This window comes from Nocardiopsis lambiniae (assembly GCF_031845465.1).
Lineage (GTDB): Bacteria > Actinomycetota > Actinomycetes > Streptosporangiales > Streptosporangiaceae > Nocardiopsis > Nocardiopsis lambiniae.
Genome location: NZ_JAVREP010000009.1, coordinates 1 through 115343, shown reverse-complemented (window position 1 = coordinate 115343; position 115343 = coordinate 1). Strand labels below are relative to the sequence as shown.

Annotated in this window: 92 protein-coding genes, 1 tRNA gene, 1 rRNA gene and 2 pseudogenes (1 of these 96 running past the window's edge); 54 read left to right on the top strand and 42 right to left on the bottom strand. The window is 70.6% G+C overall.

What is annotated here, in order from left to right; all coding sequences use genetic code 11:
• The 6 genes from upp to RM479_RS15130 form a co-directional block, all read left to right on the top strand.
• A protein-coding gene (gene upp, locus RM479_RS15155) for a uracil phosphoribosyltransferase (RefSeq protein ID WP_274811154.1) crosses the window boundary here: on the top strand, nucleotides 1-591 show its 3' portion. Its footprint begins 63 nt before the window's first position; only the last 591 of its 654 coding nucleotides appear in the window; its start codon lies off the left edge, out of view; its stop codon occupies nucleotides 589-591.
• Between the two features lie 414 nt (nucleotides 592-1005).
• Entirely contained in the window at nucleotides 1006-1239 is a 234-nt protein-coding gene (locus tag RM479_RS15150) for a three-helix bundle dimerization domain-containing protein (RefSeq protein WP_311512373.1), read from the top strand.
• 333 nt (nucleotides 1240-1572) lie between these two features.
• The gene (locus RM479_RS15145; protein ID WP_170293704.1) at nucleotides 1573-1737 is read left to right on the top strand and encodes a hypothetical protein; all 165 of its coding nucleotides are present in this window, start codon (nucleotides 1573-1575) and stop codon (nucleotides 1735-1737) included.
• Nucleotides 1738-1754: 17 nt separating this feature from the next.
• Entirely contained in the window at nucleotides 1755-2264 is a 510-nt protein-coding gene (locus RM479_RS15140; protein WP_311512372.1) for a PH domain-containing protein, read from the top strand.
• A 391-nt stretch (nucleotides 2265-2655) separates the two neighbouring features.
• On the top strand, nucleotides 2656-2886 hold the full coding sequence (locus RM479_RS15135; protein ID WP_311512371.1) for a hypothetical protein: 231 nt from the start codon (nucleotides 2656-2658) through the stop codon (nucleotides 2884-2886).
• Nucleotides 2887-3493: 607 nt separating this feature from the next.
• Nucleotides 3494-5146 carry a TlrC/CarA/OleB/SrmB family ABC-F type ribosomal protection protein gene (locus RM479_RS15130; protein ID WP_311512370.1) on the top strand — a complete coding sequence of 551 codons (1653 nt, stop codon included), beginning with the start codon at nucleotides 3494-3496 and terminating at the stop codon, nucleotides 5144-5146.
• Nucleotides 5147-5416: 270 nt separating this feature from the next.
• On the opposite strand, the gene dnaB is transcribed toward RM479_RS15130, so the two are convergent.
• Nucleotides 5417-6772 carry a replicative DNA helicase gene (dnaB, locus tag RM479_RS15125; protein WP_274811145.1) on the bottom strand — a complete coding sequence of 452 codons (1356 nt, stop codon included), beginning with the start codon at nucleotides 6770-6772 and terminating at the stop codon, nucleotides 5417-5419.
• A gap of 348 nt (nucleotides 6773-7120) precedes the next feature.
• On the opposite strand from dnaB, the gene RM479_RS15120 reads away from it, so the two are divergent.
• Nucleotides 7121-8470, top strand: a complete 1350-nt coding sequence (locus RM479_RS15120) for an MATE family efflux transporter (RefSeq protein WP_311512369.1) — start codon at nucleotides 7121-7123, stop codon at nucleotides 8468-8470.
• Between the two features lie 42 nt (nucleotides 8471-8512).
• Here the strand turns inward: RM479_RS15120 and RM479_RS15115 are convergent, their stop codons facing one another.
• The 6 genes from RM479_RS15115 to RM479_RS15090 form a co-directional block, all read right to left on the bottom strand.
• Nucleotides 8513-9328 (bottom strand): peptidoglycan recognition protein family protein, encoded by an 816-nt coding sequence (locus tag RM479_RS15115; RefSeq protein WP_311512368.1) that lies wholly within the window; start codon nucleotides 9326-9328, stop codon nucleotides 8513-8515.
• Between the two features lie 195 nt (nucleotides 9329-9523).
• Nucleotides 9524-9970 (bottom strand): 50S ribosomal protein L9, encoded by a 447-nt coding sequence (gene rplI, locus RM479_RS15110; RefSeq protein WP_311512367.1) that lies wholly within the window; start codon nucleotides 9968-9970, stop codon nucleotides 9524-9526.
• A gap of 28 nt (nucleotides 9971-9998) precedes the next feature.
• Nucleotides 9999-10235: a 30S ribosomal protein S18 gene (gene rpsR / locus RM479_RS15105; protein WP_073381321.1), complete on the bottom strand. Its 237-nt coding sequence runs from the start codon at nucleotides 10233-10235 to the stop codon at nucleotides 9999-10001.
• A gap of 126 nt (nucleotides 10236-10361) precedes the next feature.
• Nucleotides 10362-10967: a single-stranded DNA-binding protein gene (locus RM479_RS15100; protein ID WP_274811141.1), complete on the bottom strand. Its 606-nt coding sequence runs from the start codon at nucleotides 10965-10967 to the stop codon at nucleotides 10362-10364.
• A gap of 125 nt (nucleotides 10968-11092) precedes the next feature.
• Complete coding sequence (gene rpsF, locus RM479_RS15095; RefSeq protein ID WP_274811139.1) at nucleotides 11093-11383, bottom strand: 30S ribosomal protein S6; 291 nt, start codon at nucleotides 11381-11383, stop codon at nucleotides 11093-11095.
• Between the two features lie 232 nt (nucleotides 11384-11615).
• Nucleotides 11616-14555, bottom strand: a complete 2940-nt coding sequence (locus RM479_RS15090; RefSeq protein ID WP_311512366.1) for a transglycosylase domain-containing protein — start codon at nucleotides 14553-14555, stop codon at nucleotides 11616-11618.
• An 832-nt stretch (nucleotides 14556-15387) separates the two neighbouring features.
• Between RM479_RS15090 and RM479_RS15085 the strand changes: the two genes are divergently transcribed.
• Both RM479_RS15085 and RM479_RS15080 read left to right on the top strand, forming a co-directional pair.
• Entirely contained in the window at nucleotides 15388-16458 is a 1071-nt protein-coding gene (locus tag RM479_RS15085) for an inositol-3-phosphate synthase (protein ID WP_311512365.1), read from the top strand.
• A 53-nt stretch (nucleotides 16459-16511) separates the two neighbouring features.
• The gene (locus RM479_RS15080; protein ID WP_311512364.1) at nucleotides 16512-17804 is read left to right on the top strand and encodes an MFS transporter; all 1293 of its coding nucleotides are present in this window, start codon (nucleotides 16512-16514) and stop codon (nucleotides 17802-17804) included.
• A gap of 7 nt (nucleotides 17805-17811) precedes the next feature.
• Here RM479_RS15080 and RM479_RS15075 read toward each other — a convergent pair whose 3' ends face one another.
• Both RM479_RS15075 and RM479_RS15070 read right to left on the bottom strand, forming a co-directional pair.
• A complete protein-coding gene (locus RM479_RS15075; protein WP_311512363.1) occupies nucleotides 17812-18357 on the bottom strand; it encodes a GNAT family N-acetyltransferase in 546 nt (181 codons plus the stop codon).
• A 45-nt stretch (nucleotides 18358-18402) separates the two neighbouring features.
• Nucleotides 18403-18861 (bottom strand): Lrp/AsnC family transcriptional regulator, encoded by a 459-nt coding sequence (locus tag RM479_RS15070; RefSeq protein WP_311512362.1) that lies wholly within the window; start codon nucleotides 18859-18861, stop codon nucleotides 18403-18405.
• A gap of 94 nt (nucleotides 18862-18955) precedes the next feature.
• Here RM479_RS15070 and RM479_RS15065 point away from each other — a divergent pair, with 94 nt between their 5' ends.
• Together RM479_RS15065 and RM479_RS15060 are read left to right on the top strand one after the other, a co-directional pair.
• A complete protein-coding gene (locus tag RM479_RS15065; protein WP_311512361.1) occupies nucleotides 18956-19405 on the top strand; it encodes a rhodanese-like domain-containing protein in 450 nt (149 codons plus the stop codon).
• Nucleotides 19406-19533: 128 nt separating this feature from the next.
• Nucleotides 19534-20262: a class I SAM-dependent methyltransferase gene (locus RM479_RS15060; protein WP_311512360.1), complete on the top strand. Its 729-nt coding sequence runs from the start codon at nucleotides 19534-19536 to the stop codon at nucleotides 20260-20262.
• A gap of 70 nt (nucleotides 20263-20332) precedes the next feature.
• Here RM479_RS15060 and RM479_RS15055 read toward each other — a convergent pair whose 3' ends face one another.
• Complete coding sequence (locus RM479_RS15055; RefSeq protein ID WP_397222235.1) at nucleotides 20333-21817, bottom strand: CCA tRNA nucleotidyltransferase; 1485 nt, start codon at nucleotides 21815-21817, stop codon at nucleotides 20333-20335.
• Between RM479_RS15055 and RM479_RS15050 the strand changes: the two genes are divergently transcribed.
• From RM479_RS15050 to trxA, 8 genes are all read left to right on the top strand, one after another.
• Nucleotides 21780-24698 (top strand): DUF6049 family protein, encoded by a 2919-nt coding sequence (locus RM479_RS15050; RefSeq protein WP_397222233.1) that lies wholly within the window; start codon nucleotides 21780-21782, stop codon nucleotides 24696-24698. The genes RM479_RS15055 and RM479_RS15050 overlap by 38 nt on opposite strands.
• Before the next feature lie 181 nt (nucleotides 24699-24879).
• On the top strand, nucleotides 24880-26730 hold the full coding sequence (murJ, locus tag RM479_RS15045) for a murein biosynthesis integral membrane protein MurJ (protein ID WP_311512358.1): 1851 nt from the start codon (nucleotides 24880-24882) through the stop codon (nucleotides 26728-26730).
• A gap of 156 nt (nucleotides 26731-26886) precedes the next feature.
• The gene (gene murJ / locus RM479_RS15040) at nucleotides 26887-28677 is read left to right on the top strand and encodes a murein biosynthesis integral membrane protein MurJ (protein ID WP_311512491.1); all 1791 of its coding nucleotides are present in this window, start codon (nucleotides 26887-26889) and stop codon (nucleotides 28675-28677) included.
• A gap of 276 nt (nucleotides 28678-28953) precedes the next feature.
• Complete coding sequence (locus RM479_RS15035; RefSeq protein WP_311512357.1) at nucleotides 28954-30549, top strand: protein kinase family protein; 1596 nt, start codon at nucleotides 28954-28956, stop codon at nucleotides 30547-30549.
• Nucleotides 30550-30572: 23 nt separating this feature from the next.
• The gene (sigM, locus tag RM479_RS15030) at nucleotides 30573-31199 is read left to right on the top strand and encodes an RNA polymerase sigma factor SigM (RefSeq protein WP_311512356.1); all 627 of its coding nucleotides are present in this window, start codon (nucleotides 30573-30575) and stop codon (nucleotides 31197-31199) included.
• On the top strand, nucleotides 31196-32032 hold the full coding sequence (locus RM479_RS15025; protein WP_311512355.1) for an anti-sigma factor family protein: 837 nt from the start codon (nucleotides 31196-31198) through the stop codon (nucleotides 32030-32032). Before sigM ends, RM479_RS15025 begins: the two co-directional genes overlap by 4 nt.
• A gap of 219 nt (nucleotides 32033-32251) precedes the next feature.
• A complete protein-coding gene (gene trxB, locus RM479_RS15020) occupies nucleotides 32252-33184 on the top strand; it encodes a thioredoxin-disulfide reductase (protein ID WP_311512354.1) in 933 nt (310 codons plus the stop codon).
• 67 nt (nucleotides 33185-33251) lie between these two features.
• A complete protein-coding gene (gene trxA / locus RM479_RS15015; protein WP_274811125.1) occupies nucleotides 33252-33575 on the top strand; it encodes a thioredoxin in 324 nt (107 codons plus the stop codon).
• A gap of 162 nt (nucleotides 33576-33737) precedes the next feature.
• On the opposite strand, the gene RM479_RS15010 is transcribed toward trxA, so the two are convergent.
• The 8 genes from RM479_RS15010 to rpmH all read right to left on the bottom strand — a co-directional run bounded on the left by RM479_RS15010 (nucleotide 33738) and on the right by rpmH (nucleotide 40273).
• On the bottom strand, nucleotides 33738-34706 hold the full coding sequence (locus RM479_RS15010) for a ParB/RepB/Spo0J family partition protein (RefSeq protein ID WP_311512353.1): 969 nt from the start codon (nucleotides 34704-34706) through the stop codon (nucleotides 33738-33740).
• A gap of 70 nt (nucleotides 34707-34776) precedes the next feature.
• Nucleotides 34777-35601: a ParA family protein gene (locus tag RM479_RS15005; protein WP_311512352.1), complete on the bottom strand. Its 825-nt coding sequence runs from the start codon at nucleotides 35599-35601 to the stop codon at nucleotides 34777-34779.
• Between the two features lie 146 nt (nucleotides 35602-35747).
• Nucleotides 35748-36473, bottom strand: a complete 726-nt coding sequence (gene rsmG / locus RM479_RS15000) for a 16S rRNA (guanine(527)-N(7))-methyltransferase RsmG (RefSeq protein ID WP_311512351.1) — start codon at nucleotides 36471-36473, stop codon at nucleotides 35748-35750.
• Nucleotides 36474-37672: 1199 nt separating this feature from the next.
• Complete coding sequence (locus RM479_RS14995; RefSeq protein WP_274811121.1) at nucleotides 37673-38152, bottom strand: Jag family protein; 480 nt, start codon at nucleotides 38150-38152, stop codon at nucleotides 37673-37675.
• Nucleotides 38153-38258: 106 nt separating this feature from the next.
• A complete protein-coding gene (gene yidC / locus RM479_RS14990; RefSeq protein ID WP_311512350.1) occupies nucleotides 38259-39203 on the bottom strand; it encodes a membrane protein insertase YidC in 945 nt (314 codons plus the stop codon).
• Between the two features lie 28 nt (nucleotides 39204-39231).
• Complete coding sequence (gene yidD / locus RM479_RS14985) at nucleotides 39232-39543, bottom strand: membrane protein insertion efficiency factor YidD (RefSeq protein WP_274811119.1); 312 nt, start codon at nucleotides 39541-39543, stop codon at nucleotides 39232-39234.
• Nucleotides 39540-40046, bottom strand: a complete 507-nt coding sequence (rnpA, locus tag RM479_RS14980; RefSeq protein WP_311512349.1) for a ribonuclease P protein component — start codon at nucleotides 40044-40046, stop codon at nucleotides 39540-39542. Before rnpA ends, yidD begins: the two co-directional genes overlap by 4 nt.
• A gap of 83 nt (nucleotides 40047-40129) precedes the next feature.
• Complete coding sequence (rpmH, locus tag RM479_RS14975) at nucleotides 40130-40273, bottom strand: 50S ribosomal protein L34 (protein WP_013155858.1); 144 nt, start codon at nucleotides 40271-40273, stop codon at nucleotides 40130-40132.
• A gap of 803 nt (nucleotides 40274-41076) precedes the next feature.
• Here rpmH and dnaA point away from each other — a divergent pair.
• From dnaA to RM479_RS14930, 9 genes and pseudogenes are all read left to right on the top strand, one after another.
• Nucleotides 41077-43056: a chromosomal replication initiator protein DnaA gene (gene dnaA / locus RM479_RS14970; RefSeq protein ID WP_397222296.1), complete on the top strand. Its 1980-nt coding sequence runs from the start codon at nucleotides 41077-41079 to the stop codon at nucleotides 43054-43056.
• 1513 nt (nucleotides 43057-44569) lie between these two features.
• Complete coding sequence (gene dnaN / locus RM479_RS14965) at nucleotides 44570-45709, top strand: DNA polymerase III subunit beta (RefSeq protein ID WP_311512347.1); 1140 nt, start codon at nucleotides 44570-44572, stop codon at nucleotides 45707-45709.
• Nucleotides 45710-45811: 102 nt separating this feature from the next.
• A pseudogene (gnd, locus tag RM479_RS14960) lies at nucleotides 45812-46726 on the top strand (phosphogluconate dehydrogenase (NAD(+)-dependent, decarboxylating)); the annotation flags it as partial.
• Between the two features lie 132 nt (nucleotides 46727-46858).
• Nucleotides 46859-47992 carry a DNA replication/repair protein RecF gene (gene recF / locus RM479_RS14955; RefSeq protein WP_311512346.1) on the top strand — a complete coding sequence of 378 codons (1134 nt, stop codon included), beginning with the start codon at nucleotides 46859-46861 and terminating at the stop codon, nucleotides 47990-47992.
• Nucleotides 47993-48071: 79 nt separating this feature from the next.
• The gene (locus RM479_RS14950; RefSeq protein WP_397222225.1) at nucleotides 48072-48569 is read left to right on the top strand and encodes a DUF721 domain-containing protein; all 498 of its coding nucleotides are present in this window, start codon (nucleotides 48072-48074) and stop codon (nucleotides 48567-48569) included.
• 480 nt (nucleotides 48570-49049) lie between these two features.
• Nucleotides 49050-50987 (top strand): DNA topoisomerase (ATP-hydrolyzing) subunit B, encoded by a 1938-nt coding sequence (gene gyrB / locus RM479_RS14945; protein WP_311512345.1) that lies wholly within the window; start codon nucleotides 49050-49052, stop codon nucleotides 50985-50987.
• Nucleotides 50988-51062: 75 nt separating this feature from the next.
• Nucleotides 51063-53657: a DNA gyrase subunit A gene (gyrA, locus tag RM479_RS14940; protein WP_311512344.1), complete on the top strand. Its 2595-nt coding sequence runs from the start codon at nucleotides 51063-51065 to the stop codon at nucleotides 53655-53657.
• A gap of 103 nt (nucleotides 53658-53760) precedes the next feature.
• On the top strand, nucleotides 53761-54309 hold the full coding sequence (locus tag RM479_RS14935) for a DUF3566 domain-containing protein (RefSeq protein WP_311512343.1): 549 nt from the start codon (nucleotides 53761-53763) through the stop codon (nucleotides 54307-54309).
• 197 nt (nucleotides 54310-54506) lie between these two features.
• A tRNA-Ile gene (locus RM479_RS14930) sits at nucleotides 54507-54580 on the top strand.
• Between the two features lie 72 nt (nucleotides 54581-54652).
• On the opposite strand, the gene RM479_RS14925 is transcribed toward RM479_RS14930, so the two are convergent.
• Together RM479_RS14925 and RM479_RS14920 are read right to left on the bottom strand one after the other, a co-directional pair.
• Nucleotides 54653-54874, bottom strand: a complete 222-nt coding sequence (locus RM479_RS14925; protein WP_311512342.1) for a tyrosine-type recombinase/integrase — start codon at nucleotides 54872-54874, stop codon at nucleotides 54653-54655.
• Between the two features lie 986 nt (nucleotides 54875-55860).
• A complete protein-coding gene (locus tag RM479_RS14920; protein WP_311512341.1) occupies nucleotides 55861-56913 on the bottom strand; it encodes a hypothetical protein in 1053 nt (350 codons plus the stop codon).
• Nucleotides 56914-57395: 482 nt separating this feature from the next.
• On the opposite strand from RM479_RS14920, the gene RM479_RS14915 reads away from it, so the two are divergent.
• A complete protein-coding gene (locus RM479_RS14915) occupies nucleotides 57396-59360 on the top strand; it encodes a M3 family metallopeptidase (RefSeq protein WP_311512340.1) in 1965 nt (654 codons plus the stop codon).
• On the opposite strand, the gene RM479_RS14910 is transcribed toward RM479_RS14915, so the two are convergent.
• Together RM479_RS14910 and RM479_RS14905 are read right to left on the bottom strand one after the other, a co-directional pair.
• Nucleotides 59357-61504 (bottom strand): sensor histidine kinase, encoded by a 2148-nt coding sequence (locus tag RM479_RS14910; RefSeq protein WP_311512339.1) that lies wholly within the window; start codon nucleotides 61502-61504, stop codon nucleotides 59357-59359. The two genes, RM479_RS14915 and RM479_RS14910, sit on opposite strands and share 4 nt — an antisense overlap.
• Nucleotides 61494-62192: a response regulator transcription factor gene (locus tag RM479_RS14905; protein ID WP_311512338.1), complete on the bottom strand. Its 699-nt coding sequence runs from the start codon at nucleotides 62190-62192 to the stop codon at nucleotides 61494-61496. Before RM479_RS14905 ends, RM479_RS14910 begins: the two co-directional genes overlap by 11 nt.
• A gap of 212 nt (nucleotides 62193-62404) precedes the next feature.
• Between RM479_RS14905 and RM479_RS14900 the strand changes: the two genes are divergently transcribed.
• From RM479_RS14900 to RM479_RS14880, 5 genes are all read left to right on the top strand, one after another.
• On the top strand, nucleotides 62405-63154 hold the full coding sequence (locus RM479_RS14900; RefSeq protein ID WP_311512337.1) for a L,D-transpeptidase: 750 nt from the start codon (nucleotides 62405-62407) through the stop codon (nucleotides 63152-63154).
• Nucleotides 63155-63222: 68 nt separating this feature from the next.
• Complete coding sequence (locus RM479_RS14895; RefSeq protein ID WP_311512336.1) at nucleotides 63223-63564, top strand: hypothetical protein; 342 nt, start codon at nucleotides 63223-63225, stop codon at nucleotides 63562-63564.
• Nucleotides 63565-64044: 480 nt separating this feature from the next.
• On the top strand, nucleotides 64045-66033 hold the full coding sequence (locus RM479_RS14890) for a serine hydrolase domain-containing protein (RefSeq protein WP_311512335.1): 1989 nt from the start codon (nucleotides 64045-64047) through the stop codon (nucleotides 66031-66033).
• Nucleotides 66034-66050: 17 nt separating this feature from the next.
• The gene (locus tag RM479_RS14885) at nucleotides 66051-67424 is read left to right on the top strand and encodes a sensor histidine kinase (protein ID WP_311512334.1); all 1374 of its coding nucleotides are present in this window, start codon (nucleotides 66051-66053) and stop codon (nucleotides 67422-67424) included.
• Nucleotides 67421-68077: a response regulator gene (locus RM479_RS14880; RefSeq protein WP_274811100.1), complete on the top strand. Its 657-nt coding sequence runs from the start codon at nucleotides 67421-67423 to the stop codon at nucleotides 68075-68077. Before RM479_RS14885 ends, RM479_RS14880 begins: the two co-directional genes overlap by 4 nt.
• Before the next feature lie 371 nt (nucleotides 68078-68448).
• On the opposite strand, the gene RM479_RS14875 is transcribed toward RM479_RS14880, so the two are convergent.
• The 3 genes from RM479_RS14875 to RM479_RS14865 all read right to left on the bottom strand — a co-directional run bounded on the left by RM479_RS14875 (nucleotide 68449) and on the right by RM479_RS14865 (nucleotide 71802).
• Complete coding sequence (locus RM479_RS14875) at nucleotides 68449-69306, bottom strand: MerR family transcriptional regulator (protein WP_311512333.1); 858 nt, start codon at nucleotides 69304-69306, stop codon at nucleotides 68449-68451.
• 153 nt (nucleotides 69307-69459) lie between these two features.
• The gene (locus tag RM479_RS14870; RefSeq protein WP_311512332.1) at nucleotides 69460-70107 is read right to left on the bottom strand and encodes a DsbA family protein; all 648 of its coding nucleotides are present in this window, start codon (nucleotides 70105-70107) and stop codon (nucleotides 69460-69462) included.
• A gap of 102 nt (nucleotides 70108-70209) precedes the next feature.
• Entirely contained in the window at nucleotides 70210-71802 is a 1593-nt protein-coding gene (locus RM479_RS14865) for an MFS transporter (protein WP_311512331.1), read from the bottom strand.
• A gap of 423 nt (nucleotides 71803-72225) precedes the next feature.
• On the opposite strand from RM479_RS14865, the gene RM479_RS14860 reads away from it, so the two are divergent.
• A complete protein-coding gene (locus RM479_RS14860) occupies nucleotides 72226-73254 on the top strand; it encodes an LPXTG cell wall anchor domain-containing protein (protein WP_311512330.1) in 1029 nt (342 codons plus the stop codon).
• A 108-nt stretch (nucleotides 73255-73362) separates the two neighbouring features.
• Here RM479_RS14860 and RM479_RS14855 read toward each other — a convergent pair whose 3' ends face one another.
• From RM479_RS14855 to RM479_RS14835, 5 genes are all read right to left on the bottom strand, one after another.
• On the bottom strand, nucleotides 73363-73803 hold the full coding sequence (locus tag RM479_RS14855; protein ID WP_311512329.1) for an ATP-binding protein: 441 nt from the start codon (nucleotides 73801-73803) through the stop codon (nucleotides 73363-73365).
• Complete coding sequence (locus RM479_RS14850) at nucleotides 73800-74312, bottom strand: hypothetical protein (RefSeq protein ID WP_311512328.1); 513 nt, start codon at nucleotides 74310-74312, stop codon at nucleotides 73800-73802. Before RM479_RS14850 ends, RM479_RS14855 begins: the two co-directional genes overlap by 4 nt.
• Before the next feature lie 296 nt (nucleotides 74313-74608).
• On the bottom strand, nucleotides 74609-75097 hold the full coding sequence (locus RM479_RS14845; RefSeq protein WP_311512327.1) for an FBP domain-containing protein: 489 nt from the start codon (nucleotides 75095-75097) through the stop codon (nucleotides 74609-74611).
• Between the two features lie 431 nt (nucleotides 75098-75528).
• Nucleotides 75529-76002, bottom strand: coding sequence for a hypothetical protein (locus tag RM479_RS14840; protein WP_311512326.1), 474 nt, complete (start codon nucleotides 76000-76002; stop codon nucleotides 75529-75531).
• Nucleotides 76003-76086: 84 nt separating this feature from the next.
• Nucleotides 76087-76533 (bottom strand): MarR family winged helix-turn-helix transcriptional regulator, encoded by a 447-nt coding sequence (locus RM479_RS14835; RefSeq protein WP_311512325.1) that lies wholly within the window; start codon nucleotides 76531-76533, stop codon nucleotides 76087-76089.
• Between the two features lie 483 nt (nucleotides 76534-77016).
• Here RM479_RS14835 and RM479_RS14830 point away from each other — a divergent pair, with 483 nt between their 5' ends.
• Entirely contained in the window at nucleotides 77017-78369 is a 1353-nt protein-coding gene (locus tag RM479_RS14830) for an MFS transporter (RefSeq protein WP_311512324.1), read from the top strand.
• A gap of 155 nt (nucleotides 78370-78524) precedes the next feature.
• The gene (locus RM479_RS14825; RefSeq protein ID WP_274811089.1) at nucleotides 78525-79106 is read left to right on the top strand and encodes a DUF1349 domain-containing protein; all 582 of its coding nucleotides are present in this window, start codon (nucleotides 78525-78527) and stop codon (nucleotides 79104-79106) included.
• Nucleotides 79107-79179: 73 nt separating this feature from the next.
• Here RM479_RS14825 and RM479_RS14820 read toward each other — a convergent pair whose 3' ends face one another.
• Nucleotides 79180-79851 (bottom strand): esterase/lipase family protein, encoded by a 672-nt coding sequence (locus RM479_RS14820; RefSeq protein ID WP_311512323.1) that lies wholly within the window; start codon nucleotides 79849-79851, stop codon nucleotides 79180-79182.
• Between the two features lie 119 nt (nucleotides 79852-79970).
• Between RM479_RS14820 and RM479_RS14815 the strand changes: the two genes are divergently transcribed.
• The 3 genes from RM479_RS14815 (at nucleotide 79971) to RM479_RS14805 (ending at nucleotide 85699) form a co-directional block, all read left to right on the top strand.
• Nucleotides 79971-82853, top strand: a complete 2883-nt coding sequence (locus RM479_RS14815; protein ID WP_311512322.1) for a helix-turn-helix transcriptional regulator — start codon at nucleotides 79971-79973, stop codon at nucleotides 82851-82853.
• Nucleotides 82854-82995: 142 nt separating this feature from the next.
• The gene (locus tag RM479_RS14810; RefSeq protein WP_311512321.1) at nucleotides 82996-84702 is read left to right on the top strand and encodes a hypothetical protein; all 1707 of its coding nucleotides are present in this window, start codon (nucleotides 82996-82998) and stop codon (nucleotides 84700-84702) included.
• A 262-nt stretch (nucleotides 84703-84964) separates the two neighbouring features.
• Nucleotides 84965-85699 carry a hypothetical protein gene (locus tag RM479_RS14805; RefSeq protein WP_311512320.1) on the top strand — a complete coding sequence of 245 codons (735 nt, stop codon included), beginning with the start codon at nucleotides 84965-84967 and terminating at the stop codon, nucleotides 85697-85699.
• A 110-nt stretch (nucleotides 85700-85809) separates the two neighbouring features.
• Here RM479_RS14805 and RM479_RS14800 read toward each other — a convergent pair whose 3' ends face one another.
• Complete coding sequence (locus tag RM479_RS14800) at nucleotides 85810-86307, bottom strand: phosphoribosyltransferase (RefSeq protein ID WP_311512319.1); 498 nt, start codon at nucleotides 86305-86307, stop codon at nucleotides 85810-85812.
• Nucleotides 86308-86620: 313 nt separating this feature from the next.
• Here RM479_RS14800 and pdhA point away from each other — a divergent pair, with 313 nt between their 5' ends.
• Genes pdhA through RM479_RS14785 form a run of 3 tightly spaced genes read left to right on the top strand, consistent with a single transcriptional unit; the run spans nucleotide 86621 to nucleotide 90060 of the window.
• Nucleotides 86621-87706 carry a pyruvate dehydrogenase (acetyl-transferring) E1 component subunit alpha gene (gene pdhA, locus RM479_RS14795; RefSeq protein WP_311512318.1) on the top strand — a complete coding sequence of 362 codons (1086 nt, stop codon included), beginning with the start codon at nucleotides 86621-86623 and terminating at the stop codon, nucleotides 87704-87706.
• A 3-nt stretch (nucleotides 87707-87709) separates the two neighbouring features.
• Nucleotides 87710-88705, top strand: coding sequence for an alpha-ketoacid dehydrogenase subunit beta (locus RM479_RS14790; RefSeq protein ID WP_311512317.1), 996 nt, complete (start codon nucleotides 87710-87712; stop codon nucleotides 88703-88705).
• Nucleotides 88702-90060 (top strand): dihydrolipoamide acetyltransferase family protein, encoded by a 1359-nt coding sequence (locus RM479_RS14785; RefSeq protein WP_311512316.1) that lies wholly within the window; start codon nucleotides 88702-88704, stop codon nucleotides 90058-90060. Before RM479_RS14790 ends, RM479_RS14785 begins: the two co-directional genes overlap by 4 nt.
• 233 nt (nucleotides 90061-90293) lie before the next feature.
• Here RM479_RS14785 and paaZ read toward each other — a convergent pair whose 3' ends face one another.
• The 3 genes from paaZ to RM479_RS14770 form a co-directional block, all read right to left on the bottom strand.
• Nucleotides 90294-92333, bottom strand: a complete 2040-nt coding sequence (paaZ, locus tag RM479_RS14780) for a phenylacetic acid degradation bifunctional protein PaaZ (RefSeq protein WP_311512315.1) — start codon at nucleotides 92331-92333, stop codon at nucleotides 90294-90296.
• A 542-nt stretch (nucleotides 92334-92875) separates the two neighbouring features.
• Nucleotides 92876-93397, bottom strand: coding sequence for a YbaK/EbsC family protein (locus RM479_RS14775; RefSeq protein ID WP_311512314.1), 522 nt, complete (start codon nucleotides 93395-93397; stop codon nucleotides 92876-92878).
• Between the two features lie 38 nt (nucleotides 93398-93435).
• Nucleotides 93436-94407: an ADP-ribosylglycohydrolase family protein gene (locus tag RM479_RS14770; protein WP_311512313.1), complete on the bottom strand. Its 972-nt coding sequence runs from the start codon at nucleotides 94405-94407 to the stop codon at nucleotides 93436-93438.
• Nucleotides 94408-94547: 140 nt separating this feature from the next.
• Between RM479_RS14770 and RM479_RS14765 the strand changes: the two genes are divergently transcribed.
• The gene (locus tag RM479_RS14765; protein WP_311512312.1) at nucleotides 94548-96449 is read left to right on the top strand and encodes a PASTA domain-containing protein; all 1902 of its coding nucleotides are present in this window, start codon (nucleotides 94548-94550) and stop codon (nucleotides 96447-96449) included.
• Nucleotides 96450-96468: 19 nt separating this feature from the next.
• On the opposite strand, the gene RM479_RS14760 is transcribed toward RM479_RS14765, so the two are convergent.
• Nucleotides 96469-97305, bottom strand: coding sequence for an SDR family oxidoreductase (locus RM479_RS14760; RefSeq protein WP_311512311.1), 837 nt, complete (start codon nucleotides 97303-97305; stop codon nucleotides 96469-96471).
• A gap of 330 nt (nucleotides 97306-97635) precedes the next feature.
• On the opposite strand from RM479_RS14760, the gene RM479_RS14755 reads away from it, so the two are divergent.
• Genes RM479_RS14755 through RM479_RS14730 form a run of 6 tightly spaced genes read left to right on the top strand, consistent with a single transcriptional unit; the run spans nucleotide 97636 to nucleotide 103281 of the window.
• Complete coding sequence (locus tag RM479_RS14755; protein ID WP_311512310.1) at nucleotides 97636-98817, top strand: substrate-binding domain-containing protein; 1182 nt, start codon at nucleotides 97636-97638, stop codon at nucleotides 98815-98817.
• Complete coding sequence (locus RM479_RS14750) at nucleotides 98814-99614, top strand: ABC transporter ATP-binding protein (protein WP_311512309.1); 801 nt, start codon at nucleotides 98814-98816, stop codon at nucleotides 99612-99614. Before RM479_RS14755 ends, RM479_RS14750 begins: the two co-directional genes overlap by 4 nt.
• Entirely contained in the window at nucleotides 99611-100363 is a 753-nt protein-coding gene (locus RM479_RS14745; RefSeq protein WP_311512308.1) for an ABC transporter ATP-binding protein, read from the top strand. The genes RM479_RS14750 and RM479_RS14745 overlap by 4 nt, the downstream gene beginning before the upstream one ends.
• A complete protein-coding gene (locus RM479_RS14740; protein WP_311512307.1) occupies nucleotides 100360-101259 on the top strand; it encodes a branched-chain amino acid ABC transporter permease in 900 nt (299 codons plus the stop codon). Before RM479_RS14745 ends, RM479_RS14740 begins: the two co-directional genes overlap by 4 nt.
• Nucleotides 101256-102365, top strand: coding sequence for a branched-chain amino acid ABC transporter permease (locus RM479_RS14735; RefSeq protein ID WP_311512306.1), 1110 nt, complete (start codon nucleotides 101256-101258; stop codon nucleotides 102363-102365). The genes RM479_RS14740 and RM479_RS14735 overlap by 4 nt, the downstream gene beginning before the upstream one ends.
• A gap of 13 nt (nucleotides 102366-102378) precedes the next feature.
• Nucleotides 102379-103281 (top strand): alpha/beta fold hydrolase, encoded by a 903-nt coding sequence (locus tag RM479_RS14730; protein ID WP_311512305.1) that lies wholly within the window; start codon nucleotides 102379-102381, stop codon nucleotides 103279-103281.
• Here RM479_RS14730 and RM479_RS14725 read toward each other — a convergent pair.
• Together RM479_RS14725 and RM479_RS14720 are read right to left on the bottom strand one after the other, a co-directional pair.
• Entirely contained in the window at nucleotides 103207-105192 is a 1986-nt protein-coding gene (locus tag RM479_RS14725) for a helix-turn-helix domain-containing protein (RefSeq protein WP_311512304.1), read from the bottom strand. The genes RM479_RS14730 and RM479_RS14725 overlap by 75 nt on opposite strands.
• Complete coding sequence (locus RM479_RS14720) at nucleotides 105177-106004, bottom strand: 3-hydroxybutyrate dehydrogenase (RefSeq protein WP_311512303.1); 828 nt, start codon at nucleotides 106002-106004, stop codon at nucleotides 105177-105179. Before RM479_RS14720 ends, RM479_RS14725 begins: the two co-directional genes overlap by 16 nt.
• Before the next feature lie 232 nt (nucleotides 106005-106236).
• On the opposite strand from RM479_RS14720, the gene RM479_RS14715 reads away from it, so the two are divergent.
• Nucleotides 106237-107457, top strand: coding sequence for an extracellular catalytic domain type 1 short-chain-length polyhydroxyalkanoate depolymerase (locus RM479_RS14715; RefSeq protein ID WP_311512302.1), 1221 nt, complete (start codon nucleotides 106237-106239; stop codon nucleotides 107455-107457).
• A gap of 202 nt (nucleotides 107458-107659) precedes the next feature.
• On the opposite strand, the pseudogene RM479_RS14710 reads toward RM479_RS14715, so the two are convergent.
• From RM479_RS14710 to sigK, 4 genes and pseudogenes are all read right to left on the bottom strand, one after another.
• Nucleotides 107660-108136 (bottom strand): annotated as a pseudogene (locus RM479_RS14710) (MarR family winged helix-turn-helix transcriptional regulator); the annotation flags it as partial.
• 181 nt (nucleotides 108137-108317) lie between these two features.
• Nucleotides 108318-109937, bottom strand: coding sequence for an AMP-binding protein (locus RM479_RS14705; protein ID WP_311512301.1), 1620 nt, complete (start codon nucleotides 109935-109937; stop codon nucleotides 108318-108320).
• A gap of 207 nt (nucleotides 109938-110144) precedes the next feature.
• The gene (locus tag RM479_RS14700; protein ID WP_311512300.1) at nucleotides 110145-110867 is read right to left on the bottom strand and encodes an anti-sigma factor; all 723 of its coding nucleotides are present in this window, start codon (nucleotides 110865-110867) and stop codon (nucleotides 110145-110147) included.
• Nucleotides 110864-111499: an ECF RNA polymerase sigma factor SigK gene (sigK, locus tag RM479_RS14695; protein WP_397222205.1), complete on the bottom strand. Its 636-nt coding sequence runs from the start codon at nucleotides 111497-111499 to the stop codon at nucleotides 110864-110866. Before sigK ends, RM479_RS14700 begins: the two co-directional genes overlap by 4 nt.
• Before the next feature lie 137 nt (nucleotides 111500-111636).
• On the opposite strand from sigK, the gene RM479_RS14690 reads away from it, so the two are divergent.
• The 3 genes from RM479_RS14690 to RM479_RS14680 form a co-directional block, all read left to right on the top strand.
• Nucleotides 111637-113205 (top strand): molybdopterin-dependent oxidoreductase, encoded by a 1569-nt coding sequence (locus RM479_RS14690; protein ID WP_311512298.1) that lies wholly within the window; start codon nucleotides 111637-111639, stop codon nucleotides 113203-113205.
• A 60-nt stretch (nucleotides 113206-113265) separates the two neighbouring features.
• Nucleotides 113266-113559: a hypothetical protein gene (locus RM479_RS14685; protein ID WP_311512297.1), complete on the top strand. Its 294-nt coding sequence runs from the start codon at nucleotides 113266-113268 to the stop codon at nucleotides 113557-113559.
• A 1076-nt stretch (nucleotides 113560-114635) separates the two neighbouring features.
• A 16S ribosomal RNA gene (locus RM479_RS14680) occupies nucleotides 114636-115343 on the top strand; the annotation flags it as partial.

Genomic DNA, 115343 nt, shown 5'->3' with positions numbered 1-115343 from the left:
CGGACCGACTCTCCGACCTTCCGCCGCCTGACCGACGAGTTGGTGACCCTGCTCGCCTACGAGGCGACCCGCGACGTGCGAGTGACGGAGGTCACCATCGCCACGCCGCTGGTGGAGACCACCGGAACCCAGTTGAGCCGCCCCACCCCGCTGGTGGTGCCGATCCTGCGCGCCGGTCTGGGCATGCTCGACGGGATGACCCGACTGCTGCCCACCGCCGAGGTGGGTTTCCTGGGCATGGCCCGGGACGAGAAGACCCTTCAGCCGGCCACGTACGCCGACCGGCTGCCGCAGGACCTGTCGGGCCGCCAGTGCTACGTGCTCGACCCGATGCTGGCCACCGGCGGCACCCTGGCCGCGGCGCTCAAGCTCCTGGTGGACCGGGGCGCCGACCACATCACCGCGATCTGTCTGCTCGCCGCCCCCGAAGGGCTGACGGCGGTGAAGGAGAAATTGTCCGAAACCCTGGCCCCCGACCACGGCGCGACGCTGCGCGTGGTGACGGCGGCGGTGGACGAGCGACTCAACGAGAACGGCTTCATCCTTCCGGGTCTGGGAGACGCGGGCGACCGGCTGTACGGCTGCGCCTGATCCCCGGCCTCTCTGGCGCTCGACCGGTCTTCCGGTCGGGCGCTTTTTCGGTTGTTTTGAAGCCCGGATGAATGAATGGCCGAAAATCGGGCACAGTCCCTCCATCGGACCGCCATCGCCCCAGGTCGCAGCCGGAAGGACGAGGGGCGGGCCGGACACCAGGACGACACCTCAGACCGCATTATCCGAATTCATTTCGAGACGGGAACGTAACCGACAGGAGTGATCATGGTTCCAGGCCGCCCGTAACAAGGAACCCCAACGGCCCGAAACCACTTCCACCAGGACCCGGTCCACCGACCCCCGCCCCCTCGCCCATCCCGGACGCGGCCTTCAGGCGACCCCACGGTGACTACCGAAAGCCTCCGGTCGCGCACGCTGAGCCATCAGTCTCCCGAACTCTCAAGGAGAGAGATGCCCGAGACCACCTCCGCCCCCACCGTCACCGACACGCGCTTCGCTCCCGTGGTGGATCGCCTCGCCTCGGAGTTCTCCGGGGTTCACCACGATTCCACCGTGACCCGGTGTGTGGACGCCGCCCGGCACGGCGCCGAGGAGGTCACCGGCCGGGCCACCCCGGATCTGGTCGAGCGGATCGCCAGACAGCACCTCCAGGTGCTCGCCCTGGCCTTCGCGGAACGCGCCTGACCCCGTTCCCCCAGCACCCCGGAGAAATCTGACCCGACCCGAGTTCCCTTTTCGGACGGGCCGACACACAGGGTGATTTTCGGCCTTGATCGATGCGCCCCACTTCTCCACAAAAGCCAGCCCAAACCTCCTGACCTGCCCTGGAAGGCGCCCGAATTTCGGACCTCCGGCCACTCGGCGATCAACGGCACCGGAACCGGACACAGCCCGCAAGCGAGGAAGGTCCGACATACCGCCACGCCGAGGGTGCACCCCAGGCTTTACGGGCAGGATTCCCGGTGCGACAATCGCTGCTGGGTCGGTGGGTCAGGTGGATTCCAAGGGGAGTCAGTCGTGGCGAAGTTGAAGAAATGGGGCGGCTACGCTCTCATCGGTTTCGTGGCGTTTTATCTGCTCACGCAACCCGAAAGCGCAGCGGGCGTGATCCAGAGTGCGCTCGGGGGGCTGATGGGCGGCGCCGAGTCGATGTCCCGCTTCGTTAACGCACTGCTGCCGTAGGGGGATGGTCGGGTGCCATGCGCCTCGTAGCGTCGAGTAACAGCGCCCCGGCTTCGGTCAACCGCTACCTGCTCCCACACGAGCAGGACGTGGTCACCATCCGGCGGCATCCCGCGGTCCTGGTGGGACCGGTGGGCGCGGTCCTGGGGGCCCTGATCGTCGCCGGATTCCTCAGCAACACGCAGCTCGCCGATACACCGGCGGCACTGGCCATCATCTGGTGGTTGTGGCTGCTGGTCCTGGTGTGGTTCGTGTGGCAGGTCGCGGAGTGGTCGGTCGACTACTTCGTCATCACCTCCGCACGCCTGTTGCTGACGACGGGGTTGATCACCCGGCAGGTGAACATGATGCCGTTGGGCAAGGTCACCGACATGAGGTTCGAACGCACCCTGATGGGGCGCTTCCTCGGTTACGGGACCTTCGTGATGGAGTCCGCGGGTCAGGACCAGGCCTTGAGCAAGATCGCGTTCATCCCGTACCCGGAGCAGCTCTACCTGGAGGTCGTGGGGCTCATCTTCAAGGAGTAGCCCCACCACGCGCATCCGATAGGGCACCCGCCTCCTGGGCGGGTGCTTCTCGTTTTCCCGGGTTCGGTGCGCCGACGAAGGGCGCGCCCCACCTCTCCGCACGCCTGCGGATCACCCGCCCGGCCTCCTCGCCGCCTCCCCGGGCCGCCCGTCCTCAGGTCGCACCGAGAGGGTGGCCGATTCGCCCTCTGTTCACCTTCCGTTCATTTTGCTTCTTCGGCCACTTCGCGCCCACGCGAGAAGCCTCCCGCAACCCCCTGGAGAGCAGGGATTCTCTGCCCGCGGTCGCGGACAGAGAGATTGCCGACACGCGGAGGTTCGGAAAGGAATTGACTCAAAGGTGAACATAGGGTTAACTGGTGCTATCTGATACGGAAACGAGGAGGGCTTCATGGCACGCAGGACCGAACGTGCACCGCACCCGACTCGCTCCGTGAACGTCCGTCGACGCACTCGCTCCACCGAGGAGAACCTCCGCCTTTCCGGCCTCGCGCCGGACGCCGTGAGCGTTCCCCGACCGCGCGAGGACGCCGACACCATCGCCTCCGGGCACCCGATCATGCACTGGGTGTCGGTCACCGACGAGACCGGGCGCACCCGCCCCGAGGCCCGCTGGCTGTAGCCGCGCGTCAACGACGTACGCCCCCGCCGAACACGCCGGAGGGGGCGCTCGGTTTTCACACCGGGCACGAGAGTGAGTGAAGGGCCGTCCCGCCGAGCGGGGCGGCCCTTCGTCCTTCCCCGCACCGGAAGGCGTCTTGTCGTCGTGTCGACATATCGGTTTGAAGAAATACCCCTATTTCAGATGGCCTTATAGGGAGCCCAGGTTCGGAGCGTGAGTGATCCGCGTCTCACCGGATTCTCCCTTGACCTGATGCGAAACGAGACGTATCGTCTTGCTCATGAGGCTGTACTTCTTCCTGTGATCCCGCGTCCGACGCCCGTGTCCGAGCACATCGCGCCCCACCGCCTTCCGGCGGCCCCGCGCGGCTCCACCGGCGCGCTCCACCGCGGTCGATCCGGTACGGCCTCTTCGTCGTCTCCACGCCCCGGGGTCGGTGCCCCCGAAGCACCCTCCGCCCGGCACCCGTGTGACACGACCCGAGCCCTCCGGCGGCCCGCGGCCCGTTGACCCACCGGCCACACCGCACCCGAGGAGGCGGACCATGCGCACCGCTCGAATTCGATCCGCAGCCCGCGCCACCGAGATCACCCGGGGAGGAAAACCCGTGCCCACGCCCCCGGTCCGTTCCACAGCCCGGGTCACCCTGACCGAGGTCGTCAAACGCTACGGCGATCACACCGTCCTGGACCGGGTGAGCCTGAGCATCGCGCCGGGCGAGCGCGTCGGAGTCATCGGTGACAACGGTTCCGGCAAGAGCACCCTGCTGCGTTTGCTCTCCGGAGAGGAGGAGCCCGACAACGGGGAGATGACCGTCATCGCGCCCGGCGGCATCGGTCACCTCCCCCAGACCCTGGAACGGGTCGGGAGCGGCACCGTCGGCGACGCCATCGACGACGCCCTGTCGGACCTGAGGGAGATGGAGGCCCGTCTGCGGGACCGGGAGGCGGAACTGGGCGCCGCGGGCCCCGAGGGGCTGGCGGCCTACGGTGACCTGCTCTCCGCGTTCGAGGCACGCGGCGGCTACGAGGCCGACGCGCGGGTCGACGCCGGCCTGCACGGCCTCGGCCTGCCGAACCTGGATCGGGGTCGCCCGCTGCGCACGCTCTCCGGAGGGGAACGCTCTCGGCTGGCGCTGGCCGCGGTGCTGGCGGCCGACCCGGAACTCCTCCTGCTCGACGAACCCACCAACGACCTGGACGACCGCGCGGTCGCCTGGCTGGAGCAGAGGCTGCGGACCCACCGGGGCACGGTCGTCGCCGTCACCCACGACCGCGCCTTCCTGGCCGGGGTCACCGGGACCGTGCTGGAGGTCGATCACGAGCAGCGCCGGGTGAACCGCTACGGCAACGGCTACGACGGCTTCCTCTCCGCGAAGGCCGCGGCCCGGGCCCGGTGGATCCGCGAGTACGACGCGTGGAGGGCCGAGCTGGCCCGTCAGCGTCGATTGGCGGAGAACAACGTCGCGGCGCTCCAGGCCATCCCCCGCAAGGTGGACAAGGCGGCCTTCGGTCACGGTGGCTTCCGGATGCGCGGGCGCGCGCACGGCGCCATGAGCCGGATCCGTCAGGCCAAGGAGCGGGCGGAGCGATTGATCGAGAACCCCGTCGCGCCGCCGCCGGTCCCGTTGGAGATGACCGCGTCCTTCGGGACCGCCGTCTCCGAGGACGGGGCGGTGCCCCCGGTGGAGCTGGAGGGGGTGCGGGTCGACCATCGGCTCGCCGTTCCCGCGCTGACCCTGGCCCCGGGCGAGCGCGTGCTGGTCACCGGCCCCAACGGGGCGGGCAAGACCACGCTTCTGCGGGTCATGGTCGGGGAGCTGGCGCCGGATTCAGGTCGGGTCGCCCGGAGGGGCCGGGTCGGCCATCTCCGCCAGGAGGACGGGGTGATCGTTCCGGGCCGGACGGTGCTCCAGGCCTATGCGGCCGGTCGGCCGGGGGCGGCCGAGGAACACCGGGACGAGCTGGCCGCGCTCGGCCTGTTCCGGCCCCGGGAGATGGACCGGTCGGTGGAGTCCCTTTCGGTCGGCCAGCGCCGTCGCATCGAGGTGGCCCGATTGACCTCGGACTCCTATGACCTGCTGCTGTTGGACGAGCCGACCAACCACCTCTCCCCGGGTCTCGTGGAGGACCTGGAGGAGGCGCTGTCCCGGTACCGGGGGGCGCTGGTGATCGTGACCCACGATCGGAGAACGCGCGAACGCTTCACCGGTCGGCGGCTGGAGATGCGCGGGGGAATGATCGTCGCCGACACCGCCTGAGGTCGCCCTGACGCTTTGTCGACAAATCGGCTTGACCATAAATCGGTAAATTAACTGACCGAAACAGGGGGGTGTGTCGGACACCGCCACACCCCTCTTTCGGTGTCCGAAAAGACCGACCCGGTACAGCATAAGCCGCGCCCGGACTCGACGGGACCGCTCCGCCCGGCCGCTGCCCTCGTCTTCCCGAAGTCCCTCGGCAGGGCCGTGCCGTGACCGCCGGGCGGGCACCCGCGAGGTCGAGAGGAACGGGTGTCCGCGGGACACGCCCTAGCCGGGCGCCATGTCGACGAAGCGGCTGTAGTGGCCCTGGAAGGCCACGGTGACGTCGGCGGTGGGGCCGTTACGGTGCTTGGCCACGATGATGTCGGCCTCGCCGGCGCGCGGCGACTCCTTGTCGTGCACGTCCTCGCGGTACAGCAGGATCACCATGTCGGCGTCCTGTTCGATGGATCCGGACTCGCGAAGGTCCGACACCTGCGGGCGCTTGTCGGTGCGCTGTTCGGGACCGCGGTTGAGCTGGGAGAGCGCCACCACGGGCACCTCCAACTCCTTGGCCAGCAGCTTGAGGGATCGGGACATCTCCGAGACCTCCTGCTGGCGGCTCTCCACCCGGCCGGGAGAGCTCATCAGCTGGAGGTAGTCGACGATGACCAGCTTGAGGTCGTGCTGCTGTTTGAGCCGTCGGCACTTGGCCCGGATCTCCATCATCGACATGTTGGGCGAGTCGTCGATGAACAGCGGCGCGTTGGCGACCTCGCCCATGCGCCGGGCCAGCCGGGCCCAGTCGTCGTCGGTCATCAGACCCGAGCGCATGGTGTGCAGCGGCACCCGGGCCTCCGCCGACAGCAGGCGCATGACGATCTCGTTGCGCCCCATCTCCAGGCTGAAGAAGACCGAGGTCAGATCGTTCTTGATCGACGCCGCCCGCGCGAAGTCCAGGGCCAGCGTGGATTTTCCGACGGCGGGTCGGGCGGCGATGATGATCATCTGGCCCGGGTGGAGGCCGTTGGTGAGGGCGTCGAAGTCGGCGAAGCCGGTGGGGACGCCCGTGAGGGTGCCGTCGTGGGAGGAGATCGCCTCGATCTCGTCCAGGGCGCCCGGCATGATGTCGGCCAGGGCGACGTAGTCCTCGCCGGTGCGCTTCTCGGCGACCTTGTAGATCTCCGCCTGGGCGTGGTCGACGAGGTCGTCCACCTCGCCGTCGCCGGCGTAGCCGATCTGCGCGATGCGGGTGCCGACCTCGACGAGACGGCGTAGGATGGCGCGGTCGGAGACGATCTTGGCGTAGTAACCGGCGTTCGCGGCGGTGGGGATGGCCTCGGTGAGGGTGTGCAGGTAGAGGGCGCCACCGACCCGGGTGACCTCGCCGCGTTTGGTGAGTTCGGCGTTGACGGAGATGACGTCGACGGGCTCACCGCGGGAGAAGAGGTCGACGACGGCGTCGTAGATGATCTGATGCGCCGGACGATAGAAGTCCGCGGAGCGGATGATCTCGACGACCTGGGTGATGGCGTCCTTGGAGATGAGCATGCCCCCCAGCACGCTCTGTTCGGCCTGGATGTCGTGAGGGGGCGTGCGCTCGTATCCGCCGCCTTCTTCGGGTGGCTGCTCAGCGACGCTCACGAACAATCTCCCCTGGGCCGTGCTCCACCGACCCCGGGTCGGGACCGACCCTTCCAGGATGCCTCATGAAGGGTGCCGAAGACGCCGCGGGCGGAGTCGTCCACAGGGCTTCTAGCACCCGTTCGGCCCGGTCCGCAGGGGTTTCTCCGACCCGTTGTGCACATAACCTGTGGATAACTTCGCACACACCCCCTCTTATCGGTGTTGACCTGCGAAAACATGCTTCGCTACCCAGGTGTGCAACATGTCTCACAGGGCCGATTTCCACAGGTTATCCACAGGCATCTCGGGGCCTGTGGATAACTTCACGTCCCCATGGGAACGCCTGTCCGATACCGTGGCCTGGTCATGCGCAGACCGCTCTCCGCCGCGCCGTTCCGGCACCGCCACGACCGTGAGATCTTCGCCCTCGCGATCCCCACGTTCTTCGCCCTCGTCAGCGAGCCCCTGTTCCTGCTGACCGACTCCGCGATCGTCGGCACCCTGGGCACCGAGGCCCTGGCGGGGCTGGGCATCGCCGGCCAGGTCCTGCTGACCCTGGTGGCGGTCTGCGTCTTCCTCGCTTACGGCACCACCGCGGCGGTCTCCCGCAAGTTCGGCGCCGGCGACATCCCCGGCGGCATCCGGGACGGTATCGACGGGCTCTGGCTGGCCGTCCTCCTCGGTATCGCCGCGATCGTGATCGGCTGGCCGCTCGGACCGGCCATGGTGGACCTGCTCGGCGCCTCCCCGGAAGTAGCCCCCCACGCCCTGACCTATCTGCGCATCAGCCTGTTGAGCACGCCGTTCCTGCTCATCGTCATGGCGGGCACCGGCGTCCTGCGCGGCCTCCAGGACGCCCGCACCCCGCTCGCCGTCGCGGTCGCCTCCTACGTGGCCAACGCGGTGTTGTGCGCGATCCTCGTACTGGTCCTGGACCAGGGCATGGCCGGCTCGGCCTGGGCGACGGTGCTGGCCCAGGGGGGCGGCGCGTTCTGGTACGTGGCGGCCATGGTCCGCCGCGCCCGCGCCGCGGGGGTCTCCCTCGCGCCGACGGCCGCCGGGCTGCGCGCTTCGGCCTCGGCCGGGTTCGCCCTGTTCCTGCGCAGCGTCTCGATGCGCGTGGTGGCCCTGGTGACGGTGGCCGTCGCGGCCCGGCTCGGCGACGCGCCGGTGGCCGCCCACCAGGTCTCCCACAACATCTGGGCGCTGCTGGTGTTCGCCCTGGACGCGATCGCGATCGCCGGGCAGTCGATCGTCGGCCGGTACCTGGGCGCGGGTGACGTCCAGGGGACGAGGGACGCCACCCGCCGCATGGTCGAGTGGGGCGTGATGACGGGCCTGGCCTTCACGGTCCTGGTGCTGGTGATCCTGCCCTGGGCCTGGATCCCCTTCACCTCCGATCCGGAGGTGCGCGCGCTCATCACCGCGTCCCTGGTCGTGGTGGCCCTCCTGCAACCCCTGAGCGGGGTGACCATGGTGCTGGACGGGGTGCTCATGGGCGCCGGGGATCAGCGGTACCTGGCCTGGGCCTCCCTGTGGACGATGCTGGTCTTCCTGCCGTTCGCCCTGGTCGTCCCCTCCCTGGGGACGACCCCCGTGTGGGGTCTGATCGGGTTGTGGGGCGCCTACGGCGTATGGATCCTCGCCCGGGCGGTCGCCCTGGGGCACCGGGCCCGGGGCGGGGCCTGGTTGGTCACCGGCGCGACCAGGCCCTGACCCCGGAGTCCCGGAGACGCGGACATCCCGGGTTCGCCCGGATCAGAGGGAATCGTCGAGGTCGCCCACCGCCGGCCCGTGGTAGAAGGTCGCCACGCGCTCGGAGGTCGGGGCGGGCGGATAGGTGGGCAACTGTTCCAGGGTGAGTTCGACCCCCGTCACCCGGCTGAGGTGCGAGAGCTGTTCCCTGAGCCGGGACGTGACGTCCTTGCGCAGTTGCGGGAGCATCGCGTACAGCTCGTCCCCCGGGCAGTTGGTCGCGTTGTAGTCGCGGTGCCCGAGGATCGCCTTCTCCGGGTCCAGCCGGTACACCAGGCACAGCCAGACACAGGTGTCCACCAGGGAGCGCATGAGCGCGTCCGGCGGGGCCACCGTGGAGTAGGTGCCCTCGTTCTCGATCCCGATGGTGTGCGAGTTGTGGTTGGCGGTGTGCGCGCCGATCACGTGCCCGCCGTCGGCGATCGCCCGGAGGGTGCGGTCGCGACCCTCCATGATGTGCCCGCCGCGGCTGATGGTGAGCTGTTGACCCGTGTCGCTCCACCCGTTGTGGTCCATGTGGTACCGCTGGATGGAACGGGACAGCGCCGCCGCGTGCGAGGTCGAGGTGTCGGAGACGTTCCCGGTCGCCGTGTGGTGCACGACGATGTGGGTGGGTCCCTGCGGCCGGACCTCGATGCGGTTCCTGGGGTTGCGGGCCTTCCAGTCCGCCCGGGTGTACACCTTGGGCATGGCCGCGGCCCAGGCCCGGTCCGCGGGGGTGAGGCCCAGCAGTCCGCCGAGGAGTACGCCCCCGGCCGCCAGCGCCGTGCCTTTGAGGACCGTCCTGCGGTCCGTTGGGTACTCCGCTCGTCCGTTCATCGGTCCGTCGTCCTCTCAGTGCGGAGCGTCGCACCACGCGACATCAACACAGAGAACACGATAGGTTACAAAGAGTAGTCAAAGGGTGGCTTTCGTGGGGCCCCGGCGTGTTGGCCACCCTCGTCGGGAAAGCAGGACGGGCCCCGTTCCTCCGCGGAGGAACGGGGCCCGTCGGGCACGAGCGGAACGCCCGGATCAGACGCCGGCGACGTCCAGATTGATCGTGGCGACGACCTCGGGGTGCAGGCGGACCTGGACCTTGTAGGCGCCGACCGACTTGATCGGGTTCTTGACCTCGATACGACGCTTGTCCAGCTCCGGACCACCGGCGACCTTGACGGCGTCGGCGATGTCCGCGGGCGTGACCGAACCGAAGAGGCGGCCACCCTCACCGGCGCGCTGCTTGAGGCGCACGTTGAGCGCGGAGACCCGGCCGGCGACCTGCTTGGCCTCGTCCAGGGTCCGGATGTCGCGCGCCGAGCGGGCGCGCTGGATCAGGTCGATCTGCTTCTGGCCGCCGCGCGTCCACCGGATGGCGAACCCGCGGGGAAGCAGGTAGTTGCGGCCGTAACCGTTCTTCACCTCGACGACATCGCCGGGGGCTCCGAGACCGTTGACCTCGTGGGTCAGGATCAGCTTCATGACAAAAACCTCCCTCGGAGAATCCCCGCTAGCGAGCGGTGCTGGTGTAGGGCAGCAGGGCCACCTCGCGCGCGTTCTTGATCGCGGTCGCGACGTCGCGCTGGTGCTGGGTGCAGTTACCCGTCACGCGGCGGGCGCGGATCTTGCCGCGCTCGGAGATGAACTTGCGGAGAAGCGTGGTGTCCTTGTAGTCGATGTAGGACTGCTTCTCCTGGCAGAAGAAACAAACCTTCTTCTTGGGCTTGCGCGCTGCCGGCTTCGCCATCGTGGTGCTCCTTCGCAAGAGCCCCGGGGTCCACCCGGGGATGGTCTGAGGACGTGTGTACATGGACTCGGCGCCTTGGGACGCCGGGCCGGAGTGATGCGTTGTGCGACCGGTGGTCCGGACGGTCTAGAACGGCGGGTCTTCGGAGAAGCCGCCGCCGAAACCGCCACCGCCACCGCTGCCGCCGCCGTTGTTCGCCCACGGGTCGTCGGCGGGGGGACCGCTGCGGCCACCGCCCTGAGGCTGGCCGCCGCCGAAGCCACCGCCCTGGTTCCCGTAGCCGCCGCCCTGCGGGCTCGCGCCCTGAGGCTGACCGCCACCGAAACCGCCACCGCCGCCCCCGCCGAAACCGCCACCGCCGCCCTGGCGCTGCGTCTTGGTCACCTTGGCGGTGGCGCTGCGCAGAGCCGGGCCGACCTCGTCGACATCGATCTCGAAGACGGTGCGCTTCTCACCCTGCTGGGTGTCGTAGGAGCGCTGCTTGAGCCGCCCCTGGACGATCACGCGCATACCGCGCTGGAGGCTTTCCGCGACGTTCTCCGCGTACTGCCGCCAGACGGTGCAGGTGAGGAACATGGACTCGCCGTCCTTCCACTCCCCCGACGCGCGGTCGAAGGTGCGCGGCGTCGAGGCCACGCGGAAGTTGGCGACCGCGGCTCCACTGGGAGTGAAGCGCAGTTCAGGATCGTCGACGAGGTTGCCGACGAGCGTGATCTGGGTTTCGCCTGCCATGAAAGGGCTCCGGTTCGAGATAGATCGGATCAGGCGGTTTCGCCTGCTCCCCCGATCATCCGCTCCACCACCGACAGACGGTGGGGAGGCCGAGGATCAGAGGTAGGGGGTGCGGGCGAGAGCCGCTAGTGGACCTCGGGCCGGATGACCTTGGTGCGGAGCACGGCCTCGGCGATACCGAGCTGGCGGTCCAGCTCCTTGACCGTGGCGGGCTCGGCCGTCAGGTCGATCACGGCGTAGATGCCCTCGGGGTTCTTTTCGATGTCGTAGGCGAGCCGACGCTTGCCCCAGATGTCGACCTTCTCGACCGAGCCGCCGTCGTTGCGCACGACGGACAGGAAGTTCTCCAGCGACGGGGCGACGGTGCGCTCGTCGAGGTTCGGGTCGAGGATGACCATGATTTCGTAACGACGCATAGGCGTACGTTCCTCCTCTGGACTGTCGCGGCCATGGAATCTCCATGGCAGGAGGGCAGGAGCCCGCCGGGATGTCCCCGCGCGTGGGCGCGGGAGGTGCGGGCTCAGAGCCATACGGGAACCAAGGTTACCAGCAGCCGAAGACCGGAATCCGCGATCCGCCGCACCTGTGGAGAACGCGGAGGGGGCCGGCGCGCGATGCGCGCCGGCCCCCTCTCATGTGGCGGTCGGATCAGTCGTCACGCGAGCCGAGGATGACCACCCGGCCGTTCTGACTCTGGTCCTGTCCGGGACGGCCGGTGTTACCGCCGCCGCCACCGCCACCCTCGTCGTCACCACCGGACCAGCAGGGGTCGTCCAGGGGGAGACCGAAGCACTCCTCCGGCCCCGGGCTCTCCCCGCCGTCATCGCCGCCATCGCCCGGGCACTCGAAGTCGAACCGTTCGCAGTCGGGCTCGGTCGGGAACCCGGCGCAGTTGGGGTTGTTCGGGTCGACGTCGTTCGGGTCGCACGGGACGTCCGGGGTGGGATCGTCACTCGGCTCCTCCGGGGAGGCGCTCTCGGACGGCGTCGGATCGGGACTCGGCGAGGGAGCGAAGCTCTGGTCCGTGCCGACGTTCGCGGCCGGCGGGAAGTTCTGCGGCTCCAGTTCCATGATCTCGATGGCCTGGACCATGAACGCGTTCCACACCGTGGCCGAGGTGCGGCCACCGTACACATCGCTGTTGGCGATGCCGTCGAACTCCAGACCGACGTTGGCGTCCTCGCGGCTGAGGCCCACGGCCACGGAGAGCTGGGGCACGTAGCCGACGAACCAGGCCGAGATGGCGCCGGAGGAGGTACCGGTCTTGCCGGCGACCGGACGACCGTCGGGCAGCGCGGCGTTGGAACCACCGCCGTTCGCGACGACCTCGGTCAGCGCGTAGGTGACGTCGTTGGCGACGTCGGCGCTCATGGCGCGGGTCCCGGTCTCGATCTCCTGCGCGTCGTTGGGCTGGACCTCGGTGCCCTCCTTGCTGGTCACCTTGGTCACCATGTGGGCGGGGCGGTGCAGACCCTGCGCGGCGAAGGTGGCGTAGCCGGTGGCCTGGTCCAGAGCACTGACCTGGTGGGTGCCCAGGGCGATCAGCGGCCCCTGGGTGGAGGTCTTGATCTGCTCCGGGTCCACACCCGCGGCGACGGCCATCTCGTCGGCCTTGACCGGGGTCACCTTCTCGGCGAGCTGCACGTACGGGGTGTTGTAGGAGTGCATCGTGGACTCGACGAGGTCGACCGCCCCGTGGCTTCGCCCGTCGGCGTTCTTGACCTCGCTCTCCAGACCGGCGAAGTTCTGCGGCGAGTCGCCGTTCATCAGGGTCCTGAGGCTGATGTTCTGCTTGAGCGCCTCGGCGAGCACGTAGGGCTTGTACGACGAACCCGCCTGGGTGCGCTCCACCAGGGACTGGTTCAACTGGACGCCCACGTCCGAACCGCCGCGGAAGGCCACGATCTCGCCGGTGGCGGGGTTGATCGCGGTCAGGCCCTTGCGGGTGTCCTCCGGATGTCCGGGCAGGGTGTCGAACGCGGAGTAGGCCGCGTCCATGAGGTCGGGGTTGAGGGAGGTCTCGACCTTGTAGCCCTTGGTGGCGATCTGCTCCGAGGTGAGCCCGTAGCGCTCGACGAGTTCGGTGATGACGGCGTCGCGGACGTAGCCGGGCTTGGGGTCGAACTCGTCCTCGGTCTCCTCCTCGGACTCCTCTGACTCCTCGGACTCCTCGCCCTCGGCGCTGGGGCCCCACTGGGTCGTCGGGGGGATCTCCAGGGCCTGGGCGTCCTCCTTGGGCAGCCCCCGGCCGTTCTCCTCCTTCATGGCCGCCAGCTGTCCCTGCATGTAGGGCCAGCGCTCCTCGTGGAGGTACTTTTCGGTCCAGGGACCCAGCTGGGAGTTCTCGAAGTTGGCCGGCATCTGGATGACGAGGCCGAGGTAGGCGGCCTCCGCCTCGTCGAGTTCCGTCACGCTCTTGTCGAAGTACTGGCGGGCCGCCATCTCGATCCCCATGGCCTGACGGCCGAAGTAGATCGTGTTGACGTAGCGCTCCAGGATCTCCTCCTTCTCCATCCTCTGGCCGAGCTTGATGGAGATGAAGATCTCGCGGATCTTGCGCTCGATGGTGCCGTAGCCGTCGAGGTCGCTGTAGTAGTTGCGGGCCATCTGCTGGGTGATGGTCGAGCCGCCGCCGGCCTCGCCGCGGTAGACCAGGGCACGGCCGATGCCCATGATGCTGATCGCGGGGTCCTCGAAGAACGTGTGCTGCTCGGCGGCGATGATGCCGTCGATGACGTGCGGCGGGATGTCCTCGTACTGGACCTCGATACGGCGGACCTCGCCGGTGGTGACCGCGACGTCGCCGGTCTCCCAGAAGATCTGGGTGGCCGACAGCGTGGCGTCCTCCTTCTCGTCCAGATCATCGGGGTCGGGAGCCTGGGCGTAGAGGAGCGCGAAGGCCGCCACACCGCCGATGATCATCAGGCCGAACACCGCCAGCGCGGGCTTCCAGGCCTTGGACAGGAAGCGCTTCCACCAGGGGCGGTCGTCCGGCCCCTCCTCGCGGCGGCGTCCACCGCCGCCCCGTCCCCCACCGCGTCCGCCACCGCCCGCGGCCGCACGGCGTCGGCCGCCCTCGGAGCGGGCGCCGTGCTCGCGGTCGCGGGGGTCGCGCGGACCACCCTCGGCACGCCGACGGCCGCCGGGGCGGGCCCCGTCCTGCGGCGGCCGACGTCGGCCGCCCTCGGAACGGGCGCCGTGCTCGGCGTCCTCCGGGCGGCGCCGGGGTCGCTCGCCGTCGGCCGGAGGCCGGCGGCGCGGGCCCTCGCCGCGGCGACGCGGGTCGTCCTCGGGCGGTCGGCGGCGCTGCCCCTGGCCCTCGGGGCGGCGCGGACGCTCACCCTCGGCCCTACGGCGGGCGCCCCGGTCCTCGGGGCGCGCGTCATCGGCGGGGGGACGACGCCTCGGACGGCCCTCCTCCCCCCAGAAACCATTCTCCGCATCCGGGGATCGGCGCCCTCCGGCACGTTGTTCCCGGGGCGGCGGGCCCTCGGCCCGGCGCCTCCCGCCGTTGCCGCCGGGGCCGTTCGCCGGGCCGTCGGCCCGGCGACGGCCGTCATCGGCGCTCCGTCGTCGTTCGGTACTCACGTGGTCCTCGATTGCCTTTCGCGGCCGGTCGGCCTGACGATTCCTTGGTGGAACGGGGGGACGGTCCCCCTGGGGGATCGGTGGTCCGCGACCTGTTCCGCGGTGACGGGGACGGGGCCCTGCCCGAGCCCCGTCACCGTCGCCCGTGCTTCAAGGCTTGATAAAAGGACGCCCCGGTCGGGGCGAAGGTTTTCAACAGGTCACGAAGACGTCGGCCGCTGCATCCTCCTGGTCCTCGGCCAGCAGGGACCTCAGCCCCGTAGGCGTCGGCCGATGTCATCGTGTCGGGGGCGGTTCGGGGAGCTGTACCGGCCATCACACGCAAATCACAGGTCACGTTAAGGCGAGGAGCCGGTATAGCACAACCCACGCGCGAGAGTACCGCGTGCGGCGGAACAATCCACCACGTACCGCCTGTCTCGTACCGTTCGCGCTGTTCGCGGCCGTGGAACCGAACACCGGTCGGTATCACCCCCGAAGGTCGGGGCGCTGTCGGCGCAGATTGGAGGGGGTGTGTGACATTTCGCGCGCGACGCGACGGGGGAGGCGATGGACACGGAAGGGTACCGGCGCTTGCGGAACGATGGTGTCACCCGGCGTGACATGCGGTTCCCCGGATGACCGAAGATAGAGTCATATCCGAACAAAACAGGCGGAGACGCATGTTCCTCCCCCGCCCGACCGTCCGGGTCGGGAACAGAAACACCGTGCGAACCGCTGAGCACATACGGAGAACGAACGCGGGGCGGCCGTCCCCCACCGGCCCCAGGGCACGGGGGCGCCGTCGTGCGCCGTGGCATCCATGTTCGCGAACGAGAAGGAGCAAGGACCAATGGGTTCGGTACGTGTAGCCGTCGTGGGCGTCGGCAATTGTGCGGCGTCGCTCGTCCAAGGCGTGCACTACTACAAGGACGCCGACCCCGATTCCCGGGTCCCGGGCCTGATGCACGTTCGGTTCGGTCCGTACCACGTGCGCGACATCGAGTTCGTCGCCGCCTTCGACGTGGACGCCAAGAAGGTCGGCCACGATCTGGCCGACGCCATCGTGGCCAGTGAGAACAACACCGTCAAGATCTGCGACGTGCCGCCCACCGGCGTCACCGTCATGCGCGGCCCCACCTACGACGGTCTCGGCAAGTACTACCGGGAGATGATCCAGGAGTCCCCCGAGGACGCCGTGGACGTGGTCGCCGCCCTCAAGCACAGCGGGGCCGACGTCCTCGTCTCCTACCTCCCCGTGGGCTCGGAGGAGGCCGGCAAGTTCTACGCCCAGTGCGCGATCGACGCGGGCGTGGCCTTCGTCAACGCCCTGCCGGTGTTCATCGCCTCCGACCCCGAGTGGGCCGCCAAGTTCACCGAGGCCGGCGTGCCGATCATCGGCGACGACATCAAGTCCCAGGTGGGCGCGACCATCACCCACCGGGTGCTGTCGAAGCTGTTCGAGGACCGCGGTGTGATCGTCGACCGCACCTACCAGCTGAACTTCGGCGGCAACATGGACTTCAAGAACATGCTCGAACGCGACCGCCTGGAGTCCAAGAAGATCTCCAAGACCCAGTCGGTCACCTCGCAGATCCCCCACGAACTGAAGGCCGGCGCCGTGCACATCGGCCCCTCGGACCACGTGCCGTGGCTGGACGACCGCAAGTGGGCGTACGTGCGCCTGGAGGGTCGCGCCTTCGGCGACGTGCCGCTCAGCCTGGAGTACAAGCTGGAGGTCTGGGACTCCCCGAACTCCGCGGGCATCATCATCGACGCGGTGCGCGCCGCGAAGATCGCCAAGGACCGCGGCGTCGGCGGCCCGATCCTCGCGCCCTCCTCCTACTTCATGAAGTCGCCGCCCGAGCAGTACAGCGACGCCGAGGCGCACGACGCGGTCGAGCGCTTCATCGCGGGCGAGTAGCGCGGGGCGTGCCCGGGGCCGGGCCGGCCCCGGGCACGCCCTACCCTGGTGGCGTGTCCTTCTTCGGCGATCTGCGCACGGTTCTCCAGGGGTCCCGGTTCCGCCGGCTCTTCGGTACCCGGCTGGTCTCGCAGTTCTCCGACGGGGTCTATCAGGCGGGCCTGGCCGGCTTCGTCTTCTTCAACCCCGAGCAGCACACGAGCGCCGCCGCCGTGGCGACGGCCTTCGCGGTGCTGCTCCTGCCGTTCTCGGTGGTGGCGCCGTTCGCCGGGGTGCTCATCGACCGGTGGCCGCGCCGCCAGGTGCTCCTGCTGTCCGCGCTGGCCAAGGCCGTGCTGGCGGTGGTCAGCGCGGTGGTGGTGACCGGGGGCGAGGGCCCGGCCTTCTTCGTCGCGGCGCTCCTGGTGTTGAGCGTCAACCGGTTCTTCCTGTCCGGGCTGTCCGCGGGGCTGCCGTACGTGGTGCCGCGCGAACAGCTCATGATGGCCAACGCCGTCACGCCGACCTGCGGGACCGTGGCGAGTTCGCTGGGCACCGGGGCCGGCCTGGTGCTCGGGGTGCTCGGCGGCGCCGGAGCGCTCGGTACGGGCGTCGTCCTGGTGACCGCCGCTCTCGGCTTCGTCGGCGCCGGGCTGGTCTCCCTCTCCCTGGGATACCGGGAGCTGGGCCCCCACCTGGAGCGGGAACCCGTGGAGGTGCGGGACGCCGTGCGGGGCTCGGTGCGCGGCATGGTCGCCGGGGTGCGGCACATCTGGTCGCGCCCGCCGGCCCGGGACGCCCTGGCCACGATCGGGCTGCACCGGACGCTGTTCGGGATCTCCTCGCTGATGACGCTGCTGCTGTACGACAACACGTTCACCGGTGGCGGGGTGGCGGGCCTGGCCGGGTTCTCCGTGGCCGCGGCGGTGCTGGCGATCGGGTTCTTCCTCGGCGCGGTGGCCACCCCGTGGGCGACGAGGCGGATGACGCCGGGGACGTGGATCCGACTCCAACTGCTGGCGGCGGCGGTGGCGCTGGTGCTCTTCGCCCTGCCGTTCTCACCCGTGCTGTTCCCGGTGGCGGCGTTCGTGCTGGGGTTCGTGTCCCAGGGGGTGAAGGTCACCGTCGACACGTTGGTACAGCGACATGTCGACGACGCCTTCCGCGGCCGTGTGTTCTCGGTGTACGACGTGCTCTTCAACGCCACGTTCGTGCTCGGCGCGGCGTTGGCCGCGGCTCTGGTGCCGCCCTCGGGGGCGGGGGCGACGGTGGTGATCGGGATGGCCGCCGTCTACCTCGCGGCGAGCCTGGCCTGGTCCCTCAGGGAGCGCGTCACCGTCGCGCTGCCCGAGACCACGGAGGCGTGAGCGGGTCTCAGGCGACACGTCCCTTGGTCGACGTGTCGACCTGTTCGTGTGTCGTCCTGTAGATCTCCAGGCCCCGCGCGCGGTAGTTGGCGAGCGCGTGCTCGCCGTCGAGGGAGCAGGTGTGCAGCCGTACCCGGCGGGTGGGCTCCCGACCGGGGAGCCGGTCGGCCAGGTCCCAGGCGCGACGCAGGGCGAGGGTGAGGGTATGGCCGCCCAGCCCGCGGCCGAGGAAGCCGGGCATGAGACCGAAGTAGAGGATCTCGACCGCGCCGTCGTCTTGGGCCTCCAACTCGGCGTAGCCGGCGGGAGCGCCGTCCTGGTAGAGCACCCAGGTCTCCACGGCGGGTCGGTCGACCCAGGCCCTCCACCGATCCGGGGTCCAGGTGAGGCGGTCGACCCACTGCCAGTCACCGCCGACGCGTTCGTAGAGGAACCGGCTGAACGCGGGACTGGGGATCCCCACACGGACGAACCGCACGTCGCCCTCCGGCTCCCGCGCGGGGCGCAGGTCACCGAGGTCGGTCATCTCCAGGTACCAGGTGGTCAGGCTCATCGCGCCAGTGTCATGCCGAAGGTCCGATCCGCGCAATGACCGCCGTCACGCCCTTCGCGCCTCGGTGGGCGCGCGCCCGGTGAGCGGGCTGGAGTAGACGACGTTGGTGGTGACCGCGCCCAGGGTGGCGACGCGACCCACCACCTCCTCCAGGTGACGCATGGAACGCGCGAGGACCTTGAGCAGGAAGCAGTCCTCACCGGTGATGTGGTGGGCTTCGAGGATCTCGGGCGTGGTGGACAGCAGGTCGTGGAAGGGCCTGTGGTTGCCGTTGGGGTAGGACAGGCGGACGAAGGCGGACACGGTGAACCCCAACCGCTCGGGGTCGACGACGGCGGTGTAACCGGAGATGACGCCGGCGGCCTCCAACCGGCGCACGCGTTCGGCGACGGCGCTGGCGGACATGGCCACGGTCCGGGCCAGCTCGGCGTACCCGGCCCGGCCATCGGCCTGGAGGGCGGTCAACAGGCGCAGATCGGTCTCGTCCAGGGATACATCGGTCATGAAAGGGATATACCGCGTGTTCCACGGTCGGGACAAGGTGAGACCGTGGATCACACCTGTTCCCCGATCGGTCCCCGAATCTAGCCTTGTCGACATGATGACATCGCGTTTCGCCGCCCCTTCCGAGGCCGTCACCCACTTCTCGGCGCGTCTGGCCCTGTACACCGACGTGTCCGACGTGAGTGCCGCCATGGCGACCGGGGACCCGGGTTTCACCCTGGTGGACACCCGCGCCGACGTCGCCTGGGACCAGGCCCACGTACCCGGCGCGGTACACCTGCCCAGGACCCGGATCGCCGCGGAGGCGGGAGCGCTCGTCGACCCGTCCCGACCGGTGGTCGTGTACTGCTGGGGCCCGGGGTGCGACGGCGCCGCCAGGGGCGCCCTGGAGTTCGCCCGCCTGGGGTACCGCGTCAAGGAGATGGCGGGCGGCATCGAGTACTGGATCCGCGAGGGTTTCGCGGTGGAGACCGCCGACGGGGTCCGGCGCTCCCCCGCCGACCCGCTGACCGCCCCCGAGGGCACCCCCACCTGCGCCTGTTGAGCGGGACGGCCGGATTCCGAAGCCGGGGTGTCGACATGTCCCTACAGCGATCGATCTTTCCGTGATCAATCCATCACTTGCTGTAGTGTCCCGGCCAAGGACTCGTCGATGCGGAGAGATGGTGTGCCATGAACGATGGGCCGGGGATCGGTGATCCCTCCGGCGCCTTCGGGCGACGCGGAGTGGCCAAACGGGTCGGAGCCGTCTCGCGGCACCTGCCCGTCCGAGGGGACCGGCTGCTCGACATCGGTTGTGGCGACGGCGCCCACACCGTCGAGATCGCCGACGACTACGTCCGGGTCGACGCCATCGACCTGGAGCCGCAGCGGTTGGACCTGTTCGCCGAGCGCATCGCCGGCACCCCGTTGGAGGATCGGATCGGCCTTCACAAGATGTCGGCCGACTCGCTCGCCTTCGATCCCAACACCTTCGACCGTGTCACCGCGTTCGAGGCGATCGAGCACATCGATGACCTGGGGTCGGCGCTGGGCGAGATCCACCGCGTCCTCAAACCCGGCGGGGCGTTCTCGCTCACCACCTCCAACCGGTGGTTCCCCTTCGAGACCCACGGCGTGCTGTGGGGCGATCGGCGCATGCCGGCGTTGACCGCGCCGTTCCTGCCGTGGGTGCCCCCGCTGCACGGGCGGATGTCCGACGTCCGCGCGTTCACCACCCAGGAGATGGGCCGACTGCTGCGAGGGGTCGGCCTGCGGGTGCGGGCGATCGACTACCTGATGCCGGCCTTCGACCGGCGCCCGCGCCCCCTCCGATCCCTGTCGGACGTGCTGGAGGGGACGCCGCTGCGGGTGTTCGGGACGGCGATGGCGGTCACCGCCGTCAAGCCCGGTCGGCCCTGACCTCTCAGGTCACTACACCGGGCGCCTCCGCGGACCGCCCGGCGAGGACGGTGGCGGGCGGGCCGAGGGGTCAGGAGGACAGGTGCTCGGCAGCCCAGGCGCGCAGTTCCTCGATCGCGGCCTCCTTCTCCATCGGCCCGTTCTCCAGGCGCAGTTCCAGGAGGTAGCGGTAGGCCTTGCCGATCTCCGGCCCCGGCCCGAGGCCGAGGATCTCCTGGATCTCGTTGCCGTCCAGGTCGGGCCGGATGCGGTCCAGCTCCTCCTGCTCGGCGAGGGCCTCGATGCGCCGCTCGATGTCGTCGTAGGAACGGGCCAGGGCCGCCGCCTTGCGCCGGTTGCGGGTGGTGCAGTCGGCCCGGGTGAGGATGTGCAGCCGTTCCAGCAGCGGACCGGCGTCGCGGGCGTACCGGCGCACCGCCGAGTCGGTCCACTCCCCCTTGCCGTACCCGTGGAAGCGCAGGTGCAGCCCGACCAGGGCGGCGACGTCGGAGATGACGTCCTTGGGGAAGCGCAGCGCGGTGAGGCGCTTGCGGCTCATGGAGGCGCCCACCACCTCGTGGTGGTGGAAGGTCACCCGTCCGGGCCCCTCGAAGGCGCGCGTCTTGGGCTTGCCGACATCGTGGAGCAGCGCCGCCAGGCGCAGGACCAGGTCGGGCTCGTGCCCTCGCGAACGCTCCAGTTCGATGGCCTGGTCCAGGACGGTGAGGGAGTGCTCGTAGACGTCCTTGTGCCGGTGGTGCTCGTCGATCTCCAGGCGCAGCTTGGGGACCTCCGGCAGGACGTGGGGGGCGATGCCCAGGTCGACCATGAGCCCGATGCCCCGGCTCGGGTCCGGGCTGAGCATCAGCTTGGCCAGCTCGTCCCGGACCCGCTCGGCGGAGACGATGGTCAGCCGATCGGCCATGTCCCGGGCCGCGTCGGCGACCTCCGGGGCGAGCTCGAAACCGAGCTGGGCGGCGAACCGCACGGCCCGCATGATGCGCAGCGGGTCGTCGCTGAAGGAGTCCTCGGGCTTGCCCGGGGTGCGCAGGATCCCGGCCCGCAGGTCGGCCAGGCCGCCGAAGGGGTCGACGAACTCCCCGGCGGGCAGGCGCACCGCCATGGCGTTGACGGTGAAGTCGCGGCGCAGGAGGTCGTCCTCGATCTCCGTGCCGTACGCCACCTCGGGCTTGCGGGACTTGGGAGAGTAGGACTCGCTGCGGTAGGTGGTGATCTCCAGCTGGAGATCCCTCTTGCGCAGTCCGACGGTGCCGAAGTCGATGCCCACGGTCCACACCGAGTCGGCCCAGCCGTCGACCAGTTCCAGCACCCGCTGGGGCACGGCGTCGGTGGTGAGGTCGATGTCGTGGGACGGCCGGCCGAGAAGGGCGTCCCGGACGGGGCCGCCGACCAGGGCCAGTTCCTTCCCGTGCTCGGCGAACCGACCGCCGAGTCCATCCGAGACGGGACGGGACGACTCGACCAGTTCGGCTATCGCGGACAGTTGCGCGGGGGTCGGCGCACCCGCCGTGGTCGGCATGACGTCGTTCTCACTCGAAGACTCTGTGTTCGGCACACAACGCAGGTTAGGCGGCCTCGCGAGCAAACCGCGAATCGTTTCCGGGGCGTCGGCGCCCGGGGCGCGCGGGGCACGGCTCGGTCGTCCGAACGCCCGAACACGCCCGTTCGATGTGCGATCGTGTCCCGACGACACGTCCCACGAAGGTCCTCGCCAGACCCCGGATGTGAGGGAGACGGTATCTTCGGGTGCAGTGGTGGAGCGCGATGGTCGTGTTCTCCGCGTCCACCCGACCCGCGAACGTCGTGTGCGCCGTGCGGGCACCCCGACCGTTCCCGCCCTCGCGACGAGATCCCGGCGGGTCGGCCCTCTGGACCCGAATCAGGAAACCGGTCAAGCGTTGCGTCGAATCACCTCCGTGCCGGTGGTCATGGCCCTGGCCACCGCGCTGCTTCCGTTCCCGGCCACGTCCGCGTCGGCCGTCCCGGCCGAGCCCTCGGACGGCGCCGAGCCGCTCGTCGTCGAGCGGATCACGCCGGACGCCCTCGACGAGAAGGACACTCTGCGCATCTCGGGTGAGGTGACCAACACCACCTCGGAGAGCATGCACGAGGTCAGCGTCCGCGTGCGGTACTCCAAGCACCCCTTCGTCGACCGCGACGCCCTGGACGATTTCGCCTCCGGCGACGGCTGGCAGCCCGACGCGCCAGGCCCCGAGGACGAGATCACCGACGAACTGCCCCCCGGCGCCGGCCACTCGTATTCGTTGAGCGTGCCCGCCGATGAACTGGGCCTGGGCTCCTACGGCGTCTACCCGTTGGTGATCGAGGCCGTCGACGGCGACGGCGCCGTGATCGGCGCCCGGTACACCTTCCTCCCCTACGTCGGCGACGAGGACGACCCGCCCGCCGTCGACATCGCCTGGGTGTGGCCGCTGATGGCCCCGCCCCAGCGCGCGGACGACGACACCTTCCTCGGCGACGGCCTGTCGACGACCGTCGCGGAGGAGGGCCGGTTGGGCCGGCTGCTGTCCGTGGGCGCCCAGACCCCGGTGTCCTTCGCCCCCGGCGACGAGGACCTCGTCGAACTCCTCGGACTGAACGCCGAGCCCTCCGAGTCCCCCCTCGACGAGGAGGCCACCGCCGAGGAGACCGCCGGTCCGGTGCCCCCGGACGAGACCGAGACCGATGATCAGGACGAGGGCGAGGAGAACGGCGGGGAGGGCGAGGAGGAGAACGGGTCCGAGGAGACCGACCCGTCCCGCACCGAGGGTGTGCCCATCACCTGGGCCGTCGACCCCGGCACCCTCGACGACATCCTGCGCATGGCCGCCGACGAACACGACGTCGTCAACGACCCCTTGACCGTGCCCGCCGGGTCCGACCCGGACCGGGAGAGCGTGCAGGCCGACGTCGCCGCCCAGGTGTGGCTGCGCGAGGCGCGCCGCGTACTGTCCCTCGACACGGTCGTGGCCACCCCCTACGCCTCCCCCGACCTGGCGGCCCTGCTCCGCAACGAGATGGACGGCGACGCCGAGGCCTCGTTCCGCATCGGTCGGGAGGCCGTCGAACGGGCGCTGGGGAACCCCGCCGACGAACGTTTCGCCCTTCCCGCCGAGGGGCTGATGGACGACGCCGTGCACACCCTGTTCGCCGAGGAGGGGGCCACCCGCTTCCTGTTGGCCGAGGACGCGCTGCCCGCCCAGAGCCTGCTTTTCACCACCCCCACCGCCCAGGCCCCGCTGCCCGCTTCGGAGGGCGACTCCGACGAGGAACCGATGGCGCTCGTGGCCGACGAGGGCATCACCGAGATCCTGTCGATGCCCACGGACACCCCGGGGGACACCGCCCTGGCGCTGCGGCGGTTCGTCGCCGAGACCGCGATGATCGCCGGTGAGAACGTGGGCGGCGACCGGGTCATCGTGGCCTCCCCCGACTCCGGGTGGGACCCGAGCCGGGAGTTCGCCGAGGGCGTGCTCGCGGCCACGGACGATCTGCCCTGGCTGTCCGCGGAGCGCCTGGACGAGATCGAACCGCCCGCCGAGGAGGAGTGGGAGGACGTCCGCGGATCGCTGGACTACCCCGACCGCGCGGCCGAGAACGAACTCGGCTCCACCTACCTGGGCCTGGTCGAGGACGTCAGCCGCGACGTGCGGATGTTCAACAGCATCCTGGTGGAGGACGAGGACCCGTTCCGGCCCGCCCTGGTGCGCCTGGAGTCCGTGCACTGGCGCGACGAGGAGACCGTGGCCGGCAACATGCGCGCCCTGGTCATGGCGAAGGTCGACGACGGTCTGGGGGACGTGCGCATCATCCCCGGTGAGGACGTCACCCTCGCCAGCCGGACCGGCATCACCGGCATCCTGGTCGCCAACGACCTGGAGGACCAGTCCGTCTACGTGCACCTGTCGGTGTTCTCCGAGAACGCCGAGCGGTTGAGCATCGGCGAGTACGACACCCACTTCGAGATCGCCCCGGGGGCCAAGACCACGGTGTACGTGCCGCTGTCGGCCCGGATCAACGGGCGCACCGTGGTGCACGCCAGCCTGCACAACTCCGCCGGCGAACCGATCAACAGCCAGGCCGTCCAGCTTCCGGTGAACGCCACCGGTCTGGGCACCCAGGCACTGCTGATCAGTGGTGTCGGCGCGCTGATCCTCATCGCCGCCCTGGCCCCGCGCGCCCTGCGCAGGTGGATCGTCCGTCGGAGCCGGGCGGCGGCGGAAGCCGAGCGGGCCGCAGGGGGGACCCCCGAAGAGGACACCCCCGCCGCAGCCGCCTCCCAGGAGGGCTCGGACGAGGACACGGACACCGGCGGAGCCCACCCGGGCCCGCGAACCGAGGGGGGCGACACGCCCTCTCAGGAGGACGGGGCACCCGGCGACGACACGAGGACGCCCGACGGGAACACCGCGCCCCCGCGCGGCGAAGGGTCGTGAGCCCTCCGATCCCCCGATCGACATGACCGCTCGGCGACAGGGCGCCATGTCGACACATCATCACGTCGCCGTGTCGACGCGCCCCGCGCGCCTCGGACACGGCCCGACCCGGCCGAACGCGGAGCCGACGGCCCGGTCCCGCCGGGTCCTCCCAGTCGGACGAAAGGAAGCCTGATCCACGGTGGTCACCGACTCCCCGAACGATGGCGGAAAACACCGCCGTCGTTCCTCCCAGCCCGAAGGTCCTCTCCCCGGTGAGAACCCGATCCGCCCCTCGGGCGGACCCGTCCCCTCGTTCGAGGAGGGCGAGCTGCCCGAACCGGCCGTTCCCGGCGTCCCCTCCCCCGGGGAGGACCGGAACGGGGGCGACGACGGAGGCGGAGGCGGTGACGGCGGAACGGCGTCGGACACCGGCGGCGGCATGATGCGCTCCAGCGCCATCATGGCGGTCGGCACGATGGCCTCCCGGATCACCGGCTTCGCCCGCACCATCGTGCTGGGCGCCGCCATCGGCACCCACCTGCTCGGTGACGCCTACCACACGGCGCACACGATCCCCTTCATCCTCAACGACCTGCTCATCGGCGGCCTGATGGCCAGCGTCGTGGTGCCGTTCCTGGTCAAGCGGCGCAAGCGCGACGCCGACGGCGGCAAGGCGACCGAGGACCGGCTGTTCACCACCACGTTCGTGGCGCTGTTCCTGCTCACCGCCGTGGCGATCGCGGCAGCCGAGTTCCTCATCTGGTTGTACGGATCCCGGTTCACCGGGGACCAGTTCGACGTGTCGGTGTACCTGGCCCGCTACCTGCTGTCGCAGATCTTCTTCGTGGGCCTGAGCGGTCTGCTCAGCGCCATGCTCAACACCCGCGGGTACTTCGGCGCCGCCGTGTGGGCACCGGTGCTCAACAACCTGGTGATCATGTCCGTGGCGGGCGTGTTCCTGTGGATGGCCGGTCCCGGCCAGACCCCGAGCACCGTCACCGACGGCCAGCTGAACCTCCTGGGCGCCGGCACGGCCGCCGGCATGGTCCTCCAGGCCCTGGTGCTGTTCGTGGCACTGACGCGCACCGGTTACCGCTGGCGCCCCCGCCTGGACCTGCGCGGTTCCGGACTGGGCGAGGCCCTCAGGACCGCCGGCTGGATGATGATGTACACCCTGCTCACGCAGGCGGGGCTGTGGATCACCACCAACATCGCCAACGCCGCCAACGTCACCGCCATCGAGCAGGGGCGCGACGTCGGTGCCGGCATCACCGCCTACAACCTGGCCTACCAGCTGTTCCAGCTCCCGTACGCGATCATCGCGGTCTCCCTCATCACGGTGCTCCTGCCCCGGATGAGCGCGCACGCCGACGACCACGACTGGGACGCGGTCCGGTCGGACTTCTCCCGCACCCTGCGGATCTCCGCGTTCGTGCTGGTGCCCATGGCCTTCGCGATCGCCCTGTTCGCCCAGCCGCTGTCGATCCTGGCGTTCGCCCGCGGGTCCATCTCGGTGGCCGACGCGGCCAACATCGGCCAGATCCTGGCCGTGATGTCGCTCGGGCTGGTGCCGTTCACGATCTTCCAGCTCATGCTGCGCGTGTTCTTCGCCATGGGGGACACCCGCTCCCCGGCGATGATCGCCATCGCCAACCTGGCCGTACACGCCGCTCTGGCGCTGGTGTCCTACCTGTTCCTGCCCCCGGAGCAGGTGGTCGTGGGCGTCGCGGCTGGCTTCATGTTCTCGTTCCTGTCCGGTCTGGTCATCGCCGGGACCGTGCTGAGCCGCCGTATCGGAGGGCTTGACGGAAAGCACATCATGGGCACATTGTTGCGCCTGCACCTGGCCGTCGTCCCGAGCATCGCGGCGGGCTTCGGTGTGCTCTGGCTCTTCGACACCTACGTCGGCCCCGGCCTGCTCACCTACCTCGGCGCCCCCGCGGCCGGGTGCCTTCTCGGCGCGCTGTTCTTCCTCGTGACCGCCCGGCTGTTGCGGGTCCCGGAGTTGAGCGCCGCGGTGGAACTGATCCGCGGCCGCCTGCGTCGTTGATCCCGCATCGACGTTCCCGGCCCTGACCCCCGCCGGGATACCGCCCCCGCTCCACGAGACAAGGACGAGACCACGGTGTCCAGCGAAGACCCCCACGAGCAGGATTCCGGTACGAGGCCCGGAGAGCGGGCCTCCGGGGAACGACGCCGTCGCCAGATGGTGATGCCCGAGGACGTCCTCGACGTCTACGAGCGCGACGAACCGGCGACCGAGCCCGAGACCGGGCTGACCACGCGCCGGGACCCGAGCGACATCGGCGACCTGGGCACCGCCGACCGCGCCGGTATGGAGGACGGCGACGAGATCGGCGGCAGCACCCACACCGCCCCGGGCAACCTCGCCAAGTCCAGCGCGATCATGGCGCTGGGCACCGTGTTCTCGCGCGCCACCGGGTTCGTCCGCACCATCGTGCTGGCGGCGGCGATCGGCACGCAGATGCTGGGCGACGCCTACCAGGTGGCGGGCATGGTCCCGTACATGGTCTACGACCTGCTCATCGGCGGTCTGCTGGCCAGTGTCTTCGTCCCGTTCCTGGTGAAGCGGCGCAGGCTGGACGTCGACGGAGGGAACAAGACGGAGCAGCGGCTGGTCACCCTGATGCTGGTGTCGCTGCTCCTGATCACCGGGGTCTCGGTGCTGCTGTCGGAGTGGTTCATCCGCATCTACGCGGGCGAGTTCACCGGCGCCCAGTTCGAGGTGTCGGTGATCATGGCGCGGTACCTGGTCACCCAGATCTTCTTCATCGGTGCGAGCGGTCTGGCCAGCGCGATGCTCAACGCGCGCGGCAGGTTCGGGGCGCCGATGTGGGCCCCGGTGCTCAACAACGTGGTGATCATCGGTATCGGCGTCTGGTTCCTGCACATCGCCGGACCCGGCCGCACCCCGGACACGGTGACCTCCGGTGAGCTGATGCTGCTGGGTCTGGGTACGGCCGCCGGTCAGGTCGTCCAGGCGCTGGTGCTGCTGTGGGCGCTGGGCGCGGCGGGATTCCGCTGGCGCCCCCGTTTGGACCTGCGGGGCGCGGGGTTGGGCGAGGCGGCCCAGGCCGCCTCGTGGATGATGCTCTACATCGTCGTCGCCCAGTTGGGCGCCCTCGTCTCCACGAACGTGGCCTCCCGCGCCGGGACCCGGGCTGCCGAGCTGGGCTTCGAGTCGGGTTCGGGCATCGCGGCGTACAAGTTCGCGTCGATGCTGTTCCAGCTCCCGTACGCGATCATCGCCGTCTCGGTGATCACCGCACTGCTGCCGCGGATGAGCGAGCACGTGGCGGCCGGCCGCAAGGACCAGGTGCGCAGCGACTTCTCCCGGGGCTTCCGGCTCTCCTCGGTGCTGATCGTGCCGATCTCGGTGGCGATGATCGTCTTCGCGATCCCGTTCTGCGTGATGATCTACGCCCAGGGCAGCACGAGCGCCGCCGACGCAGCCGCGATCGGTCGCATCCTCATGGTCTTCTGCGTGATGCTGATCCCGTTCACCCTGTTCCAGCTCCAGATGCGGGTGTTCTACGCGCTCGGTGACACGCGCACCCCGGCCCTGGTGGCGATCCCGTCGGAGATCGCGCACGCGACCACCGCGATCGCCCTGCTGTTCGTCGTGGAACCACAGCACGTGGTGGTGCTACTGCCGATCCCCTACGGGCTTTACTACATCGTCGGTGCGATCATCATGTGGTACATGCTGCACAAGCGGCTGAACGGCCTGGACGGGCGGCACACGGCGGTCACCCTGTTCAAGCTGCACCTGGCCACGGTCCCCTCGGCCGTCTTCGGAATCGCGATGATCCACGTGTTCCAAGGGCTGTCCGGCGACTTCTGGCCCGGACTCGCGTCGATGGTCATCGGAGGTGTCGTGGGTGGCGTACTGTTCGTGGTCAGTGCCAAGTTCCTCAATGTGACCGAAGTCACATCATTCCTCGAATTGCTCAAGACCCGACTGCGACGTCGCTGATCACCGGGAATGGATGGCCTTGGGCACCCCAGGGCCGCTACGTCCCAGAAGGTGAACGGACACCCGTTGTCCTCCAAAGATGCTGTTCAGGCGTCCTAGCATGGACGAGCATCGCTTGACCGCCACCACATTGTTCATCCGAGCTGCCCGAAGGGAGGCTGGGGACAGCAGACAGGGCCGATACCCCCTGCACGCGCACCCCGTGACGCACCGGTCCGCACAGGATCGCGACACGGACCGCGCCGGGCACCGGCACTGGCACCCGTCACTCCCATCATGAGCACCTTCCTGATCGAGCCCGGGGCGAAGCTGGCCAACCGGTACCGCCTTGACCAGGTGGTGAGCGAGACCGGTGGGGCCACCCGCTGGAAGGCCACCGACGAGACACTCGCACGGCCCGTGGCCGTGTGGACGTTCGCCGAGGGCTTCCCACGCACGTCCGAAGTGGTCCGCGCGGCCCGAGCGACCAGCCGCATCCCCGACGCGCGCGTCACCCAGGTCTTCGACGCCGACGACACTCCTCCCATCCCCTACGTGGTCGAGGAGTGGGTGGTCGGCTCCTCCCTGGCCGACCTGCTGTCCCAAGGTCCCCTGGACCCCGAACGCGCCGCCGGCCTGGTCGCCGAGGCGGCCGAGGCCATCGCCGCCGCGCACGCGGGCGGCCTGTACCACCTGTGTCTCACGCCGAGCAAGCTCATGTGGAGCAGCGGCGGAGCGGTCAAGGTCACCGGTATCGGTGTGGACGCCGCCCTGCTGGGCGCCCCCGTCGCCGACCCGGCCGCCATCGACGCCCAGGGGCTGGGCAACCTGTTGTACGCGGCCCTGACCGGCACCTGGCCGGGCGGACCGCAGAACAGCCTGCCCCCGGCCCCCCAGGGTCCCTCCGGCCCCTACCCGGCGAACCAGATCCGCCAAGGTGTCGGCGAGCCCCTGGCCTCCATCACCACTCGCGCCGCCCTGCCCCACCTCGTGGGCCAGGTGGTCCCGGGCCCGGCGATCACCTCGCCGGGCGAGTTCTGCGCGGCCATGGCGGACGTACCCCGACTCATCCCGCTGCCCGTCGCCCCCGCCGAGGCGGCCCCGCCGCCCGAGCCCGGGACCTCGCGGCGCACCGGCGAGTTCGGCTCCACCGGCCCGCGCCGCTCCTCCCGCAACGGGACGGGACCGCGGTCCGCCGCGGCCATGCGGAGCGAACGTCCCGCGCCCTCGCGCATGGACCGCCGGGCCGCCGAGCGACAGGGATCCCCGCAGAAGATCATCATCGGCGTGCTCGCCGTGGTGCTCTTCGCGGCCGTGGTCACCGGCGCCTGGATGTTCGGCTCCAACATGCGCAACGACGACGAGGCCCAGCCCAGCGGTGACGGCAGCGAGCAGGCCGGCGGCGAGGAGACCGTCGAAACGGTACTTCTCGACATCTCCGGTGCCGAGGGGTACGACCCGCTGCCCTCCGGCGACGGCAACGAGCACAGCAACAACGCGCACAGGGCGCACGACGGGGACACCGCCGGGGAGCCCTGGAAGACCGAGAGTTACAACGACCCCATGGGCAGCACCAAGGACGGGGTCGGCCTCCTGGTCGACCTGGGTTCCAGCCGTGAGGTCCACGGGCTGAACCTGTACCTGCCCACCGCCGACCACACCGTCGAGGTGCGGATCGGCGACCAGGCGGCCTCGCACCCCAGCGAGATGGAGGCGGTGGACGCCGCCATGCCGGCCGTCTGGTCCGGTTCGGTGACCGGTGAACAGCCGATCGAGCTGGAGACACCGACCTCCGGTCAGTACGTCCTCATCTGGTTCACCGAACTGCCGGTGGACAACGACGGCAAGTACCGTGGGAGCATCTACGAGGTAGAGGTACTCGGCGTCGAGTAGACGGGGATATGTGATCGACACTGATGGACGCGGTCCAAGAGCTTCCTGACCGGGAGCTTCTGACAAGACACACCCAGGGTGACGACCAGGCGTTCGCGGTGCTCGTGCGACGCCACCGGGATCGTCTCTGGGCCGTCGCCGTGCGCATGATGGGTGATCGCGAGGAGGCCTCGGACGCCCTCCAGGACGCCTTCCTGTCCGCGTTCCGCTCGGCCGACCGCTTCCGCGGCGAGTCCCAGGTGACCACCTGGCTGCACCGCATCGTCGTCAACGCCTGCCACGACCGGCTGCGCCGCCGCAAGGCGCGCCCGGCCACCCCCACCGAGGACGACACCCTCGACGTGCTCTCCAACGACCGGCTGGGCCGCGTCGGCGGCGGACCCGACCACGCCTCCCAGACCGAGGCCCGCCTGGACGTGCACGCCGCCCTGGAGACCCTCCCCCTCGACCAGCGCATGGCCCTCACCCTCGTCGACATGCTCGGCTACCGGGTGGAGGAGGCCGCGCAGATCCTCGATGTGGCGACGGGCACGGTCAAGAGCCGATGTGCGCGAGGTCGCGCCAAACTTCTTCCGTCTCTGGCCCACCTGAGGAACCCTCATCCCCCCCGAGACGTCACAACTGGGAGAGGAGGTGCCAACCCATCGTGACGTCCCATCCTGACGTGGAGGCACTCGCCTTCTTCGCCGAGGAGCTACTGGAGCCCGACGAGGAACGCACCGTTGCCCACCACATAGAGACCTGCGCGCTCTGCGCGGCGACACTGGACGAGCTCACCGCCGTCAACGGAGTGCTCGCCGACGTGCCGCCGGTCCCGCCCATGCCACAGGACGTCGCCGACCTCCTCGACCGACGTATCGACGAGGCGGTGCGCGAACGTGCCGGCTCCGACGACACCACCACGGAGGCGGACGGACCGGTGGCACCGGTCGTCCCGTTCACCCGCCCGAAGAAGCGCGGCTTCAACGGGATGAACCTGCCTCGGCTGATGATGCTCGCAGCCGCGGGCGCGGTCGTCGTCGGTGGCGGCGGGGCCGTGCTCAACGCGGTGATGTCCACCCAGCAGGAATCCGCCGTCGGCGGCAGCGCCGCGCCCCTGCTGCAAGAGGAGCAGGGCGAGGAGGCCGTACCCGACGCCGCCCAGCCCTACAAGCCGGAGATCGTCGGCAGCGGCACCGACTACACCTCGAAGGATCTGGCGGACCAGGCCGCCGACGTGCTCGACGCGACCGTCCCCGAGAGCGGGTACGGCGCGGAGGGGAAGGCGCAGGACGGCTCCATCCTCATCGAGGAGTGCGCGGTGACCCTGGGCGAGCGGCTGGGAGTGCGCTTCAGCCTGGTCGACGACGCCCGGTTCGAGGGGGCACCGGCCTGGGTGCTGTTCGCCCCGACGGGCGACACGACCGAGGTGTACGTGGTGGACCCGGCCGGTTGCGAGAGCCCCGACGGCGTCCTCGAACAGGAGACCCTCACCACCCGTTGAACGGCCCGCGTCGTCCTGTCGACACGTCGACAGGACGATTCGCCGACGGAGCGCCGGACCTCCCGCCGTACCGGGCCTTCGGCATACCCCGCCCCCGTAACCAGGGCGGATGTGCCCAGGGGAATCAGGTGCGCCTACCATCGGTTGTGCTATACCGACTCTCCCCCGAGGTCACCATCCCGTGGCCGGGGCATCTGATCGTGTGAAGGGCCTACGAGCGTGAGTGACGTCCGCAATGTCATCATCATCGGTTCCGGACCGGCGGGGTACACCGCCGCCGTCTACGCCGCCCGAGCCGAACTGCGCCCCTTGGTGTTCGAGGGCTCCATCACCGCGGGCGGCGCGCTGATGAACACGACCGAGGTGGAGAACTTCCCCGGCTTCCCCGACGGCATCATGGGTCCGGACCTCATGGACAACCTGCGCAAGCAGGCCGAGCGCTTCGGCGCCGAACTGGTCCCCGAGGACGTCACCGCCGTGGACCTGACCAAGCCCGTCAAGGAGGTCACCGCCGGCGGTGAGACCTTCCTCGCGCACACGGTCATCCTCGCCACCGGCTCCGGTTACCGCGAGCTCGGCGTCCCGGGTGAGAAGGAACTGTCCGGCCGCGGCACCTCCTGGTGCGCCACCTGCGACGGGTTCTTCTTCCGCGACCAGGACATCGCGGTGATCGGCGGCGGCGACACCGCCATGGAGGAGGCCCTCTTCCTCACCCGCTTCGCCAAGTCCGTGACCGTGGTCCACCGTCGGGACGAGCTGCGCGCCAGCCGGATCATGGCCGAGCGCGCCTTCGCCAACGAGAAGATCTCCTTCCTGTGGAACACCGAGGTGGTCGAGGTCCTCGGCACCGACAGGGTCAGCGGGCTGAAGATCCACGACAACAAGACCGGTGAGGACGGCACCCTCGACGTCACCGGTGTGTTCGTCGCCATCGGGCACGACCCGCGGGTCGACCTGATCCGCGACCAGATCGAGCTCGACGACGAGGGTTACGTCAAGGTGGACTCCCCCTCCACCCGCACCAACCTGGAGGGCGTCTTCGCCGCCGGCGACGTCGTCGACCACAGCTACCGGCAGGCGATCACCGCCGCCGGCACGGGCTGCGCCGCCGCTCTGGACGCCGAGCGCTTCCTCGCCGAGCACGGCAACTAGAACCCCACAGGTCGGCCGCCCGCACGGGCCCGGCCCCGCCAACAGGTCTCATCGAACAAGGAGAACCATGTCCGCCGTCAAGACCGTCACCGACGCCACCTTCGAGGTCGAGGTCCTCAAGAGCGACAAGCCCGTCCTGGTGGACTTCTGGGCCGACTGGTGCGGGCCGTGCAAGCAGATGGCCCCGGTCCTGGACAAGCTCGCCCAGGAGCACGGCGAGAAGATCGAGGTCGTCAAGCTCAACACCGACCAGAACCCGGAGACCCCGCGGGCCTACGGCGTGATGTCGCTGCCGACCATGAACCTGTACAAGGACGGCGAGGTCGTCAAGCAGATCATCGGCGCCAAGCCCAAGCGCCTCCTTGAGGCCGAGCTGGCCGAGTACCTGTAGGCGATCCGCGAAAGGCCCCCAGGTCGCCCCTGGGGGCCTTTCGTCACTCTCGTGAGCACGGGGAGGACCTCCTCCTCGCCAGGCGACCCAGGGCCGCCTGAGCGACTCCGCCCTGATGTTCCACGTGGAACATCAGGGCGGAGTCGATGAATCGACACGCGTTCAGGCCTTGCGGGCGCCCATCTGCTCGATGATGCGCTCCAGGTCCTCGACCGAGGCGAACTCCACCACGATCTTGCCCTTGCGCTTGCCCAGGTCGACCTTGACCGTGGTGTCGAGCCGGTCGGCCAGGGCGGTCGCCCACTCCTCGACGTGCGGGGGGGTGATCGCCCTGAGCGAGGCCTTGCGGATCCGCTCCGCCTTCTCGACGTCGTGCCCCTTCTCCCGCAGCGCGACGATCTCCTCCAGGGAGCGGACCGACAGGCCCTCCTGGATGACCCGCTCGGCCATCCGCTCCATCGCCTCGGGCTCCTTGAGGCTCAGCAGGGCACGGGCGTGCCCGGCGCTGATCACACCGGAGGCCACCTTGTTGTGCAGGCTCGCGGGGAGCTGGAGCAACCGCAGGGTGTTCGTGACGTGCGTCCGCGACTTGCCCACCCGCTGGGCGAGCTCGCCCTGGGTGGTACCGAAGTCGTCCAGCATCTGCTGGTAGGCGGCGGCCTCCTCCAGCGGGTTGAGCTGCTGCCGGTGCAGGTTCTCCAGCAGCGCCTCCCGTAGGAGTTCGTCGTCCCTCGTCTTGCGGACGATGGCGGGGACCGTCTCCCTCTCCGCCATGTGACTGGCCCGGAACCGCCGCTCCCCCATGATCAGCTCGAAGCGGTGTCCCTCCCCCGACGACAGCTCGCGCACCACCACCGGCTGGAGGACACCGACCTCGACGATGGAGTTGCGCAGCTCCTCCAGGGCGTCGTCATCGAAGTGGACCCGCGGCTGCCGGGGGTTGGGGCGGATGTCGGCGAGCGGGATCTCCTCAAGGTAGGTGCCGTCCGGCATGGGCACCGGGCCGCCGGACACGGCCGCCGTCCCGTTGACCGTCTCCGGAACGGCCTCGGACCCCATGGGAGCCGCAGGCGGCCCCGACGGGATGAGCGCCCCCAATCCCTTGCCCAATCCGCGAGGTCGCTGGCTCACCGGTACTTCCCTCCACACTTCTCACACGGTTCACACCCGGCCGGGCCGGCCGGGTCCACATACGCACGGATCAGCGCCGCACGTCCTTCGCCCGGTAGGCGATCTCCCGAGCCGCGTCCAGATAGGCGACGGCACCGGTGGAGGACGCGTCGTAGGTCATCACCGACTGGCCATAGCTGGGCGCCTCGGAAACGCGCACGCTTCGGGGGATGACCGTTTCCAGGACGGTGTCGCCGAAGTGCGAGCGCACCTCGTCGGCCACCTGCTGGGAGAGCCGGGTCCGACCGTCGTACATCGTCAACAGGATGGTGCTGACCGCCAGCCCGGGGTTCAGGTGGGACTGGACCAGCTTGACGTTGCTGAGCAGCTGCCCCAGGCCTTCGAGCGCGTAGTACTCGCACTGGATCGGGATCATGACCTCGTCGCAGGCCACCATCGCGTTGACCGTGAGCAGGCCGAGCGAGGGCGGGCAGTCGATGAGGATGTAGTCCAGATCCGTTGTGTCGTAAGCGGCGAACGCCCGCTTGAGGCGGGCCTCCCTGGCCACCAGGGAGACGAGTTCGATCTCCGCGCCGGCCAGGTCGATGGTCGCCGGGGCGCACCAGAGTCCGGGGATGTCCGGGACCGGCTGGGCCAGCTTGCGGATCTCCTCGTCCTCCACCAGGCAGTGGTAGATCGAACGGGTCTGGTTGTTGCGCTCCATGCTCAGGGCGGTGGAGGCGTTGCCCTGCGGGTCGAGGTCGACGACCAGGACGCGCTGGCCGTGCATCGCCAGAGCGGCGGCGATGTTGACCGTCGTCGTGGTCTTGCCGACGCCGCCCTTCTGGTTGGCGACGCCGATCACGCGGCAGGCTTCGGGTCGAGGCCACATCTCGGTGTGCCCGCGGGAGGCCATGGCGGCCTGTGCCGCACGGGCGAGCGGAGTATCGGGGTTCTCGCCGTAGGACGATGTTTCACGTGAAACATCGAGTAGGTCCCCGTAGGCGGATGTTTCACGTGAAACATCAGAACTGTCGGTTGGATTGTGGGGCACGAATGAGTTCACCTCTTCCGTCCGCGCTTCTTCTTGCCGTCCCGCGACTTCTGCGACCCTGACGGGGACGGACCACCGTCGGATGTCACCGTGACGCGAACGACCGTGGTAGCGGGTTCGACTTTACCCCGGCCGACCCTGATCACATCGCTAACGTTGGGCCGCAGTTTTGAAACGGCTTGCTCCGCGGCGACGAGTTCGGCCTCCGCCTGCTCGCCCTTGAGCGCCAGCAGACTGCCGCCCTTGCGCAACAGCGGGAGCGCCCACCCGGCCAACCGCGGCAGCGGCGCGACCGCCCGCGCGGTCACGAAGTCGGTGAGGAGTTCGCCGTGCGCCTCCTCGGCCCTCCCCCGCCGTACCTCGACGTTGGGCAGGTCCAGGATCTCGACCGCCTCGTTCAGGAAGACCGTCCGACGCAACAGCGGCTCCAGGAGGATCATCCGCACGTCGGGGCGGAGCAGACCGAGCACCAGACCGGGCAGGCCCGCACCGGAACCGATGTCGACGACCTCCGCCCCCTCAGGGAGGAGTTCCTCGACCACCGCGCAGTTGATGAGATGCCGCTCCCAGAGGCGGGGCACCTCGCGTGGTCCGATCAGTCCGCGCCGCACGCCGTCGTCGGCGAGCAGTTCGGCATAGCGCCGCGCCTTCGGCAGGGCATCGCCGAAGATCTCCACCGCCTCGACGGGAGGCTCGGGCGGCACGGCACCGGACTCCTCAGCGCCCACGGTCATCGGTCACCACCTGTCGGAACTCTTCCATTTTCACTTCCAAGGTCGGGTCGTCGGCGGAGGCGGCATGCACCCGAAGGCCGATGAAGGTGATCCCCGCGTCGGAGAGAACACCGCACGCACAGGGGGAGGATCCCCACCGATCCTACGCGGGTGAGCGGGCCGATGTTTCACGTGAAACATCAATTCCCCGAACGTTCCCCATCGCAGACCCCGCCAGGGGAGCGACACACACCGACCATCGGGCCCAGGGCGGTGCCGCCCATGAACATCGCAGACCCCGCCAGGGGAACGGCACACCCCGGGAGTGTCGCCTCCCCGCCCCGACGCGGGGGCCCCTTTTCGACCACGACAAGGGGCTGGTCTTCCACCCACGACCGAGGATCACCGCTCAGGCAGGAGGGTGCTGTTTCCCTGAGGGCTGGGCCCGTGGGTTGGGGACGGTGGTCGCTGCTTCCTCTCGACCCGGGCCGGGGGTGGGCTCGTGGCGGGGGCCTGATGGCGGATGTGAGCCCGTTCCCGGCCGCGACCGAAGGAGGGACCGTCTTCCTGCGCCCCAGCGGGAGAGGCGACCAGAGCCTTGACCCCCCTGGGGCTAAGGGGAAGATGCCCCCTGCCTCCACCCCAGGGGGTGAGGGGAAAAGCGATCTGCGGCGCCGGCGCCAAGGGCTCACGAGAAAGACGACCTCGACCCCGACCCACAGGCAAAGGGGTGTTCTCCTCGACCGGCGCCTCAGGATGCGGAGGGCGTCGAGGGCCGGCGGTTTCAGGGTCGGCCGTGACCTCGATGATGTTTCACGTGAAACATCGGGTCGCCATAAGGACATGTCGACACCCTGGCCGGCGCCTCACCACCCGACCGCTTCAGCACTCCGGTAACGGCCGGGAACGGGCCCACGTCCACCGTCGAGCCCCGTCACAAGCCCACCCCCGGCCCGGGTCGAGAGGGAACAGCGACCACCGCGCCCAGCCCATGGGCCCAGCCCTCAGGGAAACAGCGCCCCCCGACCCCGGCCCCACCACCAAGGCCCCGCCCCCGGGGAACAACAACCCACCGATCCCGGAGCGCACGTCCTACGGCCTCCGGAAACACGCGAGCCCACGAACCCGCTCAGGCGGGTCCGTTCGTCGGCTCGGCGAGATCATGGCATGCGAAAGGGGCGATGTTTCACGTGAAACATCGCCCCTCGGGTCTCCCCCTGTCAGGAGGCCGGGTGGACCACCACGTAGCGGTTGGGCTCCTCGCCCTCCGACTCGCTGCGCAGGCCCGCCGCGGCGACCGCGTCGTGGACGACCTTGCGCTCGAACGGGGTCATCGGCTCCAGGTCGTAAGCCTCCCCGCTCTCCTTGACCTTCTCCGCCGCCTCGGCGCCGACCCGGAAGAGCTCCTTGCGGCGCCCCTCCCGGTAGCCACCGATGTCCAGCATCAGTCGGCTGCGTTCACCTGTCGCCCGGTGCACGGCCAGTCGGGTCAGCTCCTGGAGTGCCTCCAGGACCTCCCCCTCCTCGCCGATCAGCTCATCGAGGGTGGCCCCGACGACCGAGACCATCGCACGGTCTCCTTCGACGTCCATGTCGATGTCGCCATCGAAGTCCGCGATGTCGAGAAGCCCCTCGATGTAGTCCGCGGCGATGTCGCCCTCGTTCTCCAGGGCCTCGATGTCGATAGGCGCCTCAGCCACGGCCACTGCACCGCTTCCTTCCTCGCTCGATGTCACGGCGTTCCCGTCTCCTGTTCCCGCGATCGGTACGCATCAGGGGCGTCCTCGCCTGCGTACCGCAGCCTCGCTACTGGGATCCGCCCCCGGTGCGCTTGGAGCGAGGCTGCTTCTTCGGCTGCTTGCGTTCGATCTTAGGCTGTTCCGCCGGCGGCGGAGCGGATTCGGGCTGCTTCTTCTTGCGGCCGAGCATGCCCTTGGCGGAACCGTTGGAGGTCTGCGCGCCCTTGGCCTCGACCGGCTCTCCGGGCATCGGCTGGTTCCGGTAGAGGAAGTGCTGCTGCACCATCGTCCACACGTTGGAGGTGACCCAGTAGATGAGCACACCCACGGGCATCATGAGACCGAAGAGCCCGAAGAGGGGCGCCATGTACATCATGATCTTCTGGGTCTGCATCATCGGGTTGTCGGGCATCTGCACGACGCTGCGCTTCATGCTCTGGCGCATGGTGAGGAACGTCGTGGTGCCCATGATGACGCAGGCCAACGCGATGAAGACCTTGGCCATGATCGGGTTGGCGGAACCGAGGGCCAGGAGCTCCTCGGGGGAGCTGTTGAAGTGGGCCGCGATGGGCGCCTCGAAGACGAGGGCCTGGCGGGCGCTCTCCACCAGCTCTTCGGTGAAGTAGTAACGGACGTTGCCCTCGGCGACGCTGCGGAGCACGTTGAACAGGGCGAAGAAGACCGGCATCTGCAACAGCAGCGGCAGACAGCCCATGAGCGGGTTGGTGCCGCTCTCCTGGTACAGCTTCATCGACTCCTGCTGGAGCCGTTCCTTGTCGTGCTTGTAGCGCTCCTGGAGCTTGCGCAGCTTGGGCTGAATCTCCTGCATCTTGCGCTGCGTGTTCATCTGTTTGACGAACAGCGGCACCATGAGCAGACGCATCAGCATGGTGAGCAGCACGATGGACAGGCCCCACGCCCACCCGCTGTCGGGGTTCAGCCCGACGAAGCCCAGACCCGCGTGGATCTGGACCAATGTCCAGCCGACGATGTTGTAAAGCCAGTCCAGCACCGGCCAACTCCTATGTGCTTCGATTCAGCTACTGGTCCCCGGGAGCATGGCCGGTGGTCCCGGCTCCGCCCGCAGATTCCTCGGACTCCCGAGCCCGGTCCCGCCGTGGCGGGACCGGGTCGAAGCCACCCTTGGTGAAGGGATGGCAGCGGGCGATGCGCCGGATGCCCAGCCACAGCCCGTACAAGGCCCCGTGCACGCGCAAGGCCTCGACGGCGTACGCGCTGCACGAAGGATAGAAGCGACAGACGGGTGGGAGCAGCGGGCTGATGAACCGCTGATAGCCCCGGATGGGGAGGATCAGCGCACGCGCGAACAGCGTCGGTGCGTGTTCGGTCATCGGTCCGTCCACCGTTCTCCGCCCTCGTGTGCGGGGCGGCCACCTGTCGTCTCGCTCTTCGCCGGTTCCGGCGTCTGCGGTCTCGGGGAACCGCGGCCGCGGCGACGGCGCGAGGCCCCCTTGGGTCGCATCGCCGAGGAGATCGCACCGTCCAGCTGCGCGGCCAGGTCTTCGTGCCGCGCGGTCGCGGCGGAAGGTCTGGCACGCACTACCAGCAGGCTACCGTCCGGCAATTCGGACAGTCGTGGTCGCATCAGGTGACGCAGCCGGCGCTGGACGCGCTTGCGCACCACCGCTCCACCGACCGCCTTGCTCACCACGAAACCGACGCGGGGAGGATCGGGGGTCTTTTCCGGGAACGCTTCCGGTTCCCCGGTGGTTCCCCGGACGGTGGGCGGTGGGAGATACACGACACCCAGGTCGTCGCGGGACGCGCGTCGGCCCGAGCGCATGGCGGAACCGAACTCGGCGCTATGGCGCATCCGGTTCTTCGGCGACAGCATCGGGCCTCCCCCGGGCTTCCCATGACAAAGGGACCGGCCGGCGGAAGGCCGGACCGGTCCCGAAGAACGTGGGGCTGCGTGGCCTAGTGGCTCACGGTCAGCGCGGCGCGTCCCTTACGGCGACGCGAGGCGATGATGGCGCGACCGGCGCGCGTACGCATGCGCAGCCGGAAGCCGTGGACCTTCGCGCGACGCCGGTTGTTCGGCTGGTACGTACGCTTGCTCACTACTGGCTCCAGGGGCGTGTCAGGAAAGTACTACGACAGGACCCCCAGGATATGCGGGCCCTCAGAGTGCCATGGCCGCGTGCGCACCGGTCGACGGACAGGCGCGGGCAGAATCGTCGGCATAAGCATAAAGAAGATACGACCTGGTTCGGGCGGGGTCAAATCAGACCCTCCGAGCCCGGTGCCGGGCCCCCTCGGGGCGGTCCTCGGCCCCCGATCCGTGGGGACGAGTCGACAGGGCGACCTGTGGACAGATCGTCATCCACAGGCGTGTGAGACTTCCACAACCCCCCTTCCCTGTGGATAACCTCAGCCTGTGGATAACTCTCCTCTCGCTCTTCCCCGTAGCGCCGGCGATGCCGACGAAACCCTCACGGACACATTCTGACCTGCCTGTTGTGGATAACTCTGCGCGGAGTCCACAGATCTGCCATCCTGTGGATAACCCTGTGGACAACCTGTGGACAACCGACCGAAGCTGTGGATACCCATAGGTAGTCAAAGCCTTGCCGGATCGGCGGGCCAGCGGGTTTTCCACAGGCCCGTGCGAACCTTCACATCGGGCATACCGCCCACCCTGCCCCGGCACCGTCGCCGGGGGAGGACAATGGAGAGTCCGCCCGCCGCCGACCCCGATCCGGCACGGGCTCAGGACCCCGGGGATCCGAGCCGTACCCTCCACCCGTCGCACACGCCCCCGTCCCCTCTCCAGTCCGCACGAACAGCTCCGCATCGAAGGGACAGCAACATGGCAGGTCGCTTTGGCTGACGCACAGGTCAACCTCGCAGCGGTCTGGTCCAGCGTGCTGGACGGGATCGACAACGACTCCCTGCCGGCGCATCAGCGCGCCTGGCTGCCCCAGACCCGCCCCTTGGGCCTGATCGAGGACACGGCGCTGATCGCGGCGCCCAACGAGTTCACCAAGAAGGTGCTGGAGAGTCGGCTCTACCCGATGATCAGCAAGGCGCTCTCCGCCCACCTGGGACGGGAGATCCGGGTCGCGGTGACGGTGGACCCCACCGCGGTGCCCACGCCGCCGCCCCCGCCCGCGGCGCACACCTCCTACGCCCCGCGCGAGACCGAGGACCCCCGTGCCGCCCGGTTCGACCAGGGTCTCCTGGACGGCCCCGAGGGAACGGTCGCGTCGCCCGAGGCCCGTGGTCAGCACGCACGCCCGGAGCCCCCGCAGGAACGCCCCTACCCGGGGGGCCGACACGCCGCCCTGCCGCACGAGGCCGACCTGCTCGGCTCCGGCCCGGACGCCTACGGTCACCCCGCCGACGACTCCTTCACCCAGGAGGAGATCCAGTACGGCGAGCCCGCGCCCTGGTCGACGTCCGTCGCCCGGGCCTCCCCGGCGTCCCGGGCGTCCGCCCCGCAGCGGCCCCGGCGGTCCTCTCCCCCCGCCTGGGAACAGTCCGCGGCACCGTCCGAGCCGACCGCGCCCCCCACGGAGGCGTCCTCCTGGGGCCCTGCGACGTGGACCGGAGGCGAGGCCGAATGGGAGCGCCCCAACCGTTGGGAGACTCCGGAGGCGGGTCTCACGGCCTCTCAGGAGACCCTCCCCTCCCCGCCCCCGCCGGCACCCGAGGAATCCGGTGAGGACGACGTCCCCCCGTCCGATCACGACGACGCGACGGACGTCCCGGAGGAACCGCGTCCCGCGCCGGCGGCCCGGCGACGGGCCCGCTCGGTGTCGGCGCCGTCCTCCCCACCCGGGCGTTCCCCGGAGATCCCACCGGGCGAACACGCGCGGCTCAACCCCAAGTACACCTTCGACACCTTCGTCATAGGCTCCAGCAACCGGTTCGCCCACGCGGCGTCGGTGGCGGCTGCCGAGGCCCCGGCCAAGGCCTACAACCCACTGTTCATCCACGGCGGCTCCGGGCTGGGCAAGACCCACCTGTTGCACGCCATCGGGCACTACACGCACCGGCTCTACGAGGGCTCCCGAGTGCGGTACGTCAGCTCCGAGGAGTTCACCAACGAGTTCATCAACTCGATCCGCGACGGTAAGGCCGACGGCTTCCGTCGCCGGTACCGCGACATCGACGTGCTCCTGGTGGACGACATCCAGTTCCTGGAGAACAAGGAGCAGACGCAGGAGGAGTTCTTCCACACCTTCAACACGCTCCACAACTCCGACAAGCAGATCGTCATCTCCAGCGACCGGCCGCCCAAGCAGCTGACGACGCTGGAGGACCGGATGCGCAGCCGGTTCGAGTGGGGTCTGCTCACCGACGTTCAGCCGCCCGAACTGGAGACGCGCATCGCGATCCTGCGGAAGAAGGCGGTGCAGGAGGGTCTGGCCGCGCCACCGGAGGTGCTGGAGTTCATCGCCAGCAAGATCTCCACCAACATCCGGGAGCTGGAGGGCGCGCTGATCCGGGTGACCGCGTTCGCCAGCCTCAACCGGCAGTCGGTCGACCTGGACCTCACCAGTCAGGTGCTGCGCGACCTGGTCCCCGGCGCCGACGTGCCCGAGGTGACCGCCGGGGCGATCATGTCCCAGACCGCGGCCTATTTCGGGTTGACCGTGGAGGACCTGTGCGGGACCTCACGCTCGCGGGTGCTGGTGACCGCCCGGCAGATCGCCATGTACCTCTGCCGGGAGCTGACCGACCTCTCCCTGCCCAAGATCGGGCAGCAGTTCGGCAGGGACCACACGACGGTCATGCACGCCGACCGGAAGGTGCGGGCGCTGATGGCGGAGCGCCGGTCCATCTACAACCAGGTGCACGAGCTCACCAGTCGTATCAAGGACCAGCCGCCCCTGTCCTGACCACTCATGCGCCCCCCGTCGCGGACGACATGTCGATGAACGGTCGTGTCGCCTCGTCTCTTCGGAGACGTATCGACACGACGCGGTACGCCGGTGGGGAGGTGGGGCGACCCCACGGGGTGGCCCCCCCACCTCCCCACCGGCGTCCTTCTCCCAACCCCCGCTCTCCCCTTCTCCCGCCCACCCCGACCCCTCGTCGCAGGCCGGGACGGCCCGCGAAAAAACGAAGGGCGCACGGGAGATCAGCGGGGACGTCCCTCCTTCTCCCCCGGCCCTTCGTGGGGACACCCCACGGGGCTGTGGGCGGACACGCGGGGACCCGGGGGTCGTCGGCACCCGTCCTCCCACCTCCTCGACGGACCGATCCCATCTCCCCCCGGGACCCGGCGCGTCTCCGTCCCCCGTCTCGTGCGCTCCTCGACGGCGGGGATCCCCCCATCCCCTCACCGACCCGTTCCTTCCTGTGCACAACCCCGCGAAGCGGTCCGCACACGTTGTCCACAGGGAGTTATCCACAGGCTGGGTCTCTCCACAGGTGGTTATCCACAGGTTTATGCCCAGGCCCGCCCCACTTCGAGAACTCGGCGAGGAGTGTCGGCCATCGTCACCGAACATGCCCGGACCAGTGGCTTCGCCCCGGTTTCCGGGGTCCGCGCGGCCCTGTTGTCCTTCCCACACCCGGCAGGACACCCGCTCATGTCAACGCGCGTTGGCACCGTTCCTGTGGACAACTCTGTCCACAGCCTCTTTGTGCAGGTTGGCCGGAAATGTGGAAGGGCCGGAAAAAAAATTTTCGCCGACTCCGGCGAAGTTATCCACAGAAGGGGGTCCAAATCTGTGGACAACCCTGTGGATAACCTGTGGATAACCACGCCATCGCTGTGGGTAACCCGGGGTGTTCCTGTGGACAGGGGTGGGGGTCATCGGATCATCAGACCACAGCCGGTTGTGGACAACCTGGGGAGAACCTGTGGACAACCCTGTGGACGAGCTGTGGACAACCTGGGGACGAGTCGATTCATCCACAGGCCGGCCGAGTTGTACACAGGGTCGTCCACAGGCCCTGTGGATAAAAATTCCGGTGTTGACCTGGTAAAACAACGGTTATCCACAGTATCCACAGGCCCTACTACTACTGCGCACCTTCATTAACCCAAGTGTGGCTTCGAAACGGCAACGCGGAAAATCTGTGGACAACTCGCCGTGACCGCCGTGGCCCCGGGGCCGGCAGCGGCAGCGGGTGAATCCGGGTAACGTGTGATCTCGCCCCTGTCCTCCGCCGCCCGCATCCGAGCGGTGACCCCTACGGGCTCCCGGCCCGGCCGATCCGAGACCGACTCCGACGACGCACCCGGCTCACCTCGCAGGTGTCCACCCCGGTGACGGCATCCGCCGCCCACGTCGTCCACAGCCTGTTGACGGCGGCCGACCCGCGACCTCCCAGAGACACCCAAGAGCAGCAACGTTGAGACTTCGGCCGGGCACCCCGGCCGGGCGGAAAGTGAGTCGGCAAGTGAAGTTCCGGGTCGAACGCGACGTACTGGCCGAAGCGGTCGCCTGGACCGCGCGCACACTCCCCACGCGCCCCTCGGTCCCCGTCCTCGTCGGGATCCTGCTGGAGGCGGGCGAGTTCGAGGGCCGTCAGCAGCTGCGCCTGTCCGGCTTCGACTACGAGGTCTCCACGCAGGCCGTCGTGGACGTGGACGTCGAGGAGCCGGGCACGGTCCTGGTCACCGGCAAGCTCCTGTCCGAGATCACCCGCAACCTCCCGGCACAGCCAGTGGAGGTCGCCACGGACGGTGCCAAGGTCGTGGTCACCGGGGGCAGCGCCAAGTTCACGCTCACCACCATGCCGGTGGAGGACTACCCCACGCTCCCGGAGATGCCCGGTGTGAGCGGGACCGTCGGCAGCGACGCCTTCGCCGCCGCCGTGAGCCAGGTGGCCGTGGCCGCCGGCCGCGACGACACCCTGCCGATGCTCACCGGTGTGCGCGTCGAGATCGAGGGCGAGACCATCACCCTCGCCTCCACCGACCGCTATCGCCTCGCGGTGCGCGAGTTCACCTGGAAGCCCGCCGACCCCGGTCTGTCCGCGGTCGCCCTGGTCCCCGCCAAGACGCTCCACGACACCGCCAAGTCGCTCACCTCCGGCGCCGAGGTCTCCATCGCGCTCTCCGGCAGCGACACCGGCGAGGGCATGATCGGGTTCGAGGGCGGAGGCCGCCGCACCACCAGCCGCCTGCTCGACGGCGAGTTCCCCAAGTACCGCGCCCTGCTGCCGGACACCTTCAACTCCGTCGCGGAGGTCTCCCGCTCCGAGTTCGTGGAGGCCGTGAAGCGCGTCTCCCTGGTCGCCGAACGCAACACCCCGCTGCGGCTCTCCTTCACCCCGGGGCGTCTGGTCCTGGAGGCCGGCACCGGCGAGGAGGCCCAGGCGGTCGAGGTCCTGGAGGCCGAGCTGGAGGGCGACGACATCCAGATCGCGTTCAACTCCGGCTACCTGCTCGACGGTCTCGGCGCCATCGGCACCGACGTGGCCCGACTGAACTTCACCACCTCCACGCGGCCGTCGATCCTGACCGGGAAGCCGGCCGCCGAAGGCACGGACCCCGAATACCGCTACCTGATCATGCCGGTACGACAGCCGAACTGATCCGGGTCGCCCGGTCCGGTCCCCGACACGTTCGAACGGGCCGGACCGCTCGGGGTCCACGATCCACGGTCCGAAGAATCCGTCCACAGGCGGCGCACAAGGGGGAGCGAGAGCATGCAGCTCGGAATGGTCGGCCTCGGGAAGATGGGCGGCAACATGGCCGCCCGGCTCCGGGAGAAGGGGCACGAGGTCGTCGGCTACGACGTCGTCTCCCCCGAGCGCGACGTCGACGACCTCGCGTCCCTGGTGGACCGTCTGGCCGCTCCCCGGGTGATCTGGGTGATGGTCCCCGCCGGGGATCCCACCGAGTCCACCATCACCGAGCTGGCCGACCTCCTCCAGGAGGGCGACCTCGTCATCGAGGGCGGCAACACCCACTACGTCGCCGACCGTCCCCGCGCCGACCTCCTGGCAGCCAAGGGCATCGGCTACATCGACGCCGGCGTCAGCGGCGGCGTCTGGGGGCGCCAGAACGGCTACGGGATCATGGTGGGCGGCGAGGCCGCCGACATCGAGCGGGCCCGGCCGGTCTTCGACTCCCTCACCCCCGACGAGGGCGGCGGCTTCGTGCACGCCGGCCCCATCGGCGCGGGCCACTTCGTCAAGATGGTCCACAACGGCATCGAGTACGGCATGATGCAGGCCTTCGGCGAGGGCTTCGAGCTCATGGCGGCCTCCGGCATCGTCGACGACGTCCCCGGCACGTTCGAGAGCTGGCGCGAGGGCACGGTGGTGCGCTCCTGGCTGCTCGACCTGCTCTCCCGGGCGCTGGAGGAGGACCCGGGGCTGGAGGGGCTGCGCGGTTACGCCCAGGACTCCGGCGAGGGCCGCTGGACGGTGCAGGCCGCCGTCGACCTGGCGGTGCCCGCACCGGCCATCACCGCGGCGCTCTTCGCCCGGTTCGCCTCCCGCCAGGACGACAGCCCGTCGATGAAGGTCGTCGCGGCGCTGCGCAACCAGTTCGGCGGCCACGCGGTCACCAAGGCCGACGGCGCCACCACCGCCGACCAGGCCTGATCCACCGTCGCCGATCTGTCCCGGCCCCGTCTGGGGTCGGGACGCGATCCGGTCAGCGCCCCGCCGGGGACCCGCCCTCCGCCCCACCCCTCCCACCGTCTCGTCCGCTCCCCTGACCAGGAGGAAGGCCGGATGTACGTCTCCCATCTGCAACTGGCCGACTTCCGTTCCTACACCGAGGCCCTCGTGGAGCTGGAGCCCGGTGTGAGCGTGTTCGTCGGCGCCAACGGCCAAGGCAAGACCAACCTGGTCGAGGCCATCGGATACGTGGCCACGCTCGGCAGCCACCGCGTCTCCTCCGACACCCCACTGGTACGCCAGGGGGCGGCCCGCGCCATCGTCCGGGCCCGGGTGGTGCGCGACGACCGGGACATGCTGGTCGACCTGGAACTCAACCCGGGCCGAGCGAACCGGGCCCGGATCAACCGGGCGGTGGCCGGGCGACCGCGCGACGTCCTGGGGATCCTGCGCACGGTGCTCTTCGCCCCGGAGGACCTGTCCCTGGTCAAGGGCGACCCGGGGGAGCGGCGTCGGTTCCTCGACGATCTCCTGGTCTCCCGGTCCCCCCGGATGGCCGGGGTGCGCTCCGACTACGACCGGGTCCTCAAACAGCGCAACGCCCTGCTGAAGTCGGCGTCGGGACGGATGTTCCGACAGCGTTCGGCGCCCGACCTGAGCACGTTGGAGGTGTGGGACGCCCACCTGGCCGAGATCGGCGCTGAGCTGCTCTCCGCCCGACTGGGTCTGGTCGAGGAACTGCGGCCGCTGGTCGACGCGTCCTACGCGGGGCTCACCGATTCCGGCGGTCCGGCGGTGCCCTCCTACCGGAGCCCGCTCGCCACCGAGGGGGAGGAACCCCCGCACGACCGCGCCCGACTCGCGGAGGCCCTGCGGTCGGCCATGGTCGAGCAGCGCGACCGCGAACTCCAACGCGGCGTGAGCCTGGTGGGCCCGCACCGCGACGACCTGTTCCTGGAACTCGGCGGGCTGCCCGCCAAGGGGTACGCCAGCCAGGGTGAGTCGTGGTCGTACGCGCTCTCGCTCAAGCTGGCGGCGTTCGACCTGCTGCGGGCGGACGGCGACGACCCGGTGCTCATCCTCGACGACGTGTTCGCGGAGCTGGACACCGAACGTCGGCGCCGGCTGGCCGAGCGGGTCCGCGGCGCGGAACAGGTCCTGGTGACGGCGGCGGTCGCCGACGACATCCCCAAGGAACTGGACGGCGCCCGGTTCGGGGTGCGCGAGGGGACGGTCGCCGGTGAGTGAAGGTCGTCCACAGCCTGTGGATCCCCGGCGGGGATCCGGCCTGTCCGATCCCGGTTCCGCGATCCGTCGTCCACAGCCTGTGGACGACCTCGGCGTCGAAGCCCCGTCGGCCCCTTCCCCGCTCTCCAAGCCCTCCACGCCTTCCGCGCCCCCGGCGGCCTCCGGCGCGGACCTCGCCCGGCAGGCGCTGGCGCGGGCCCGCGCCGAGGCCCGGGACCGCGGCGCGGTGCCCCGGGGCTCCGGCCCGCGCAAGCGTGGCCGATTGCGGTCACGCAACGAGCCGCAGATGTTCGGCGACGCCGTGCGCACCTGGCTGGTCGAGCACGGCTGGCAGGAACAGGTGCGGATCGGCGGCGTGTTCGGCCGCTGGTCGGAGATCGTCGGGGAGTTCAACGCCCGCCGGTTGCGCCCGGAGAGTTACGCGGAGGGCGAGCTGGTCCTGGTGGCGGATTCGCCGACCATGGCGGCCCACGCGCGCTCCATGGTGCGGGACCTGATGCGACGGATCAACGAGGAGCTGGGCGAGGGCACCGTCGTCTCCATCAAGGTCAAGGGGCCCGGTTCCCGCCGGCGCTGAGCCCTTCCGGCCGATGCCCGGCGCGGCCCCCATCGTCCACAGGCTGTGGATATCCCCAGGTGGACGCGGTTGTGGTGGGGCGTGTGGGGTAGGTGCTCCGTGGTGTTCACCGGTGTGGCCGGGTGGACGGGAGCGGACCGGAACCGAACCTCTCCCCAAGGCATCTGAAGTGCTCCCGGAACCCCGAGAAGCCCCTCCCGCGTGTAGGGACCCGTCTCCCTCCCCGAACGTTCGTTGTGATGCGGCACAGGGGTCGCCAATGCCACTTTGTCGTACCGCGCGGGGTATCATGGAGGCGGTTCTTCAGACGTCTGTAGCCGGTATCACGCCCCCAAGAGAGGGTGGGCGGACGGACCGAGCGGCGAACGGTGATCTCCCAGGTGTCGCGGCATGCCGCCCCTTGGGGTCCCCCTGCCCTCGGCCGGCCGCCGTCCGCTCGGCCGAAGCCGGCAGTCGTCCCCAGCAGGAGGGTGTACCCACTTGGCCTACGACGCTCGATCAATCACGGTTCTGGAGGGGCTTGAGGCGGTCCGCAAGCGCCCCGGAATGTACATCGGTTCCACCGGGGAGCGGGGCCTGCACCACCTTGTCTACGAGGTGGTCGACAACTCCGTCGACGAGGCGCTGGCGGGGCACGCCGACGCCATCGAGGTGACCCTGCTGGCCGACGGCGGCGTGCGGGTGGCCGACAACGGCCGCGGCATCCCCATCGACATGCACCCGGTGGAGAAACGGCCCGCCGTCGAGGTCGTCCTCACCACGCTGCACGCGGGCGGCAAGTTCGACGGCAAGTCCTACGCCGTCTCCGGCGGTCTGCACGGCGTCGGCGTCTCCGTCGTCAACGCGCTGTCCACCGCCCTGGACGTCGAGATCCGGCGGGACGGCCACGTCTGGCGCCAGCACTACGAGATGACCGCGCCCACCGAGGCGCTCATCCAGGGTGAGGCCACCGACGAGACCGGCACCCAGATCACCTTCTGGGCCGACGGCTCGATCTTCGAGACCACCACGTTCTCCTACGAGACGCTGGCCCGGCGCATGCAGGAGATGGCCTTCCTCAACAAGGGGCTGTCCATCACCCTCCGCGACGAGCGGCCCGAGCACACCGACGGCGGCCCCACCGTCGACACCTTCCACTACGAGGAAGGCCTGGCCGACTTCGTCAAGCACATCAACGCCAAGAAGGAACCGGCGCACGCCTCCATCATCTCCTTCGAGGAGGACGGCGAGGGGATCTCGGCCGAGATCGCCATGCAGTGGAACCAGTCGTACACCTCCTCCGTGCACACCTTCGCCAACACCATCAACACGGCGGAGGGCGGCACGCACGAGGAGGGCTTCCGGTCGGCGCTGACCACGCTCGTCAACCGGTACGCCCGCGACCAGAAACTGCTGCGGGAGAAAGAGGACAACCTCACCGGCGACGACATCCGTGAGGGCCTCACCGCCATCATCTCGGTCAAGCTCGCCGAGCCCCAGTTCGAGGGTCAGACCAAGACGAAGCTCGGCAACACCGAGGCCAAGTCCTTCGTCCAGAAGGTCACCAACGAGCACCTGCGCGACTGGTTCGAGCGCAACCCCGGCGAGGCCAAGGACATCGTGTCCAAGGCCAGCCAGGCCGCCCGCGCCCGCATCGCCGCCCGCCAGGCCCGTGACCTCACCCGGCGCAAGACCCTCCTGGAGTCCACCTCCCTCCCCGGCAAGCTGTCCGACTGCCAGTCGACGAACCCGGAGGAGTGCGAGGTCTACATCGTCGAGGGCGACTCGGCCGGCGGCTCCGCCAAGGGCGGCCGCAACCCGCACAACCAGGCCATCCTGCCCATCCGCGGCAAGATCCTGAACGTCGAGAAGTCCCGCATCGACCGCATCCTCAAGAACAACGAGGTCCAGGCGATCATCACCGCCCTGGGCACCGGCATCCACGAGGAGTTCGACGCCGAGAAGCTGCGGTACCACAAGATCATCCTGATGGCCGACGCCGACGTCGACGGCCAGCACATCCGCACCCTGCTGCTCACGCTGCTGTTCCGCTTCATGAAGCCGCTGGTGGAGCTCGGCCACGTCTACCTGGCCCAGCCGCCGCTGTACAAGATCAAGTGGGACCAGCGCGGCTCCGAGGCCGGTTACGCCTTCTCCGACGCCGAGCGCGACCGCATCATCGAGGCCGGCATGGCCGCCGGCAAGAAGGACCCGCGCCCGCGCGACATGGTCCAGCGGTTCAAGGGTCTGGGCGAGATGAACGCCGGCGAGCTGTGGGACACCACCATGGATCCCGACCGACGTGTTCTCCTCCAGGTCAGCCTGGAGGACGCCGCTCAGGCGGACGACATGTTCAGCGTGCTCATGGGCGAGGACGTCGAGTCCCGACGCGCCTTCATCCAGCGCAACGCCAAGGACGTCCGCTTCCTGGACATCTAGGGACCAGGCCCGGGGCCGGCGGCCCCGGGCAGCGAACCGAGCTCAACCGAAGCTTCGTAGAAGGGATCGACATCCGTGACGGATGCGAACAACCCGGACGCCCCTGAGGGAGCGGACTCCGCCCTGGACGTCCCCCAGCGCATCACCGACCGCATCGAACCGGTCGACATCCAGGTCGAGATGCAGCGCAGCTACCTCGACTACGCGATGTCGGTCATCGTGGGTCGCGCCCTGCCCGACGTCCGTGACGGTCTCAAGCCCGTCCACCAGCGCGTGCTGTACGCGATGTACGACGGCGGCTACCGCCCCGACCGCGGGTTCTTCAAGTGCGCCCGCGTCGTCGGCGACGTGATGGGCAACTACCACCCCCACGGTGACAGTGCCATCTACGACACCCTGGTCCGGCTGGCCCAGTGGTGGTCCATGCGGATGCCGCTGGTCGACCCCAACGGCAACTTCGGCTCCCCGGGCAACGACCCGGCCGCCGCCATGCGCTACACCGAGTGCAAACTCGCGCCGCTGGCCATGGAGATGCTCCGGGACATCGAGAAGGAGACCGTCGACTTCCGTCCCAACTACGACGGCCGCTCCTCCGAGCCCGTCGTGCTCCCCGCCCGCTTCCCGAACCTGCTGGTCAACGGTTCCTCGGGGATCGCGGTGGGCATGGCCACCAACATCCCGCCGCACAACCTGCGCGAGGTGGCCGAGGGCGTCTACTGGTACCTGGAGAACCACGAGACCTCCGACGAGGAACTGCTCGACGCGCTCATCGAACGCGTCAAGGGCCCCGACTTCCCGACCCGCGGCCTGATCGTCGGCAAGCGCGGCATCGAGGAGGCCTACCGGACCGGGCGCGGCTCCATCACCATGCGCGCCGTGGTCGAGGTCGAGGAGGACAACCGGGGCCGCCAGACCCTGGTCGTCACCGAGCTGCCCTACCAGGTCAACCCGGACAACCTCGCGCTGAAGATCGCCGACCTGGTCAAGGACGGCAAGATCAACGGCATCGCCGACGTGCGTGACGAGAGCAGCGGCCGAACCGGTCAGCGCCTGGTCATCGTGCTCAAGCGCGACGCCGTCGCCAAGGTCGTCCTCAACAACCTGTACAAGCACACCCAGCTCCAGGAGACCTTCGGCGCCAACATGCTGGCGCTGGTCGACGGGGTGCCGCGCACCCTGCGCCTGGACCAGATGATCCGGCACTGGGTCAAGCACCAGGTCGAGGTCATCGTCCGGCGCACCCGGTACCTGCTGCGCAAGGCCGAGGAGCGCGCCCACATCCTGCGCGCGCTGCTCAAGGCCATGGACCGCATCGACGAGGTCATCGCCCTCATCCGGTCCAGCGCGTCCGCCGACGAGGCGCGCACCGGTCTCATGGGGCTGCTGGACATCGACGACGTCCAGGCCCGCGCCATCCTCGACATGCAGCTGCGCAAGCTCGCGGCCCTGGAGCGCAACCAGCTCACCTCCGAGTACGACGAGCTGATGGCGCAGATCGCCGACTACAACGACATCCTGGAGTCGGACGTCCGCCAGCGCACCATCATCCGCCAGGAGCTGGGCGAGATCGTCGACAAGTACGGCGACGAGCGGCGCACGCACATCATCCCGTTCGAGGGTGACATGCGCATGGAGGACTTCATCGCGGAGGAGGACGTGGTCGTCACGATCACCCGCGGTGGGTACGCCAAGCGCACGCGCATCGACAACTACCGGGCGCAGAAGCGCGGCGGCAAGGGCGTGCGCGGGGCCCAGCTCAAGCAGGACGACATCGTCCAGCACTTCTTCGTCACCACCACCCACCACTGGATCCTGTGCTTCACCAACCAGGGCCGGGTGTACCGGACGAAGGCCTACGAGCTGCCCGAGGCCGCCCGCGACGCGCGCGGCCAGCACGTGGCCAACCTCCTGCCGTTCCAGCCGGGCGAGGAGATCGCGCAGATCATGGCGCTGCGCGACTACGAGGCCGCGCCGTACCTGGTCCTGGCCACCCGTGAGGGTTTGGTCAAGAAGTCCCGCCTGGAGGACTTCGACTCGGCGCGCGCGGCCGGCATCATCGCGATCAACCTCCGCGAGGGCGACGAGCTGATCGCCGCCCGCCTGGTCTTCGGCGACGACGACCTGCTGCTCATCTCCAGTGACGCCCAGGCGATCCGGTTCCCGGCCTCCGACGAGTCCCTGCGTCCCATGGGCCGGGCCACCAGCGGTGTGATCGGTATGCGCTTCCTCGAAGGCGACTACCTGCTGAGCATGGACGTCATCCGGCCCGGCGACGGGTCCACCGACGTCCTGGTCGCCACGGAGAACGGCTACGCCAAGCGCACCCCGTCCGACCAGTACCCGGTGCAGAACCGCGGCGGCAAGGGCGTACTGACCGCCAAGGTCGTCGAGATGCGCGGCAAGCTGGTGGGCGCGCTCATGGTCGACCCGGGGATCGACGAGGTCTTCGCGATCACCTCCGCCGGCGGGGTCATCCGCACCGGCGCGGCCGAGGTCAAGCAGTCCGGCCGCACCACCATGGGCGTTCGGCTGATGAACCTGAACAAGGGCAACAAGATCGTCGCGATCGCCCGTAACGCCGAGGCCGGTGACGACGAGGAGGGGCTTGAGGACGCCGCCGACGACACGGTCATCGACACGGTCGCGGCCGAAGGCGAACCCGAGGCCTAGACTGCGCGTTAAGTCCCGATAGGACCCGTGGGGGGACGTCACCCCCACGGGTCCCGGTCGCTCAACCACCCGCTCTCAAGGAAAGTCCAGCGGTAACGTTTCTATGTCTGACAACCAGCGGAACACCACCACGAACGACACCGCTCCCGCAGGGGACGTGGAGACGACCGACGCGGCCCCCACGGGCGACGGAGAGGCGACCACCATGACGGAGACCCCGGGCGACGGTACGGTCCCCAAGGACGGGGGCGCGGTCAAGGCCACCCTCAGCAGCCGCAAGGCGCACCTGACGGTCTCCCGCGTGGAGCCGTGGTCGGTGATGAAGTTCAGCTTCGTCGTCTCCCTGGTGTGCTTCATCATCCTGTTCGTCGCGGTGGCGGTGATCTACGCGACCCTGTCGATGCTGGGCGTGTTCGACGAGCTGACCAACATGATCAACGCGCTGCTGGAGGGCGACGGCGACGGGGACGGCGAACTCGGCCTCAACCCGGCGGCGTGGTTCTCGCCCGGCCGCGTGCTCGGGTACACGGGTGTCGTCGGCGCGCTGAACATCGTGCTCATCACCGCTCTGTCCACGGTGGGCGCCATGGTCTACAACCTGGTCGCCGACCTCGTGGGCGGCCTCGACGTCACGCTGTCCGAGGCCGAGTAGGAAGCGGCTCCGCGTGCGGGCCCGGACCCCGTCGGGGTCCGGGCCCGCACGCGTCGCGAGAGCGGTCCGGAGCACTCCCGGAGACCGGTAAAATCGAAGGTGAAGAGGGACGCGCGAGCCGCGTCCCGACTCCCGTTCGCACCCGGTAACCGGTTCGCCCCGGTCCATCGGATGCGGTAGAGTTCCACTCGGAACGAGGGCGTATAGCTCAGTCGGTTAGAGCGCATCCCTGATAAGGATGAGGCCCCAGGTTCAAGTCCTGGTACGCCCACTCGTAAGCAGCACGAAGGCCCCCGTCGGATATCCGGCGGGGGCCTTCGACAGTAGTAGTGCCGGCAACGGGCTACTTCTCCGGCGTTCCGAACAGTGTTCCGCCCAGACGCCCGAGCCCTTCGCGCTGTGTCGCTTCGTCGCTATGTGTACAGATCTCCATGGTGACCGCGATCCGGCTGTGCCCGAGGATCTCCATCGCGTCCCTGGGAGCCACGCCGGCCTTCTTGAGCAGAGACGCCACGGAGTGCCGCAGGTGGTGGAGCCGGATCGTCCGCAACGGTGAGTCCGCCACCTCGGGCATCTCGGCCCGAACCCGTGGTGGCCCGTCGCCGTGGTGCCGGGGGTGCCACCCTGTTCGGGCAACGCGGGACGTCGCGGGAGCAGCCGGGCGTACGGTCTGGACACGGCGCCCGCCCTTGGGGAAGGGTGGACAGGGTCATGTCAGAGCTGATGAGCTGCGGGGAGGGTGGCGTGTACAGGCAATCGCGGCACATGCCCAGAACCCCGTCTTGCGTGCAGGGCGTTTGTGCTGGTCAAAGGCTCGCAGAGTCGCAATGTCGCGCAGGTCACGCACTCGCGAGGGGTTCAAGACCCGGTCGCGTGCAGAAGGGGTGTATCGCCGCAGGTCAGGCCCGGTGAAAATCGGGAAGGGTTCCGCAGGACGTCAAAGCCCGTAGGGCATGGAAACCCTTCCTCATCTGCGAACGCGACCTCAATGAGGTTCCGCAGGACGTCAAAGCCCGTAGGGCATGGAAACCTGGCGCTCGCCATTCGGGCCGAAGAAGAGCATGATGTTCCGCAGGACGTCAAAGCCCGAAGGGCATCTAGCCGTCGTGCCCGTTGCTCGCCCGTCAGGGAGGCGACAAAGGGGGACTCACGGTCACTCAGGCAGCGATCGCCCGCAGCGCCCCAGGTCAGAAGGGTGCAGGCCAGCCGGTTTCCGTAGCCTCGAACTCCCAAGCTGACAGCAGCAGTGACAGCAACGCCATCGGACGCCGGCCGCTCCGACCAACGGCGGCGGGTCGCCGAGGAGCCGCCCCCATCGTGTTCCGGAGCACCGTGCCCCCGCCGAGACCCGCCCTTCCGGGGTGGGGATCCGCCTGCCCGTCTCCGCCGGGGACCTGTCGCCGACCGCGCCCCGCGTCAGCCGCCGTCATCGGCCCCTCGAACGGCTGTGCGTGGGCGGTGCACGCGTGGTCCACGCCGCGATGAGCCCTGAGGACCGACCCGTGACGCTCAGGACGGTGCACGCCGAATACGCCGACCTCCGGCCCCGGTTCAGGCGCGGTCGGTCCGTTCGCCGCGCTCCGCGCGCAGGGCCTTCGCCAGCCAGTCACCGGCCGTGTCCGCGTCCCTGATCCGGAGGCGCAGGGTCTCTCGGGCGGCGATCAGACCGGGGTCGTCGTCGGCCCCGACGGGGTCGGTCGGGCTCGCCTCCCGGGCTCCCTCCACGTGGGCGAGCAGGTCGGCGTACGCGTCGGTGGAGTGGGCCCGCGCGCCCAGCCGCTCCAGGTCCCGGTGGGCCCGCACCGCCTCGCGCACCGAGCGCAGGCGCTGCTCGACGCGGGCCACCGTGCGTTCGTCCTTCTCGCGGGCGTGCGCCACCACGTCCGTTCCGGCGTGTAGTGCCCGGCGCACCTCCGCGGACTCCACCTCGTCCAGCCGGCGGGCCAGTTCGGAGGTCCGGCGCATCCGGTCGGCCAGGGTCCACTCCCATGCGCGCAGCGAGATCAGGGTCTCGGTCGGATCGTAGTGCGGGGCCAGCACCCGACCACCTTCCTCGACCTCGTCGATGAGTCTCTGGACCCTTCGCAGGACGTCCCTCTCGGTGTGCTCCAACTCGTCGACCGTGACACACCGGTCGCGCGGTACCCCGGCGCGCACCCGGCCGCCGCCCCTCAGAACGAAGAAGAACAGGAGGACCACGTGCAGGAAGCCGACGGACGCGGTCACGGAGCCGAACACCGCCGACATGCCGGCGGCCCACACGGACCACGGCATGAAATAGCCCAGGCCGAGTACGCCCGCGAACCTCAGGGAGTCCATGGGTTCCTCGTCGGGCATGGGGCGTGCGATGTAGAGGAACGCGCCCGCCAGCGCGGCGCACCAGGCGGCCAGGCCGCCCGACGCCTGTTCCAGCAGCCACACGACCGTGATGATCCCGACGCAGAGGGGGAGTCCGATCAGCAGGCGTTCGAGGTAGGGGTACCGCAGTGCGGGCGCGGTGCCCGGGGCGGCGGGCGCGAGCCGCCCCGGCGTGTCCCTGAGGACCTCGGTGACGGGCCGGGGCAGCAGGGGGTCGCAGACGTCGCGCAACGGTGGTTGTGGCACGGGCACCACTCGATTCTCTCAGGGGGCGCCCGTAGGACGCGGAGGGGCCCGATCCGGTTCTCCTCGTACTTCCGGAGGCCCCGAGGCCGCGTCGACCCGTCGACCTGCCGACCCGTCGACCTGCCGACCCGTCGACCTGCCGACACGTCGCCGTATCGACACGGCGACACGTCGGCACGGTCGGACGCCGGGCCGCCCGCGCTCGCGTGGTCGTTCCGGCCGACATCGGCTCCCGCAGGGCGGGTCACCGCTCCCCGGTGTCCCGGAGCGGGAGTGCGCCGGGCGGTCTGATCGGCGGGCCGCCCCGGGTGTCCAGCGGCTCTCCATCCTTCGATCAGGCCGAAGGCCATGCGCGGCCCCGAGCCCTCCGAAGGTGGAGCGCGGTCCGGGATTCGCCCTCGACGAAAGTGGGGTGACGGGACGACTCCGGCGCGGTAGAACGGCACGGAGAGCCGTCGCCCAGCACACGAGGAGCCCGACCCTTGACCGACAACCCGTTCTTCGCTCCCAGCGCGTTGCCCTACGGGCTCCCCGACTTCGAGAACATCCGCGAGGAGCACTTCCTCCCCGCCTTCGAACGGGGCATGGCCGAGCAGATCGCCGAGATCGACGCGATCAAGAACGACCCCGCCCCCGTGACCTTCGAGAACACCCTCACCGCGCTGGAGCGCTCCGGGGCCGTCCTGCGCCGGGTCTCGAACGTCTTCTTCACCTTCAGCTCCTCCGACGCCACCGACGGCGTCAAGGAGATCGAGAAGGAGATGTCCCCCCGGCTGGCCGCGCACGCCGACGCCATCACCCTCGACCGCGACCTGTGGAAGCGGATCGAGAAGGTCATGGCCGACGGGCCGGAGGAGGCCGCCCTCCTGGAGCGGTACCGCACCGACTTCGTCAAGGCCGGCGCCCTCCTCGACGACGCCGATCAGAGCCGACTGCGCGAGCTCAACGGGGAACTGGCCCGTCTGTCCACCGAGTTCGGCCAGAACGTGGTCGAGTCCCTCACCGAGTCCGCGCTCGTCGTCGACGACGCCGCGGAACTCGACGGACTGGACGAGGACCGGATCGCCATGGCCGAGCAGGACGGGAAGTACGTCCTGCCCCTGCTCAACGTCAGCGTCCAGCCCGCACTGGCCCGGCTCACCGACCGGTCCGTGCGCGAGCGGCTCCACACCCTCAGCGTCGAACGCGCCCCCGGGAACGTCGAGATCGCCGCCCGCATGGCCGCGCTGCGCGCCGAACGCGCCGCCCTCCTCGGCTACCCCGACCACGCCGCGTACAAGGTCGCGGACCAGACCGCCAAGACCGTCGAGGCGGTCGAGGAGCGACTCGGCGCGATGGTCGAACCGGCCGTCCGCAACCTCCACCGGCTGGCCGGGGAACTGGAGGAGCTGGCCGGACACCCCATCCAGGCGTGGGACTGGGCGTTCTACGCGGAGAAGGTCCGGCAGAGCCGCTACCACGTCGACGAGGCGGCCCTGCGCCCCTACTTCGAGCTGGAGCGGGTCTTTGTGGACGGGGTCTTCCACGCCGCCACCGGGCTGTACGGCATCACCTTCACCGAGCGGACCGACCTGCGGGGCTACCACCCCGACGTCCGCGTGTGGGAGGTGTTCGACGCCGACGGCTCGGGTCTCGGCCTGTTCCTGCTCGACCCCTACGCCCGGCCCACCAAGGGCGGCGGCGCGTGGATGCACAACCTGGTCGAGCAGTCCGAGCTGTTGGGTCAGAGACCGGTGGTCGTCAACAACCTCAACATCACCAAGCCGGTCTCCGGGCCGACCCTGCTCACCCCGGACGAGCTCAACGCGGCCTTCCACGAGTTCGGGCACGCGCTGCACGGTCTGCTCTCGTCGGTGCGCTTCCCCCGCCTGGAGGGCACCGAGGTGCCGCGCGACTTCGTCGAGTTCCCCTCCCAGGTCAACGAGATGTGGGCGAACGATCCGGAGGTCCTGGCGAACTACGCCCGCCACCACGAGACCGGAGAGCCGGTGCCCACCGAGCTCATCGAGAAGATGGTCGCGGCCGAACGCTATGACCAGGGTTTCGCGACGGTCGAGTACCTGGCCGCCGCGCTCCTCGACTGGTCCTGGCACCGGATCGCCCCCGGCGAGGAGGTGGACCCGGCCACCTTCGAGACGGAGGCGCTGAAGAGGTGGGGCCTGGACCTGCTCCAGGTGCGCCCCCGCTACCGGACCGCCTACTTCCAGCACTGCTTCGCCGGCGACTACCACGCCGGCTACTACTCGTACGTCTGGAGCGAGGTGCTCGACGCCGACAGCGTGGAGTGGTTCACCGAGAACGGCGGCCTCACCCGGGAGAACGGCGACCGGTTCCGCCGCCTGGTGCTGTCGGTGGGCGGCAGCGTCGACCCGATGGCCGCCACCCGGGAGTTCCTGGGCCGCGAACCGCGCCTGGAGCCACTGCTGAACCGGCGCGGCCTGATCTAGCGCTCTCCGGCCGGTCCCCGCTCCGGGGGACCGGCCGAAGGCAGCCGGATCGTGAAGGTCGTGCCCTTGCCCACGGTGCTGCGCACCGACACCCGGCCGCCGTGCAGCTCCACCAGCCCGCGCACGATGGCCAGGCCCAGCCCGCTGCCGCCGGTCCGCCGGTTGCGGGACTTGTCGGCCCGCCAGAACCGTTCGAAGACGTACGGCAGATCCGCCTCGGCGATGCCCACCCCGGTGTCGGTCACCTCGATGACGGCCTCCCCGTCCGAGCGGCGGGCCCGGATCGTGACGGTGCCGGACTCCGGGGTGTGCCGCAGCGCGTTGCCGACGAGGTTCCCCAGCGCCTGGAGCAGCCGGGTCCGGTCGGCGACCAGGGTCATGTCCTCGCTCTCGTCGATCAGGCGCACCCCGGCCTCCTCCGCGCGCAGCCCGTGGCCCGTGACGACCTGATCGATGAGCGGACCGATCGCCACCGGCTCCGGTGACAGCCGCAGCCGCCCCGCGTCGGCCAGGGCCAGATCCTGGAGGTCGTCGATGACGGCCTGGAGCAGCAGGGTCTCCCCCACCAGCATCTCCAGGTGCTCGGGTTCGGGGTCCACCACACCGTCCTGCACGGCCTCCAACCAGCCGCGCAGGTTGCTCAACGGTGTCCGCAACTCGTGCGAGACGTCGCTGACCATCGCCCTGCGCTGTTCCTCGGCCCGCTCCAGATGCTCGGTCATCTCGTTGAACGCCTCCGCGAGCCGGCCGATCTCACCGGAGTCGCGGACCTCGACGCGGGTCGGTTCCTCGCCCGCGCGCATCCGGCGCACCGCCGTGGTGAGCGCGTGGACGGGACGCAGGAGCCGGGTCGCCAGGGTCGCGCTCACCACGACGGTCAGGACCAGGACCAGCAGCACCATGCCACCGACGCGCAGCACGCCCTCGCGCGACAACGACAGCCCCGACTCCGGGCCCTCGGACAGGTCGTCGATGAACAACAGCGCGGCGGGCGCCACATGGGGGTCGAGCTGTTCGCGTCGGGCGGTGTCGAAGCAGGCGGCGGTCTCGGGGGGGATCCGCACACTCAAGGCACCGGAGGGGTCGAGATCGGATCGTGGTGCCTCGCTGGGGAAGACGTCCTCGTGGGTGTCCGGCACGAACACCTCCGGTACCTCCTCGGCAGGAGCGCCGGCGGTGGGTTCGGACGGTGCGTCCCAGCCCTCCCACTCCTCCCACGGGGACGGTTCGACCCCACCGGCCTCGGGGTCCGCACCCGAGCCCCGCCCGTCATCCGGAGTCGGTTCGACCGGCGTGTCGGGATCGACGGGGTCCACGGGCGCCCTGGCCTCGTCCCCGGGCGGTGAGACGGAATCCCCCCCGAAGGCGGGCCTGATCACGAGTGCGCCGGCGGCCCCGTCGATCGCGTACTCGAAGCGGGTCGTCCCGGAGGGGGCGCCGCAGTCGGTGACGCTCGCGTTCAGCTCCCTCAGCGCATCCTCCTCGGAGCCGAAGGGAACGTCCAGCGCGTCGAGACCGCAGTCGATCCAGGCCGACTCCCCGATCTCCCCCCGGGGCGTGTCCAGGGCCGGCCGGCCGGTCGGCGCGGTCACCACCTCCGTCTGGATCATGTACATCGTGTCCAGGCACGCGACCCCCTCCTCCGCCTTCGCGCGCAGCACCATGCGCTCGTGGTCGGTCAGGGCGAACGGGCCCACCGCACGAGGGTCGATGCGGTCCCCGTCCTCCGCGGCGAGGGTCACGTCCACCGCCAACGGGTCGACCACGGAGGAGATCCGGCTCGGCAACGGCGGGGAGCCCTCGGCGGAGTCGGCGATCACCGCCCGGCCCTCGGTGGTCAGGACGATCCGGCGCCCCGTCTCCTCCGCGAGGTCGCGGACGGTCTCGCCCACCCCCGAGTACCCCCGGTGGGTCGCGGCGTAGCCGAGGAGGGTGTCGTGGATGTGGGTGTCCACCGCCAGGGTCTCCCCCTGCTGGACGGTGATCGACTCCGACGTCCGCTGCACCGCCAGCCAGGCCGTCGCGGTGATCGAACAGACCGCCACCAGGATCGACCCGGACAGCAGCCGGAACAGCAGACCGTGCCGCAGCGAGCCCCCGCGCGCGCGGTCGAGCCGCTCCCCGGACCCGCGTTCAGCCGGCACGGCTCGACCCGACGAGCTTGTATCCGACCCCGTAGACGGTGACCAGGTGGGCCGGTCGGCGCGGATCGGGTTCGATCTTCCTGCGCAGGTTCTTCACATGGACATCGATGGTGCGTTCGGTGATGTACCCGCTGATGCCGTGGATGCGCTCCAGCAACTGGGTCCGGCTCAACACGCGGCCCGGCCTGGTCGCCAGTGCCCGGAGCAGTTGGAACTCCACGGGGGTGCACTCCACCCGCGCTCCGTCGACCAGGACCGTGTGCCGCGCCGGGTCGACCGAGATCGGGCCCGCGCTCAGCACCTGCTCCTCGGGTCCGACGGACGCGCGCGAACGGCGCAGCAGCGTGCGCACCCGCGCCATCAGCTCGCGCGGACTGTAGGGCTTGGTGACGTAGTCGTCCGCGCCCAGGTCCAGGCCGGTCAGCAGGTCCTCCTCGGTGGAGCGGGCGGTGAGCAGCAGCACCGCCACGTCGGATTCGGCGCGCAGCACGCGGCACGCCTCCAACCCGCTCATGACCGGCATCATCACGTCCATCACGATCAGGTCGGGGCGGTCACGGTGGTGCTCCTCCAGCACGGCGCGTCCGTTGTGGACGACGCGGACCGTGTGCCCCTCGTGTTCCAGATAGCGCCGGATCAGATCGGCCTGGTTCATGTCGTCCTCGGCCACCAGGACATGCGCGCACACGCGGACGGACCTCCGTTCCCGGGCTTCCAGGGCCTCGACACCGACGATCGTACGGCCGGACCGTGACCCGGGGACGAGCGGCGTCGAGGTCCCCGCAGGTCACCACACGGAACGCACACGACGGCCACACGGGTTCTTCACATTCTTCGGACACTCTTCATGGCGTCCGGCGTGGAGAGACCCGCCGGACCCTCTCGACCGGATGGACCCCCATGCGCCGATCCCTGATGCCCCGACGAACCCCCGGGGCTCTCCCCGCCCTGGTCACCGTGGTGGCCTTGACCGCGGTCACAGCCTGTTCGTCCCCCTCCGAGGAGGGGGACGCCGACCCCGGAACGACAGGAACCGGGGAGACCGCGACCGAGGGCGCGCGGATCGCCACGGTCCTCGGGGACGGGATCGACGTCCTCGCCGAACCGGGCGGGGACACGGTGCTGCACACCCTGGCCAGCCCGAACGATCTCGGTGCGGACCGCACGTTCCTCGTCCAGCAGGTCCAGGACGACTGGCTGGAGGTGCTCCTGCCGGTGCGGCCCAACGGCAGCACCGGCTGGATCCAGGCCGACGACGTCGAACTCACCGTCACCGCGTACCGCGTGGAGATCGACATGGCGGAGTTCTCCTTCGCCGTCCTCGAAGGAGGGGAGGAGGTCCGTACCGGGCCGATCGGTATCGGCACGAGCGAGACCCCGACGCCGCCCGGTGAGTACTACTTCACCGAACTGCTCCAGCCCTCGGACCCCGACGGCGCCTACGGCGTCTACGCCTTCGGCCTCAGCGGTCACTCCGAGACGTTGGAGACCTTCGCGGGCGGCCCCGGCCAACTCGCGGTGCACGGCACCGACGACGAGTCGGGGCTGGGAGGCGAGGTCAGCCACGGCTGCATCCGGGTGTCCAACGAGGACGTCACCTGGATGGCCGAGCGGCTTCCGCTCGGAACCCCGGTCGAGATCACCGGGTGACACACCCGGCGCGGCGTACGCGCCGCCCATCCGCACAGAGCCTCAGAACACACGACGAAAGGTCGATCATGCGCGTGAAGTCCACGCTCCTCATCACCGCGGCGATGGCCGCGATGTTCTTCGGGGCCACCCCGGCGTTCGCCGAGGACGAGACGCCCTCCGAAGGCGTCTCCGCGGCCCCGACCGCTGTCCCCTCGCCCGGCCAGGACCCCGCGGACCCCGTGGCCCCCTCGCCCGGTGATGACCTCGCGGACCCCGTGGCCCCCTCGCCCGGTGATGACCTCGCGGACCCGAAGGAGGAGTCCGACGCCCCGAGCGAGTGGGACACCTCCGGCCTCAACCCGGACGGATCGCCGATCTGGGCCGGCCCCGCCTCCCCCATCGAGCAGGACCCCAACTACACCGGCTGACCCTCCGGGTTCCTCCGTGAGCGGCGGCGGCCTCTCCGTGATGTCCGGCGGGGTGGTGGCACGACCACGGAGAACACCGACGCCCACATCCGGGTCCGCGGCGCGCGGGCGCACAGCCCGTGCGCCGCGGACGTGTCCCTGTTCCGCGACGCCCCGACGGGGGCCTGTCCCGTGGGCCAGGGGGAGGACGTCGAGTACGAGGTCGCCGAGGCGGCGCTGGTCCCCGACCCGTCACTGAGCATCACCGAGGGCGCGATCGCCTCCTGGCCCGGGGCCTGCTCCGATGAGGCCCGGGGCGGATCGGGAGGGCGGGTCGCCGTGTCACCGTGTCGACGGGACGATGAGTCGACAAGGCGTCGTATCCACCCGACGAGGGGGCCGCCTCCACCGAAGGTCGTAAGCCGAATGCCGATCCGCGCCCGATGTGCCGGAGGGGTCGGTTTCGCGACGCTGGGATCACACCACCGGAAGGAGGGGACCGTGATCCCCGCGAAGACCACCGCACCGCCGCGACGGCGCCGTACCACGGTGACCCTGGCCGCCTCGATGGGCGTCCTCGCCGTACTCGCCACCGGCTGCGCCGCACCGGCGCCCCAGGGCACCCCCGCACCTCCGATCCCGACGCCCACCGCGGCCGAGCTCACCCAGCGGGACGTCGACGCCTGGCTCGACGGCCTGCTCCCCGCGGCCCTCGCCGACACCGGCATCCCCGGCGCCGTCGTCTCCGTCGTCGCCGACGGGGAACTCCTCACGGCCCGGGGCTACGGGTACGCCGACACCGGCTCCGACGGGGGCGGGCCGGTGCCGGTCGACGCCGAGGACACCCTGTTCCGGGTGGGCTCCGTGTCCAAGCTCTTCACCGCTACCGCCGTGATGCGGCTGGTGGAGGAGGGCCGCCTGGACCTGGACGCCGATGTGAACGAGTACCTCGACTTCACCCTGGAGACCGAGTTCGACGAACCCGTCACCCTACGGCACCTGCTGACCCACACCCCCGGCTTCGAGGAGCGCATCGAGGGGATGTTCCTGCCCGAGGACGCCGTCCCCGATCTGCGCTCCTACCTGGTCGAGGACCCGCCCGAGCAGGTGTACCCGCCGGGCACGGTCCCCGCCTACTCCAACTACGGCAACTCCGTCGCCGGGTACGTCGTCGAGCGGGTCTCGGGAACCCCGTTCGACGAGTACGTGGACGAGACCGTCCTCGAACCGCTCGGCATGGACTCCTCCACCTTCGCCCAGCCCCTCCCCGAGGACCTGCGCGAGCGCCTGGCGAACGGCTACATGAACGACACCTCGCCGGCCGGATCCTTCGAGGTCATCGACGACGCCCCGGCGGGCGCGCTGACCGCGTCCGCCCCGGACATGGCCCGTTTCATGCTCGCCCACCTGGGCGAGGTCGACGCGGAGACGGCACCGCTGACCCCCGAGACCCTCGACCTCATGCACTCCCCTGCCTTGGACGCCGATTCCCTGGGCGCCCTCGCCGAGGGACAGCGGATGGCACTGGGGTTCTTCGAGGAGGACCGCAACGGGCAGCGCGCCATCGGCCACGGCGGCGACACCCTCTACTTCCACTCCCACCTGTCCATCCACCCCGACCACGGCACCGGGATCTTCGTGTCTCTCAACGGCGGCGGTCGTGAGGGGATCGACAGCCTGCGCCTGCGCGAGGCGGTCGTCAACGGGTTCGCCGACCGCTACCTGCCGGGCGAGCGCCCCGCCACGGCCGGGACGGACACGGCCGTGGAGCACGCGGCGATGGCGGAGGGCACCTACACGGCCTCCCGGACCATGCACAGCACCTTCCTCTCGGTGATCAACGTCCTGGGATCGACCCGGGTGGAGGCCCGCGACGACGGCACCATCCTGGTCACCCCCGGACCGGAGACCATGACGCCCACGGTCTACGAGGAGATCGAACCGTGGGTGTGGCGCGAGGTCGGCGGACAGCGCCTGCTCGCCATGCGGACGGACGGCGACCGGGTCGAGGCCATCGGGTTCGCGTCGGCGTTCACGCTGCTGCGCGCCGACCCCGAGACGTCCCTGGCCCCGCCGGTCCTGCTGTCCAGCGTGCTGGTCCTGCTCCTCGCGGTGCTGTCCTGGCCGATCGGCGCGATCACGCGGCGCCTGGCCTCCCGACCCGCCCGTGACCGGGCCGGTCGCACCGCCCGGGTGCTCACGCGGATCGGTGTGGTCGGCGCCCTGACGGCCCTCATCGGATGGGCCGTGGTGGTCACCGCCCTCATGGGGTTGCGGGACGTGCCCGAAGCCGTCCTGCGTGCGATCCAGGGGCTGCAACTGCTCGGGGTCCTCGCGATCCTCCCCGCCGCCTGGGTCGTGGTCCACGACGTCCGCCACCGCGCCGGATGGAAGCGTTACCTCGGTGGCGCGCTGGTCCTGGTGGCCCTGCTCGGCGTGCAGTGGTTCGCGGTGACCTTCGGGCTGCTCGCGTTCGACGTCTCGTACTGAACCCCGAGATCATGTCCATGACCGAACGGACGGGAGACCCGGCGATGAACGATGACGACCTCGCGGCGAGGATGGTGCCGGGCTCCCCGTTCGCCGCGGTGACGACCCGGATCGACAGGGCGTTGAACCGGGTGGGACTGCGCGGGGAACTCGGCCGCGATACCGCCCTGGGCGTGACGGTGGGCGCGATCTCGGCCGGGATGACCTGGCTGTTGCTGCTGTCACTGGAGTGGTTGGAGGGGACGGGACTCCCCCTGGGCTCGGGGATCGCCCTCACCTTCGTGATGATCGCGCAGTCCCTGGTGCTGTGCGTGCGCCGCCGGTACCCGGTCGGATGCCTGCTGGTGACCACGGCGTTCCAGGTGCTGATCGTGGCCCTCCTGCCCCCCGAGGTCGGGCTCCAGGGCCTCGCCGTGTTCATCGCCGCCTACACCTGCGGCCTCCGACTGGCCCCGCTCCGGCTCACGGTGGCCCTCGTGGTCGGCATCCTGCTGCACGGTGTGGCCGGGGGTCTGGCCATGGGGGCCCTGGCCCCTCCGTTGGATCTTCCGCTGTCGATGGAGAGCGGGCTGGTGTCGCGGTCGGCGCTGCTGGCCGCCGGGGTTCCCACCTACCTGCTCCCCGCGCTGATCGGCGCCTACGTGGGGACGCGGCGTCGCTACGGCGCCCTGTTGAGGCTGCGTACCGCCGAGGAGATCCGTGCCCAGCGCGAACGCGCGGAGGGGGCCATCCGCGCCGAGCGTTCCCGGATGGCCCGGGAGTTGCACGACATCGCCGCGCACCACCTGTCCGGCATGGTGGTGCAGGCGGGGGCCGCCGAGCGCCTGGTCGGGCGCGACGACGACGCGGCCCGGCAGGCGATGGCCTGGGTGCGATCGCAGGGCAAGGAGACCCTCACCGGTCTGCGGGCGGTGGTGGGGGCCCTGCGCGACCCGGAGGAGGAGAGCGGCGGATTGCGCCACCGGGGCGAACCGGGGGCCCGGGGCGCCCCGGTGCCGGGACTGGCGACCCTCGATCGGCTCGTGACGGCCGAGCGGGAGCTGGGCACCGACATCGACGTCGTGCGCGAGGGAGACCCCTACGAGTTGGCGCCGATCGCCGACGTCACCGCCTACCGGGTGGTGCAGGAGTCACTGTCCAACGCCCGCGACCACGCGGCCGGGGCCCGGGTGCGCCTGTCGTTGCGGTACGGGACGGACCGTTTCGTGCTGGAGGTCGAGAACGGCGCGGGCGGCTCCCGGGTGACCGAACGGGAGCATCGGGGGCTGGGCGTGCTGGGCATGCGCGAACGGGCACAGGTCGTGGGCGCGACACTGGACGTCGGGGCCACGGAGGACGGTGGGTGGCTGGTGCGGTGGGAGCTGCGGGTGGACCGGGAGGACGAACGGTGATCAGGGTGCTGCTGGTGGACGACCAGGCCATCGTCCGGGCGGGGTTCCGGGTCATCCTGGGCCTGGCCGACGACATCGAGGTGGTCGGCGAGTGCGCCGACGGACCCGCGGCGGTGGAGGCGGCGGCCCGGCTGAAGCCGGACGTCGTCTGCATGGACGTGCGCATGCCCGGCGGGGACGGGCTCTCGGCCACCCGGGAGATCCTCGACCGGGCGGTGGGGAAGCCCCCCGAGATCCTCGTCATCACCACGTTCGACCTGGACGAGTACGTGTTCGGGGCGTTGGAGGCGGGAGCCGGCGGGTTCGTGCTCAAGGACACCGACCCGGACGACCTGGTGGACGCGGTGCGTCGGCTGGCCCGGGGGCAGGGCCTGGTGGACCGGTCGGTGACCCGCCGGGTCATGACCGAGTTCGCCCGTCGTCGGCCGCCGAGCGGGTCCGACACCGACGCGCTGGACCTGCTCACCGCCCGCGAGGCCGACATCGTGCGCCTGCTGGCGAGGGGGATGTCGAACGCGGAGATCGCCGAGTCGCTGTTCATCGAGACCAGCACGGTCAAGTCCCACCTGGGGCGGGCCATGGCCAAGATCGGCACCCGGGACCGGTTGCAGACGGTCGTGTGGGCCTACCGCACGGGCGTGGCCCGACCCTGAGTCGACATGCGGACATGGGGCCATGCCGACATGCGGTCATACGGTCGTACGAGCATGTGGACGCGCTGACGGGACGCCGGGACGGCGCCGTGCGACCGCGAGGACGCGGGCGGGTCCGCCGGACCCCCCGAGGCGGCGGCGCGGGCCCGGGAGGATGCCGCGAGGCCGGGTGCCCGGGACCGGGACATCCCGGGGTGTTCCGGCCGAGGGGGGTGACCGACGCGGACATCGCCGCGCACCGCCTCCTGGCGGAGACGGCCGTGCGCGGCCACGTGTCACGGACTCTCGCCCGCCCGGACCTGACCGGCCGGACCCAGGCGGGGCCGCGCGCCTCGGGGCGCTCCTCGTGGTGGCCCCAGGGGCGTGGGACCTCAGGCCGGGACTTCCTGATCCGGGCCTTCGGCGAGAGGGCGCAGGCGGGCGGCGGTCTCGATGCCGTTCTCGTGGAAGACCAGGCGCATCGTGGAGACGTCGATGAACATGTCCTCCACGGAGTGCGCGGTCATCAGGGACAGGGCGGTGCCGTACTTGGCCATGGACTGCGCGCCGGGGAGGAACACCGACAGTTCCTCACCGGCCTCGGAGGTCCTCGTCTCCGCCGACCCGTCCAGGGCGGCGAGCGCCGCGGCGCTCGCCTCGACGGGCACCTGGACCAGCCACGGGGGTCCCTCCTCGGTGTGGAGACGTCGTCTCTGTTCCTCGGTCTCCGTCGCCATGGAGGCCCACGGGGGGCCGGTCACCCGACCCCCGCGCGATTCGACCAGGTGGGTCAGCTCACGTGCGGTCGCGGTGATGGAGGCGATGGCCGCGCCCCAGACCTCGTCCGTCCCCGGGGCCCGTTCCGAGAGGTCGGGGGCGATCGCGGCCACCACGAGGTGTTCCGGGGTCCGGACCCGCCGCACCTCGGGGCGGGTGCTCAGGAGTTCACGGGCCGTGGTGATGGCCTCGTCCTCGGCCTCCCGCCGTAGCCGGAGTTCCTCGACGTGTTCCCGGAGCAGCTCGGCGGCGGTGTCGGGTGCGTCCAGCGCCCGCCGCACGAGCTTGACGCTCATGCCGGTCCCCCGCAGCGCCATGACGAACATCGCCGTCTCGATCTGGTCGAAGGTGTAACCCCGATACCCGGTCCGCTCATCGACCTCGGCCGGGATCAACAGCCCTTCGGCGTGGTAGAAGCGGAGCGTCTGCGGCGAGAGGCGGCACATCTCGCTGAAATCCTTGATCGACAGCATGCGCCCAGTGTGGGCTCTGCGGTAACCACAAGGTCAAGCCGTCGACACGTCCGTTCGGCGACACATGGACGTACCGTCATGTCGACCTTTCGACAAGGGGACGGCCCCGGCCCGGCCGGGGCCGTCCCGGGGGAACGAAGGCCGGGCCGCGGTTCAGGCCCCTGACGCGCCGCTCGGCCCGCCGACGCGGGACGTCTCCCCCGCCAGGGCCCCGTCGTAGACGGACTCGTCCCGGACCCCCACCATCGGAGCGCCGCCCCCGAAGGTGAACACGGGCACCGCTCGCACACCCCGCTCCCTGACCCAGGTGAGCTCCAGGCGCAGTCCCTCCTCGGAGGCGTCGTTGGCGGGGACCCCGACCTCGGCGGCCAGTTCCCGTAGGACCCCCTCATCGGAGATGTCGAGCCCATCGGTGAAGTGGGCGCGGAACAGGCGTTCGGTCATGGCCTCTCCCCGTCCTCGGGCGTCGGCCGAGGCGATCAGGCGGTGGGCCTCGAAGGTGCCGGCCGCCACCGCCCGCCCGTAGTCGAGGACCACCCCGTCCCGGAGGGCGTCCGCGGCGGCCTGATCCAACTCGGGCCGGACGTGCTCCCCGAATCTGCGGGTGAGGAAGTCCAGGAGCGGTTCGCCGTGGAAGTCGACGCCGGGGGCGAGCTGGAAGGGCCGGATGACGGAGCGCACCTCGGTGCCGCCGGCCCGGGCCCGGTCCATCGCCCGGCGCAGGCGCACGAAGGCGATGTAGGAGGCCGCGCAGATGACGTCGAGGACGATCTCGACCCGTACGCTCTGGTGCTGCCGCATGTGGGGTACCCCTCGTTCGTGTGGTCGTGCGTGCGGTGGGGCGGGTGGTGCCGCCCCGGTCCCGCTCTCCGACGGTGCCGGGGAGCGGGACCGGGGCCGTGCTCAGGAGCCGGTCGGCGCGGTCTCCCGGACGGGCCCGTCCGTGGTCGGTTCCGCGCTCCGGTCGTCCGGTGACCCGTCGCCCTTCTCCGCCTCCGGGGTCCGCTTGAGCAGCAGGGCGGCCAGAACCGCCATGACCAGGGCGGTCACACCACCCACGGTGGCGGTGACGTGCAACCCGCTCACGAAGGCCTCCCTGGCGGCGGTGAGCAGTTCCGTTCCGAGCGGATCCCCCAGAACCCGGGCCAGGTCGACCGCGGCGCCCAGGGACTCGCGGGCGGTGTGGACGTCCACGCCCTCGGGCGCGGACTCGGAGACGCGGCTGCGGTAGACGCCGAAACCGATGCTCCCCATGACCGCGATGCCCAGGCCGGCGCCGAGTTCGGTCGAGGTCTCGGAGAGGGCCGAGGCCGTCCCCGAACGCTCCACCGGTGCCGAGCCCACGATGAGGTCGGTGCCCAGGGCCACCATCGGCCCCAGGCCCACCCCCATCAGGGTGGAGGAGGCCACCAGGATCAGTAGTCCGTCGGTGGCGCCGACGAGCGTCAGGGAGGCCAGGGCCACCGCGGTCAGGGCCAGTCCACCCGCGATGACCGGTCCGGGGCGGGTCCTGGCGGCCAGGGCGGGTGCGCTCATCGCCCCGACCATCAGCCCCGCGGCGTTGGGCAGGGACCACAATCCGGCCTGGAGGGGTGAGAGTCCCTCCACGAGCTGGAGGTATTGCAGCGTGAACAGCTGGGATCCCGCCATGACCATCACACCGACGGTCAACAGGGCGGCGGCCGTGCTGAAGGTCCGGTTGCGGAACAGGGTGAGGTCGACGAGCGGGTGGGCGATGGTGCGCTGGCGGCGGACGAAGACCAGACCGGTGAGCAGGCCGAGGGCCAGGAAGGCGAGCGGCGCGGTGCTCGGACCGTCCTCGGCCAGCACCTTGAGGCCGTAGACGACCGACAGGATCGCAGTGAGCGAGAGGACGGCGCTGATGAGGTCCAGGCGTCCGGCGTCGGCGTTCTTGTGCTCGGGCAGCAGGAAGGGGCCCAGAACCAGCAGCAGCAACATCACCGGAACACCGAGCAGGAAGACCGAGCCCCACTCGAAACGGCCCAGCATGAGCCCGCCGAGGAGGGGACCCAGGGCGCCCCCGACGGCGAAGCAGGTCATCCAGACGCTGACGGCCACCGTGCGCTGTGCCGGGTCGTGGAACATCGTCCGGATGAGGGAGAGGGTGGACGGCATCAGCGTCGCGCCGGCGATGCCGAGCAGTGCCCGGGCGAGGATCAGCATCTCCGCGCTGGTGGAGAACGCGGCCAGGACGGACGTGGCCCCGAAGGCGGCACCCCCGATGAGGAGGAGTCTGCGCCGTCCGATGCGGTCGCCCAGAGTGCCCATGGTGAGGAGGAACCCGGCGATGAGGAAGCCGTAGATGTCCAGGATCCACAGCATCTGGGAGGTGGTCGGTCTCAGGTCCGCGGTCAGGGAGGGGATGGCCAGGTGAAGGACGGTCATGTCCATGGCGAGCAGCAGGGTGGGCAACGCCAGGACGGCGAGGCCGATCCATTCTCGGCGACCTGCGCGGGGTGGGGAGTGCGTGGCCACGAGGGCCTCCTCGTTTCGGGGGTGATACGAGGAGGCTAAAAGCTCAACTAATGTTGATGTCAACGACGATGAGGCGAGGGTCACGCCGGGACGTCGGGCCCGGGCCCGCCCCGGATCGGTGTCGGTCTTTCCGGCTCCGGTGTCGAGCACCCCTCGGGAATCCCCGTCGTGTACGCGGGAGGGAGGGGCCGATCCCGCCGCGCACCGCGGTCGTGTCCGCCCTCACTCGGACCGCCGAGCCGAGGGAGAAGTCGACAAAGAGTCTCGTCCTTATCGGATTCGGCTCTCCGGGCCGGTGGTATGCCGTTTTCGAAGGCGTCCCTCGTGAGGTTTATTCGCGATTATTTTATTTTTGCCATTCTTTTGCCAATTCACAGAGTAGTGGAAAGTGACTCTGCGTGATTAATTGCGGACCATTCGAGCATGGATCACTGCCCGAATCATGCTGCCAAGGCTTCCAAAGCCATCAGTGCCCGCAATCTGTTCCGTGTGGCCGCCGCGTCCACCGGTGCCGTGTTCATCGCTCCCCTGCTGTGGGGCATGAGCCCCGCGTTCGCCGATGAGGTCGGCCGGGAGCACCAGGGGACGGTGGCCGCGTCGGCCCCGGAACCGGGCCGAGCGGTGCTGGACATCGAGCAGGCGGTGGACAACGCCCTGCTCGGCCAGGACCCGCTTGCCGGCCAGGACCTCGGTGTGGAGACGGTTCTGAAGTCGGGAAAGCCCGTATACCCGTATCCGCCCGAGGAGCACCCGAAGCCGGAGAAGCCCAAGCCCGAGAAGCCCAAGCCGGGTAAGCCCGGGGAGCCGGGCAAGCCGGGGGAACCCGGCAAGCCCGGTAAGCCTGGGGAGCCGGGTAAGCCTGGCAAGCCTGGGGAGCCGGGTAAGCCCGGTAAGCCCGGGGAGCCTGGCAAGCCTGGCAAGCCTGGCAAGCCTGGGGAGCCGGGTAAGCCTGGGGAGCCCGGTAAGCCGGGTAAGCCTGGGGAGCCGGGTAAGCCTGGCAAGCCCGGTAAGCCTGGGGAGCCGGGTAAGCCGGGCAAGCCTGGCAAGCCTGGGGAGCCCGGTAAGCCGGGTAAGCCTGGGGAGCCCGGTAAGCCGGGTAAGCCTGGGGAGCCGGGTAAGCCGGGTAAGCCTGGGGAGCCGGGTAAGCCTGGCAAGCCCGGTAAGCCCGGGGAGCCGGGCAAGCCTGGCAAGCCTTGCAAGCCCGGGGAAGAGGGGCCGTGGAAGCCCGGTAAGCCTTGCAAGCCTGAGCACCCGAAGCCTGAGCACCCGAAGCCCGAGCACCCGAAGCCCGAGCACCCGAAGCCCGAGCACCCGAAGCCCGAGCACCCCGTGCTCGCGCAGACGGGGGCCTCGATCGCCATTCCGGTGGTGGGGGGTCTGTTGACCGCCTTGGCCGGTGTCGGAGCCATGATCCTCGGGCGTCGTCGTCGGGTCGACGAGAACCGTGGTTGAGCTGAACCTGTGATGTGACCCGCTACGGACGGGCCCGCACCTCTCAGAGGGCGGGCCCGTTCTCGTGTGATTCCGAAGGTACGCTTCCCAGGCGGTCGGGCCGCAGGCCTACGACTGGGCGGTGAGGGTGAAGGTGGCCCAGGTGTGGGTGCCCAGGTCACCGAAGGGGCAGACGGGTGAGTATCCCCAGGCTGTGGACAACTCCTGGACCATCAACAGTCCGCGTTGTCCCTCGGCTTCCTCCCACTCGTCGGGGGTGCGTGTCGTGGGGATGCGGGGCACGGTGCCGCCGAGGCCGTCGTCGGTGAACCCCAGGGTGAGGGAGCGGTCCCCGACCAGCCACAGGGTGCGGATGACCGCTCCGTTCTCGGTGCCCGAGGCGGTGTACCTGACGCAGTTGGCGAACAGTTCGCTGCCGCACAGCACCAGGGTGTCGGCCACGCCGGGGTCGAACCCTGCCAGGTCGGCGGTCAGCTCCCGGCGCACCCGGGACAGCTCGCGCAGCTCGCCGGGGTAGAGGCGGTGGGTCCAGATCCGGGTCGGGGTCATACGCCCACCCCCGCCTTGCTTTCCTGCTGGGCGATCCACACGCGGGTCACTTTCGCCAGGTCCTCGAAGGTGACCGGGGGCGGGGTGGGCGCGAGCAGGTCTCCTTCGGGGAGCCTCGGTTCGGGCAGGCGCGGGGCGCAGGCGAGCGGCCCGGACGGGCGCGCCTCGGGGGCGTGGGCCTTGGGGGTGCGGGGTGCGCTCCATCGGTGCAGGCGTGCGGTCGCCTCGGCCTGGACACGGGCTTGGGTGCGGTTCTGTTCGTGGGCGGTGTAGTAGGGCCGCACGAGCGGCAGCTCCTCGGCCGGGAAGACCTCGCGGGGCCGGTGCAGACGCGGGTGGTGTGGGCGCGGGGCGGCCGGGGGTGAGGGCCGGGTCGCGGGTCGGGGGTTCTGGGCGTAGCGGCGGACCCGGGTGGAGCGGCGGCGGGTGTGACGGCCGCGGGAAGGGGACAGCAACGCTCCGAACAGGGCGAAGACAGCCCTGAGGAGCGCGGCACTAGACTGGCGCACGCTGGCAATCCGATCGTTAACTGGGAAGTTGCTGGCCACGACCCCGGGCGCTTGTAGGCGTCGCGGGGTCACTTGTTGATTTGTCGTTGGCCAGATTAGGGCACACGGGTTCGAGAAGGGAAGCTTTTCTCCGAAGTCGGTGGGGAAGGTTGCACGTGATCGGGCTCCCTCGGTTCACGCCGTGTCCGGACTGTACGATAAGCCCTTTTTATTCTTCCGTTGCATTTGAGGGTAAATGCTAAAAAAATGGACGTGTCGACCAATCGACACGCCCACTTCTCGCCTTGCGGACACGACTACTTCGTCAGCCGGTCCAGGAAGGTCCCCAGGTTCTCCACGAGTCGATCGACCTTCTCGTCGACCGTCAGCGTCTCCTCGAATCGCCCGCCCGGCTCCGGCTGCTTGAGCCCGCGAGCGTACAGCGAACACGCGAAGTCCGAGCACATGCGCAGACCGATCGTGTTCCCCTCGCGCCCGGCCTTCCCCACGCGCGGAGCCACCATGAGCCCCACGCCCGGACCCTGGCGACTGGTCACGCACACCGAACACAGACTGCGCCGGGTCCCGTTGGCCGCCACGCTCAACCGGAGCGCCACCCCCACCAGTCCGTCACCGCGCTCGGCGATCAGATAGGCGCGTTCGTGGGCCGTCGGGTCCCGCCACCCGAAGAAGTCCAGGTTCTCCCACGGTCGGGTGTCCAGCTTGGGGATCGTCAGCCGCTTGGCCTCGCCCTTGGAACAGTTGACGAACGAGTCGCGGATCTCGTTCTCGGTGATGGGAATCATTCCGTCGACGCTAACAGCGCCTCTCGTGGGTCGGCAATGGGATTAGTCCAAGGTGTTCGCACTGGTCCGAGGGGTGCGCGGCGATCCCGTCGCCTCCATCGGCGTCGCGTGGACGTACTCCGACTCCGGGCCGGCGAACGGTCCTCGTCTCCGTCCGTCTCGTCGGTGCCCGCGTCCCACGCCGACTCCTCCTGCGGCCTGAGGCCGTACACCCACCCCAGGTCCCCCGGCGGGTCCGCGAACCGGGAGAACACGTTCCCGGAGAACGACGCGGTGCCCTGTCCCCTCGGGCCGTTCACCCACGACCCCGGTAACGCCCCTGGAGTTCCGCACCGCCACGATGTCCCCCGCGTTGCTCCCCGATGGGACCGTCGGAGAACACCGAGCCGAGGACCGCCCCTGCCCCTCGTCCGCCGCACGTTCTCGCGTCGTCAGTCCGCGGAACCCGTACGCACGATCATGAGCACGACGACCGCCGCCCACAGCAGGTTGTAGAAGCCGCTGTACATGGACAGCCGGCTCAGCACGGCCTTGTCGACGGGTTCGCGCAGGGCCTCGCGCTGGCGGGGGTGGATCTGCCAGGCCAGCAGGACGCCGGCGGCTGCGGTGAGGATCATCGCCACGTTGACCCACGTTTCGCTCATGCGTCCTTGGACGAGGGCGAGGGCGATTCCCACCACGGGCACCGTGATGCCGATGAGCGCGTAGACCCGGGTGATGCGGTGCAGGACGAGCGCCGTGCTCCGGTTCCGCTCGTCGGCCCGCTCCGCCACGGGCGGTCCGATGGGCGCCCCGGCGCGAACGGCGACCGGCGCGTAGCGGGGGAAGAGGCTGGTGGCGACGGCCGAGCCGCCGACGAACACGATGCCGGCGAGTACGTGGATCGAGAGAAGGAGATCTTCCATGGACGGCTCCTCGAATGCCTCGGTGACCTTCAGTAAGACTGAAGCCTAGGGCATGCTTCAGTCATACTGAAGGTGGGGTGGGTCTCAGCGCCGGGGGATCCCGGCGAAGGCCGCGCGGATCGCCGTGCCGACCTGGTGCCGGATCGGGTCCGCGTCCGAGCCGAACAACCGCTCGTCGATCCGGGCGATCTCCCGTCCGGCCCGCTCCAGGAGTCGCTTTCCCTCCGGGGTGATCTCGATGGTCGAGGCTGCCCCCGGGCGGGCGGTCAGATCGCGCACCCAACCGGCGGCCACCAGGGCCTTCACGCCGGTGTGCGCGCTCTGCACGGTGATCCCCGACATCCGTGCCAGTTCGCTGAAGGAGATGCCGGGCATCCCGGAGATGTGACCGAGCAGGCCGAGGCGGGCGACCGTCAGGTCGAGCGGGGCCAGGGCGGCGCCGAGTTCGCCCTCCACCTGCCGGGCCAACGTCAACACGAGGATGGAGGTGCTCAACGCGGGCGGCTCGGGGCGGCTGTTCTCGGTACTCACCGGTTCAGTCTCCCCCATCGCCGGTCGGCCGGTCGATCTGTCGACACGTCGCCGTGACGATGTGTCGCCGTGGCGACGCGTCGACCTTCCCCGGGCACCCGATGGGGACGCCTCCCCGGCGGGAGCGACTCCGAGACCGCGCCCGCCCGTCCGGCCCCGCGGAGTCCTCGCCGCCGCTCCGCCTTCCGTGTCCCTTTCCGTGTTCGCGCGCCTTCCCTCCGGGTCGTCCCACGAGCCGCCGCACCTGCGACGACTGCCTGACGGTGTTCGTATACTCACCGACCGTTCGGTCAGTTCATATGGTCTGATCAGGGATAAGTCTGCACAGGTATTCAAAATGCCGTAGATCACATGGCATAGTGTCCTGGGGCTCGTGACCTCTCTGTCGGCGCATCCGTCCTGTGCCGACGCGTGTCCTTCGGGCACGGGGGCACGGGCCCTGACGTGACCGACTCCCCGGTCGGCAGACATTACGGAGCAGCAATGGCAACATCCGACGCCACGGCCTCGGGGTCCGCCCCCCTGGACACCAAGGAACGGCGCAAGGTCCTCGCCGGGACCATGGTCGGCACCACCATCGAGTGGTACGACTTCTTCATCTACGCGCAGGCCGCGGGTCTGGTCCTCGCGCCCCTGTTCCTCGCGCCCATGGCCGAGTCCAACCCCGGCGTGGCCCAGGTGCTGTCCTTCGCGACCATCGGCATCTCGTTCCTCTTCCGCCCCCTCGGCGCGATCGTCGCCGGGCACCTCGGCGACAAGATCGGCCGCAAGAAGGTCCTGGTAGCCACCCTCGTCCTGATGGGCGTCGCGACCTGCCTGATCGGTCTGCTGCCCACCTACGCCCAGATCGGCGTGGCCGCCCCGGTCCTCCTCATCATCCTGCGCATCCTCCAGGGCTTCTCCGCGGGCGGTGAGTGGGGCGGCGCCGCCCTCATGTCGGTGGAGCACGCGCCGGTGAACAAGCGCGGCTTCTTCGGCGCCTACCCGCAGATCGGCGTGCCCTGCGGCATGATCCTCGCGACCTTCGTCGTGTGGCTCATCACCACCGCCATCGGCCCGGACGCCTTCCTCGAATGGGGCTGGCGCATCCCGTTCCTGCTGTCCTTCCTGCTGATCATCATCGGCCACCTCATCCGCAAGTCGGTGGAGGAGTCCCCGGTCTTCAAGCAGATGCAGGAGCGCCGCGCCGAGTCCTCTGCCCCGCTGGGCTCGCTGTTCCGCAACAACACCAGGGAGGTCGTGCTCGCCGCGCTGATCTTCCTCGCCAACAACGCGGCCGGCTACCTCGTCATCGCCTTCGTCGCCACCTACGCCTCGACCGCCCTGGGAATGGAGCGCGGCCCGGTCCTGCTGGCCACCACCCTGGCCTCCTTCGGCTGGCTCGTCTCCACCCTGTACGGCGGCTGGGTCAGCGACCGCTGGGGCCGGGTGCGCACCTTCCAGATCGGCTTCGTCCTGCTCGCCGTGTGGGCCGTGCCGATGTGGCTCATGATCGACACCGCGAACATCCTGTTCTACTTCGCGGGCGTCTTCGTCTTCTGCCTGACCCTGGGGCTGAGCTACGGTCCCCAGTCGGCGCTGTACGCGGAGATGTTCCCGGCCGAGATCCGCTACTCCGGCGTCTCCATCGGCTACGCCCTGGGCGCGATCCTCGGCGGTGCCTTCGCCCCGATGATCGCCCAGCTCCTGCTGGAGAACACCGGCATGTCCTGGACGATCGGCGCCTACATCGTGGGCGCCGCGGTGATCTCGTTCATCGGCGTCTCCCTGGTCAAGGAGAACATGGGCGTCGACCTGCACGCCGAGGGCGTCGACGAGGCCCGCAAGGCCTCCTGACCCCCGTTCCCGCCGAGGGCGGTACGGCGACTCGTCGCCGTACCGCCCTCTCGCCCTGTCGCCCCGCCGCCTTGTCGACATAGGGTCGTGTCGACGGCCGTGGGAGCGCTCTCATGGCCCGACCCCCAGCGGCTCCGCGAACGAGAGGTGACACCGTGTTCACCGATATGACCTGGCTGAACGAACCCCCGTCCTGGCGGGTCGAGGACGACGGATCCCTCACCGTGGTCACCGCCGACGGCAAGGACTTCTGGCGGCACACCCACTACGGGTTCGTCCATGACGACGGTCACTTCCTGTACACGGAGGTCAGCGGCGACTTCGTCCTCCAGGCGACCTTCAACGGCGACTACGGGAAGCAGTACGACCAGGCCGGGCTCATGCTGCGGGCCGACGAGGAGAACTGGATCAAGACGGGGACCGAGTTCGTCGGCGGCGGGCTCAACGTCAGCTCCGTGGTGACCCGGGGCCACTCCGACTGGTCCGTGGTCTCCCTCCCCCGGCGCGGCGGCGCGTTCCCCGACCTGACGATCCGCGTCATCCGCACCGGTGAGGCCGTCAACGTCCAGTACCTGGACGGGTGGGGCACCTGGCGGCTGCTGCGCCTGGCCCACTTGCCGCTGGGCGAGACCTGCCTGGCCGGTGTCATGTGCTGCTCGCCCGAGCGGGAGGGGTTCCGGGCCGTGTTCCGCGACCTGTCGATCTCCTCGGACGTCCCCGAGGACGAGCACACCTGATCCCGGGAACGCGGAAGGGGCGGGTCGGCGAGGGAGGAGCGCCGACCCGCCCGAGCGGGGGATGGGGAGGGGGTCAGGTGATGGTGCCGCGCACGCCCGAGATGACCTCGGAGCTCCACATCATCGAGATGTGCTCCAGGCAGCCGGTCCGGATGTTGTTCGCGCCGGACAGGGAGGTGCTGGACGTCGGGGAGATGATGACGTCGCACGGCGACCGGAAGGTCGTGTAGACCGTCGGGCCCGGGGTGGGGTTCCCGGAGTTGAGCTCGTTCAGGAACGACGACCCGTGCCGCATCTCCTTGCACGGGGTGATGAGCGACGGGCACAGTCCGGCGACGTTCGTCCCGTTGTTGGGACCGCCGATGGAGATCCACCGGTCGACCTTCTGGGCGCCGCCCAGGTTCTTGATGTACCAGCGGGAGGACAGGCCGCCCATGGAGTGGGAGACCAGGTGGACCTTGTCGACCCCGTGCTGGGCGCGGACCCCGTCCACGTAGGAGGAGAGCTGCCCGGCGATGGTCTTGTTGGAACGGGCCCAGTCGTAGGAGAAGACGTGCAGTCGGTCCCGCGGGTAGCCGGAGGAGACCAGGCTGTTGCGCATGGTCGACCACTGCTCACCCTTGCCGGCGAAACCGTGGATGAAGATGACGGGGGTCTGGGGGGCTGCCGCGGCGGGGGCGGCCTGTGCGAAGGAGAGGACGACGGCCAGGACGAGGCCGCTCAGGACGGCGATCAGACGCTTCATGGGGGGCTCCGGATCTGCGGGGGGATCTGGAGCGAGTGTGTGGCACGGGTCACTGTGCGCGCATCGGCTGAATCGCCGGTCCCTTTACTTCTTCTTAACTCGTGGGTAACTTTTTATGCGTGACCAGAGTGCCCCCCACCGTCACCGCCCCGTCCGGACGTGAACGCGAACTCGCCGCCGTCCGCCGTCTGCTCCACGCGGCCCGGTCCGGGCGCAGTGACGCCCTCCTCGTGACCGGTGGGCCCGGCTCGGGGAAGAGCGCCCTGCTGGCCCACGCCGTCACCGAGGCCGCCGACCTCACCGTCCTCTACGCCCGAGCGGTTCCGGAGGAGAGCGAGCTGGCCCACGCCGGTCTGCACCAACTCCTGCGCACCGTGCTCCCCTACCTGCCACGGCTGCCCGCCGCCCAGCGCGAGGTCTTGGACGAGGCCCTGTCCCTGGGACGGGACGACCGGCCCTTTCCGCTGGCTGCCGCCGCGCTGGCCCTGCTCACCGAGGCCGCCGCCGAACACCCCCTGCTGGTGTGCGTCGACGACCTCCACCTCATGGACCGGTCCTCCCGGCAGGCCATCGCGTTCGCCGCCCGCCGGTTCTCCGTGGAAGGCGTCGCGACCCTGCTCACCGCCGACGCCGACGTCCTCGGTGATCTGGCCGGTCCCGCCCGACTGGCCCTGTCCCCCCTGCCCGACCGGGTCCTCTCCGACCTCCTCGACGAGCGGTCCCCGCACCCGCTCGCCGCCGGGGTCCGCGCCGACCTGGTCGCCGCCGCCCGGGGCAACCCCCGGGCCGCCGGAGAACTCGCCGACGCGCTCACCCCGGGACAGGCGTGCGGTGACGCGCCCCTGGGCGAGCCGCCCCGCTCCCACGGGACCCTCACCGACACCTGCGCGCGACTCCTGCGCTCCCTGCCCGCCGACACCCGGCACCGGCTGCTCCTCATGGTCCTCGACGAGACCGCCGAGCACCACGACCGGGCCGAAGCCGCCGGCCTGGACCCCGGGGACCTCGAACCCGCGGTGGCCGCCGGACTGGTCCGCCACGAGGCCGGACGCCCCGTGCCGGCGCACCCCCTGGTCCGCACCGCCTGTTATCACCGCTCCCCCCTCGGCGAACGCCATGCCGCCCACCGGGCCCTGGCCGACCTGTACGCCGACCTCCCGGCCGTCGCCGCGCGGCACCGGGCCGCGGCCGTCGCCGGCACCGACCCCGTCCTGGCCGCCGAACTCACCGCGATCGCCCGGAACACCACCGAGCACGCCACCGCAGCGCTCCTGTGGGAGCGCGCCGCCGAGCTCACCCCCACCGCCGATGCGCCGAGCGGATCCCGGTCCACCGGAACCGTGCGCGAGGCCGGGTCCGGGGCCGCACGGCCCTCCGGGCGCGCCGCCGAACCCGTCACCACGACCGACGGCACCGTCCGCGAAGGCCGCGCTCCCGCGATCGCCGAGGACCGGATCGGCGCAAAGATCCGCGAGGACCGTTTCCTGATGGCCGCCCGGCACGCCTGGATCGCCGGCGACCACCGGCGGGCCCGACGGGACGCCCACCGGGCGGGCGACGCCGCCGACCCCTTCGCCGCCCAGATGGACCTGCGCGCCGGCGTGGCCATCGACGCCTTCCACCGTCTCTCCGCCGCCGCGGAACGCCTCGCCGACCACGACCCCTCACGCGCCCTCGAACTCTTCCACCACGCCGGGGAGGCCGGCTGCCTGGCCGGCGACCACGACCGCTACTTCGCCACGGCGGCCCGCGCCCGAGCCCTCGCGGAGCGGGCCGACTCCCCCCGCGACCGCGTCCTCCTCGACTACATGGCGGGCAAGTCCGCGATCTTCCGAGGACGCCACGCCCAAGGGGTCGACGCCCTGCGCCGGGTCCAGGTCGCGGCCGACCACCTGGGCGAACCCGACGTGCTCGTCCTCGGCGTCATCTCCGGGCTGCTGTGCGGCGATCACATCCGGACCCGGGCCCTCGCCGGCCGGGCCGTCCTCATCGCCCGCCGCACCGGGGCCGCCGCCCTCGTCCCCCAGGCCCTGGAGTTCCTCACCTACGCCGAACTCTGGTTCGGCCGCCTGTCCCTGGCGGAGGAGAGCGCCACCGAGGGGTTGCGCACCGCCCTGGCCACCGGACAGGAGAACTGCGCCGGCCACCACCGGGCGGCGTTGGCGTTCGTCGCGGCCATCCGGGGAGAGGAGGAGACCTGCCGGGGGCTGGCGGGAGCCGCCCTGGCCACCGCCGAGGCGCACGACGTCGGTCTGCCCGCGGCACTGGCGTCCTGGGCGCTGGCCCTGCTCGACCTGGGTGCCGGCCGGGCCCGCGAGGCCGCCGTGCGGCTGCGCGCCCTGACCCGCTCCGGCCCCGGCCGGAGCCACGCGGCGGTGCGGCTGCTCCTCACCCCGCACCTGGTGGAGGCCGCCGTGCGCGGCGGCCTGGACACGCGTGTCGACGCCGGTGTCGCCACACTCCACGCCTGGGCGGAGGCCACCGGGAACGACACCGCCCGCGCCCTCGTGGCGCGCTGCCGGGGACTGCTCGCCGACGGAGACCGGGCCCAGGAGGACCTGTTCCGGGCCCTGGAACTGCACACCTCCGGCTACTGCGACTTCGAGCAGGCCCGCACCCGGCTGCTCCTGGGCACCCGGCTGCGTCGGTCGCGCCACCCGGGGTCGGCCCGTGAGCACCTCACCGAGGCCCGGGAGATCTTCGAACGCCTGGGCGCCGTGCCCTGGGCCGCTCAGGCCGCCGCCGAACTGCGCGCGGCGGGCGGGGCCGTGAGCGGTGCGGAGACGCGCCTGTCCGACCTGAGCCCGCAACAGCTGCGCATCGCCCGTCACGTCGCGGACGGGGCCACCAACCGGGAGGTCGCGGCGCGGATGTTCCTCAGCACCCGCACCGTCGATCACCACCTGCGCAACATCTACTCCAAACTCGGCATCCGCTCCCGGGTGGAGTTGTCCCGACTCATCGACCGTCCGGCGTTCGCCGACCGATCCACCTGTCGGTGAACGGACATGTCGACACCACGCCACGTCGCCCGATCGATGTTTCACGTGAAACCCCGATCGGGACACGGGCTCGGAATGCGGGGTCGGCCCGCGCGTCGTGGGGCATGATTCCGGAGACCGCTCCCTCTGGAAAGGCACCACGGTGTTCCACCTGCCAGGATCGCCCTCCGACCTGCCCCATCCCGAGATCCTCTGGTCCCGGGCCGGTGCGTACGCGGCGATCTGCGCCGGCCTCGGACTGCCCCACTGCGTGCCCGAGCGCGGCGCGGTCCACTTCTCGCTGATCCTGGGCTCCCGCTTCTGCCTGGCCCGCGTGTCCGACGGCCGGTTCCTCCTCATCGGCGAGGACCGGGACAGCGCGGTCGCCCAGGGGCGGGACCGGCCGATCGACCCCTTCGACGGAGCGCCCGACGGGCTCCCCCGGGAGTGGCTCGCCGAACTCCCCCGGCCGGACTTCGTCTACTGGTGGGACGACGGGTGGTCCCGTGCCGACTACCCCGACGACTGGGAGGACGACGGCCTGGCCGCCACCGTCGGCTGGTGCGCCGACCTGGACCGCTTCACCGAATGGGTGGCCCTCACCGCCCTGAACGCGGACGACGTCGGGTCCGCCCGCGCGACCGTCGCCGACCTCGTGTCCCGGGCGGAACAGCGATCCCTGGACACCGGGATCCTCGCGAGGGTCCTCGGGTACTCCGCCCGCCCCGACATCGACGTCGCGGCGGCCATGGCCATCGCCCTCCGCCTCGGGCTCACGGGTGAGCAGGAGCCCGAGGCGCTCCCGCCCGGCCGTTCCCGACCGGTGGGCGGAGGCCACCCCCTCATCGGGCGCCGCAGCCTGTCCCTGCTCATCGGCGACGCCATGCGCGCGGCCGGGGAACTGCCCGGACGCGGGGACCCCGTCACCGCCCTGGCCGCCACCGCCACCCCGCGCGGCCGTGCCGAGAAGGCCCTCGCCGAGATCTCCGCCCTGGCCCGCGAGCACCTGCTCGGCGATGCCGACCGGCGGGTCCTCGTCTACCGCGCGCCCCACGCCCACGGCCTGGTCCACGACGACCTGGTCCCGATCGCCACCGGCCCCGGCGCGCACGCCATCCTGGAGGGCCTGCGCGCGGACGAGGAGGACCCCGAACGCGGTCGCTGGCTCTTCGCCCGCCTCGACATCACCCGTGACGACGTCGTTCTGGAACGCGCCTACGACCACTGGCCCGCCTGGCTGCCGGGCCCCGTCGACGAGGGGATCCGCGAACTCGGTCTCGCCCATCCCGCCGGCGGCCCCGGGGACACGGCCGTGCTCCGGGAGGAGATGCGGCGCCGCTCCCCCGCCTGGCGGCCCGCCTGGGCCGGGCTGCTGTCCGAACGCACCGCGTACGCCCCGCCCCGGCCGGGCCCGCCCGGGCGACCGAGCGTGCCGCCACTGCGGATCACCCCGGAACGCAGGGTCGCCCTCATCGACGAGATCGCCGACCGGATGCGCTTCCCGGCCCGGAACCTGGACTGGTCCCGGCTGCGGCTGACCTACCGGGCCCTGGTGGGATACGCGGGCGGTGAACTCGTCGCCACCTGCGCCGACGGCGACCACGACCTCCCCCTGCCCGAAGGCGTCCGCGCCGCCATGGAGGCGCTGCGCTCGGTCACCTACGTCGAAGGGAGGGGCGCCTGGTTCACGGTGGACGTCGTCGTGGGTCGCACCTCCGGGTGGCGCGTCGCCTACGACCGGGACGGCGAACCCGCCTTCTCCATGCCGCCGCGCGCGTTCGATCACGCCCTCGACGCCCGCTACTTCCCCCGGGACTTCACGAACACGCCGCCGTGGCTGGTGGAGCGGTTGCGCCCGGACGCCCCGTGACGGTGCCGGTCCGGAGGGCCGCTCGGGCCGAACGGCGGGGCCCTCCGAGCGCCGGCCCCGAGAGGGCCGCGCCGTGCCCGCGTGCGCGGGGCCGCCACCCGGCCGAGGGGACCCGAACGACGGCGAGAACGGTCACCCGCCCGACGGCGCGGAGGGCGGCACACCGCCGTGATCGGCCGGTGGAGCCGCCCGAACCGGTACCGCGGCCGAGATGAGTGTCGGTACTCATCCGCCGGTCCTCGGCCCCGGCCAGGATGGGCGCATGACGAAGAGAACGCGCGTACTCGCATTCGGTGTCCTCGGCCTTCTCACCCTCGCCACCACGGCCTGCCAGAACGGCTCCGACGCCTCCCCCGTCGGAGCGGTCGCCCCCACCGGGACCGGCCTCCCCCCGCTCGGGCCGAACGACGAGGCCCCCTCCGAGCACATGTCGCTGGAAGAGGCCGCGCCGTTCCTGGAGGCGCAGGGCCACCACCCGGCCGCGGGGGACCTGAACGGCTACGAGATCGGTCACCTGCCCGACGATGTCGAGGGCACCCCCTACGACCTGGACCACACGGCCTGGCTCGCCGAGAGCGGCTTTGTCGTCCCCGACACCCACGAGGTCGAACGCGCGTGGCTGGCCGACGACATCGAGGTGCATCACCTGGTCGACGACTACGGCGTGGTCCTGGCCGAGCGCGAGGCCGTCGCCGTCTCCTCGTTGTACGTCTCCGTGCTGAGGCGGGACGACTTCACCGATGTCGAGGCCTACCTGGAGGCCACCGACACCCGGTTGGAGGAGGAGTTCCCCGACGGCGGTGTCCGGGAGCTGCCGGACGGAGACGGCCACTACAACGGCTCCGTCGCGCTCTTCTCCCCGGAGCCCGGCGTGATCGTCCACCTCTCCTACGTCGACGACGACTACTGGGAGGAGCAGTGGGCGAGCGACGACATGACGGCGGAGGGCGACCCCGAGGAGGTCCTGCGGATCGTCGAGGGCGTCACACCGGCCTGACCGGACGCCGGTGCGGACCCGGGGCCCGACCCGCACCGGCGTGCGTTTTCGGGCTTCGCGCCGGCTCACCGTGGGCGCTCCGCGCCCTCCGGTCCGCGCGGCGCCGCCCCTCAAGCGTCGCGTACCCGGTTCGGGCGGGTCACCACGGGGGGCAGCACCGACCACGGGAAGTCGATCCACCGGTCGGTGCGCCTCCACACGTACTCGCAGTCGATCAGCGACCGCGGCTTCTGGTAGATGACCGCGCTGCGCACCTCGGCGACGTGGTCGGAGCAGAAGTCGTGAACGAGCCTGAGGGTTCTGCCGCTGTCGGCGACGTCGTCGGCGACCAGCACCCGCTTGTCGCTCAGGTCCACCACGTTGGGGACCGGGGGCAACACGACGGGCATGTCCAGGGTGGTCCCGACGCCCGTGTAGAACTCCACGTTCATGACGTGCAGGTTCTTGACGTCCAGGGCGTAGCCGAGTCCACCGGCGACGAACAGCCCTCCACGCGCGATCGACAGGATGATGTCGGGCTCGAAGCCGTCGTCGGCGATCTCCTGCGCCAGTTCCCGGATCGCGGTGCCGAACAGCCCGTAGTCCAGCCTCTCGCGGTCTTCGCTCACGGCGCCCCGCCCCTCCCGTGTCACTCCCTGTAACGAACCCGTCCCATGGTAGGGCGGGGGTCGATCACGGTGCTGCGAGGGCTCGGCGTTCGGGCAGGTCGGGAGTGACGCCGAAGGGTCACGGAGGGTGTCGACCACCTGTCCACACGGGGTGGTGTTCCGGGTCACATATCCAGACGATCGGCCACGAAAAGCCCGCTCATAAGCGACGTTTTCTTGACTTCGGCGCGCCTGTGGCGAACATATGGCCACAAACCTCACCATATGTCTGTACACGTCATCTTCGACACATCCGACCTATGGAGGCAGAGGCATGGCCGACGACCGGGACCTGCTCCCCTCCGAGCAGCCGGTGCAGCTGCTCGACGAGTCGGGGAGGCCGGTCGCCGACCCGGCCCTTCCCCTCCCCGACAACGAACGTCTTCTCGCCGCCTACACCGCCCTGGTGATCGGCCGTCGCGTCAACGACCAGGCCGGCGCCCTCGTGCGCCAGGGCCGACTGGCCGTCTACCCCTCCTCGCACGGCCAGGAGGCCTGCCAGGTCGGGGCCGCGCTCGTCCTCGGTGAGAACGACTGGCTGTTCCCCACCTACCGGGACAGCGTCTCCGTGGTCACCCGCGGCGTCGACCCCGTCGAGGTCCTCACCCTCCTCAAGGGCGACTGGCACGCCGGTTACGACCCCTACGGGCACAAGGTCGCCCCCCAGGCCACCCCGCTCGCCACCCAGTTGCCGCACGCCGTCGGCGTCGCCCACGCCGCCCGCCTGCGCGGCGAGGACACCGTGGTCATGGCCATGTGCGGCGACGGTGCCACCAGCGAGGGCGACTTCCACGAGGCGCTCAACTTCGCCGCCGTCTTCAAGGCGCCCGTCGTGTTCTTCGTCCAGAACAACGAGTACGCCATCTCGGTCCCCCTGGCCCGCCAGACCGCCGCCCCCTCCCTCGCCCACAAGGGCGTCGGCTACGGCGTCAACGGCGAACGCGTCGACGGCAACGACACCGCCGCCGTCCTGGCCGTCCTCGGCCGGGCCGTCGCCGCCGCCCGTGCCGGGGAGGGCCCCCAACTGGTCGAGGCGCACACCTACCGGATGCAGGCGCACACCAACGCCGACGACGACACCCGCTACCGCAGCCCCGACGAGGTCGACCCGTGGGTCGCGCGCGACCCGCTCGCCCGCATGGAGGCCTTCCTCAAGCGCAAGCGCGTGCTCACCAAGGCCCGTCAGACGGAGATCACCGAGCGGGCCGAGGCCGTCGCCGCCGCCATGCGCGAGGGCATCTCCCGCGACACGGACCCCCACCCCTCCGAGCTGTTCGCCCACGTGTACGCCGAGCCGACCCCGCAGCTGAAGGAGCAGGCCGCCTTCCTGGCCGACGAGCTGAGCAGAGAGAGCGACTGACCCATGGCGACCGATCCCACCAAACTCACCATGGCCCAGGCGCTCAACCGGGCGCTGCGCGACGCCATGGCCGAGGACGACACCGTGTACGTCTTCGGTGAGGACGTCGGCCCCCTCGGCGGCGTCTTCCGCATCACCGACGGCCTCACCGCCGAATTCGGCGAGGACCGCTGCTTCGACACGCCGCTCGCCGAGGCCGGCATCGCCGGTCTGGCCGTCGGCATGGCGATGAACGGGATGCGCCCCGTCATCGAGATGCAGTTCGACGCCTTCGCCTACCCGGCGTTCGAGCAGATCTTCAGCCACATCGCCAAGCTCCGGAACCGCACCAGGGGCCGGGTCGCGATGCCCATCGTCATCCGCGTCCCCTACGCGGGCGGCATCGGCGGCGTCGAGCACCACTGCGACTCCTCCGAGGCGTACTACGCCCACACCCCCGGCCTGAAGGTCGTCACCCCCGCCACCCCGGTCGACGCCTACCACCTGCTGCGCGACGCCATCGCCTCCGACGACCCCGTCGTGTTCATGGAGCCCAAGAAGCTCTACTGGGCCAAGGAGGAGTTCGACCCCGCCGCGTCGCGTCCGGGCATCGGCACCGCCGTGGTGTGCCGTCCCGGCACCGACGCCACCCTCATCGCCTACGGGCCCTCCGTGCCCACCGCGCTGGAGGCCGCCGAGGCCGCCGCGCAGGAGGGCCGCAGCCTCCAGGTCGTGGACGTGCGCTCCCTCGTGCCGTTCGACGACGACACCGTGTGCGCGGCGGTGCGTTCCACCGGCCGGGCCGTCGTGATCGCCGAGGCCTCCGGGTTCGCGAGCGTGGCCTCGGAGATCGCCGCCCGGGTCACCGAGCGCTGCTTCCACTCCCTGGCGGCCCCGGTCCGCCGGGTCACCGGGTTCGACATCCCGTTCCCGCCGCCCAAGCTGGAGCGCCACCAGCTGCCGAGCGTCGACCGGGTCCTCGACGCGGTGGACGATCTTCAGTGGGAGGACGACCAGTGACGATCCACGTCTTCGAACTGCCCGACCTGGGCGAGGGCCTCACCGAGGCCGAGGTGGTCAAGTGGCTGGTCGCCGTCGGCGACACCGTGACCGTCGACCAGCCGGTCGCCGAGGTGGAGACCGCGAAGTCGATCGTGGAGGTGCCCACCCCCTACGCCGGCGTGGTCCACGAACTGCACGGTGCCGAGGGTGAGGTGCTCGCCGTCGGCGGTCCGCTGATCAGCGTCGCCGACGACGCCGTCGTGGAGCCGGTGACGCCCGCCGCCCCGGCGTCGGCGGACGGCGAACGCTACCGGGAGGAGGAGCGCGCGGGCACCGGCTCGGGCAACGTCCTCATCGGCTACGGCACCCCGGAGGCGGGTGGCGGCGGTCGGCGCCGCCGCCGCAAGGGCGCCCGTCCCGCCCTCGCCCCGGTCTCCCCGGCGGTCCCGGACGCGCCCGTGCGTCGGGTGCCGCTGGTGACCTCTCCGCTGGTCCGTCAGATGGCCCGCCAGGCGGGACTGCGCGTCGCCGACCTCAGGGGCAGCGGTCCGGGCGGGCTCATCACCCGCCGCGACGTGGTCGCCGCCATCGAGGCGGACAAGGCCCCGGCTCCGGCCCCGGCGCCCGAGAGCGCGGCGCCCGTCGTCCCGGCACCGGTCGCCGCCGGCGTGGTCGACCCGCGCACCGGGCTGGCTGAGTCCGCCCGCGTGCCGATGAGCGGGTTCCGCAAGAGCGTCGCCGCCGCCCTCTCGCGCAGCCGCAGCGAGATCCCCGAGGCCACCGTGTGGGTGGACGTCGACGCCACCGAACTCGTCCGCCTGCGCGCCGCCCACCCCGAGGGGCCGGGACTGCTGTCCTACGTCGCCCGGTTCACCGTGGCGGGGCTGCGCGCCTTCCCCGAACTCAACGGTCTGGTGGACGCCGAACGCGGCGAACTCGTCCAGTACGACGGGATCAATCTGGGCCTGGCCGTGCAGACCGACCGGGGCCTGGTGGCCCCGGCCGTCCTGGGCGCGCACCGGCTCACCACCGTCGAGCTGGACACCGAGGTCAAGCGGCTCACCGCCGCCGCCCGCGCGGGTAAGGCGACCCCCGTCGAGATGACCGGCGGCACGTTCACCCTCAACAACTACGGTTCTCTGCGGGTCGACGGCAGCGCCGCGATCATCAACCACCCGCAGGTGGCCATCCTCGGCATCGGCCGGATCATCGACCGTCCCTGGGTGGTCGACGGTGAGCTGACCGTCCGCAAGATCACCCAGTTGTCGTTCGCCTTCGACCACCGGGTGTGCGACGGCGGAGCGGCGGCCGGGTTCATGCGGATCGTCGCCGACGCCATCGAGGACCCCGCCGGGGCCATCGCCCGCCTGTAGGCGGGATCCGGAACAGCGCCCCGGAGGGAGTCGGCACCCTCCGGGGCGCCGCCCGTCGGGCCGCTGCCGTCCGGGCCGGCGCGGAGGCGCTGCCGTGGGCCGTGCTCGCCCCGTTCCTCCCGGTCCTGATCATCGTCCCGGTCGCGCGGCGGGCCTTCCCGGCCTCCCGGTCCTGGACACGACGGGCGCCCCTCGGCGTGAGGCCGAGGGGCGCCGACGCGTCGACGGGGCGGCTATGCCCGCTCGTCGCCCTTGGCGACCAGGGTGAGGACGTCGTAGGTGGCGACGGCCTCGCCGTCCTGGTCGGTGACCACGGCGTCCCAGCGCACCTCGCCGTACTCGGCGTTGGTGCGCGGTGTGATCTGCTTGGCGGTCAGCGTCACCTTGATGACCGCGTCCTCCTTCACCGGGGTGAGGAAGCGCAGGTGGTCGACACCGAAGTTGGCCAGCACCGGCCCCGGTGCCGGGTCGACGAACAGGCCCGCGGCCAACGACATCACCAGGTAGCCGTGCGCCACGATCCCGCCGAACAGCGGGTTGGCGGCTGCGGCCTCCTCGTCGGTGTGGGCGTAGAAGGTGTCGCCGGTGAACTCGGCGAAGTGGTCGATGTCGGCGCGGGTCACGACGCGCTCGGCCGACTCGATGGTGTCGCCGATCCGCAGCTCGGCGAGGTTCTTGCGGAAGGGGTGGACGTCGTCCGTGTTCCGCCTCGACCCCGTGGTCCAGTGGCCGGTGATCGCGGTGAGCATGTCCGGCGAGGCCTGGACCGCGGTGCGCTGCATGTGGTGCTTGACGCCGCGCACACCGCCCATCTCCTCGCCGCCGCCGGCGCGCCCCGGACCGCCGTGCACCAGGACGGGCAGCGGCGAACCGTGGCCGGTGGACTCCTTGGCGTCGTCCCGGTTCAGGACCAGGACGCGGCCGTGCCACGGGGCGACGCCCAGCACGACCTCGCGGGCGACGTCGGCGTCGTTCGTGACCAGGGAACCCACCAGGGAGCCCCGACCGCGCGCGGCCAGTTCGATCGCCTCGGACACCGAGCCGTAGGTGATGACGGTGCTGACCGGTCCGAACGCCTCCACCTCGTGCGGCTCCCGCGCGCCCGGCTCGGCGCGCAGCAGGATCGGCGACATGAACGCGCCGGACTCGGCGTCGGCGCCCACGACCTCGACGTGTTCGGGGTCGCCGTAGACGAGTTCACCGGAGGTGCGCAGGGCCTTGACCGCCTTGCGGACCTCGTCGCGCTGGGCGAGGGAGACCAGGGCGCCCATGCGGGTCTCGGGGTGATCGGCGGCACCCACCACGACCTTGGCCAGGCGGCCGGTGATCGCCTCGATCACGGCGTCGGCCATGGTCTCGGGGACGATGACGCGGCGGATGGCGGTGCACTTCTGGCCCGCCTTGACGGTCATCTCCGTGACGACCTGCTTGACGTACAGATCGAACTCCGGGTCCTCGACGGTGACGTCGGGGCCCAGGATCGAGCAGTTGAGGGAGTCGGCCTCGACGTTCAGCCGCGCGCCGCCGCTCACCACGTTCGGGTGGTTGCGCAGGATCGCGCCGGTGGCGGCCGAACCGGTGAATCCCACGATGTCCTGGGCGCCGAGGTCGTCGAGCAGGCCGCGATGACCGGCGACGAGGAGCTGGAGGGAGCCCTCGGGGAGGATCTCCGACTCGATGATCCGGCGGACCACGGCCTCGGTCAGGTAGGCGGTCTGGGCCGCGGGCTTGACGATGCTCGGCAGGCCGGCGATGAAGGCGGGGGCGAGCTTTTCGAGCATGCCCCACACGGGGAAGTTGAACGCGTTGATCTGCACCGCCACGCCGGGGCGGGAGGTGTACACGTGCTGACCCACGAAGGTGCCCTCGCGGCTCAGCCGCTCCAGGGGGCCGTCGAGGATGACCGTCGAGTTGGGGAGTTCGCGGCGGCCCTTGCTGGAGAAGCTGAAAAGGGTGCCGAAGCCGCCGTCGATGTCGACGGCGCTGTCGCGCTTGGTCGCGCCGGTCCGGTACGAGAGGGCGTAGAACTCGTCCTTGTGGCCCATGAGGTGCTGCGCGAGGGCCTTGAGCAGGTTCGCGCGCTGGTGGAAGGTGAGCGCGCGGATCGCCGGGCCGCCGACGCCGCGGGCGTACTCGACCATGGCGGAGACGTCGGGGCCGTTCTGCGACAGGCGGGCGACGGTCTCGCCGGTGTTCGCGTCGGCGAGGGGCTCGCCCTCGTCGGTGGGGGTGAACCACGATCCCAGTGCGTAGCTCTCCAGTACTTCGGACACCTGACGGTCCTCTCCTCGGGCTGTGGGTCTCCCCGCACAGTATTACAGACCGATCGTTCAGTAAATAGTGCGCGAGGCTCGGAGCCCGTTTCCACCTGCGTTTTCCCACCATGTGGACGTGTGGAGAGGTCACCTTGTCGACACATCGAGGAGGGGTGCGACTCCCGGGGGCCGGCCACGACGCGGTGCCGGTGGAGTCGGCCCGGGTGGCGGAGGTCGAGGACCGGCCCCGAACCGGGAGGTCGCGCAGGGCGTGGTCTCGTCCACGGCCTGTGGACGAGACCACGCCCCTCCCCCGCCGGGACGAGCGGGTCGGTCGTCACCGTGTGCCTCCCGAGCCGCCCCCATCTCCGGGAGAGACCACGGCCCACGTGACGAAGACCCTCGTGGTCATCGGACTCGCGCTCGCCTCGGGCGGGTCCGCCCTCGGCTCGATCCCGGTCGCCCCCCGGTTCGGTGCCAGGGCCACGTCCGAGCGCCGCAAGACCGACAAGGCCCGACCGCTCTTCCGGCCTCGACTCCGGCCCGGACCCGGCTCGGGGTCAGCGCTGTGCCAGGGCGATGACCTCCGCGCCCGGCAGGGAGGCCACCAGCTTGCCCGGCACCCACAGCTTCGACCGGCGCAGACCGCTGCCCACCACCACGTTCGGGGTGGCCGCCACCGCCTCGTCCACCAGGATCGGCCACCCCTCCGGCAGCCCGAACGGGGTGATCCCCCCGTACTCCATCCCGGTCGACCCGGTGGCCTCGGCCATCGGCGCGAACGACGCCTTGCGCGCGCCCAGGTGGCGGCGGACCACCCCGTTGACATCGGCCCGGTCGGTGGCGAGCACCATGCACGCCGCGTAGGTGGTCTCGCCACCGCGCTTGGCCGCCACCACCACGCAGTTGGCGCTGGTCTCCAGCGTCAGCCCGTAATGGGCGCAGAAGGCCGCCGTGTCCGCCAGCTCCGGGTCGATCGGCGCGACCCGCACCTCGGCGTGGCCCCGGACGGCCTCCCGGACCGGGGCGGCCATCAGGTGCTCCTGCTCGCCGGCGTCCACCCAGTTCAACGACACGGACATGGGCATGCTCCTCGTTTCGCGTTCGGGACGGTCCCAGCCTAGGACGCGGAGTGCCGCCGCAGGATCTCCAGGGCGAGTTCCGCCAGGTCGTCGGCGCGGTACCCGGGCCACCCGTGTACCGCCGACAGGTACCCCGCGGGGATGCCCGACGCACCCCACAGGGCCCCGGCCAGCGACCCGGCGATCGACGCCACGGTGTCGGTGTCGTTGCCCGCGCGCACGGCGGCGTGTACGGCGGGGACGTACCCCTCCGGGTGCCGGGTGACCGCCGACCACGCCGCCTGGAGCGCGCTCACCACGAACCCGTTGTTCTCGAACGTGCGCGGCGGTGCCCCCTCCGCCTCGTCCAACCAGGTCTTCCACCGTCCCCGCGCGTCGGCGGGCAACAGTTCCAGCCCGTCGCGGACCCCGTCCGAAGTCCCGTCCAGCACGGCCCGGCGCACCCCCTCGCACCACAGCACGCAGGCCTCCGACGCCAGCGGATCCGCGTGCGTCAAGCGGCTGTAGGCGTCGGCGGCCCGGGCCAGTCCCTCGGGGTCGTGCGGGTACGCCAGCGCCAACGGTCCGGTCCGCATCAGCGACCCGTTGCCCGCGCTCGGCACCCCCTGCGCGAACAGGTCGGCGGAGTAGGCCGTCATCACCTCGGCGACCTCCGGCCGCCGGAAGGCGTGCCCGGCGCCCCGCATCACGTTGCGGGTCTGGTCGCCGATGTCGGAGGCCCCGCCGTTCGCCCACTCCAGGAAACCGTCTGCGGCCTGTCGCAACGCCTCGGCCGACAGCGGGTCGTCGTGGTCGCGCACGGTGTGGGCGATGCACACGGCCATCTGGGTGTCGTCGGAGTACTCCCCCGGCGCGTACGGGCCCAGCCCGCCGCCGATCATCTCCGGTACCCGTCGCTCCGGCAGGGGCGGTCCGAACTCGTAGGGCACGCCCAGCGCGTCCCCGCACGCGGCGCCCACCAGGGCGCCCACGGCGCGATCCTCGATGCTTCCGGTCGGTGGGGTTCGCACGGCGGCCTCGCAATAGCCGGGGAAAGGGGGAACGGGGCAGACACTACCGCTTCGGAACCCACGGGAACCGCGGTTCGCCGGCCTCATTCGGCCCCATTGGAGACAGAAAACCCGGGTTTCGGCCCGTACAATTCCGACTCATGGAGACCCCCACCCCCGATCCCCACTCCGGCATCGTTCTGGACGCACGCTACGTCCTCGGTGATCGCCTACGCAGTGACGCCTCGGGGAGCGCCTACCTGGCCCACGATCGCGCCACCGAGCACACCGTCGTGGTCACCGTCATGCACTCATGGCTGGTCGGGGACCAGGCCGCGGTGCACGCCTTCGAGGGGCGTGCCCAGAACCTGGGCGCCGTCTCCCACCCCGACCTGGCCCGTTTCCTCGGTCACGGCCGCGACGGAGACCGCGTCTACGCGGTCAACGAGTACCTCCCGGGTGAGACCCTCGGGCATGCCCTGGGCGGCGGTGGTCTGCGCTACGCCCCCCACGCCGCGTTGAAGATCGTGGCCTCCGTGCTGGCCGCGCTCGACGCCGCCCACGCCCAGGGGCTCGTCCACGGCGGACTCGTCCCCGAACGGGTCGTCGTCGACGGCCGGGGCGGCGCCCGCCTCACCGGTTTCCCGCTGCTCTTCGACGACGCCGAGGACGAGGGCCCCGACACCCGGACCGACGTGCGCGCGGTGGGCCTGCTCCTGTACATGCTCATCACCGGCGAACGCGTCGCCTTCGACGACGCGCGCCCGCTGCGCCCCTCGTCGGTGGTCGAGGCCCTGACCCCCGACCTGGACATGCTGGTCGCCAACGCGACCGACCCCAACCCCCGCTACCGTCCCCGCGACGCCGGCCAGTACCTCACCCTGGTCGAACAGGTGCTGCGGGCCCTGGACCGCTCGGCCGCCCGCTCCGGGGCCGACGACACCCGCCCCATCCCGATCGCCGCGTCGAACGCCCTCGCGGTCCCGTCCTCGGGCACCGTCGCCGTCATCGAACCCGACCGGGTCCCCCTCTGGCGGCGCGTCCCCGTTCTGGTCGGCGTCGGGGTGCTGATCGTCGCCCTGTTCGCGGCCGGGTGGACGCTGGTCCCGGCCGAGGCGGAGGCGACCCTGCCCGACGTCACGGGCGCCACCGCCGACGAGGCCGAGGCGCGCCTGGAGGCCCTCGGCCTGAACCTGGTGATCGGCTACCGGGACGACTACCACGACACCGTCGACCCCGGTGGGATCGCCGGGAGCGTTCCCGGTCCGGGCAGCGTCGTGTCCTTCGGCGACGAGGTCCTGCTGTCGCTGTCCGTCGGCCCCAGGTTCGCCCCGGTCCCGGACGTGATCGACGGCAACGAGAACGAGGCCCGCGACACCCTGCGCGAGGCCGGTTTCACCCGTATCGAGGTCGTGCAGGAGCATTCGTCCGAGCGGTTGCCCGGCACGGTCCTGGCCACCGAACCCGAGCCGGGGGCCGAGGGCGACCGTGAGGAGGAGGTCGTCGTCCACGTCAGCGAGGGGATCATCGTCCCCTCCCTGGACGGGCTGACCGGCGACGAGGCCGCCGACACCCTCGTCGAGGTCGGGCTCACCCCGGTGACCGTCGAGGAGTACCACGAGACCGTCCAAGACGGCGACGTCAGCGGCCAGGACCCCGAACCCGGGTCGATCCTGCCCGAAGAGGGTCGGGTCACGGTCACCCTCTCGCTCGGCCCCGACCCCGAGGAGGAGGAAGAGGAAGAGGAGGAAGGGGAACCCTCCGAGTCCCCCTCGGAGACCTCGTCCGACGAACAGGTCGACGAGTCCGACGATGACGATCGGGACGACGGCCGCGGCAACGGCCACGGCGGGGGAGGTCCCGGTGGAGGCGGCGGTGGCGGCGGTGGCGGCGGACAAGGGGATTCCTGTTCCGCGCCGTCCTGGGATCCCGGCACCACCTATGACGCCGGGGACCGGGTGAGCCACCAGGGGCGCGAATACGAGGCCCGTTGGTGGAACCGGGACAGCCCGCCCGACCCCGACGCGGTCTGGGGGCCGTGGTCCGACCTCGGCCGCTGCTGATCACCCACCGGGGCGCGCGCTACCGGAAGTCGTCGGCGTGGTCGCGCGCCCACTCCTCGAAGGTCAGCGCGGGACGTCCGAGCACCCGCTCGACGTCCCGCGAGACCCCCTCGGGCCGCTCGATCATCTCCGCCCAGTGCGCCACGGCCGCGTGCGCGAACCCCGGATCGCCGAACACGGCGGTGAGCTCCTCTCGCGCCTCCTCCTCCGGCTGCTCCTCCCAGCGCGCGTCGACGCCGATCGCCTCGCCGAGGATCCGCACCTGGTCGGCCTGGCTCACCGACGCCGGACCGGTCACCAGGTGGGCGCGGCCCGCGTGCCCGTCGTCGACCAGCGCCCGCACCGCCACGGCGGCCACGTCGCGTTCGTGCACCAGGGAGCGCCGGGCCTCCCCGTGCACCGCCCGGACCACGCCGGTGCGCACCCGGTCCCGCCAGACCAGGGTGTTGGTCGCCAGGCCGGTCACCCGGAGGAACGTCCCCTCGGCCCCGGACGCGCGAACGGCGTCCTCGACGGCGCCCCACACACCCCGTTCCTCCGGGTCGTCCGTGCCGGCGCCCTCGGCGGACAGGTGCACGATCCGATCCACGTGCCGGGCCAGCGCCTCCACCACCGGACCCGCTCCGTCGGCGGTCAAGCGGGGCCACACCAGGTAGGCGGCGCGGGCGCCCCGAGCCGCGTCCGCCACCGACCCCGGATCGGTGACGTCCCCGATCACCACGTCCACCCCGTCGGGCAGGCCGTGGTCCTCACGGCGCACCAGGGCGCGCACGGGCACGCCCTCGGTCAGCAATCCGGCCACCACATGCCGTCCGGTGTTGCCCGTCGCCCCGGTCACCAGCACGGGTCGTCCCATGGTCGTTCCCCTCTCGGTCACGCGGCCGGATCGTCCGGCCCGTCGGGAACCAGCATGTTTCCTCAATGAAGGTTGAGGTCAAGGTCGGCGGTGGCCGAGTACGCCTCCGGCGACCGCTCCGGGCCCCGGGGCGCGGGCGGGGTCCGCCGCCCCGCCGCGCCCGCTCACCGCCGAACCCGTGTGGCTTCCCCCTACATCGGTTCGCGGCCGAATGTATGTCACAGGTACATGTGAAACGGATCACCCCGGCTCTACCTTCGGGTTGGCACCCCCATCCCCCCGAGCACGGGCCATGGCGACCAACGGGCGGTGCCGACTGGAGGAAGAGAAATGCGCAAGACCCCCACGACCGCCGCCTCGTGCGCGGTCGTCCTCGCCCTCACCGCCTGCGGCAGCCCCGGCGAGGCCGCGGGCGGGGGCGAGGACGGTCCCCTCAGGATCGGCATCGTCTACTCCGCCACCGGCCCCCTGGCCACCTACGGCGAGCAGTACAAGCAGGGCTTCGAGGCCGGCCTCGACCACGCCACGGGCGGCACCCTGGAGATCGACGGCCGCCCCGTCGAGGTCGAGTACATGGACGACGGCGGCGACCCCACGGCCGCGGTCTCCGCGGCCCGCGAACTCATCGGCACCGGCCACGACATCATCGCCGGTTCCACCGCCTCCGGCATCGCCGTCCAGGTCGCCCCCCTCGCCGAACAGGACGACGTCCTCTTCATCTCCGGTCCCGCCGCCACCGACGCCATCACCGGCATCAACGGCAACACCTTCCGCTCCGGCCGCCAGACCTACCAGGACATCCTCACCGCGGGCACCTTCATGGACGACCCCGAGGGCTCCAAGGTCGTCGTGTTCGCGCAGCAGAACGCCTTCGGCCAGGACAACGTCGACGCCGTCACCGCGGTCCTGGGCGACGAGGGCGCCGAGGTGGACGGCGTCCTGGCCCCGCCGGACACCACCGACCTCACCCCCTTCGCCGAGCAGGTCGGGCGGGCCGACCCCGACCTGGTGTTCGTCGCCTGGGCCGGCGAGACCGCCTCCGCCATGTGGCAGTCCCTCGACCAGCAGGGCATCCTCGACTCCACCGAGGTCGTCACCGGACTCGACATCAAGGCCTCCTACCCGATCTTCGGCGAGGCGGGCGAGGGCATCTCGTTCCTGTCCCACTACTTCGACGGCGCCTCCGACACCGAAGTCGCCCGGATCATGCGCGAGAAGGTCGAGGCGGCCGGCGGCGGCGTCGACCTCTTCACCCCCGACGGTTTCACCGCCGCCCAGATGATCGTGCACGCCGCCACCGAGGGCGACACCACCGCCGACCGCGTCGCCGCGCTGGAGGGCTGGACCTTCGACGGCGTCAAGGGCGAACTCACCATCCGCGCCGAGGACCACGCCCTCATCCAGCCCATGTACCAGGTGGAGCTGGTCGGCGAGGGCGCCGACGCCGAGCCGAAGCTGGTCGCGGAGATCCCCGCCGCCGACGTCGAACCCGTCGCCGCGGAGCAGGGATGACCACCGACAACGCAACGGCCGTTCCCGCCGTCTCCGCCCGGGACACCCCGCCCGCCACCTCGTTGGCCCTCGATCACCTGAGCTGGTCGGTCGGCGGCGCCGTCATCGTCGACGACATCACCATGCACGTCACCGAGGGCGAGTTCGTCGCCCTCATCGGACCCAACGGCGCCGGCAAGACCTCCCTGTTCAACCTGGTCTCCGGCCTCACCCGGCCCACCGCGGGCACCGTCACCCTCAGCGGCGTCGACATCACCCGCCACGCCCCCCACAAGCGGGCCCGCCTGGGCATGGGCCGCACCTTCCAGACCTCCAGCGTCTTCGCCGACCTCACCGTCGGCGCCAACGTCGGCCTGGCGGTCCAGGCCCGCACCGGCGAGTCCCGCCGGTTCTGGAAGCGCGCCGGCGCCGACGGCGGCCCCGAGACCGCCGCCGCGCTGGAACTGGTCCGCCTCTCCCACCGCGCCGACGCCATGGCCGGCGACCTCTCCCACGGCGACAAGCGCAAGCTCGAACTCGCCCTCCTGCTGGCCCGCCGCCCCCGGCTCATCCTTCTGGACGAGCCCATGGCCGGCGTCGGCGCCGGCGAGATCGGCGAACTCACCACCGTCATCCGGGACGTGCACCGCGAACAGGGGTGCACCGTCCTCATGGTCGAACACCACATGGAGGTGCTCCTCGACATGGCCGACCGGTTGGCCGTGATGCACCACGGCGCCCTGCTCGCCTTCACCGACCCCGACTCGGCCATGGCCGACCCCGCCGTGCAGGCCGCCTACCTCGGGGACGGGGCGTGACCGGCGGCGGGCCGCTCCTGGAGGCGGCCGACCTCAACGTGTGGATCGAGGGCTCCCACATCCTCCAGGGCGTCACCTTCGCGATGCCCGAACGCGGTGTCACCTCCCTGCTGGGCCGCAACGGCGTCGGCAAGACCACCACGGTCAAGGCCCTCCTCGGCCTGGTGCCCCGCACCGGCAGGGTCGTCCTCGACGGTGCCGACATCACCGCCGAACCCACCCACGCCATCGTCACCCGGGGCGTCGGCTACGTCCCCGAGGAACGCGGGATCTTCTCCGCCCTCACCGTCGCCGAGAACCTGCGCATCGCGGAACGCCGACCCGGGCCCCACCGCTACGACCTGATCCACGAGCTCTTCCCCGAGCTGGACCGGCGCCGCGCCCAGCCCGCCGGCACCCTGTCCGGCGGCCAACAGCAGATGCTCGCCATCGGCCGCGCCCTGCTCAACGACAACCGACTCCTCATCGTCGACGAACCCACCAAGGGCCTGGCCCCGCGGATCGTCCGCGAGGTCGCCGACGCCGTCGCCCGCGCCGCCGAAGAGGTGCCGGTCCTGCTCGTCGAACAGAACCTGTCCCTGGTCCGCCGGGTCGCCGGCGACGCCGTCGTCCTGGACGCCGGTCGGGTCGTCCACACCGGACCCGCCCCCGAACTCCTCGACGACGCCGACCGCGTCCGCGAACTCCTCGGCGTCGCCCGCGCGGCGGCCGTTCCCGCCCCCGACACCGAAGGGAGGTCGACCGCGTGAGCACCGTGGTCCTCCTCATCGTCACCGGGCTCGGCCTGGGCGCCCTCTACTTCCTCATCGCCTCCGGCCTGTCGCTGATCTTCGGCCTCATGGACGTGCTCAACTTCGCGCACGGGGCCTTCCTCGCGATCGGCGCCTACGGCACCTGGTGGGCGGCGGGCTTCCTGCCCGGAGCCGGACCCGACGGGCCCGGCTTCCTGCTGGCCCTGACGTTCGGCGTCGCCGCGGGCACCCTGGCCGCGACCCTCGTCGAACTGTGCGTCATCCGCCCGCTCTACGGCAGGCACCGCGAACAGATCCTCGCCACCGTCGGCCTCAGCCTGGCGGTCCCGGCACTCCTCCAGGCGATCTGGGGCGCCGACCCGCTGACCTTCCCCAAGCCCCAGGCGGTGCGCGGCACCGTCGACCTGCTCGGCGCGCACATCCCCAAGGACCGGGTGCTGCTCATCCTCGTGGCGGTCGCGCTGTTCACCGCCCTGTGGCTGTTCAACTCCCGCACCCGGTACGGGCTCATCGTCCGCGCCGGCGTCCAGGACCGGGCCATGGTCACCGCCCTGGGCATCGACGTCCGCAGGTCCTTCACCCTGGTGTTCGCCATCGGCGGCGCCGCGGCGGCCCTGGCGGGCGCGCTCGGCGGCCTCTACTACGGCGTGGTCACCCCCACCCAGGGGATGTCGCTGTTGATCTTCGCGTTCATCGTGGTGGTCATCGGCGGCACCACCTCGCTCACCGGCTGCGCGATCGCCTCCGTCACGGTCGCCCTCGTCCAGCAGTTCGCCAACTACTACACCGTCGCCGGGCTCGGCGACATCGCGGTGGTCATCGTCCTCGCCGTCGTACTGCTCACCCGGCAGGGCGGACTGGCCGCCGAGAAGTCCGCGGAGAGGGTGGCATGATCACCGAGACCGAACCCCAGGCACCCGTCACCGAGACCGCCGCCGGTGGGCGCACCCCGCGCCCCCGTCGCCTCCCCCGCTGGGCGGGCCCGGTCGCCGTCCTGGCGATCCTGCTCACCCTGCCCTTCTCCACCGTCACCGTCCCGGGCCTGTTCCACGGCGCCCTCAACAGTCCGGCCACCCTCCACCTCCTGGCGTTCTGCCTGGTGTTCGGCGGCCTGGCCACCAGCTACGACCTGCTGTACGGGCGGGTGGGCCTGCTGTCCTTCGGGCACGCCCTGTACTTCGCGTGCGGCGCCTACGTCGCCGCCCTCCTCATGCGGGTCCTGGAACTGCCCCTGGTGTGGGCGGCCCTGGTCTCCGTCCTCGCCGGGACCCTGCTGTCGCTGCTCCTGGGCGCGGTGGCACTGCGCGTCAACGGCATCGCGATGGCCATGGTCACCCTCGCCTTCGCCCAGGCCGGGTCCATCCTGGTCTCCCGCGACCCGGGGAGGACGACCGGCGGGGAGGAGGGCCTGTCCCTCAACACCGCCATGGTCCCCGACACGCTCGTGGGCGTGACGAACACCGTCAACCTGTACTGGGTGGCCGTCGCCTACGCCGCGTTCGCCACCGTCGTCGTCTGGTGGCTGTCCGCCTCCCCCGTCGGCCGGGTGTGGCAGGGCATCCGCGCCAACGAGCAGCGCGTCGCGGTGCTCGGCGTCGACCCCTACCCCTACAAGCTGGCGGCGTTCACCGTCGGCGGCGGCCTGGCCTCGCTCGGCGGAGTCGTCTACCTGCTGGTCACCGGTGGCGTCACCCCCACCATCACCACCGCCGAGTTCACCCTCACCCTGCTGGTGATGGTGGCCCTGGGCGGTGCGGGCAGCCGCTGGGGCGCCCTGCTCGGCGCGGGCCTGTACACCTACGCCGAACACCGGCTGCGCCAACTGGGCGGCGACTCCTTCTCCGCCCTGCCCGACTGGATCGCCGCCCCCCTGTCCCAGCCCCTGTTCATCCTCGGCACGTTGTTCGTCCTGATGGTCTTCTTCTTCCCCGGCGGTCTGGTGGCCCTGCCCGAGCGTGTCCGGTCGGCACTGCGCGACCGGCGGACCACACGAGAGTGAGAGCGGAATCCCCATGAACGACATCACCCCGGTCGACGCGGACGAGTACACCGTCCCCGTCGCCGGGGGCGGTCTGGCCGTCACCCGGTGGGGTGACGGCCCCGGCGCCCCCGTGCTGGCCGTCCACGGCATCACCGCCAACGGCCACTCCTTCGCCCGCGTCGCAGCCGCGCTCGCGGTCCGCGGCGGTCCCGCCCTGCACGCCCCCGACCTGCGCGGACGAGGGGTCAGCGGCGGCCTGCCCGGACCGTACGGACTGGCCGTCCACGTCGACGACCTCCTCGCCGTCCTGGACCACCTCGGAGTGGAGCGCACCGTCCTGGTCGGCCACTCCATGGGCGCCTTCGTCTCCTGCCTGGCCGCCGTCCGCCACCCCGACCGGATCGCCGGGCTGCTGCTCGTCGACGGCGGACACGGACTGCCGATCCCTCCCGGCACCGACATCGACACCGTGCTCGGCCCCGCCATGACCCGCCTGCGGATGACCTTCGCCTCCCCCGACGACTACCGCGCCTTCTGGCGACGCCACCCCGCGTTCGCCGGCCGGTGGAACACCTGGGCCGACGACCACGTCATGCGCGACCTCACGGGCGAGGCCCCCGGCCTGCGCTCCTCCTGCGACGAGACGGCGGTGCGCGTCGACGGCGCACAGGTCCTCGCCGACGAGGAGACCCTCGGGGCCGTCCACCGACTGCCGGTCCCCGCCCGCCTGCTGTGGGCGGCGCGCGGACTCGGTGACGAGGCGCCCGGGCTGTACACGCCCGAACGCCTCGCCGGCCTGCCCGCCTCCGTGTCCGCCCTCGAACTCCCCGACGACAACCACTACACGCCGCTGTTCTCCTCAACCGCCGTGCTGGTCGCCGAGCAGATCCACACCCTTGTCCAGGAGACCGTGCAGGTGCAGGGCCAGTTGTAGCTCCAGCGCGCGGTCGGGGTGCTGCCAGTCCTCCCCGAGGAGCCGGCCGATCCGCTCCAGGCGCTGCGCCACCGTGTTCACGTGGATGTGCAGCGCCGTCCGGGCCCTGGACAGGTTGCCCCCGGCCGCGAAATAGGCGCGCAGCGTCTCCACCAGCAGCGTCCCGCGCCGTTCGTCGTACTCCAGCAACGGACCCAGGGTGCCTCGCACGAACCCCGGGACGTCCCGGTCCCGGCCCAGCAGCAACCCCGAGAACCCCAGGTCCTCGGCCGTCGCCAGGTCGCCCTCCCGCCCCAACGCCCGCAACGTCTGCACGCACCGGGCCCCCTCCGAGAAAGCCGACCGGAACTGCTCCGGTCCACCCGTCGGTCCGGCCAGACCCACCGTCACCGGCACGCCCCCGGCGGCCAGGGCCAGTTCCTCGGCCACCCGCCGCCCCACCCGCTTCGGATCGGTCCCCGGCAACGCCAGCACCAGTCGGCCCGCCCGGCTCCCCGCCAACCCGCCCGTCGTCTCCGCCACGTGCGTGGCCGCCGACCGCAACCGGCCGGGGTCGGCGCCCGGCGCCTCGGCCACCACCAGCACGTGCGGGGCGTCCAGGTCGGCGTGCAGCAACGCCGCCCGCTCCCGCAGGGAACCCGGCTCGCGGGCCGGCGTCTCCAACAGCTCGTTGAGCAGGTCACCGCGCACCCGGTGCTCGGTCTCGCTCACCGACCGCCGGATCAACAGCAGCAGGGCGGTCACCATCGCCGCCCGCTCCAGCACCCGCTGATCGGTCTCGTCGAGCTCCACGCCGCGCAGCACCAGCGTTCCGAGCGGCTCGCTCCCGGCCGCCGCCGACGCCACCCAGGCGTCCCCCGCGCGCGCCGCGCGTCCGCTCGTCAGCGCCTCCCCCACCGCCTCCTCGACCGCCTCGTCCCGATCCCGCGGATGCGCCCGCCCGGTCACCGTGCCCTCGGGCGTCGCCGTGATCGTCACGTCGGTGGTCACGTCGTGCACCGTGACCGAACCGCCCAGCACCTCGGCGACCGCCGCCGCGACCTCCCGCACCCCGCCGCCGCGCAGCACCAGATCCGTCAAACGGTCGTGGGCCGCCGCCGAGCGCTCCACCGAGGCCGTGTGCCGCTGCAACCGCTCGTTGAGCGTGTGCAGCTCGTCCAGGGCCCGCCGGGTGTCGTCGATGAGGTTGGCGCTGTCGATCGCGATCGCCGCGTGCGTCGCGAGCGACGACAACAACGCCACCTCCGAATGCGCGAAGGGACGCTCGCGCCGGTTCGCCGCGAACAGCACCCCCACGTCACGGCCGTTCATCTTCAACGGCACGCCCAGAATGGCCACCAGACCCTCCTCGCGCACCGCGTGATCGATGTTCTCCGCGTGCGCGAACCGGGGATCGGCGAAGTAGTTGGAGGTGACGTACGGCAACGCCGTCTTGGCCACCAGCCCGCCCAGGCCCTTGCCCGGCCCCAACCGCAGCTGCTGGAACGACGCCGACACCGATCCCGACGTCACCCGCATCACGGTCCCGCCCGCCTCCGGATCGCTCAACGTCAGGTAGGCGACGTCGGTGCCCAACAGGTTGCGCGCCCGCTCCACGATCGCCCGCAGCACGCGGTCCAGGCTGCGCATCCCCGCCAGATCGTTGGCGGTCTCGAAGAGCGCGCTCAACTCCGACTCCCGGCGCCGGTGGTCGCGCATCACCGACCTCACCCGCAACGCCGTCAGCTTGGCCGCCTCCAACGCGGCCACCGTCTCCGGGTCCGCGCCCCCGGCCCGCGCCCGCAACACCGGGCGTTCGTACTCCACCGCCGGGGCGTCGCGCAGCAACAGGTCCAGGAACAGGGCCTGCCCGGCGACGCCCGTCGGGTCGTCCTCGGGGCGGGAAGGGGTCGTGTTCAGCTCGCGCTCCATGCTCCGTCCACGGGCAACGACGCGCCGTTGACGAACGACGCGTCGTCACCGCACAGGTAGGCGACCAGTTCGGCCACCTCCTCGGGTTCGATCAAACGCTTCAGCGGGGTCCGCGCCAGCAGCACCTCCGACACCACCCGCTCCTCGGGGATCCCGTGCGCCGCCGCCTGGTCGGCGATCTGCTTCTCCACCAGCGCCGTGCGCACATAGCCGGGGTTCACACAGTTGGAGGTGACCCCGTGTGCGGCGCCCTCCAGGGCCACCACCTTCGAGAACCCCTCCAGCCCGTGCTTGGCCGTCACGTACGCCGACTTGTAGGCCGAGGCGCGCAGCCCGTGCACGGAGGAGATGTTGACGACCCGCCCCCATCCCCGTTCGTACATGTGCGGCAGGGCGCCGCGCACCACCCGGAACGGCGACTCGACCATGAGACGAAGGATGAGGGAGAAACGCTCGGGAGGGAAGTCCTGCACGGGCGCGACCGTCTGCACGCCCGCGTTGTTCACGACGATGTCGGCGCCCCGGGCCGCCTCCTCCGCGGCGTCCAGGTCGGTCAGATCCAGCACGACGGCCTCGCCCACCCCCCGGTCGGCGAGTTCCGTGAGGGCCGCGGCGTCCACGTCGACCAGGCGAACGGCGGCGCCGGCGTCGGCCAACCGCAGGGCGCAGGCCCGGCCGATACCGCTCGCGGCACCGGAGACGAAGGCGCTCCTGCCGGTCAGGTCGACCCGGGTGGTGTGTTCGCCGAGGCGGGGGGAGGGGGGCCGGGGGGCGTGGCGCGCCGTACCCGCCGGGAACTCGTGCGTCGTCATGGCAGCAACGTAGGCCCGCCCGCGCGAACGGGGGATAGGACGCACGGACACACCGTTCGGCTCGGGCATGTGGATCTCGACCATGTCCGTGCCGTCCCCTGTGGGGTTCGCACGGGACGAAGGTGTGTGATCGGGGTCTCATCTACATGTTGTGCGCGTCACATCGACGTTACCGTCCTGGCAACGGTTCGGCCGAACCCCCGCTCACCTGGATCGCCTGGAGGCAACCCCCATGGACTCCGCCGCCCCGCCCCGAACACGGATCCCCCTCATCATCGCCCTGGCCGCCGTCGCCGCCATGGCCGCCGCACTCCTGACCGCTCCGGCACCACGCGCCCACGCCGCCACCCTCGCCCCCGTCACCTCGTTCGGGACCAACCCCGGCAACCTGGCGATGTACACCTACGTCCCCGACGGATTGCCCGCCGGCGCGCCCCTGGTGGTGCTCTTCCACGGCTGCGCCCAGGACGCCACCGCCTATCACGGACACTCCGGCTGGGCGGGGGCCGCCGACGCGGGCGGATTCGCCCTCGTCTACGCCGAACAGAGGACCGCCAACAACACCACCCGCTGTTTCAACTGGTTCGAGGCCGCCGACGTGCGCCGCGACTCCGGCGAGGCCCGATCGGTCCGCTCCATGGTCGAGTACGCCGTGAGCACCCACGGTCTCGACGCCGACCGCGTGTACGCCTCCGGGCTGTCCGCCGGTGGCGCCATGGTGAGCGAGGTGCTGTCGGCCTACCCCGACCTGTTCGCCGGCGGCGCCATCGTCGCGGGCGTCCCCACCGGCTGCGCCACGAGCATGGTGGACGCCTTCACCTGCATGAACCCCGGCAAGAACCGGACCCCGCAGCAGTGGGGCGACAAGGTGCGGGCCAAGAACCCCGGCTGGTCCGGACCCTGGCCGCGCGTCGCCGTCTGGCACGGCACCTCCGACACCACCGTCGTCCCCGCCAACGGCACGGGGAGCGTCCGCCAGTGGACGAACGTGCACGGGATCTCCGCCACCCCCACCGCCACCGAGTCCCTGCCGGGGTCCACCACCGCCGCCTATCACGGCGGCACCGGCGCCACCACCGCGAAGGTCGCCCACTACACGGTCTCCGGAATGGGACACGGCACCCCCGTCGACCCGGCCGCCGGCTGCGGCGCGGCGGGCGCCTACTTCCTCACGGCGATCTGTTCCACCGGGTACACCGTCGACTTCTGGGGACTGGGCGGCGAGGGCGGCGACCCCGACCCGCAGCCCACGGACGAGCCCACCGAGGGGCCCGGTGAGTGCGTGCGCGCCACCAATTACGCCCATGTCCAAGCGGGCCGCGCCGTCCAGCGCCTCGGCCGGACCCACGCGGTCGGCTCCGACGACCCGCTCGGCCTGTGGAACGTCTTCGTGACGACCTCGATCACCGAGACCTCACCCGGGTACTGGAACCACACCCCCGGCGCCTGCTGACCGCCGGCGGAACGGGAGCGGGCGGGCCGGGAAACCCCGACCCGCCCGTCCCCGGGGCCGGGCACGACCCCCGCGGCGCCCGGCCCACCCGCCACCGTGTCCGTCACGGACACGACGACGGAGATGAACCCCTCTCGTCCTCGACCTCCGGCTCCGGCCCGCCCCGCTGCACCGCGCCGTTCGGGGTCAGCGCCGCGATCCGCTCCGGCACCCGGGCCTTCCCGTCCAGCACGCTCGTGGTCAACCGCCGCAGGGCCAGCCTGGCCGCCTCGAACTCCTCCTCCGGGAGGTCGATGACCTCCCGGATCGCCTCCGGGACGCCCTCGACCAGCTCCCGCAGGGCCGCCCCCGCCTCGGTCGGCGTGATCAGCACGGATCGTTCGTCACGCGTATCCCGCTTCCGGTGGATCAGGTCGCGCGCCTCCAACCGCTTCAACAGGGGCGTCAGCGTGCCGTAGTCCAACTGGAGCGCGGAGCACACCTCTTTGACCGAGCACTCGCCCCGCTCCCACAACAACATCATCACGAGATATTGGGGATAGGTGAGCCCCAGGGGATCGAGGAGCGGCCGGTACAGGTTCGTCATGGCACGGGACGCCGCGTAGAGAGCGAAACACATCTGCTCATCGACGGCAGGAAGGGAGAAATCGCCCGTGGGGGCTGGGAATCGGTCGGGCATCGGCAACATGGTAGTAACCCCGTACCCGATGTCAAAGCACACAATTGTCTTGCACGCAAGGCAAAAAGAGACTCAATTCCCCAAGGGTTGGAATTCCAGTCTTTTCACGGGGAAAAGGATCTCCTCCGCGCGGAACGGGGCGCCGTCCCCGCCCGAGCGGTGACGGCGTCCCCACCTCCCGTCACCGACGCGGAGCGTCGAACGGAAGCCCGCGCTTGACCACCTTCCCGGTGGCGTTGCGCGGCAGCTCCTCCAGGAAGACCACGTCCCTCGGTACCGAGAACCGGCCCAACACCTCGCGCACCCGCATCCGGATCTCGTTCGGGTCCAACGACGCACCCTGACGCGGCACCACGAACGCCGCGAAGCGCTGACCGAACTCCTCGTCCGGCACCCCCGCCACCACGACCTCGCGCACTCCCGGGAGCGCGATGATCGCCTCCTCCACCGGCCTGGGGAACACGTTCTCCCCGCCGGACACGATCATGTCGTCGTCCCGGCCCGCCACGTGCAGGAGCCCGTCCGCGTCGAGGTGCCCCCGGTCCCCCGTCTCCATGAGACCGTTGGCGATCCGCTTGCCCCGACCGTTCGTGTACCCGTCGAACAACATCTCGTTGCCGACGAGGATCGACCCCTCGTTCCCGGGCGGCAACTCCACCCCCTCGGCGTCCACCACCGCCACCCGTGTCCCCAGGGGCGGTCGCCCCGCCGTCGTCGGCGACCTGCGCATGTCCTCCGGGGTCGCGATGGTCGCCCACGACACCTCCGTGGACCCGTACAGGTTGTAGAGCACGTCACCGAACCCGTCCATGAAGTCGGTGATCAGTTTCGGACTCATCGCCGAACCGCTGCACGCCACGATCCGCAACGACGACGTGTCATAGGAGTCCCGCGTCGACCTGGGCAGATCCATGATCCGCCGCAGCATCACCGGCACCGCGAACAGCGCGGTGCACCGCTGCTCCTGCACGGTCCGCAGCACGTCCTCCGGCTCGAACACCCGCCGCATCACCAGAGTCGCCCGCATGGACATGCCCAACTGCACACCCGCCAGCCCCCAGGTGTGGAACACCGGCGCCGACACCAGGATCCGATCCGAGGAGCGCAGGGGGATCCGCGACAACACCGACGCGGCGTCCTGCGGACCCTTCGGCGTGGGCCGCCGCGCGCCCTTGGGCGTGCCCGTCGTCCCCGACGTCAGGACGATCAACCGGCCCGGTCGCTCCGGCGGCGCCGGGTCCTCCGACTCCGGCCCCGGGGACACACTCCCCCACGACAGGTCGGAGGGGTCGCCCCACGCCCTCACCCGGGGGATGCCCGCCGGGACCCCCGCACACAGATCGGCGAACTCCTCGTCCGCCACCAGCAGAGAGATGCCGTTCGCCGCCGTCACGTCGGCCAACTGGGGCGCGGACAGACCCGTGTTCAGCAGCACCGTGTCCGCGCCCAGCCGACCGCACGCGATCATCGTCTGCACGAACCCGCTGTGGTTGCGACACAGCAGACCCACCTTGGCACCGGGGCCGGCGCCCAACCCGCGCAGGGTCCTGGCCAGCACCCGGCCGCGCAGGTTCATCTCCGCGAAGGTGGACTCCCCTCGCTCGTCGACCACCGCCACATCGTTCGGCACCCGCTCCTGGGCTGCCGCGTAACCACCGGCGATCGTCGCGCCCCAGGTGCGCAGGGCGCGGAGTTGCCGGGCGATCCGGTCGGGGCGACCCGGTGCGAGGACACCGGCGCGCACCAGGACCCGGGCCACCTCCAACGTGTGCCGGACACGGGACGGACCATCGGTAGCCATGCTGTCTCCGAGGAGTACGGGGACGGGCGAAGCCTTCCGCGCCTCACCGGGCGGCCTTCGCCACGTGACCACCCGGAAGTACTGCGACCGTAGGCGACCGACCGCCGTCGTTTCTTGGAACCGGGGTGAGCGGTTACCCGCCGGTCATTGTCACTTCGACGCGTTGTCGACTCCTCGACATGTGTGGGACGACCGCGTACCGGGCCCTCACATGTCGATGACGTACTCCTCCCCGCTCGGCTCCGCCGCCTCCCCCAGCGGCTCCAGGGAGATCCACAACTGTTCGGGAGAGCCCATCTCCCCGGCCATGCCCATGTAGCGGCCCTCGCCCGAGGGCTTGAGCATCCCGGCCGGCCGAACCTCGTTCCCGTCCACCCACCACATGCGGTAGGTCATGTCCGCGGGCGCCTCGGGCAACCCCTCTACCAGCAGGATCGCCGCGTCCTCGTCATAGGAGGCGAAGAGGGTCGCCCGTCCCTCCCCCACGGAGGCGTCCAACCTGTCGGTGTCCGCCGCCGCCAGCAGGGTCTCCATCTCCGCGTTCTGCGCCTCCTGGACGGCCAGTCGCTCCTGGACGGACACCAGGGTGCCCGTCAGCACGACGGAGAACAGCGCGAGGACCGCGGCCAGGCTCCACGGCAACCACCGGCCCGCCGAGGGGGAACGCGGAGACCGACCCGCCGGCCGGGACCGCACCGGCGGCAACTGCCGTGTGCCGCGGGCCTCGACCAGGATCGATTCCCAGACCCGTTCCCTCGGCTCGGTGGCCTCCCCCCGCGCCAACCGCACGGTCGTCTCCCGGAACTCCGCGAGGTCCCGCCGACAGTCCTCGCACTCCGCGAGATGCCGCTCCGCCGCCCGTACCTCGTCGGGTTCCAGGGCGTCGACGGCGTAGCCCGCGGTCAGGCCGTGTTCTCCGGGCCCTCTCACACCATCACCCCCAGGCAATCCCTCAACTTGATCAGCCCGTCGCGCAGTCTGCCCTTGACCGTGGTCAACGGCACCCGCAACAGGTCCGCGGCCTGCCGCTGCGTGTACCCGGTGTAGTAGGTGAGCCGAACGACCTCTCTCTGCTGCTCGGTCAGCCGCCGCAGGCAACGGCGCACCTTCTCCCGCTCCAAGCGGTGCTCCACCTGTTCGGGGACCGTGTCGTGCGGTGTCGCCTCGGACTCCAGGCGGCCGAGGGCGGACAACCGGTTCGACGCCGCCTGCTCGGAGCGGACCCGGTCCACCGCCCGGCGATGGGCGATGGTCGTCACCCACGCGGACACGCTCCCCCGGGAGGGATCATGGCGCGCGCTCGTCCGCCAGACCTCCAGGAACACCTCCTGACAGACCTCCTCGGCCTGGGCCGTATCCACCAGCACCCGCCGCGCCACCCCGAACACCGCCCCCGACAACTCCCGGTAGACCGCCTCGAAGGCCGACAGGTCACCGACGGCGACGTCGCGCAGCAACCCGTCCAACGGGTCCGCCTCCGCGAAGTCCCCACCGTTCTCGCGCGTCTCCCCCCGGTCCGGGAAACCCCCGGACCCGGCGACCTGCGCCCTCACCCACCTCACCGGACCACCGGCCTTCCCACCTCGACTCCTTCGGGATTCGGTTCAGAGGGAACCGAGGAGACCTCCACACCGAATTCGTGACCTACTCGTTATCTCATGTGCGGTCGCCCTACCGGGCCCGGCACCGAACGAAGGGCATGACCGACACACCACGACGCATCCCCACGGGCCCCGCCGCCATCGCCGGACTCGTGTCCGCGGTCGCCGCCCTGGGCGCGGCCGAGGTCGTCGGAGCGCTTCTCGCCCGTCCCACCGCCACACCGGTCCAGGCCGTCGGGGCCGGCGTCATCGACCTGACCCCCCTGCCGCTCAAACAGTTCGCCGTCGACGTCTTCGGTACGGCCGACAAGATCGTGCTGATCGGCGGCATCGCGATCCTCCTGGCCGGTGCCGCCGCCCTCATCGGTGTCGCCGCCACCCGCGGCCGTCTCTTCGGCGCGGTGGGCACGGCACTGTTCATCACCATCGGCCTCACCGCCGCCCTCACCCGCCCCGACGCCGGCCCGCTCGACGCCCTGCCCACGCTGGCGGGTGCCGCGGCCTTCATCGGAGTCCTCGTCCTGTCGATCCGGTTCCCACGGGTCCGGGGCGCCGAATCGGACACCCCCGCCGACGGCTTCGACCGACGACGTTTCGTGCTCCTGGCCGGGACGGTCGCCGCCGCCTCCGCCGGCGTCGGCACAGGGGCCCGGCTGCTGTCCGCCGCCCCGACCGGTGGCGGGCTCTCCCCCGCGGACGTCCGCCTGCCCGTCCCCGTGGACCGGGCCGCGGCGCTCCCCGACGGGGTCGACCTGGAACTCGACGGTCTGTCCCCGTACTTCACCCCCAACACCGATTTCTACCGCATCGACACGGCCCTCTCCGTTCCCCGCATCGACGCCTCCACATGGTCCTTGCGCATTCACGGCAGGGGCGTACGCCGCGAGCTGGTCCTCACCTACGACGACCTGCTCCGCCACCCCGAACTGAGCGAACGCGACATCACCCTCACCTGCGTGTCCAACCCGGTGGGCGGCGACTACCTCGGCAACGCCCGCTGGGTCGGGGTCCCCCTCGCGTCCCTGCTCGCCGAGGCCGGGGTGCGCTCGCCCGCCGAGGGCGGTCCCGCCGACCAACTGGTGTCCCGCTCCGACGACGGCATGACCATCGGCACACCGGTCGCCGACGTCATGGACGGCCGGGACGCCCTCCTCGCCGTCGGGATGAACGGCCGACCCCTCCCCCACGACCACGGGTTCCCCGTCCGCATGGTGGTACCGGGCCTTTACGGCTACGTATCGGCCTGCAAGTGGATCGTCGACATCGAGCTGACCACCTTCGACGCCTTCGACGCCTACTGGGTCCCCCGGGGATGGGCGGCACGCGGCCCGGTCAAGACCCAGTCGCGCATCGACACCCCGCGCGAGGGGGCCGACCTCGAACCGGGACGGGTCGTCGTCGCGGGCGTGGCCTGGGCACAGCACACCGGCGTCGACCGGGTGGAGGTCCGGATCGACGACGGCCCTTGGACCGACGCCGAACTCGCCGCGGAGGGGAGCGCGGACACCTGGCGCCAATGGGTCCTGGAGTGGGACGCGGAACCGGGGGAGCACCTCCTCACCGTCCGCGCCACCGACCGCGAAGGACGCACACAGACCCCCGACCGGGCGGAGCCCGCACCCGACGGTGCGACGGGCCACCACCACGTGACCGTCACCGTGGCCTGACCGTCCCCGGGAACACCCGGCCCGAACCGCGGGCCGGAGAGAGAACGAGAAGGAGAAGTCATGTCCATGACCTTGCACCGGAGTCGCAGACTGCTCGCCGCCGGGGCGATCAGCCTCACCGCCGTTCTCGGCCTGGCCGCCTGTGAGAACACGGCCGGCCCGGGAGAGGGGACGGTGGACTCGGAGGAGATGTCCGAGGAGCCCATGGAGGACGACATGTCCGAGGAGTCCATGGACGAGGAGATGGGGGAGTCCGAGGACTCGATGGAGGAGGACTCCATGGAAGAGGACTCCATGGAGGAGGACTCGATGGAGGACGACATGTCCGAGGAGTCCATGGACGACGACATGTGACGGGTCCCGTCGAGGGGGCCGGACCGGTTCCCTCGGAGAACCCGAACCGGCCCCGTCGCCTCCTCCCGGCGGCGGCGGGGCCGGGGTGATCATCGGCCCGTCACGGTGATCGGGGCGGGCGGGGCATCGGCGTCGACCGCTGGACGGGGCGGCGAACCCCGAACGCACGGGCCGACGGTCCCCGTCCGCTGCCCTCCGGACACGGGCACTCACCGCGGAACCCTGACGGCGGGTCCCTGGAGACGCCTCCGGTACCGCCGCATCTCGTGGAGATGGGATGAAAGGGATTCCACGAGTGACCCCCAGAACCTTCCCGGATTCCGGGTGAATGCTTCCGAACATGCTTTGACGTGCGGTGACGAGGAGAAATGAAGGGGGACGCCCATTCCTTGCACCGTGTCCCGGCCACGGAGCGCGTGAGGTGGCGGTCCGACACGGGGGTTCTCTCGTGGCGCGGGTGGGCACGGAAGCGGCGGCCCGGGGGCGAGCGGGCGCCCGGGAAGGCCGAACGGGGAAGGCGGGGCACGGGCGGCGATCTGTGAGTGGCGACACAGGCGCGCTGGTTTGCCGGAGCCCCGGCAGGGGGGTAATGTTCTCCGAGTCGCCACGGGACGGCGAGCGGGCCCCGCAGAGGGACCGACTCGGAACCGGACCGGGATCAGCGGCCACCTCCCTTCCGAAGTTCACCGTTTCGAAGCACCGCTTCGACCATGTAAACTCGGTCGGGTCGCTCCGAAAAGGAGCAAAACCCTTCACTTCAGAAGGTTCCGGAAAACGCCGATTTGGCGGGACACGGAAACACTGATAAAGTGAAGACACAACAAAGCGGAAACGCAAACGTCTTCCACGGAAGAGCATCAGCGGACCTTGTGGTCCGGGGCTTGTACGGGAAGAACGGTTGTTTCTTGAGAACTCAACAGCGCGTGTTCGATTTTCTTTAAGCCATGTTTGTTTTGGCCCCGTCACACACGATCAGTGCGATCGGGTGTGCGAGGTTCCTTTGGATTCGGCCCGCAAGGGTCGAGTCGGGATTGCTTCTAGGTTTCCGCCCCCGTCGAGGGTGGCGGTGCACGACCTTTATGGAGAGTTTGATCCTGGCTCAGGACGAACGCTGGCGGCGTGCTTAACACATGCAAGTCGAGCGGTAAGGCCCTTCGGGGTACACGAGCGGCGAACGGGTGAGTAACACGTGAGCAACCTGCCCCTGACTCCGGGATAAGCGGTGGAAACGCCGTCTAATACCGGATACGACCCTCCTCCGCATGGTGGGGGGTGGAAAGTTTTTTCGGTCGGGGATGGGCTCGCGGCCTATCAGCTTGTTGGTGGGGTAAAGGCCTACCAAGGCGATTACGGGTAGCCGGCCTGAGAGGGCGACCGGCCACACTGGGACTGAGACACGGCCCAGACTCCTGCGGGAGGCAGCAGTGGGGAATATTGCGCAATGGGCGAAAGCCTGACGCAGCGACGCCGCGTGGGGGATGACGGCCTTCGGGTTGTAAACCTCTTTTACCACCAACGCAGGCTCCGCGTTCTCGTGGGGTTGACGGTAGGTGGGGAATAAGGACCGGCTAACTACGTGCCAGCAGCCGCGGTAATACGTAGGGTCCGAGCGTTGTCCGGAATTATTGGGCGTAAAGAGCTCGTAGGCGGCGTGTCGCGTCCGCTGTGAAAGACCGGGGCTCAACTCCGGTTCTGCAGTGGATACGGGCATGCTAGAGGTAGGTAGGGGAGACTGGAATTCCTGGTGTAGCGGTGAAATGCGCAGATATCAGGAGGAACACCGG

Coding starts and splice junctions, on each gene's coding strand:
- RM479_RS14725 (WP_311512304.1), bottom strand. CDS start 105,192: ATGGAGCGCGAGCTGAACACGACCCCTTCCCGCCCCGAGGACGACCCG.
- RM479_RS15065 (WP_311512361.1), top strand. CDS start 18,956: ATGATGACATCGCGTTTCGCCGCCCCTTCCGAGGCCGTCACCCACTTC.
- RM479_RS14750 (WP_311512309.1), top strand. CDS start 98,814: ATGACCACCGACAACGCAACGGCCGTTCCCGCCGTCTCCGCCCGGGAC.
- RM479_RS15150 (WP_311512373.1), top strand. CDS start 1,006: ATGCCCGAGACCACCTCCGCCCCCACCGTCACCGACACGCGCTTCGCT.
- rpsR (WP_073381321.1), bottom strand. CDS start 10,235: ATGGCGAAGCCGGCAGCGCGCAAGCCCAAGAAGAAGGTTTGTTTCTTC.
- RM479_RS15005 (WP_311512352.1), bottom strand. CDS start 35,601: ATGGCCTCCCGCGGGCACACCGAGATGTGGCCTCGACCCGAAGCCTGC.
- RM479_RS14820 (WP_311512323.1), bottom strand. CDS start 79,851: ATGAAGCGTCTGATCGCCGTCCTGAGCGGCCTCGTCCTGGCCGTCGTC.
- rnpA (WP_311512349.1), bottom strand. CDS start 40,046: ATGCTGTCGCCGAAGAACCGGATGCGCCATAGCGCCGAGTTCGGTTCC.
- RM479_RS14855 (WP_311512329.1), bottom strand. CDS start 73,803: ATGACCCCGACCCGGATCTGGACCCACCGCCTCTACCCCGGCGAGCTG.
- murJ (WP_311512491.1), top strand. CDS start 26,887: ATGGTGATGCCCGAGGACGTCCTCGACGTCTACGAGCGCGACGAACCG.
- recF (WP_311512346.1), top strand. CDS start 46,859: ATGTACGTCTCCCATCTGCAACTGGCCGACTTCCGTTCCTACACCGAG.
- RM479_RS14805 (WP_311512320.1), top strand. CDS start 84,965: ATGACGAAGAGAACGCGCGTACTCGCATTCGGTGTCCTCGGCCTTCTC.
- RM479_RS14730 (WP_311512305.1), top strand. CDS start 102,379: ATGAACGACATCACCCCGGTCGACGCGGACGAGTACACCGTCCCCGTC.
- trxA (WP_274811125.1), top strand. CDS start 33,252: ATGTCCGCCGTCAAGACCGTCACCGACGCCACCTTCGAGGTCGAGGTC.
- RM479_RS14875 (WP_311512333.1), bottom strand. CDS start 69,306: ATGCTGTCGATCAAGGATTTCAGCGAGATGTGCCGCCTCTCGCCGCAG.
- RM479_RS15115 (WP_311512368.1), bottom strand. CDS start 9,328: ATGAACGGACGAGCGGAGTACCCAACGGACCGCAGGACGGTCCTCAAA.
- RM479_RS14755 (WP_311512310.1), top strand. CDS start 97,636: ATGCGCAAGACCCCCACGACCGCCGCCTCGTGCGCGGTCGTCCTCGCC.
- RM479_RS14690 (WP_311512298.1), top strand. CDS start 111,637: ATGACCGACACACCACGACGCATCCCCACGGGCCCCGCCGCCATCGCC.
- RM479_RS15085 (WP_311512365.1), top strand. CDS start 15,388: ATGGGTTCGGTACGTGTAGCCGTCGTGGGCGTCGGCAATTGTGCGGCG.
- RM479_RS14715 (WP_311512302.1), top strand. CDS start 106,237: ATGGACTCCGCCGCCCCGCCCCGAACACGGATCCCCCTCATCATCGCC.
- pdhA (WP_311512318.1), top strand. CDS start 86,621: ATGGCCGACGACCGGGACCTGCTCCCCTCCGAGCAGCCGGTGCAGCTG.
- RM479_RS15035 (WP_311512357.1), top strand. CDS start 28,954: ATGAGCACCTTCCTGATCGAGCCCGGGGCGAAGCTGGCCAACCGGTAC.
- RM479_RS15075 (WP_311512363.1), bottom strand. CDS start 18,357: ATGAGCCTGACCACCTGGTACCTGGAGATGACCGACCTCGGTGACCTG.
- RM479_RS15100 (WP_274811141.1), bottom strand. CDS start 10,967: ATGGCAGGCGAAACCCAGATCACGCTCGTCGGCAACCTCGTCGACGAT.
- RM479_RS14895 (WP_311512336.1), top strand. CDS start 63,223: ATGCGCGTGAAGTCCACGCTCCTCATCACCGCGGCGATGGCCGCGATG.
- RM479_RS14870 (WP_311512332.1), bottom strand. CDS start 70,107: ATGCGGCAGCACCAGAGCGTACGGGTCGAGATCGTCCTCGACGTCATC.
- RM479_RS14790 (WP_311512317.1), top strand. CDS start 87,710: ATGGCGACCGATCCCACCAAACTCACCATGGCCCAGGCGCTCAACCGG.
- RM479_RS14840 (WP_311512326.1), bottom strand. CDS start 76,002: ATGGAAGATCTCCTTCTCTCGATCCACGTACTCGCCGGCATCGTGTTC.
- RM479_RS15050 (WP_397222233.1), top strand. CDS start 21,780: ATGACGTCGTTCTCACTCGAAGACTCTGTGTTCGGCACACAACGCAGG.
- RM479_RS14900 (WP_311512337.1), top strand. CDS start 62,405: ATGCGCCGATCCCTGATGCCCCGACGAACCCCCGGGGCTCTCCCCGCC.
- RM479_RS14830 (WP_311512324.1), top strand. CDS start 77,017: ATGGCAACATCCGACGCCACGGCCTCGGGGTCCGCCCCCCTGGACACC.
- RM479_RS15120 (WP_311512369.1), top strand. CDS start 7,121: ATGCGCAGACCGCTCTCCGCCGCGCCGTTCCGGCACCGCCACGACCGT.
- RM479_RS14705 (WP_311512301.1), bottom strand. CDS start 109,937: ATGGCTACCGATGGTCCGTCCCGTGTCCGGCACACGTTGGAGGTGGCC.
- RM479_RS15135 (WP_311512371.1), top strand. CDS start 2,656: ATGGCACGCAGGACCGAACGTGCACCGCACCCGACTCGCTCCGTGAAC.
- RM479_RS15060 (WP_311512360.1), top strand. CDS start 19,534: ATGAACGATGGGCCGGGGATCGGTGATCCCTCCGGCGCCTTCGGGCGA.
- RM479_RS14685 (WP_311512297.1), top strand. CDS start 113,266: ATGTCCATGACCTTGCACCGGAGTCGCAGACTGCTCGCCGCCGGGGCG.
- RM479_RS14935 (WP_311512343.1), top strand. CDS start 53,761: ATGTCTGACAACCAGCGGAACACCACCACGAACGACACCGCTCCCGCA.
- yidD (WP_274811119.1), bottom strand. CDS start 39,543: ATGACCGAACACGCACCGACGCTGTTCGCGCGTGCGCTGATCCTCCCC.
- RM479_RS14885 (WP_311512334.1), top strand. CDS start 66,051: ATGACCGAACGGACGGGAGACCCGGCGATGAACGATGACGACCTCGCG.
- RM479_RS15140 (WP_311512372.1), top strand. CDS start 1,755: ATGCGCCTCGTAGCGTCGAGTAACAGCGCCCCGGCTTCGGTCAACCGC.
- RM479_RS14735 (WP_311512306.1), top strand. CDS start 101,256: ATGATCACCGAGACCGAACCCCAGGCACCCGTCACCGAGACCGCCGCC.
- RM479_RS14765 (WP_311512312.1), top strand. CDS start 94,548: ATGGAGACCCCCACCCCCGATCCCCACTCCGGCATCGTTCTGGACGCA.
- rpsF (WP_274811139.1), bottom strand. CDS start 11,383: ATGCGTCGTTACGAAATCATGGTCATCCTCGACCCGAACCTCGACGAG.
- rplI (WP_311512367.1), bottom strand. CDS start 9,970: ATGAAGCTGATCCTGACCCACGAGGTCAACGGTCTCGGAGCCCCCGGC.
- RM479_RS14775 (WP_311512314.1), bottom strand. CDS start 93,397: ATGTCCGTGTCGTTGAACTGGGTGGACGCCGGCGAGCAGGAGCACCTG.
- sigM (WP_311512356.1), top strand. CDS start 30,573: ATGGACGCGGTCCAAGAGCTTCCTGACCGGGAGCTTCTGACAAGACAC.
- RM479_RS15070 (WP_311512362.1), bottom strand. CDS start 18,861: ATGACCGATGTATCCCTGGACGAGACCGATCTGCGCCTGTTGACCGCC.
- RM479_RS14845 (WP_311512327.1), bottom strand. CDS start 75,097: ATGATTCCCATCACCGAGAACGAGATCCGCGACTCGTTCGTCAACTGT.
- RM479_RS14720 (WP_311512303.1), bottom strand. CDS start 106,004: ATGACGACGCACGAGTTCCCGGCGGGTACGGCGCGCCACGCCCCCCGG.
- RM479_RS14860 (WP_311512330.1), top strand. CDS start 72,226: ATGGATCACTGCCCGAATCATGCTGCCAAGGCTTCCAAAGCCATCAGT.
- RM479_RS14760 (WP_311512311.1), bottom strand. CDS start 97,305: ATGGGACGACCCGTGCTGGTGACCGGGGCGACGGGCAACACCGGACGG.
- rsmG (WP_311512351.1), bottom strand. CDS start 36,473: ATGACCGTGGGCGCTGAGGAGTCCGGTGCCGTGCCGCCCGAGCCTCCC.